The organism is Brevundimonas sp. KH_058 (assembly GCF_057838505.1).
Genome location: NZ_CM174469.1, coordinates 2,446,649 through 2,554,661 on the forward strand (window position 1 = coordinate 2,446,649; position 108,013 = coordinate 2,554,661).

Below are 108,013 nucleotides of genomic sequence, written 5' to 3' on the forward strand. Positions count from 1 at the left end.
CCTCACGCGATCCGCGCGCCGGCAGGCCCAGGCCTTTCAAACGAACCCGCACCGGTGCGGCCATGTCCGCCGTGATCCAGGCCGAGCGCGTGCCCGCGTGGGTCTCGATCTCGACCCGCCCGCCGTCGGCCATCAGGCGCTGTTCCGTGGGCCAGGTCATGAAGATGTCGTCGCCGACGACCGACAGCCCGTCCTCGGGCCGGATCAGGACCGACAGATAGAGGTCGCCGCCATCTACCGCGCCGCGCCGCAGTCGCAGATGATCGCCGCTTCGCAGGCCCGCCGGCGCCATGACCCGCACCGTCCGCGCGCCCAGCCGCAGTTCGACACGCGCACCGGCGATGGCCTGCATCGGGCTGAGCACCAGGACCGGCGCAGGCGCGGGACGCTGCTTGGGGGCGGACAGAGCCGGGCGGGCAGGCTGATGCGCCTGGATCAGGCGATAGGCGGCGATCACGCGCCGGAACCGCTCGGCGTCGCCGCCGGCCTGGTCAGGGCGCGCCGCCTTGACCGCCGCGCGGAAGGCGGTCTTCAGCGCGGCGGCATCGACATCGCCGCTGAGACCCAGCGTCGACAGGGCCTCGCGGACGCCGGAAACATCGGAGGGGTGACCATGCGCGCTCATGCCGTCACCGTTCGCCCATCAGGGTCAATGGGCGGTTAACCGTGATTTGCTTTTTGACCGCGATCATTCCCAGCATGGCCCGCAGGCGCTAGATCATCAGCATGACCGCATCCGTGATCCCGCCCAGCCCGTCGCGTGAGGAATACGCCCGCGACTACGCCGCCGCCCTGGCCGCCAATGGCGACGAGACGATCTTCACGCGCGCCGAACCCATCGGTCTGTTCGTCGAATGGCTGGCCGATGCGCGCGCGCACGAGCCGAACGACGCCAACGCCATGACCCTGTCCACGGTCGATGCGGATGGCCTGCCGGATGCGCGGATCGTCCTGCTCAAGGATGTCGATGCGCGCGGCTTCACCTTCTATTCCAACAGCGAGAGCGCCAAAGGCTTCGAACTGGCCGGTTGCGCCGCCGCCGCCCTGACCTTCCACTGGAAGTCGCTGCGGCGCCAGGTGCGGGTGCGCGGCGCGGTCGAGCCGGTTTCGGCGGCTGAGGCCGATGCCTATTTCGCCAGCCGCGCCCGCGAAAGCCGGATCGGCGCCTGGGCCTCGGATCAGTCACGACCGCTGTCGGATCGCACGGTGCTGGAAGAAGCCGTCGGTCGCGAAACGACGCGCTTCGACGGACAGGACGTGCCGCGCCCGTCCCACTGGACCGGCTGGCGCGTCGTGCCGCAATCGGTCGAATTCTGGCGCGATCGGCCGTTCCGCCTGCATGACCGACTGCGGTTCGACCGCGACGGCGAGGCCTGGCGGTCGGGCCGCCTGTGGCCCTGACGCTAGTGCAGTTCAGAACAAGGTTCGTCACAAAGGTCACGGCGAGGTCACAGCGAACACGACGGAGCTGTGCCCGGTTCGGAACGTCTTGATGGCCTGCGGCGGCGAAGCCGCAGATCGATCTACGGCCTGGACATGGAGTTGAGACGAGCCGACGCGCGTTCGGTCTCGTCGTGTTCGCTGTGACCTCGTTGTGCCCGTTGTGATGAACGCCTTGCAGGCCCGCATCAACTCAAGCGTCGATGGCTCTAGGCGCGGAACAGCAGCGATCCGTCGCCGTAGGAATAGAACCGATAGCCGTCCGCGATGGCGTGGGCGTAGGCCGCCTTCATCGTCTCGCTGCCCGCAAAGGCGCTGACCAGCATGAACAGCGTCGACTTTGGCAGGTGGAAGTTGGTCATCAATATATCGACCGCCCGGAACCGATAGCCGGGCGTGATGAAGATGGCCGTGTCGCCGTGGAAGGGCCGGATCTCGCCGTCCTCGGCCGTGGCGCTTTCCAGCAGACGCAAGCTGGTGGTGCCGACGCAAACGATGCGGCCGCCGTTCGCGTGGACGGCGTTCAGGGCGGCGGCGGTCTCAGGCGACACCTCGCCCCATTCGCTGTGCATCTTGTGGTCGGCCAGATCGTCGGCCTTGACCGGCAGGAAGGTGCCGGCGCCGACATGCAGGGTTACAGCATGGGTCGAGGCGCCCTTGGCGCGGATGGCGTCGAGCAGGGCCGGGGTGAAATGAAGCCCCGCCGTCGGCGCCGCGACCGACCCGTCATGCTCGGCGAAGACGGTCTGATAGTCCGAACGGTCGCGGTCGTCCTCGGGCCTTTTGGCGGCGATGTAGGGCGGCAGGGGCATGACGCCCACGTCGCGGATGGCGTCGTCCAGGGCCGGGCCGGACAGGTCGAACGTCAGGGTGATCAGACCGTCGTCGCCTTTGGACAAGACGGTCGCCTCCAACATCCTTCTCCCCTCGGGGGAGAAGGTGGGCCCGGAGGGCTCGGATGAGGGGGCTGTGTCCGCGATCTCTGCGGTTGAGGTTGAGTCCGCGTCGGGCAGCCCCCTCATCCGTCTCGCTTCGCGATCCACCTTCTCCCCCGAGGGGAGAAGGGATGAAAAGACGATCCGGTCGCCCGGTTTGATGCGCTTGCCCGGCTTCATGAAGGCGGACCAGACATCAGGAGCGTCGCGGTGGTGCAGCGTCGCCTCGACCTCGACCGTCAGGGTTTCGCCCTCGGGGCCTATGCGCTGGCGCACGCCCGACAAACGGGCGGGGATCACCCGCGTGTCGTTGAACACCAGCGCGTCGCCGGCTTGCAGGACGTCCGGCAGGTCGCGGATGACCCGATCGTCCAGCGCGCCGCCCTTCACGACCAGCAGTCGCGCAGAGTCTCGCGGATCGGCCGGACGCAGCGCAATCCGGTCTTCAGGCAGGTCGAAATCGAAATCGGCGGTCTTCATCGAGCGCTCTATACGAGCGTCGAACGAGGTGCGCCATGAGCTGGATGATCGACCTGACGTTGATCCGAGTAGAAATAAGACCGCGCCTTGGGGGCTAACGCTGCCGCCGCGCCCAACCTGCTAGGACGTAGAAAATCCACGCGGTGGCGACAGCTCCTGCCATGAAAGCCAAGGCCCACAAGGGATTGCCGTCACCATCTTCAGGGAGGAGCAATCTGGTTGCGAAAATCAAAAGTCCAAGAAGGGCGGCCATGCAGGCAAAGCCGCTCGCCAAGGTGAGTATTGCCGCAGAACCTCTCATCCACCGCCACGATAATCGTAGCTTCAGCCTCGATGATTCGTCGTGGTGGTTTGGTGCTGACATGTCGCCTCCGTCAGACGATTTCTAGCAAGCTAGAACACTGACGCAATCAATGCGTGACAGATCTTAAGCATACCCCGGCGCGAACGCTCCCGCCCAGACGCCATAACGGTTCAGGGACAGGTCGTGCGCGTCGATCTCGGGCGACCGGCCGTCGATCATGTCGGCCAGGACGCGAGCCGAGCCGCAGGCCATGGTCCAGCCCAAGGTGCCGTGGCCGGTGTTCAGATAGAGGCCGGGGATCTTGGTCGCGCCGATGACGGGCGTGCCGTCCGGCGTCATCGGACGCAGGCCGGACCAATAGCTGGCGCCCGCCAGGTCGCCGCCGCCGGGGAACAGGCTGCCGACCGAATGAGCCAAGGTCTCACGGCGCAGGGCGGGCAGGGTGTTGTTGTAGCCCGAGAGCTCGGCCATGCCGCCGACGCGAATGCGGTCGCCCAAGCGGGTGATCGCCACCTTGTAGCTTTCGTCCATGACGGTGGAGACCGGCGCGCGGTCGGCGTCCAGGATCCGGGCCGTGATCGAATAGCCCTTTACCGGATAGACGGGCAGATTCAGGCCCAAAGGCTTGGCCATCATCGGCGAATTGGAACCCAGCGCCAGCACGACCAGATCGGCGGACATCGCCCCCTTGCTGGTCAGGGCGCCGGTCGCGCGACCGTCCGCGGTCGTGATGGCGTGGATTTCGGTCTCGTGATGGAAGACCACGCTCCGCTCCGCCGCCAGCTTCGCCAGGGCGTTTGTGAACAGGAAACAGTCGCCGGTCTCGTCATGCGGCAGGCGCAGCCCTCCGACGAAATCGACATCGGAGGCGGCGAGGCCCGGCTCGGCGGCGATGCAGCCGGCGCGGTCCAGAACCTCGCACGGGACGCCTGCGGCCTTCAACACATCCACGTCCTTGTGCACGTCGGCCAACTGTTTTTCGGTGCGGAACAGTTGCAGCGTGCCCTGCTGGCGACCGTCATAGGCGATGCCGGTGTCGCGGCGCAGCAGGTCCAGCTGGTCGCGGCTGTATTCGGCCAGACGCACCATGCGGCTCTTGTTCAGCGCATAGCGGTCGTGGGTGCAGTTGCGCAGCATGGCGACGGTCCAGCGCACCATGGCCATGTCCAGCCGGGGCCGCACGATCAGCGGGGCGTGGCGCATCAACAGCCATTTCATCGCCTTGACCGGGATCGACGGCGCGGCCCAGGGGGCGGAATAGCCTGGCGAAACCTGACCGGCGTTGGCGAAGCTGGTTTCCAGCGCCGGACCCGCCTGGCGATCCACCACCGTCACCTCATGCCCCGCCTGGCTGAGATACCAGGCGGTGGTGACGCCGATGACGCCGGAACCCAGAACCAGAACCTGCATGTGACGCTTCCGAACCGTGTTGATCGTCAGCGAAGTTACCCTCGCATCGGTCGATGATCCTGCCTGTTTGCGCAACGATCTGCGGCTGGTAGATATGCGACGCAATAATCTGCGGTCGAAAGGTGGAAACTTGTGGCCCTGCTTGATCCCATCGACCAGCGCATTCTCCAACGCCTTCGCGCTGATGGCCGCGTGAGCAATGCAGACTTGGCCTCTGCGGTCGGTCTGTCGCCCTCTGCCTGCCTGCGCCGGGTGCGACGGCTTGAGGAGCGCGGCGTGATCCGGGGCTATGCCGCCGTCCTGGCCAATGACGCCGACGACGGGGTGGTGGCCTATGTGGAGATCACGCTGGAGAAACAGACCGACGACCATATGCGCCGTTTCGAGGCGGCGGTGCGCAACCACCCCGAGATCCGCGACTGCTATCTGATGGCGGGCGAGGCGGACTATATCGTGCGGGCTGTGGCGCCCGACATCGCGGCCTATGAGGTGATCCACAAGGACGTGCTGTCGCGCCTGCCGGGGGTGTCGCGCATCCACTCCAGCCTGGCGATCCGAAACGTTCTGGCGGCGCGCGGCTGAACCCTCGGCGTCGTGCGGTGTTCAGACGACATGAATATCACCGAACTGTTGCCCTCCGCTCTCATCGGCGCCGTCGCCAGCGCCCGATCCATGACCCCGATGGCCGCCATCGCGGCGGCCGAGTTGGCGCACAAGCCGACGCCGGGGCGGGTCTTCCTGCTGAACCAGCCGCTGTTCAAGTTCGGGGCCTTGTTGATGGGCGTTGGCGAGCTATTCGGCGACAAGATGAAGTCGGCGCCGGATCGCACGGTCTTCCTGGGCCTGCTGGCGCGGGTGATGAGCGCCGGCATCGCGGGATCGGCCCTGGCGCCGCGTGGCAAGGAGAAGCTGGGCGCCGGCGTCGCCGTCGCGACCGCCGTGCCGCTGGCCTATCTGACGCTGGCCGGTCGCAAGAAGGCCATGGCCCGCATCGGCCAGACCCGCAGCGGTCTGATCGAGGACGCCGTGATCGTCGGGGCGGGCGCGCTGGTCGTCGGCCTGACGGTCGCGCGGTTCAGCCGCCGCTAAGCGCTCGACAGGCGAGGAACTGGCGGCGATAGGTGCGACAGCATCTCCAGAGGAACCCGTCATGATCACCCGTATCCAACCCGGCGCCCGCATGAGCGAAGCCGTCATTCACGGCGACACCATCTATCTGGCCGGCCAAGTCGGGGAGCCCGGCGACGACGTGATCGCCCAGACGAAGACGGCTCTGGCCGAGGTCGAGGCCTTGCTGGCGGAGGCCGGTAGCGACAAGTCGAAAATCCTGATGGCCCAGATCTGGCTGGCCGACATCGGCGATTTCGACGCGATGAACAGCGTCTGGGACGCCTGGGTCGATACCGCCAATCCGCCCGCCCGCGCCACAGGCGAAAGCCGACTGGCGTCGCCGGACTATCTGGTCGAAGTCATCGTCATCGCCGCCAAGGGCTGATCCCTGCGGCTAAGCGGTTGACCGGGCGGTATGCAGACTGCAAACCGCCAACATGTTGCAGAACCTCGAAACCCTCGCCCGCGAGGCCAAGTCCTGGCCGTTCGAACAAGCCCGCAATCTGCTGGCCCATGTGCTGAAGAAGCGTCTGACCGACGCCGAGCGGGATGCGGCGAAACTGCTGATCGACGCGGGCAAGGCGGATGAAGCTCTGGCGGCTTTTCCCGCCTTGCAGCGTCCGGTGATCCTGGAGACCGGCTATGGCCCGTCGGGCCTGCCGCACATGGGCACCTTCGGCGAGGTCGCCCGCACGACCATGGTGCGCAACGCCTTTCGCGCCCTGACCGGCGACCATTGGCCGACGCGCCTGATCGCCTTCAGCGACGACATGGACGGGCTGCGCAAGGTGCCCGAGGGCATCCCGAACCCGGATATGCTGCGCGAAGACCTGCACCTGTCGCTGACGCGTGTGCGCGACCCGTTCGGCACGCACGACAGTTTCGGGGCGCACAACAATGCTCGGCTGCAGGCCTTCCTGGACGGTTTCGGCTTCGACTACGAGTTCATGAGCTCGACTGAGACCTACAAGTCCGGCCGGTTCGACGCGACGCTGTTGACGCTGCTGGAGCGGTTCGACGCGGTCATGGCCATCATGCTGCCGACTCTGGGCGAAGAGCGGCGCGCGACCTATTCGCCCTTCCTTCCGGTCAGCCCCATCACCGGCCATGTGCTTCAGGTGCCGACGCTGGCGCGCGATGTCGAGAAGGGGACGATCACCTTCGAAGACCCCGCAGGTGAGCCGGGTAACCGCACCGAGGTTCCGGTCACCGGCGGCCATGTGAAGCTGCAATGGAAGCCCGACTGGGCCATGCGCTGGGTCGCACTGGACGTCGATTACGAGATGTCGGGCAAGGACCTGATCGAAAGCGTGCGTGAAAGCTCCAAGGTCTGCCGCGCCCTGGGCGGCACACCGCCGGAAGGCTTCAACTACGAGCTCTTCCTCGACATCGAGGGCAAGAAGATCTCCAAGTCCAAGGGCAACGGCCTGACGATGGACGAGTGGCTGCGCTACGGCACGCCCGAGAGCTTGTCCTGGTACATGTTCCAGTCGCCGAAGTCGGCCAAGAGCCTGCACTTCAACGTCATCCCGCGCGCGATCGACGACTACCTAGCCTTCATCGAAAGCTACAAGACGCAGGAGCCGGCCAAGCGGATCGACAACGCCGTCTGGTCGATCCATGCGGGCGATCCGCCGACCCACACGTCGCCGGTGTCGTTCGCCCTGCTTCTGAACCTGGTCGGCGTGGCCAACGCCTCGACCAAGGACCAGCTATGGGCCTATTTCGCCAAATACCTGCCCGAGGCGACGCCGCAGAACGAGCCGCTGCTAGATCGGCTGATGGGGTCGGCGCTGAATTATTACGAGGACTTCGTGAAGCCCTCGAAGTCGTATCGCCTGCCGGACGACAAGGAGAAGACAGCGCTGCTGGACCTCGCTGGGCGGCTTAGGGCCCTGCCGTCGGACACGACCGATGGCGAGCTGATCCAGAACGAGGTCTATGCGGTGGGCAAGACGCATGAGTTCGAGCCGCTGCGAGCCTGGTTCGGGGCGCTTTACGAGGTCTTGCTGGGCGCAAGCCAGGGGCCGCGCTTCGGCTCGTTCGCGGCCATCTATGGCCTGCCGCAGACCATTGAACTGATCGAGGCGGGGGCGAACGGGAAACTGGCGCAACCTTGACCTTGCGTCAGGATTGTTAACCCGAACGCTTTTGGATGGGCGCGTAGCCGGGGAGGCGACGTTGCATTACGAGATCGAAGAGCAGACGCGGATCCTGTGGCTGGACCTGGTCTCCGCCGGATCGGCCGACAAGGTGCTGGAGGCGACGGTTGGCCTGGTCACCGAGCGACCGGACCTGTGCGCATGGGACTGGATCGTCGAATGCGAGCCCATGACCGACGATGCCACTGTCCAGCATCTGGCGAAATTGGCGCAGGCTTGGGGAACGCCGCCCGAGGTGGAGGCGGTGACGGTCTTCGTCACCCAGGATCGGTTGCTGCATCTGTGGGCGCGCGTGCTGGACTTTCAATTCGCAAGGCGCAAACACCTGATCGAGCGGGACACGAATGCGGCGCGTCGGTTGATCGAGCGACGCAGAAGCGCACGCGCGCAAACATGAACCGAAAATAACGGCGAAGCTCCGGGAGCCTTCAGGTTCGTCCAGGCATTCTCTTCTCATCGGCAAACGCGCTGACAGGAGAAGAGTTATGTCGAACAAGATTTTCAAGACCGGTCTGGCTACGGCTGCTGCTCTGGCCGCCATGGTGACGGCCGCACCGATGGCCGCCCAGGCTCAAGCCAATGGCGTGACCAACTGCGACGCCCCCGGTGGTCGCCAGCGTGCGGGCGCCCTGATCGGCGCCGTCGTCGGCGGCGTGGTGGGTTCCAACCTGGCGCGTAACGAGCGCACCGCCGGCACCATCGTCGGTGCGGGCGCTGGCGCCGCGGCCGGTTCATACATCGGCTGTAACCAGCAGCGGACGCGTGCCGCGGCCACGTCGAACGGCTCGCAATATCGCGCCTCGTCCAACCTGCGTATCCGCAGCGGTCCCGGCACCAACTATCGCCAGGCGGGCACCCTGTCGGCAGGCCAGCCCTTCACCGCCATCGGTTCGCAAGGCGAGTGGGTTCAGATCGCCGGCGGCGGTTGGGTGAACGCCAACTACGTCTCGGCCAACTAGTCTCTTTACCCAAGATCATCGAAAGCCCCGTCCGGTTCGCCGGGCGGGGCTTTCTGCTGGCGCTTACTGACTGACCCACAGGATGCGGGCCATCCATTCGATTTCGCGACGCGGCACGACGCGGGGCGGATATTCCGGATTGATGGAGGACAGGGTGACCGCACGGCTGGTCAGGCTGGTCACCTCCTTGGCGACGGTCTCGCCGGTCGTCAGCCGGGCCACAACCCGGTCGCCGCGTCGTACGCGCGTCGCGTCTTGATCGACGATGACCCGGTCGCCCTCGCGATAGAGCGGCGACATGGAATCGCCGGTGATCTTCAGACTGAACAGGGTGTCCTTGGCGCGAGGCAGCTCGGTCTGGTCCCAGCCTTCCCCCATCGGCAGGCCGGCATCGTCGAAAAAGCCGTCCTGTCCCGCCTTGGCCAAACCGAGAAGCGGCACGGTGGTGGGTCTATCCGGTGCATCATCGGCCAGGATCGCGAAGTCGGAGAGCGACACCCCGGTCGCCTGGAGCACCAGGGTCATGCTTTCGGTCGATGGCCAGCGCGGACGCGGTGGATCGCCCGGACCAAAACGTTTGGAGGGGTTGAAGCTGGTGGCGTCCAGACCGGCGCGGCGGGCTAATCCTGACGGCGTCAGGCCTTCACGTCGCGCCAGGTTGTCGACAGCCTTCCACAGTTTGGCGTGCGATAGCGGCATGGCGTTCCGGCGACCGATTCGTCCACAGGATACGATGGGAAGTTAGGAATTTCTACCTATTCATCGCAGCGGCTCGGCGTTCCTGCCAAGCGTAGAATGTGCCGATGATGATGCAGATGATGATCAGATAGCCGATCAGATTCACGACTGTATAGAGCGATCCCACCATGATCGGTTGTCCGGTAAGGATCATGATGTGCGACATGACCGCAATCAGTTGTAGGCCGCTGGCCCATACCGGCCAAGATTGGCGATACCGCCAGCTTATGCCGATGAAGACGATCAAGAGCGCCAGATCGATAAGGAACATTCCCACGGGAACGCCGCGAAATCCGTTGTTTTCCTGCATGACGATGGTCGCAAACCAGGCGAACAGGTAGGCGCCTGCGCCCATGCGTTCGGCTGAGCCCCCCTTAAGAAAGGCAAACAGCGCCATGCCGACCATGAAGACCGCGCCAATGATCGCGTAAGCGATATTGAGCATGACAAATCGCCCCCGCGCAGGAATGCGCAGGGGCGATAATGACCGAAGTCAGGTCAAACTGAAATCTCGGTAAGCCAAGCTTACCAAGAATTCACGCGACGCGGTGCAGGTGGGTCGGCGTGAGAGCGGACTTGGGGTCCAGCCAATCGTCCGGCTTCGCCACGGGACCAGCGGCATAGGTGCCGTAACCGAGGCGGCGGTGGTCTTTTTGCAGTTCGGCGTGGCAGGCCACGATGGACTCGCGCGCGGCCGACAGGGCGGCGATCGTTTCCATGGCCTTGGCCTGGGCGACCGTGCCGCTGACCGGCGACAGCGACAGGGCGGCGCGGGCGCCGATGAAGGATTGAACCAGCGTCGTCGCCTGAGTGATCGCGGCGTCGATCGCGAGTTCGGTAGCATGCAGATCGCCAGCAACGCTGGTGACGACTTCAGTGCGGTCCATGAAAGCCCCTCAGATAAGGTTACGAGAGACTTATGGTTATCACGTTTTAACCATGGTTGGTAGAGATATTTTCATAGGTGCGGCAATCGCGCGTTGAAGCGCCGCCATAAGGATGGCGGTGAAGTTCAACATCTGCGGGAATCTCGGCCGAATCGGAGCCGAAGCCGGCGGCGCCTAGCTCTGGTTGTCCAGCAGGAAGTGAGCCGTCAGGGATGCGATTGGCTGTGCACGTTCTTCCTGCCAGGCCTCGGCCTGAACATGGGCGACGCGGCGGCCGGCGCGGCTGATGCGGGCGCGGGCGAAGACGTCGATGGGCCGGCCGGTGCGCAGATAGGCGACCGTCACATTGATCGGGCGCGGCAGGCGAGGGCTGGGGAAAATGATCGCCACCTGGGCCATGGCGGTCATTTCCAGCAGGGCGGCCGTCGATCCGCCGTGCAGGGCGGGCAGCATGGGATTACCGATCAGCTTATCTGCAAACGGCATGATCACCGTGATCTCGTCGCCGCTGACCAGGGTCTGAAGACCCAGGAAGCGGGCATAGGGCATGCGGTTCAGGATGTCGGTCATGCTGCGGCTCGCGTCGAACGCTCGCGGGTCTGGTTGAGGATATAGGCGGACTGGGCCGCCGCGACGGGATCGGACGGATCGTCCTCGAACGCCCAGGCGCGCACGAAGGCGATGGTCGGCGTCAGGCGGTAGCAGAGCCCCTGGGCCAGAAGATCCTGACGCGGTCGCGCCGCACGCATGTAATCCACACGCAAATCCAGGGTGGCGATGGGCTGGAAGGTGTCGAGCGCCGTCCAGACCGCCAGGCCGCCAATGTGGTCGAGCAGGGTGGTGACGAGGCCGCCGGCGAAGACGCCGCTGTCGGGATCGCCTACCAGATCTTCCCGCCATGGCACGCGGATGCGCGGCTCCCCGTCATGCAATCCATCGAAGGCGAAACCCAGGGCGCCAGTGTGGGCGGCGCCGGCGGCCAGTTGCGGCAGGATGGTGGTCAGGAAGCTCTCTTGCATCGTGCGGACTGGACCTTCTGGCGCCGATTTTCTGGACATCTTGTATGAGGCGGCGACCTGACGGCGTCGAGAGCGTTACCGCAACATGATCCGCCCCGAAGACCTGCTGCATCCGACGCCTGCCGGCCTCTATTGTCCGCCGGGGGACTTCTATGTCGATCCGGTGCGGCCGGTGGATCGCGCCGTCATCACGCATGGCCATGCCGATCATGCACGCGCCGGGCATGGCGCAGTCTTGGCCACGCGCCAGACCCTGGCGATCATGGCCGAGCGTTACGGCGCCGATTTCACGGGCAAGCCGCAGTCGGTGGAATATGGCGAGGCGACCGCGATCAACGGCGTGGATCTGCGGCTGGTCCCGGCGGGTCACGTCCTGGGGTCTGCCCAGGTCGAGGTGCGATGGAAGGGACTGACCATGGTGGTGTCGGGCGATTACAAGCGTCGCCGCGACCCGACCTGCGCGCCATTCGAGCCCGTGCCGTGCCACGTCTTCATCTCCGAGGCGACGTTCGGCCTGCCCGTCTTCAGTCACCCTCCGGCCGAGGAGGAGGTCGGGCGGCTGGTGCGGTCATTGGGTCAGTTCCCCGAGCGGGCGCATCTGGTCGGGGCCTATGCGCTGGGCAAGGCGCAACGGATCATTCGGCTGCTGCGCGAGGCGGGCTGGGATCGCACCATCTATGTCCACGGCGCGATGGAGCGGCTGAACGCCCTGTACGAACGCGAGGGCGTCGATCTGGGGCCGCTGGCGCCGACGCGGGATCTACCCAAGAATGCGCTGGGGGGAGAGGTCGCCATCGCCCCGCCGTCCGCCATTCAGGATCGCTGGGCGCGGCGGTTCGCCGATCCGGTGACGGCCTTCGCCTCGGGCTGGATGGGGGTGAAGGCGCGGGCGCGGCAGCGGGGTGTGGAGTTGCCGCTGGTCGTGTCGGATCATGCCGACTGGAATGAGCTGACGGCGACTTTCACCGAGCTGAAGCCCGAGGAAATCTGGATCACCCATGGCCGGGAGGAGGGCCTGCTTCGATGGGCCGAGATCAACGGCCAGAAGGCGCGGGCGCTGCGTCTGGTCGGTTATGACGAAGAGGACGAGGAGGCGCTGGACGTTCGCCCGGACTGAGGATCAGGCGGCTGACCGGTCGCCTTCGTCTTCAGAGAGCCGGTCGGCGTCGCCGGCCTCTTCCTGCGCCGCCGAAAGGGCGGCGTTCATCGCCATGCGCAGGCGTTCGGGCTTGATCTGTTTCTCGACGACGGCCGCCATGCCGATGGAAAGATAGTGTTTGGCGTCTTCCGGGTCGGCGTTGGCGGTCAGGGCCACGATGGGCACGCGGCCGACGGCGCCGGGCAGGGCGCGGATCGCCTGTGTCGCCTGAACGCCGTCCATGCGCGGCATCTTGATGTCCATCAGGATCAGGTCGTAGCGGCTTTCCTGAACGGCCTGAAGCGCCTCAAGGCCATCCTCGGCCAGTTCGGAACTGCACCCGAACATCTCGCACAGGGCCTGGGCCACGACGCGGTTGGTGGCGTTGTCGTCGACGATCAGAATGTGGGGGGCCGACTTAAGGTCCAGCCCGGACAGGTCGGACACGTTCGATTGAACTTCGACCTCCACGGCCGCACGCGGTGCAGTCAGATCGAAGGCGAAGGTGGCGCCGCGACCCTTGTTGTTTTCGGCCCAAATTCGGCCGCCCATGCGGTCGATCACTTGGCGGCAGATCGACAGGCCCAGGCCTGCCCCGTCGGGGCCGGAGCCGTGAACGAAGGGTTCGAAGATCGAGTCGACGCGGTCGGTGTCGATGCCGGGCCCGTCGTCGCGGATTCGGGCCTCCATATGGATGCTCTCGCCCTCCACCCAAGCCTTCAGGCCCGCCTCGACGACGCCGTTGCGGGCGAACTTGAGGGCGTTGCCGACCAGATTGTTGAACACCTGTTTCAGACGCGTGCCATCGATCACGGCGGCCAGCTCGGTGTCTCCTTCGTAACCGACCAACAGGGTGACGCCGTCCTGAGAGGCGCGCGGCTCCCACATCGACTGGATGTCGTCCATTACGGCCCGCAGAGCGGTGGGGGTGCTGTTCAGCTCCAGCTCGCCGGCTTCGGCCTTGGACAGGTCGACGGCGTCCTGAAGAATGCGCAGCAGGGTTTCCGACGAGTCCATGATCGTCTGGACGTGCGCCTGAGCCGCCGCGTTCAGCGGCTGGCGACGCAGCAGTTCGGCGACCGCCAGCACGCCGTTCATCGGCGTTCGCAGCTCGTGGCTCATGATGGCCAAGAACTGGCTCTTGGCGCGGGCGGCGGCGATGGCCTGGGCGCGTGTGTCGCTGAGGATCGTGGCCTGTTCGGCCAGCTCCTCGTTCTGTTCGCGCTGGCGCGTATTGACGGCCTGCAGCAGCGTCGCGGCCGTGCCGACGCCCAGATAGGCGCCGTTGTGCGTGACGATGAAGCCGCGCAGCAGGGCGGCCGGGCCGCCCTTCAGCATGATGTCGCAGAAGGCGTCGATGCGAACGCCGGCCTCGACCACGGCCGGCTCGGGATCCATGGCGAAGGTTATGGGGCGCAGGTCGTAGAGGGCGTGGCCAAAACGGGCTGCGATCTTTTGGAGGAAGGCGGTGCGTTCGACCAGCCCGACCGGACGATTTCCATCGACAACGGGGATGACGAGCGTGTCCGGCTCGCGTTCGAAACGCGCCAGCACCTCGCACCCGAGCGTCGTCGGAGCCACCGGCTTGGGACGCTCGGAAAGGGTCTCGATGGTCGGCATACTGCCTGGAACTCCTACTCGTTGGGACTAAAGCCCAAAATCGCTTGCGGATTGGTTAAGCTGGCGCAGCGTGATGCAAATCGATGCAAAGGGTGATTTTGCGCCGCATCCGGGTCTGGTGTATGAGGCCCGCCTGACCCATCTGGGTTCCCATCCCTTTGTGCATGCGCGCGGCCGACCGGCCGACCGCAGATTCGTCATGAGCGTCATCCTGGAAAAGACCCCAACATCGGCTCTCGTCCTGTTCTCCGGCGGGCAGGACAGCGCGACCTGTCTGGCCTGGGCGCTGGAACGGTTCGAGCGGGTGGAGACGGTCGGCTTCGACTATGGCCAGCGCCATCTGGTCGAGATGGAGGCGCGCCAGTCCGTGCGCGCCGGCATAGGCGCGGCCTTGCCTCAATACGCCGACCGGCTGGGCGACGACCATGTGGTGGATCTGACGGGATATGGCCGGATCGCCGAAAGCGCCCTGACCGCCGACCGCAAGATCGAGATGGATGCGCGCGGCCTGCCGACGACCTTCGTGCCGGGACGCAACCTGATCTTCCTGGTTGCGGCGGCGGCCCTGGCGGATCGGCGCGGGCTGGAGGTGCTGGTCGGCGGCATGTGCGAGACGGATTTCTCGGGCTACCCGGATTGCCGCCACGAGACGATGGAGGCGATGGCGCGGGCCCTGTCGCTGGGGCTGGACAAGCCGGTGGTGATCGACACGCCTCTGATGTGGTTGACCAAGGCCCAGACCTGGGAACTGGCCGATACGCTGGGCGGGGCCAAACTGGTCGAGCTGATCGTCGAGGATAGCCATACCTGTTATCGGGGCGACCGGACGCATCGGCATGCGTGGGGCTATGGCTGCGGCGACTGCCCGGCGTGTGAGTTGCGGGCGGCGGGCCATGCGGAATGGGTCGCGAGCCGGTGACCTATTCGGCCAAGGAAGTCTTTCTGACGGTGCAGGGCGAGGGCGGGCAAGCAGGACGGCCTGCGGTCTTCCTGCGTTTCGCCGGGTGCAATCTGTGGAGCGGGCGTGAGCAGGATCGCGCGACGGCCGTCTGCAGCTTCTGCGACACGGACTTCGTCGGTACCGACGGCGGCGGGGGCGGCAAGTTCAGGACGCCGGACCTGATGGCCGACCATGTCGCCTCGATGTGGCGGGGCAGGGCGGGGGATCCGAAACTGGTCGTCTGCACCGGCGGCGAGCCCTTGCTGCAACTGGATGCGCCCTTGGTCGAGGCCCTGCATGCGCGCGGGTTCGAGATCGCCATTGAGTCCAACGGCACCCTGGCGTCGCCCGACGGCATCGACTGGGTCTGCATTAGTCCCAAGGCCGATGCGGATGTCGTCCAGGTCACGGGCCAGGAGCTGAAGCTGGTCTATCCGCAAGCCAAGGCCATGCCGGACCGGTTTGAACATCTCGATTTCGAGCGGTTCTGGCTCCAGCCCATGGATGGCCCCGACCAGGTCGAGAACACCGCCGCCGCCATCGAATACTGCCTGACCCATCCCCAATGGCGCCTGAGCGTCCAGACCCACAAATACATCGGCGTCCGCTAATGCCCGTCTTCGAGATCACCAAACAGGCGACCTTCGACGCCGCTCACCATTTCCCCAACGAGCCTGAAGGCAGCATCTATCGCCGCGTTCACGGCCATTCCTTCACGGTCGAGGCGACGGTGCGGTCTGAGGTGCTGGACGCCGAGCACGGCTGGGTCGCCGACCTGGGCGCGCTGGACCGGGCGCTGAAGGGGGCGGCGGAGACGCTGGATCACGGCATGCTGAACGAACACGAAGGCTTGGAACTGCCCAGCCTGGAGAACCTGTGTCTGTGGTTCGTCAAGACGTTGCAGCCCGACTGGCCGGGCCTGTGCCGGGTTCAGGTCGCCCGGCCGACCGTCAACGAGCGGTGCGTGCTGAGCCTGTAAGCGTCAGCAGCGCTTGCCCTGACGCTGGCGCTGTTCGCAGCGCCGTTGCTCGCGGTCGTAGTCGCGCTGTTCGCGTTCGCGGCGCAGCCTGGTTTCCTCGTCCGAGGTGGTGACGGCGTCGAAGCCGGCGCCGACGACCGCGCCGGTGGCCTTGGCCGTGCCGCCGACGACCGCCGCAGTGCCTCCGACGACGGCGCCGACAAGGCAGCCCTGAAGCATCAGACAACCGCCCAGAACGACGACGATTTGAGATACTGAAACGAGACGATTTCGACGACGCATGAGGACGACTCCAGAGATTTGGAATAGTCGTCGATAATGATGAATGAGGGCTGACTTCAGGCCGTGCGTTGCGGCAGTAGCTTTCGGCGCTGGCGCGAGAGGGCCAGCGGCGTTCCGTCGGCGCCCCAGGCGGCGGCCTCGTCCACGGTCCAGCCCAGACCCAGATCCAGCATCCTGAACTCGAAAAAGGCCCAGCCGTCGGGCGCCGTCTGTGGCGTCGGATCGGTCAGGATATCGATGCGCAGGTCCACGGTCGTCATCGCCGCCGGCGTCTTCGACAGGGTCCAGGCCGGCGGGTAGAGGGCGTCCAGCAGGTAGCAGAGCCCGACCTCGTCCAGCGGCCGGCCGTCCGCCATCCGCATCCAGGTGCGCTCGACCGCCGGCCGGCCTGCATTGCCGCCCAGGATGTTGGGGCCGCCGTCGAACCGATATTCGACGTGCTGCGAGAAATGCGGGGCCATCGGGCCGTGGATGGTCGCCCCGGGGTTCAGGCTGTCCAGCGTCGGGGGCGGCAGGTGCAGGGGCGTAACCGGCGGCGTGGCCCCGTCCAGTCCGTATGTGCCGGTGGCGTGGTGGGTCAGACGACCGTCCTGTTCAGCCTCGACTGCCGCATAGACGACGTGGCGGCCGCCGCGCAGCAGGCGCGGGCGAAAGGCGACCTGATCGCCGAACCTGGCCGCCGACAGGTATTGCACCGACAGGGTGCGCAAGGGCGCGGTCAGGGCCAGCCCCTGGCGCATCGACTGGGCGCACAGGGCCGCCAGCAGGCCGCCGAACGGAAAGCCCTTTTCCGGCGCCATGCCCGACGGACCATTGGAGAAATGACCCGGCACCGGGGCGGACAGGCCGCCGTCGTCCAGAGTCTGAAAGGCCAAAGCGGCGTCGAGGGAAATCGGCAGCGTCATTGCGCAATCCTGCGTCAGGCGAAGAGGCGGCGGAAGACCTGATGAAGATCTCCCGCCGAAGTCGAAGGAACAAGGCGGCGAACCGAGAGGCCCGCACGTCCGTTGCCAAACAAGACTGACTTGGACCGTTCTGATTTGCAACCCTTGCCAAATGGCTGACGCGGGGTCACTTTCGCCGCATGGGACGCACCGCAGACTACAGCCGCCAAAGCTGCTCCATCGCCGCCACGCTTGAGGTGATCGGCGACCCCTGGACCCTGCTGGTCATTCGCGACGCCTTCAACGGCGTCAGCCGGTTTGAACAGTGGCAGGACAATCTGGGCGTGGCGCGCAACGTCCTGGCCGCCCGTCTGAAAAGCCTGGTCCAGCACGGTGTGCTTGAGCCGCAGCTTTATTCCGAACGCCCGCCGCGCAACGAATATGTCCTGACCGCCAAGGGCAAGGATCTGTACGGCGTGCTGGTGACCCTGCACGGCTGGGGCGCCAAACACGTCTATGGCGACGCCGACAGCGGCATCGACATGATCCACAAGACCTGCGGCTCGACCCTGACGCCGCGCATCGCCTGCGGCTGCTGCAACGAGATCGTCAAACCTAGGGACATTCTGCTGACCCACGCCGAGAACCGGCCCACGGTCGGTGACGTGATGCCGAAGGAAGCGGCCTAAAGTGTCATCTCGCTGCGAAACTGCAACAATCCGTCGCAACACGTAGGAGATGCCAGCGGTTAAGGTGACTGTATGCCAGAACAGCCTTCTCACCCTGTGACATCGAAAATATTACGACGAGCGTTGTCGCTGATCGGTTGGTCGGCGACCTTTGCGCTGCCTCTCTTCGCCTATGGTCGACATGCCGGTTGGTTTGGCTGACAGGCTAGCAAGCCGCAGCGGCGCGAATAAAGTTTGAACGACCTGCTGCCGCTTTCTGGCAGGAGGTCTGCTAGGATCGTCGCGTGTCCCGATCCGAACGCCTTCTCGATCTGCTGAACGTCCTGCGGCGGCATCGTCGGCCGGTGAGCGGGCAGGTGTTGGCCGATGAGATGGGCGTCAGCCTGCGCACCCTGTATCGCGATATCGCCAGCCTGCAGGCGCAGGGCGCGACGATCGAGGGGGAGGCGGGGGTCGGATATGTGCTGAAGCCGGGCTTCATGCTGCCGCCGCTAATGTTCACGCCGGAAGAGATCGAGGCCCTGGTGCTGGGCTCGCGCTGGGTGGCGGATCGGGCCGACACGCGAATGCGGGATGCGGCTCTGGCGGCGCTGGGGCGGATATCGGCGGTGTTGCCGCCGGACCTGCGCGACGAGATGGAGACCTCGGCCCTGCTGGTCGTGCCGGGGGCGCCGTTCCCGGCGGACCAGGTCGATTCGGGGCTGTTGAGGAAGGCGATCCGCACCGAGCGGCGGCTGAGGCTGTGCTATCGCGACGAGGCGGGCGCGGCGTCGGAGCGGGTGGTCTGGCCCTTCGCCCTGGCCTTCTTTGATCGGGTGCGGCTTCTGATCGCCTGGTGCGAGTTGCGAAACGATTTCCGTAGCTTCCGAACAGATCGCATCGTCGAGGCCGAGGTGATGGAGGCGCGCTATCCCGCCCGTCGCCAAACATTGATGAAGACCTGGCGTGAGGCGCACGAAAGATCGAGAGCGTCTGAAGGCTGCTGACGGAAACTGGCAGCAGGATCGGCTAGGCTTCGCGGTGTTGGAAACCGAGGGCAGGGCCGATGACCGAGATCGAGGACATTCTTCTGGCCGTCGCGGATCCCGAGACCAGCGCGAGGTTCTACGCTGGCCTGTTCGGCTGTCGGCCGGTGATGGCGGGTTCGGATCGAGCGCTGTTCATGCTGAGTTCGGGGCGGGCGCTGGGGCTGTTGCGGCGGGCCGGCGAGGGGCAGGTCTGCGAGGTGGATTTTCCTCTGGAAGGCGCCGCGGCGGTGGATCAGGCGCATATCGACTGGTGGGACCGGGGTGCGCGCATCCTGACGCCGCCGATGGATATGCAGCCGGGCCGAAGCTTCGTGGCCGGCGACCCGGACGGGAACCGGCTGAGGGTCTATGCCGTCGCCGCGTGAGGGCGGTCAGACCTCGGCTTCGAGCCGATAGCCGACGCCACGCACATTGGTCAGCAGGCCGGCGGCGTCGGCGGCGTCCAGCTTGCGGCGCAGATGGCTGACGTGGCTGTCGATGGTGCGTTCCAGCACGTTCTGATTGGGGAAACAGGCCTGCATGATCTCGATCCGGCTGAAGACCCGCAAAGGCACGCGCGCCATATGCGCCAGAATGCGGAACTCGGTCAGGGTCAGGTCCAGGCGGCGCTTGCCCGCCGGGGTAAGGATGGCGGCCAGATAGTTTTCCAGCTGCACCTCCAGCGGGCCGACGCGCAGCACCTTGATGGAGCGGTCGCCATTGCTGCGCCGCAGGATGGCCTGGGCGCGGGCCACGACCTCGATCGGCTTGAAGGGTTTGACGACATAGTCGTCGGCGCCGATGCGCAGGGCCTGCAGCCTGTTCGTGCTGTAGTCCAGGTCGCTGACCATGATCACGGGCGTCTCGCCGCGACGACGCACCTCGCCCAGCACGTCCCAGCCGTCGCGGATCGGCAGGCGAATGTTCAGCAGGACCAGGTCCGGTTTCAGCGCGGCGTGCAGGTCGGCGGCCTTCTGACCATCGGCGGCGACGACCGTGCGGAAACCCTCGCGGCGCAGACAGGCGTCCAGGGCCTCGACGCTCTCTGCGTCGTCGTCAGCGATCAGGATCAGGCTGCTCATCGCGCCGCCATCGCCCTGTCGGCCGCTAAAATCCAGCAAAACCGGACGCGTTCGGACAAGTTTCATCGCGCCGTCGCAAAGGCTTCACGCAGATAAAGAAAAACCCCTTCCGCCGTGGCGGAAGGGGGCAGTCTGTCTGTCGTTCGGGAGGAACGCTTCAGTAGGAGGCGCGCAACTCGATGCCGAAGGTGCGCGGGGTGTTGAAGTTGCCGTAGTCGCCCAGCGTGGCCCGGTTCGAGGGGTCACGACGATAGACGTAGGTCTCGTCCAGCAGGTTGCGCGACCACAGAGCCACTTCCAGCAGCGGGCCGCCGTCGCGGGTCGTGATGTCGGCGACCGCCAGACGGGCGTTGACCGTGAAGGCCTTGTCGTTCTTGACCGCGAACTGTTCGAAGCTGTGCGACGCATCGGCGTAGTTGGCGTCGATGTGGGCGCGCAGGGTTGCGCCCATGAACGGCGATTCCCAGTCGGCGGCGACCGTGCCCGAGTTTTCCGGCGTGAAGGCGATGAACACCTGTTGGATCACGCCGTTGAAGGGGTTCACCGTGTCCGGGATCTTGGCGTCCGTATAGGCGTAGGAAGCCGAGAAGCGCAGGTTGGCGGTGGCCTGGAACTGGCCTTCCAGCTCAAGACCGCGGATCTTGGTGGTGCCGGGCGCATTGACCGTTTCCAAGGTGTTCCGGGTGCCGGTGATCAGGCTGAAGTCGATCTGGCTGTCCGTGCGGTCCATGGCGTAGAGGGCCGCGTTCAGGCGAAGACGGTTGTCCAGCATGTCGCCCTTGAAGCCGATTTCGTAGGCCTTGACCTCTTCCGGGCGGAACGAGCGGTAGGTCAGCGAGCGCGACGAGGCGCCGCCGGCGCGATAGCCGGTCGAGTATTTGGCGTAGACGTTCATCCGGTTGGTGATGTCATAGGCCAGGGTGACCAGCGGATCGAAGCGTTTGACCGAGGTGTTGAAGGTCAGTTCGCCGGAAACGCCGTTGACGACCGGCAGGGCGTTGTTGACGAGTTCGAGCGTGCCGTCCTTGTCATCCCAGGTGTAACGGCCACCGACCGTCAGGTGCAGGGCGTCGTCCAGAACCGCAGGGGTCCAGGTCGCTTGACCGTAGACGGCCTTGGATTCCGAATGAGCCGTCGAGGCGCGGTCGGTGAAGCGCGATCCGCGGAAGGTCGGAGTGGGGTCGTTGATGGTGTAGCCGGTGCCGTCTGCATTCCAACGGTTGGTCTGCGGCGTGGCCGCGTCGTCCGAAACCGTTTCCTTGAAGTAGTAGAGGCCGCCGACGTAGTCGATGCGGTCACCCAGCGAGCCGACAGCCTGGAGCTCCTGGCTGAACTGATGCTGCCAGAAGCCGGCCAGCGAATAGCGGCTGAAGGTTCCGTTCGGCACGCCGATCGGCGGACGGTGGGCGCCGCCGATGTTGTCCCATTGCTCGACATCGACGTCGCGGTAGGCCGTGATCGAACGGAGTTCGAGATCGTCGTTCGGACGGTAGGACAGGTGCAGGTTGGCGCCGCGGGTGTTGTCGACGCTCCACTGTTGCGGCACGCCGATGTCGGCCTGTGTCATGCGCTCTTCGCCCTCGACCCGGACCAGCGGCGACAGGCCGCGGATGTTGCCACGAGCGACGGTGGATGAGCCCGAAACGACCGGCGAGGTGAACGGGACGACGTTCAGGCCATTGGGGTTGAAGTTCAGCAGCTGGCTGTAGAACGGGGTGTTCTTGTCCTTGCCGATGTCGGCGGCCAGATCGGCGGTGAAGTTGTCGCTGGGGCGCCAGCGCACCTGGGCGCGCAGGCCGCGACGGTCGTAGGAGCCGAAGCCTTCTTCGCCAGGCATGATGTTCTCGGTCACCGGGCCCTGGGCCGAGACCACGCCGTCGACCTTGAAGGCGAAGTCGCCGATGGCCGGGAAATCGACATGCAGTTCCGAGTTGTAGGAGTCGAGGTTGCCGACGCCGGCGACGGCGCGCATGCCGAACACGCCGGTGGGCTTGCGGGTGACCAGCGACAGGGCGCCGCCTTCGGTGTTGCGCCCGAAGAGGGTGCCTTGCGGGCCCTTCAAGACCTCGACGCGCTCGATGTCCAGCAGTGCGGCGCCCAGGCCGTGCTGGCGGGCCAGATAGACGCCGTCGACATAGACGCCGACGCCCTGTTCGCGGGCGGGCTGGTTGGCGTCGTTCGGCACGATGCCGCGGATGCCGATGGTCAGGGCCGACTGGCGGGCCTCGAAAGTGGTGATACGCAGGCCGGGGACGCTGCCGTCGGCGAGGTCCATCAGGCTCTGGACGTGGCGGTTCGCCAGATCCTCGGAATTGACCACCGAGATCGAGATCGGCGTGTCCTGCAGGTTCGTCTCGCGCTTGGTCGCGGTCACGACGATGTCGTCCAGGCCGGCGGGCTCGGCGTTCACGGGCGCCGGAACGGTTTGGGCGAAGGTGGAAACGGGTGCGGCGAGAAGCGCGGTCCCCAGCAGCAGCTGAAGGCGCAGTTTGGTTTGACGATGCATTTTTATCCCCTGCTTAGTCGGTGCGGGGATTACGGCGCCATTGCGATGCGCAGTTTACATCTGCGCGACACTGGGATGCATCTTTGATGTCTGGAGTGAAGACCGACATTCGGTCAATCTCCATATATTCTCCATTCGATCTCCATAATCGAAAGCGAGGGGGCGCGGCCGGCGGACGCGCGCCCCCTCGCCGGCCGGCCGCTACTTCCTCACATATTTGTCCAGGAAGGTCAGATAGGCGTCCTGGGCGGTGATGCGGTTGTCGCGACGGGTGAAGCCGTGCCCTTCGTTGGGGAAGACGACGTATTCAACCGGCACGCCGTTGGCGCGGACGGCGGCGACCAGTTCGTCGCTCTCGACCTTGAGCACGCGCGGGTCGTTCTCGCCCTGCACCACCAGCAGCGGTTTGTTGATGCCTTCGGTATGGAACAGCGGAGAGATGCGGCGGTGGCGCTCGGCGTCCGTCGCCGGATCGCCCATCTCGTCATACAGGGCGATGCGCTGGGCGCCCCACCACGGCGGGATCGACTCCAGGGTCCGCACCCAGTTGGTGACGCCGAAGATGTCCACGCCCGCCGCGAAGGCGCCGGGATGGAAGGCCAGCGCCGCCGCAGTGATGTATCCGCCATAGGATCCGCCCATCACCGCCACCTGGTCGTCGGCGATCCAATCCTGCTGCCTCAGCCATTCGCCGCCGGCGACGATGTCGCGCAGATCGGCTTCGCCGTGCTTCTTGTCGTCCAGGTGGAAGAAGGTCTTGCCATAGCCGGAACTGCCCCGGTTGTTGGCGCCAAGCACGGCATAGCCGTGGTTCACCAGATGCTGGACCATGGCCGAATAGCCCCGACGGGTCTGGCCGCCGGGACCGCCGTGAACCAGGACGATGGCCGGGGCCGGGCTGGTCGCCGACGCGCCCTTGGGTTTGTAGAGCACCGCCGGGATCATGACGCCGCCCTCGCCGGGGTATCGGACGATGGTCGCCTCTACGAGGGCGTTCTCGTCGATGGCGGGGTTCAGGGCATGGGTCAGGCGTCGGGCCTGGCCCGTCGTCAGATCGGCGACGAACACATCCGCCGGGGAGGTGTCGGACGAGACCGTGAAGGCGATGGTCTTCTCATCGTCGTTGAAGCGCACACTGCCGATGTCGCCGTCGGGCAGGCCGGTCAGGGCGACGGGACGGTCGGTCGTGGCGTCAAGCAGCGTCAGTTCGGTCTTGGCGTCGGCGTTCAGGCCCGAGACGCGATAGCGGCCGGTGGGCGAATAGAAGACGAAGCTGACATCCCAATCCGCCTGGATCAGCGGCGTGTTCGCACCGCTCGCCAGATCATGGCGAATGGCCTGCTGGAACTCGCCGTTCTGGTCCGTGCCGATCAGAACAGCCTTGGAGTCCGGCGTGAAGTCGAAGGCGGTATAGGCGACATTGCCTTCGTGCGGCGTCAGCAGTTTCGGCTCGCCCGGTGCGGTCAGATCGACCAGGTAGAGGTCGTTGTTCGCGCTGGTCAGCGACTTGTCCAGCACCAGCCAGCGGCCGTCCGGCGAAAGGGCGGCGGGCGAGAAGCCGCCGGTGTTCTCGAACACCGTCCGATGCGCATAGGTGGTCGCGTCATAGGCGACGACGTCGAAGGCCGAGGCGTCGCGTTCGTTCGATGTGACGAAGAAGGTCTTGCCGTCCTGGCTCCAGCTCAGGAAGTCCGCCTTGACCTTGTCGCCCGGCGTCAGGTCGGTGATCGCGCCGTCGGGCGTCCGCACGAACAGATGGCTAAGTTCGTCGCCGCCCCCATCCTGGGTGAACAGGATGCGCGCATCGGCGGGGAAGTAGGTCACCGGATTGACGGCGCTGGTGGTCGAGGCGGTCAACTGGACGGGGTCGCCGCCGGCGACGGGCAGGGCGTAGGCGTTGAACACCCCCGTCTGATCCGACCGGATCAGCACCGACTTGCCGTCCGGCGAAAAAGCCTTGGCCCCGCCGTAGCCCAGGCCATACGTCGTGGTGTCGAAGAACTGCGCCGCCGTATAGGTCGGCGCGGCCGGACTGGCGGCTGACGGCGGGGCGGCCTGCGCCATTGCTGCGGTGGGAAGGGCGACCATCAGGGCCAGTACGGAAACCAGGCAGGCGGTGGTGCGCATCGGGAACCTCTCGTCGGTGGGATGACCGTAGGAGGCGACAGAACATCACGTCGGATGCAGCCTGTCTCCGATTTAATGAACCGTCGCTATGCAGCGACCGCCGCCGTGTCTCGAATGAAACCGCCGCCCAGGACGCGCTCTGTGTCCACAGGGTCGTAAAGGGCGCAGGCCTGGCCTGGCGCCACGCCTTCCTCGCCGGTGTCGAAGACGATGCGGATGTCGCCGTCGATCATCGCAAGGCGGGCGGGGGAGGGCTGACGGGTCGAGCGGACGCGGGCCAGGACGGGGACGTTCGCCTCGGCGGCCTCGACGATGGTGGCTTCGTCGCCCAGCCAGTTGGTTTCTTCCAGCGTCAGTGAGGCGGTCAGCAGCGCCTCGCGCGGGCCGACGATGACGCGGCGCGTTTCGGGTTCCAGCCTGGTCACGAACAGGGGCTCGCCCACGGCGACGTTCAGGCCCCGGCGCTGGCCGATGGTGTAGTCGGTGATGCCGGCGTGCTTGCCCAGAACCCGGCCGTCCATATGCACGATCTCGCCGGCCTCACGGCCTTGGGGGCGCAACCTGTCGATCAGGGTGCGATAGTCGCCGGAGGGGACGAAACAGATGTCCTGACTGTCCGGCTTGGCGGCGATCTTCAGCCCCAGTTCGGCGGCGACGCCGCGCACCTGGGGCTTTTCCAGATCGGCCAACGGGAAGCGCAGATAGTCGAGCTGATCCTGGGTGGTGGCGAACAGGAAATAGGACTGGTCGCGCGAATGGTCGATCGCCTTGCGCATCTGCGAGCGGTTGCCGGCGACGGCGCGGCGGACATAGTGGCCCGTCGCCATGGCCTCGGCGCCCAGGTCGCGGGCGACGTCCAGCAGGTCGCGGAACTTGACCGTCTGATTGCAGCGGATGCAGGGGACCGGCGTCTGGCCCTTCAGGTAGCTGTCGGCGAACTGGTCGATCACCGCGTCCTTGAACCGGCTTTCATAGTCCAGGACATAATGGGGGATGCCGATCATGTCGGCGGCCAGGCGCGCGTCGTGAATGTCCTGGCCCGCGCAACAGGCGCCCTTTTTCTTTAGCGCCGCGCCGTGATCGTAGAGTTGAAGCGTCACGCCGACGACATCGTAACCCGCCTTGTGCAGCAGGGCCGCGACGACGGTGGAGTCCACGCCGCCCGACATGGCCGCGACGACCCGCGCCCCGACCGGCAGGCCGACCGCCGCCCGCGCGTTCTCGACCGCCGCATCCATATCGGTGCGGACGATGTTCGGAACGGCGCAGATGTCTTGGACCAGGGTCATTGCGGCCATTTAGTGCGGAACCGGCGCGATTTCGAGGCCTCAGCGCAGGCGAGCCGGAATATCCATGCGATCATGCAACACCTGGGCGATCTCTATGCGCAGATCGTCGTGGCGATAGGCGATGACATGCCGAGGCGACGCGACTCGATTCTTCGGCGTCATCAGATGACGTGCGTGACGAAGGTGAAACAAGTGAACAGTCTCATGGCTCAAAGAGAGCGATCTGGAGACGGCATGGGTCGGACGTTCCGCCAGCAGTCGGAAAGTGGTCGTCAGCAGCATTCTGTAGCGAGCGCTCGCCACCTCGCCGAAATCGACAGCACTTGCGCGGAGGATCGTATCGATCTGGGTCTGCGCCAGAGGGGCCACGACAAGACGTAGGGACAAAGGATCAGCGACCGAGGCCGTCGAGCCAGGCTTCGATGTCCTCGACTTCTACTCCCAGGCCTGCGTTCAACTCGTCCAAGCCATCCTGGATTTTGGCTTTCAACGCAGTGAGTTGCGTATCGTGCTGCTGCATATCGGCAAGCGCGCTTTCGATGACCGCCGACCGATCACGAAAGGCGCCGGACCCGACCTTCTTGTCGACGAAGGATTCGAGTTGCTCGCTCAGATTTACGGCGAAAGTCGTCATGCCTGGAATTTAACACAGGCGCTTCCAACGACAAGAGCCGCACCCGTCGCCGGATGCGGCCCTTCTTCGTCTTCGGGGAAATCTTTAGGAGCGGTAGCTCTGGATCCGCGTCGTGCGCAGACCCTGCATGCCCCATTTGTCGATGGCCTTCTGCCATGCGAGGAATTCTTCGGCCGTCAGGCGATACTTCGCCAGGGCGTCGTCAAGGCTCAGCAGACCGCCGCGCACGGCGGCGACGACCTCGGCCTTGCGCCGGATCACCCACCGGTCCGTATTGGACGGCGGCAGATCGTTCAGGGTCAGGGGCGTGCCAGTCGGTCCGACCACGTATTGTTCGCCTTTGCTATTCAGGCGTCGCTCTTGCAACATGGGCTTATGCCTCTTTCACCAACACCGTAGTGTCATGAATGTAGGCGGCCCCGACTAAGGTCCGTTTAAGCGTCGTGGTGAAGGAACGGATAAAATCCGTCCCTCCGCGAACGACTCTGTCAACCTTGATTGCGCGACGATTCATCGAGACTAACGCTTACTTACTCGCCGATCAGCGTTTGATGTTGATCAGCTCGGCCAGCATTTCATCGGCCGTGGTGATGATCTTGGACGAGGCGGAATAGGCCCTCTGGGTGGTGATCAGGCCGGTGAATTCGGCCGACAGATCGACCGTCGAGGACTCCAACTGCTTGGCCGCGATCTCGCCCGCGCCGCCCGTGCCGGCGGCCTTCAGATTGAAGGTGCCGGACTGAAGGCTGACGGCGTAGGCGTTGCCGGACACTTCACGAAGGCTGTCGGGGCTGGGGAATGTGGCGACCGCGACCTGGGCGATGCGACGCATCACGCCGTTGTCGAAGATGGCGGTGACGAAGCCGCCTTCGTCGATCTTGATCTCGCTCAGATTGCCGAAGGCGGTGCCGTTGGTGACGGTCGATTGCACCACCGAGGCGGTGTTCAACTGGCTGAGGCCGCCAGCGGAAGTGTTAAGGTCCAGCGTCACCGCCTGGGCGGCGATACCCAGACCGTCGGCCCAGGCGACCTGGCCGGCAGGCATGGTCAGGTTGTTCGGATCCGACTTGCCGAAGTCCAGCGTCGCCATGGTCGGGTCATCGAACAGGCCCGTGCCCGCCGGCCAGGTCTTCATCGTTTCCACGTCGAGACGACCCGACGGGGTGAAGGCGACCTTGCCGATCTTGATCTGGCCGTTGGAGAAAGGCGTGCCGGTGACGACATCGCTGGCCGGCACGGACACGATTTCCGAATACCAGATGTTCGGTTCGTCGCTCTTCAGGAAGCGGATTTCCAGATTGCGCTGGCCGCCCTTGGAGTCCGAGACGGGGATGTTCATCTTGAAGTCGGGCTTGACGCCGACGGGGTTGTCGTCGTCCGCGTTGTACATCGCCATCGAGTTGACCGACGGGTCGTATTTGGTCTTGGCCACGTTGGCGTTGCCCAGGCCGATGTCCGCCAGGTTGACCGTGTAGGCCGGTCCGGTCGCGGGCGTGAACTGCAACTGGGTCGGCGGCGTGCCGATCGGGGTCGCCGTGCCTGCGTTCGCGCCTGTGACCGTCAGGCCGGTCAGAGCGCCGGTCGTCGCGTCGAAGGTCGCGGCGCCGTTGATCCTCTGCGTGCCGGACTTGATGACCACATCGTGGGTATTGGCGCCAGTGCGCGTGTAGCGGACCGAGACGTCGTGCGTGCCGGCCGTCGGCAAGGTCGTGTCTGGGATGCTCTTGTAGGATTGTGCGCTGGCGGCCGCGGCCGGGTCTTGGCTGGAACGCAGGTTGGCGTTGATCTGGACGCGGGTCGTCGGTTCGGCGGTGCCGCCGACCGAGCCGATGTTGATCGAGCGCAGGCGTGACAGGTCGGACGGGTCAGTCGCGATCTCGCCGTTGGGATCCACTGGCCAGCCCTGCAGGTACAGACCGGCGCTGTTCTTCAGATAGCCCTGCTTGTCGACGGTGAAGGCGCCCGCGCGGGTGAACAGGCGGGTGTCGGTCGAACCGACGTTCTCGGCCTGGGTCGTCGTGACGAAGAAGCCCTGGCCGCTGACGGCGAGGTCGGTGCTGGAGGTCGTGCGCTGAAGCTGGCCTTCCTGGCTGACGAACGACCGCGTGTTGGTGGTCACGCCGCCGGCGGAATAGCTGCCGCCGGATGAGGACTGGCTGTTGACCAGGGTCTGGAACTCGCTGGCCGTGCGCTTGTAGCCGACCGTGTTGACGTTGGCGATGTTCTGGGAAATGGCCGCCAGGGCGGCGGAGTTGGCGGCGAGACCGGACACGCCGGCCAGCATTGCACTATTGAGGCTCATGGAAGAACGCTCCTTAAATGAAGGTCATCGGGAAGGCGGCGGATCGCATCATGCGGCCGCCTCCTCGGTGGGGACGTTCGGATTCTCCGTATCGTCGGTGTCGTTGTCGGCCTGCGCCTTGATCTCGTTCAGCGAGATCACGGTCGAAAGCGGAAGGATGGAGTCGCCGATCACCAGATACGGCGCGCCGTTGTACATTTCGACGCCGGTCACCCGGCCCTGGATCAGGGCCTGAGCATCGACCTTGGCGCCTGAGGCGTTGGTCGCGGCGACCTTCAGCGTATAGACGCCGCCGTCCTCGGCCGTGCCGCCGTCCTTCAGCTTGCCGTCCCAGTTGAAGGTGTGCAGGCCGGATTTCTTGTCGGGTGCAGCGCCTTCCCAGACGACGGCGCCCTTGCTGTCGACGACCTGCAGCGTGGCCTTGTCGGCGTCGGCGCCCAGTTCGTAGGCCCAGGTCGCCTTTCCGTCGTTGAACTCGGTCGCCGTCCAGGCGGCGGTCACGCTCTTGCCGATGTAGTTGGCGGCGTTGTCGAGACCGCCTGCGGACTGCGCCGAAAGCAGGCTGGTCAGCAGGTCGTTGGTCAGTAGTTGCTGTTCGACGCCGGCCATCTGGGTCAGCTGGGCCGTGAACTGGTTGGAATCCAGCGGCGATAGCGGATCCTGGTTCTTCATCTGCGTGGTCAACAGGGTCAGGAAGGTCTCGAAGTTCGAGGCCAGGCCCTTGGTGCCTGTCGTTACGCGGTTTGCTGCGGCATTGGTTGTGACGGCGTCGACCATGGGGTCAGACCTTCAGATCGACGCGCTCGGGCGTCTGGGAATGATTGACCCAGGCGCCGGGCGCCGGGACGATGGGGGTGTCGGCCTGGGCCGCCAGGCGAGAGCCGCCAGCGAACAGGGCGTTGCGTTGCTGCTGGCGGTCGAAGGCGCCGCCGTTGCCCGCAGACGGATCGCGTTGGGAGAAGTCGAGCGCGTCTCCCGCGACCTGGAAGCCGGCGTCCTGAAGCTGGCGACGCAGTTCGTCGGCGCGACCCTTCAGGTCGGCAGCGGCGGCGGGGTTGTCGAAGGCCAGGCGGGCCGACAGCTGACCGTCCTTGCCGATCTCCAGGCTGACATCCACGCGCCCCAGGTCTTCCGGCGTCAGCACCATGTCGAACCGGGTCGAACGGCTGTCCAGCCGGCGCGCGATCTGGGCGGCAAGTTGGGCGGTGGTCTCGACGGTCGCGCGCGACAGGGTCGAGAGGCCCAGGTCACGATCAGGCGCGACGGCCTGCTGGATGGGCTGGGTATCGGTGGGCGCCGCGCTGGTCGTCGGTGCGGCGGTGGGGGCGACCGCGAGAGGCGCGGGGGCGGCAGCCGTGTCCGTCGTCGCCGTCGGTTTGGCCGACGGTGCCGAGGCGGCGCCAGCGTCCGCCAGAGACATCGTCTCTGCGCCCGTCGTCTTCGTGTTGGTCGTTTCGGCCGAGACGGGCGCCGTGGCGGCGTTGCTGGTTTGCTGAGCCAGTTCGTGGCGCGAGGGCTTAAGCGGCGGCGCGGCTTGGGTGGGCGCGGGCAGGGTCTGAGACGGCGTGTCGCTGGATGCGACATCGGCGGTTTGGTCTGATGCGGCGGCCGTTTCGGATGTGGCGGACAGTTCGGCCACGATCACTGCTGCGGCGATATCGGCCGATACGGCCGGCGCCGGTTTTGACGACGCCGCAACGACCGAGATCTGGACCTGGGCCGCCGGGATCTGGGCGGCCGTCATGGCCTGGGCGATGGGCGAGGGGGCGGACGGCTTGGCGGTGTCCGCTGGTGTCGTCTGAGCGGCGGCCTTGGCGTTATCTGACGAAGCAGTGATCAGTGTCGCGGCTTCAGCCGGTCGCGTCGCAGCATCCGCCACAGGCTGACCCGCAGGCGTGGGGACGGCTGCGGGTTTCTGGGCGCTTGCCATCAATGCCGACTGAGCGGGTTGGCTCTGGTCATTATCGGCCGTCCGAGCAGTTTCGCTCTGGTCATTATCGGCCGTGGTCTTGTCCGAAATCTTCGCTGCGGTCGGAGTCGACGCCGGTTTTGCGACCGCCAGGAGATCGCCGAGTTCGGCTGCAACCGCTTGGAGGGCTTCGGGTAGGACGATGGCCGCAGCGGTTTTGGTCATGATCTCGACCGACAATGAAGTCGCCGCCGCGACGACATCCGATGCCACGGCGTCTGTCGTGGTGGGGGGCGGCGCCGGCGCCGATCCTGTCGTCGAAACGAATGGCGTGAGCGTCGCCAAACCTTGGGCAGCTTTCACATCGACGGAGGTCGTCGTCGAGGGTGCGGTCTCGATTGATTGCCCAGCGGAAACTTCCACGGTCAACGGCTGCGGCGTCGCTGACGTCAATGGCGCAACCGGTGGCGTCGGCTGCGGGGTGGGGAAGAGTGAGGACGTGACGGCGACGCTTGCCGCATCGTCATCGTTCGCGGCGTCTTCGGTTCCTACCGCCGTCTCGTCGGAAACGATGGGCGGGGTTTGGGAGTCGGCAGTCTTGATCGTGGCCGTTGCAGAGGGCTCGACCATCAGGACAGGCGCGACGACGTTCGTTTCGTCACTGACGGCTTGGGTCAGGATGACGCCGAGCGATTGAACGGTCGTCAAACGACCGGGCGCGACCCGCTCGACCGGCGCGGTATCGAGGCCTGCGTCCAGAACAGCGGCGATCTTGCTGGAGAACAGGCCGGCGTCGGCCATGTCTGCGCCCGAGGCGACAACCGGCGTTCTGGTCGAAACCGGAGCGGCAGGCGCAAACAGGGCGGAGGCGATCGACATGGAGGCGCGGCGGCTTTCGTGAGGGATAAGGTCGGCGCCTGCTGCGCCCAAGGGTTCGCCGCCATCAACGCAAGGGTCGGGCCAAGACCTTAGTCGAACAAAAACAGTGGGTAAGGCAGGCCATCCGATGGGCGGTCGTCATGGCGGCGGTCGTTTATTGCCGCGCTATCGCCATTTTTTGCCCGGCTGTAGACGAACGCCCCTCGATGCGCGCCCAATCCCAAAACCGCATCTGTCGCTGTTGGCCCGACCTTTGCGCGTCTTGCCGATCATGACGGCTGCCCGATCTGTGATCTTGTTGAAAAACAATGCTCTGCATGAGCGGGGGCGGCGCGTGGCTGGGCAAGAACTGCGCGCGACAGTGCAGCGGTTGCCGGGTAGGGCGGGGGAGATGCGTCAATGTCGCTGAACTCGATCATGAACATCGCGACGTCGGGGCTGAAGACCGCCCAGGCCCAGTTGCGCGTCACCGCCGACAATATCGCCAACGTCGACACGCCCGGATACATCCGCAAGGTCGCCGACCAGTCCGCCGCCGTCACCAACGGCTATGGCTCGGGCGTCGATGTCACGCGGGTCCGTCTGGCGACCGACCGCTTCCTGCAGGCGGCGAGTTTGAGCGCGGGGTCGGACGCCGCGCGCCAGACCGTGCGTTACGAACTGTACGACCAGATCCAGAACCAGTTCGGCGATCCCAGCAGCGACAGCAACTTCTTCGCCCAGGTCGACAAGCTGTTCGCCAGCTACGCCACCCTGGCGGAAAGCCCGACCTCGTCCGCCGGCCGCCAGGACACGATCTACAAGACCCAGGCGATCTTCAACCAGGCCTCGGGCATCGCGGCCCAGATTCAGTCGGCACGTCAGGAGGCGGACGGCCGGCTGCAAAGCGCGATCGAGACCGTCAATCCGCTGCTGGAGCAGATCGCCAAGCTGAACAAGACCATCGCTTCCGGGACGGTCACCAATGAGGACGTGACCGGCGCGCAGAACGCACAACTCGGCCTGATCAACGAGTTGTCGAAATATATGGACGTGAAGGTCGAGGCCCGGTCGAACGGTGGCGTGACCCTGCGTACCAATGCCGGCACGACCCTGGTCGGCGAAGGCGCCGCGACCCTGTCCTATCAGGCGGCCGGCACGGTCGGCGCCATGACGGCCTTCTCCGACATCATGATCACCGAGCCCAGCGGCACGCGCTGGCCTCTGCTGGACGGGGTGTCGTCGGGGCAGATCAAGGGTCTGGTCGAAATCCGCGATGTCGATGCGCCGGCGGCTGCGGCGCGTCTGGGCGAACTGACCGCCAAGCTGGCGGACGAGTTGAACCGCGCCCACAACGCCAACAGCAGCGTGCCGGCGCCGACCCAGCTGACCGGACGCAACACGGGTCAGTCGCTGGAAAACGCCCTGACCGGCTTTACCGGAACGACGACGATCACGGCGGTCAATGCGGCCGGGGTGGTGCAGGCCTCGGCCCGGATCGTCTTCTCCAGCGCGACGATGACCGTGAATGGCGTCGCGGCCGATCCTTCGACCTTCCTCAGCGTGCTGAACGCCCAGATGGGCGGGGCGGCGACGGCCAGCTTCTCGGAAGGTCGGCTGCAACTGGACGGCGCGGGTGCAAACGGCGTCGCCATCGCCGACGATGCGACGTCCCCCAGCGCCAAGGGCGGTCGCGGCTTTTCGCACTGGTTCGGGCTGAACGATCTGGTCTCGACCAACACGCCCAGCTTCTATGAGACCGGCCTGACCCTGGCGTCGCCGCACGGCTTCGATCCCGGCGAGAGCCTGACGCTGCGTTTCGCCGGTGAATCGGGGTCGCGCCAGCGCGACATCACCGTCTCGGTCCCCGCCGGCACGGGCACGATGGGCGAGATGCTGGGCGCGTTGAACGATCCCATCACGGGCGTAGGGCGTTACGGCGCCTTCAGCCTGGATGCGGCAGGCAAGCTGTCGTTCAAGGCCTATGACCCCTCCGTCACCACCATGAGCGTGGTCAAGGACGGCACGACCCAGGACCCGTCCGGCGTATCGATGTCGCAACTGTTCGGCCTGGGCGCGACCGGATCGACGCGCGCCGAGGCCTATACGGTCCGCAGCGACATCCAGCAGGATCCCGGCAAGCTGGCCTTGGCGCAACTGAACCTGTCGGCGGCGGCGGGAACGCCAGCGTTGAGCAAGAGCGACGGGCGCGGCGGGCTCGTGCTGGGCGACGTGGGCAAGAAGAACGTCGCCTTCGGTGCGGCCGGCGGAAACTCGGGCGGGACCAAGACCCTGTCGTCCTATGCGGCGGACTTCGCCGGCGAGATCGGCGGCAAGGCCTCGGCGGCCAAGACCCGCAGCGAGACCGCGACCGCCCTGGCCAAGGAGGCGGACAGCCGCCGCACCTCGGCCGAAGGGGTCAATATGGACGAGGAGCTGGTCAATATGACCACCTTCCAGCAAGCCTATAACGCCTCTGCGCGCCTGATCCAGGCGAGCAAGGACATGTACGACGTTCTGATCGGAATCCTGCAATGACGCGCGTCGCCACGAGCGGAAACTACCAGTCGGCGCTTCTCAGCCTCATGAATGCGCAGAGCCGCGCCCAGCAGGCGCAGGAGCGGATCGACAGCGAGAAGATCGCCACCGACATGTCCGGCTATGGCCGGGGCGCCGAACAACTGACCAGCCTGACCTCGACCCAGGCGCGGCTGGAGGGTTTCATCTCCACCGGAGAAGCCGTGGCGGCGCGGTTGAGCGCGCAGGACTTGGCCATGAGCCGCATCTACGAAGGCGGAACCGGCGCGCGCGAAGCCATCGCCACCAGCATGGCGGCGGGCAATATCACCAACCTGATGACCGAGCTGGGCCTGCAGTATCAAACGGTCCAGGGCGGACTGAATGCCGAGCACCAGGGATCCTATCTGTTCGCGGGCGGTCAGGGCGACATCGCTCCGGCGACGGCGGGAACCATGGCCGATTTGGCGACGGCGCCGTCGGTCGCCTCGACCTTCGCCAACGACACGCTGAAGCAGAAGTCGCGCATCGACGAGAAGACGACGGTCGAGACCGGCTTCCTGGCCAGCGAGATCGGCGGCCCGTTGACGGAGGTGTTCCGCAACATCCAGGCCTTTCAAAACGGCACGCCGGTCACGGTGGGGGGGGTGACCTATACGCCGGCCGGGGCCGGAACCCTGACCGGCCAGCCGAACGCCGACGTCACCGCCTTTTTGAAGGCGCAGCTTGGCGAGATGGACAAGGCAAACATCGGCTTGACCAACCAGACCGCCAAGAACGGCCTGATCCAGAACCATGTCGAGGCGGCGCTGGACTCGCAGGAGGGCCAGAAGACGGCCCTGCAGAAGATGATGCAGGACAAGTCCGGCTATGATCCCGCGCGCGCGATCACGGACCTGCAGATGGCTCAGGTGGCGATTGAGGCCTCGGCCCAGATCATCAACTCGCTGAAGAATACGTCGCTGTTGAATCTACTGCGTTAAGCGGCGGCATTAAAAAAGAAAACGGCTACGCTGGACCGATCACCGTGCGAGAACGTATCATGAACAATGGCTCGTCTCGATCTGCGTCGAAAACTGTCCGTTCTCGCTGATGCGGCGAAATACGACGCCTCATGTTCGTCGTCGGGAACGTCGAAACGGAACTCGGTCGGCGGCAAGGGAATCGGCTCGACCGAGGGGATGGGCATCTGCCACGCCTATACGCCGGACGGGCGGTGCATCAGCCTGCTGAAGATTCTGCTGACCAACTTCTGCATCTACGATTGCGCCTATTGCATCAATCGGGTGTCGTCGAACGTGGAGCGAGCGCGGTTCGATGTGGACGAGGTCGTCGACCTGACGCTGAACTTCTACAAGCGGAACTATATCGAGGGGCTGTTCCTGTCGTCGGGCATCATTCGGTCGGGCGATTATACGATGGAGCAGCTGGTTCTGGTGGCCAAGACCCTGCGCGAGGTTCACGATTTCCGCGGCTACATCCACCTGAAGCTGATCCCCGAGGCCGATCCCAAGCTGGTGGAGATGGCGGGTCTGTATGCCGACCGTCTGTCGGCCAATATCGAACTGCCGCGTGACGAGGCCCTGGCCCGACTGGCGCCCCAGAAGGACGTCGGCGTCATCAAGAAGGCGATGAGCCAGGTGCGGTTGGGCGTCGAGGCGGCCAAGCCGGGCAAGCGCGACAAGATTAAACCGCCGAAGTTCGCGCCGGGCGGTCAGAGCACTCAGTTGATCATCGGCGCCGACGGCGCGCCGGACACCGAGATCCTGGACCGCAGCGCGTCGCTGTACGGCGGCTATGGCTTGCGGCGGGTCTATTATTCAGCGTTCAGCCCGATCCCGGATTCCAGCGCCATCCTGCCGTTGTCCAAGCCGCCGCTGATGCGCGAGCACCGCCTGTATCAGGCCGATTGGCTGATGCGGTTCTATGGGTTTTCAGCGCCCGAGATCGGCGAGGGGGCGACGGGCGGGATGCTGGACCTGGCGGTCGATCCCAAGCTGGCCTGGGCTTTGAACAAGCGCGAGCAGTTTCCGGTCGATGTGAACCGGGCTTCGCGCGAGATGCTGCTGCGGGTGCCGGGGCTAGGCGTGAAGGCGGTGGACCGGATCGTGTCGGTGCGGCGGTATCGGACCTTGCGGCTGGAGGATGTCGGGCGGCTGACGCGGTCGGTGGCCAAGATCAGACCTTTCATCACGGCCTTGGATTGGACGCCGGGCGGGTTGACGGATGCGGCCGACCTGAGGGCGCGGGTGACCAGCCGCACGCCCGAGCAATTGAGCCTGTTCTGATGGCGATCGCGACGCTGGACAGCGAGACGGACTTCGACGGCTGGCGCAAGGCCGCGCGGGCGTTCCGGTTGGCTGGGGTGGAGCCGGCGGCGGCGCGGTTCGTGGTGCACGGCGGGGAGGAGCAAGGGGGATTGTTCGATGAGCCGACCGCCGCGCACCCCACTTTATGGGCTGTCGAGCGGCAGGAATTCAGCGTCCCCAAAGACTTCGTGGATCTGGCCCAGAACCTGATCCTGCACCGATCTGCCGACCGGTTCGACCTGATGTATCGGCTGCTGTGGCGGCTGCGGGACGAGCCCGATCTGATCAAGGTGATCTCAGACCGCGACATGGCCGACGCGTTGGAGCGGGCCAAGAACGTCAGTCGGGCGTCGCACAAGATGAAGGCCTTCGTGCGCTTTCGTCAGGTTCACGATGATCGCGGCGAGGCCTGGGTGGCGTGGTTCGAACCACCGCATCGGGTGCTGGAAAAGACCGCGCCCTTCTTCCAGCGTCGGTTCACGACCATGCGGTGGTCGATCCTGACGCCGGATGGTTCGGCCTTCTGGGACGGCGAGACCTTGCGGTTCGGTCCGCCCGCGACGCGCGATATGGCGCCGGCCGAGGACGAGATCGAGGATTTCTGGAAGACCTACTACGCCTCGACCTTCAATCCTGCGCGCCTGAAGGTGAAGACCATGCAGGGCGAGATGGCCAAGTCCTATTGGAAAAACCTGCCCGAGGCCGCCCTGATACCGGAGTTGATCGCCGCCTCGTCGGTTCGCACCGAGACCATGGTCGCCGCGCCCGCGCCAGAACCCAACCCGCGTTTCGCGCGTCTGACGGCGCCGGACCTCCATGCCGCGCGGCCGGACGCCGAGGCCGTGCCTGACAGCCTGACAGATGTGGTGGACGGCATTCAGGCCTGCCGCCGTTGCCCCCTGTATCGTGATGCGACCCAAGGGGTGTGCGGCGAGGGACCAAAGACGGCGCGACTGATGATCGTCGGCGAACAGCCGGGCGATCAGGAGGATCTGGCCGGTCGCGCCTTCATCGGGCCGGCGGGGCAGGTGCTGGATGCGGCTCTGGCCGAGGCCGGCATCGACCGGTCCGATGTCTATGTCACCAACGCCGTCAAACACTTCAAGCACGAGCCGCGCGGCAAGCGCCGTCTGCACAAGACGCCGAATGCGGGCGAGGTGCAGGCCTGCCGTTGGTGGCTGGATGCGGAGCGGCGGTTGATCAAGCCCAGGGTGGTGCTGGCTCTGGGTGCGACGGCCGGCCTGGCGTTGTTGGGGCGCAAACCCGCCGTGATGCAGGAACGCGGCGCGCCGATCGCGCTGGAAGATGGATCGAGCGCCGTCCTGACTGTCCACCCCTCCTATCTGCTGCGTCTGCCGGATGCGGAGGCCAAGGTCCAAGCGCGGCGGCTGTTCATCGATGATCTGGTCGCGGTTCGGCATCGTATGGATTGATCCGAGAACGAATCCCGTTCGGCCGCGTTTGGCATCAGCGCCAGCGTGACAGTTGGGAAAAAACGAATGGGGGAGGCGGTCTCGACACGGTCGAACGACAAACATCCGCGCGAATGTCATCGCGCGTTGACATCGTCTGCCGGCTTGACCATTAGCGCGGTAGGGATTTCGGCTGTCTTGAGAGGCGGCCTGGGGAAGATCGCGATGTCCGACCGGTCGTTCGAGGCCCGATGAACCAGCCGCAGTATGAAATCGTCGATGCGGACGGCGCGGCGAAGCTGCGCCTGTCCGGCGACTGGACGACGACGGCTCTCGGCCGTCTGCCAACCGAGCTGAGCCGCGATCTGGAAGGGCGCGAGATCGCCAGCATCGACACCGCCGACCTGGGCCGGTTCGATACGGCCGGCGCCCTGGCCCTGGTGCAGGCCTCCAGCGGCCGTCTTTCCAAAAGCCAGTGGAAGGATCGGCCCGAGGCCGGTCGCATCTATCACATGATCGAACTGCTGGAGCGCGAGAGCGCCCCGGCGCCGAAACGCCCCAGCGCCTTCATCCGCACCTTCGCCAAGATCGGCCGGGGCGTCTATGATTTCGGCGCCGAGGCCATGCTGTCGCTGGCCTTCCTGGGGCGGTTGATGGCCGCCGTGGTCGAGGCCGCCAAACATCCCGGCGGCATTCGTTGGCCCGCCTGGGTCAGCCAGGCCGAGCGCGCCGGTCTGGACGCCATCCCCATCGTCATGATCACCAACTTCTTCATCGGGGCTGTGGTCGCCTTCATCGGCGTGGACCTGCTGACCGACTTCGGCGCCCAGGTCTTTGCGGTGCAGCTGATCGGCGTGGCCATGTTCCGCGAGTTCGCCGTGGTGATCGCCTCGGTCCTGCTGGCCGGGCGTTCGGCGTCCGCATTCGCGGCCGAGATCGGGTCCATGCGGATGAACCAGGAAGTCGACGCCATGCAGGTCATGGGCGTCAATCCGTTCCAGGCCCTGGTCATCCCGCGCGTGGCGTCTCTGGTATTGATGCTGCCGCTGCTGACCTTCATGGGCATGATCGGCGGTCTGATGGGCGGTCTGGTGGTGTGCTGGACCTCGCTCAACCTCGGTCCCGCCTTCTTCTTCCAACGCCTGGTCGAGGACGGGACCATGGCCCAGCACATGATGGTTGGCCTGGTGAAGGCGCCAGTCTTCGCCCTGGTCATCGCCGCCATCGGCTGCCGTCAGGGCATGTCGGTCGCCGGCGACGTCGAGAGCTTGGGACGCCGTGTGACGGCCGCCGTGGTGCAGGCCATCTTCGCCATCATCCTGCTGGACGCTGTGTTCGCCCTGGTCTTCCTGGAGCTGAACATATGACCGACGCACCAGAAAACCTGATCGAGGTGCGCGGCCTGCTGAGCCAGTTCGGCGACCGGACCATCCACGAGAACCTGGATCTCGACCTGGTGCGGGGCGAAGTCATGGGCGTGGTCGGTGGATCCGGCGCGGGCAAGACCGTGCTGCTGAACACCATCATCGGCTTGAAGGAGCCCGAGGGCGGCTCGGTCAAGGTGCTGGGCTACGACCGCGCGACCCTGACCGACGATCAGTCGGCGGACATCGAACGCCGCACCGGCATCCTGTTCCAGCAAGGCGCGCTGTTCTCGTCGCTGAGCGTGCTGGAGAATGTCGCCTCGCCCCTGGTCGAGCACACCAAATTACCCAAGGCCGTCATCTATGAGCTGGCAGAGTTGAAGATCGCCATGGTCGGTCTGAAGCCCGAGCACCATCACCTGAAGCCTGCCGAACTGTCGGGCGGGATGAAGAAGCGCGCCGGCCTGGCGCGGGCGCTGGCGCTGGATCCGGAACTGGTGTTCCTGGACGAACCAACGGCGGGGCTGGACCCCATCGGTGCGGCCGCCTTCGACGACCTGATCCGGCAGCTGGCGGACGACCTGGGTCTGTCCGTCTTCATGATCACTCACGACCTCGATACGTTGTACGCCATCTGTGACAAGGTGGCGGTGCTGGCGGACAAGCGGGTCGTGGAAAAGGCCACGGTGCAGGAGCTGGAACGCTCCGACCATCCGTGGATCAAGGAATACTTCTTGGGGCCGCGCGGTCGCGCAGCCACCAAGACGGCGGCCTGAGGAGAGCCGACTATGGAAAGAGACGCACATTACGCCGCGGTCGGGATCGCCACCGTCTGCCTTCTGGCGGCGCTGGCGGTGTTCACCATCTGGCTGGCCCGGCTGCAGTTCAACAGCGATTACGACATGTACGACATCGTCTTCTACGGACCGGTGAACGGTCTGTCCGAAGGCGGCGAGGTGCATTTCAACGGCATCCGCGTCGGCGAGGTCACCGATTTGAACATCGACACCAAGCGTGGCGACCAGGTCATCGCCCGGGTGCGTGTGGACGGCACCACGCCGGTTCGCGTGACCTCGCGCGCCCAGCTGGAGCCGCAGGGCATCACGGGCCTGAACTACATCCAGATCACCGCCGGCTCGCCCAACAGCGCCCTGCTGAAGGACCAGTATCCCGACAATGTCGTGCCGGTGCTGCAAAGCCAGCCGTCGCCCATCGCCGAGCTGCTGAGCGGTTCGGGCACGGTGCTGGCCCAGACGGTGGATGCCCTGAACCGGATCAACCGCGTCATGTCCGACGACAATATCCGCAGCTTCTCGACCAGCGTGAAGAATGTGGAATCCCTGACGACCGAGCTTGAAGCCCGCAAGGCCATCTTCCAGCAACTGGAAGAGGCTGTGACCAACGCCAATGCCGCAGTGAAGGAATATCAGGCCCTCGCTGTGGACACGCGTCAGATCATCAATACGGACGGTCGCCAGGCCATCGCCAACATCAACTCGGCGACGGCGGAGGCCCGCACGGCCATCGCATCGGCCAACCGGTCGATCAGCGGGCTGGAGCGTCCGCTGGGCGATTTCACCACCAACAGCCTGCCGCAACTGAGCGGCACGATCGAAGAGCTGCAGGACGCCACGCGTTCGCTGCAATCCCTGATCGACGATGTCCGCGCCAGCCCGCGCGACTTCATCGGTCGTCCCCAATCCAAAGAGCTGGAGGTGCAGCCGTGATCCTTCGTCCTGTCCTTCGAATGGCGGCAGCCGCAGCAGTCCTGACGGCCCTGAGCGGGTGCGCCCTGCTGTCGACCCCCGACCCGGTGCAGAACTATCGGTTCGGCCTGCCGGTCGAGGCGCCGTCGGCCGTGGGCGACACGCCCGCGCCATTGACGGTCTCGATCCGGCGCATCGAGTTTCCACAGGCGACCGGCGATGACCGCATCCTGGGCGTCACAGGTCTGGAGACGGCCTACATCGGCGGCGCGCGCTGGGTGTCGCCGGCCTCGACCCTGTTCGACGACAGCCTGAAGGCCGCCTTCGCCAACCGGGCCGACCGGATCCGCGTCCTGGGCCGTCGCGAAGCCGGCACGCCGCCCTTGGTGTTGCAGGTCACGGTCACGACGTTCGAGGCGCGTTACGCCGCGCCGGGCGCCGTGCCGGACGTGGTGGTTACGGCGCGCGCACAACTGCGCTCAACGCCTGAACGGCGAGCCGGGGCGACCGGGGCCATTCGCCCGGAGGAAGGGCGTTCGGTTGAACGGGTCTTCACGGTGATCCAGCCAGCCGGCGACAATCGCGTGTCGGCCATCGTGGCGGCGTTCGATACGGCCACGCGCGATATCAATACCCAAATCGCCGACTGGACCATCAGCTCCGCCAACTGACGGCCGGTCGGCCTTCATCCCAGGGCCGCAGGACGCAGGCCTGCGGATGCGCTAGGCTGGCTCCGAATCTGACCCGGAGTTGTCATGAGTTTTTCCGCCACCGACGCCGCCTTCGAAGGCTTTCGGGTCGTTCGCCGTCATCCGGTCGTGGCCCTGGCCTGGGGCCTGGTCTATCTGCTGATGTATGTCGTCATGTTCGGCCTGGGCGCCGACAAATGGGCGGCCCTGATGGCGGCGGGCGAGGCGTTGGAACAGTCGGCCAATCCGTCGATGGCGGACTTCCAGGCCCTGGGTCAGGTCTATGCCGGCGCGCTGGCCTGGGCGGCGCCGGCCGGGCTGTTGATCGGCACGGTGTTGAGCGCCGCCGTCGCACGATCGGTCCTGCGTCCTGAAGAGTCGCGCTGGGGCTATGTCCGCGTGGGCATGGACGAGGTGCGCGTGCTGGTCGTCAGCCTGCTGGTCAGCATCATCGTTGGTCTGGCTTCCGGCGTGGGTATGGCATTGGTGGGCGCCGCCATCGGGTTCGGCTCCGCATCCGGCCAGCCCCTGATGATCCTGGCGGGCGTGCTGCTGGTCTTCGCTGTCTTCGCCCTGATCGTCTGGCTGGCGATCAAGTTCAGCCTGGCCGTGCCGATGACCGTGGATCGCCGCAAGATCACGCTGTTCGAATCCTTTGGCGCCACCAAGGGCCATTTCTGGGCGCTGCTGGGCATGGCCGTCATCGCGGTCATCATGTACCTGATCGTCAGCATCCTGGGCATGATCATCGGCGCGGCGACCGACCTGATGACCGGCGGGATTCAGACCCTGGCCCGCTACGACGGCGTGGGAACGATGCAGATCCTGGCCCAGGCCTGGCCGGCCCTTCTGCTATCCTCGGTCGTCAACGCCTTCCTGTCGGCCCTGCAGTTGGCCGTGCTCTACGCGCCCTTCTCGGCGGCCTGGGCGGCATTGAAGCCGCGCTGAGCAACTTCCCCTCCATCGCCGTCGAGTCCCGGCGGCGATGGAGACAAAGGCGGCTAGGCGGAAGCCTTCGCCCGCTTCTTCTTGGCCGGTTCGCCGACCGATCCGCCCAAAGCCGCGACCCGCGCCTTGCGGCGGGTCTCGTGCCGATCAAGCACCTCATTGAGGTATTTCCCGGTCCAGCTGGCGTCATTGTCCGCCACCTGTTCGGGCGTGCCGACTGCGACGATCTCGCCGCCGCCGTCGCCGCCCTCGGGGCCGAAGTCGAGCAGATAGTCGGCCACCTTGATGACATCGAGATTGTGCTCGATCACCACGATGGTGTTGCCCGCCTCGACCAGCTCCTGCAGCACCTCAAGCAGCTTGCGGGTGTCCTCGAAATGCAGGCCGGTCGTCGGCTCGTCGAGGATGTAGAGGGTCCGGCCGGTGGCCCGTTTCGACAGTTCCTTGGACAGCTTGACCCGCTGGGCCTCGCCGCCCGACAGGGTGGTCGCCGGCTGGCCCACCTTGACGTAGCCCAGCCCGACCCGCTCCAGCGTCAGCATCTTGTCGCGGATCGGCGGTACGGCCTTGAAGAAGGTCGCCGCTTCCTCGACCGTCATATCCAACACGTCCGAGATGGACTTGCCCTTGAAGACGATCTCCAGCGTCTCTCGGTTATAGCGTTTGCCCTTGCAGACGTCACAGGTGACATAGACGTCGGGCAGGAAGTGCATCTCGATCTTGATGACGCCGTCGCCCTGGCAGGCCTCGCAGCGGCCGCCCTTGACGTTGAAGCTGAACCGGCCGGGGCCATAGCCGCGAGCCTTGGATTCCGGCAGGCCCGCATACCAGTCGCGGATCGGGCCAAAGGCGCCGGTATAGGTCGCCGGGTTCGAGCGCGGGGTGCGGCCGATGGGCGACTGGTCGATGTCGATGACCTTGTCGAAATGCTCCAACCCCTCGATTCGGTCGAAGGGTGCGGGGGCTTCTGACGCATTGTTAAGGCGACGAGCGGCGGCCTTGTACAGGGTCTCGATGGTGAAGGTCGACTTGCCGCCGCCGGACACGCCGGTGATGCAGGTGAAGACCCCGACGGGGATCTCGCCCGTGACGCTCTTCAGATTGTTGCCGCTGGCGCCGCTGATCTTCAGCATCCGCTTGCGGTCGATCGGACGGCGACCGTCGGCGGGGATCTCGATCTCGCGCTCGCCCGTCAGATATTTGCCGGTCAGGGACTTGGGATTGGCCATGACCTGGGCCGGCGTGCCCTCGGCGCAGACCTCGCCGCCGTGGATGCCGGCGGCCGGGCCCATGTCGATGACATAGTCGGCGGTCAGAATGGCTTCCTCGTCATGCTCGACGACAAGGACCGAGTTGCCCAGGTCGCGCAGCCCTTTCAGGCTTTCCAACAGGCGGGTGTTGTCACGCTGGTGCAGGCCGATAGAGGGTTCGTCCAGCACATAAAGGACACCGGTCAGGCCTGAGCCGATTTGCGACGCCAAACGAATGCGCTGGCTCTCACCGCCCGACAGGGTGCCCGACGCGCGAGACAGCGACAGATAATCGAGGCCGACGTTATTGAGGAACCGCAGCCGGTCGCCGATCTCCTTCAGAATGCGCCGGCCGATCTCCATCTGCTTGTCGCTGAGCGCCTCGGGCAGGCCCTGGACCCAGTCATAGGCCTTCTTGATCGACAGGGTGGAGATGTCGGCGATGTCCTGGGCGCCCACCTTGACCGCCAGGGCTTCGGGCTTCAGCCGCTTGCCGTGGCAGGCGTCGCATGGGGTCTCGGACTGATAGCGGGCCAGTTCCTCGCGCACCCATGCGCTGTCGGTCTCGCGCCAGCGGCGTTCCAGGTTCGGCAGCACGCCCTCGAACGGCTTGGAGACCTCGTATTTGCGGGCGTTATCGTCGTAGGTGAATTTGATCTTCTCGGCGCCGGTTCCATACAGAATCGCCTTGTGCGCCTGAGCCGGAAGCTCGCGCCACGCCACGTCCATCGAGAAGCCGTAGTGGCGGCTGAGCGACTGCAGCGTCTGGGTGTAGAGCGGAGAGGGGCCGCGCGCCCAGGGGGCGACGGCGCCCTTGTGCAGTGTCTTGTCGCGATCCGGGATCACCAGGTCGGCGTCGAAGGCCAGCTTGACCCCAAGGCCGTCGCAGACCGGGCAGGCGCCGAACGGATTGTTGAACGAGAACAGCCGGGGCTCGATCTCGCTGATCGTGAAGCCCGAGACGGGGCAGGCGAACCGCTCCGAGAACAGCAGGTTGCGCGGTGCGGTCTCGCCCTCGGCCGTGCTCGCCCATTCGGCGTTGGCGATGCCGTCGGCCAGGCCCAGGGCCGTCTGCAGACTGTCGGCGTAGCGGGCTTCCTGGTCAGGCTTGGTGACGATCCGGTCCACGACGATATCGATGTCGTGCTTGAACTTCTTGTCCAGCGTCGGGGCTTCGTCGATCGGATAGAATTGCCCGTCGATCTTCAGCCGCTGGAAGCCCTGACGCTGCCACTCGGCGATCTCCTTGCGATACTCGCCCTTGCGGCCGCGCACGACGGGGGCCAGCAGCAGAATGCGCTCACCGTCGGGCAGGGCCACCAGCTTGTCGACCATCTGGCTGACGGTCTGGCTCTCGATCGGAAGGCCGGTCGCGGGCGAATAGGGCACGCCGACCCGCGCCCACAGCAGGCGCATATAGTCGTGGATCTCGGTCACCGTGCCGACGGTCGAGCGCGGGTTCTTGGACGTCGTCTTCTGTTCGATGGAGATGGCCGGCGACAGGCCCTCGATCAGGTCCACGTCCGGCTTGCCCATCAGCTCCAGGAACTGGCGCGCATAGGCCGACAGGCTCTCGACATAGCGACGCTGGCCCTCGGCATAGATGGTGTCGAACGCCAGGGACGACTTGCCCGAGCCCGAAAGCCCGGTCATCACCACCAACTGTTCGCGCGGAATATCGAGGTCCACACCCTTGAGATTATGCTCGCGGGCGCCGCGAACGCGAATGAAGTTGTGCTTTTCGGTCATGCTGTCCGGAGAACGCGGAGGAGGGCCGGTCGGGTCCGGCGCGACATCGCTATATGGGGATGAATCGCAGGATTGAAGCAAGAACATTGTGGGAACATTGCGGCGTCCGGAAGGCTGGGTTATCGTCGCCGCATGGCCGATGGTTTCGACATCCACCTGAACGAGGATCAGGCGCGCCGGCTGAAGGCTGCGGCCGAGGCGGCAGGCGTGGATCCGACCGCCTATGCTCTGCAAGCGCTGGAAGGCGTGATGGGCGATATCAGCATCGCAGGCGTCAGCGAATACCCGGCGGCTTGGGTCGCGGAGGACGCCGAACGCTGGGCGGAATATGAGCGGACGGGGGAGACAATTCCGCTTGAGGACGCGCTGGCCGCCTTTGATGCCGCTTTGGACGAGAAGCTGCGCGCGAAGGCGAGATGAAGTTTGCCGTCGTCGTGCTTCCGTCTGCGGAACGGGATTTACTGCGACTGACCTCTTTCCTGGCTGAAGCGGCGCCTTCGGCCGTAGAGCGAATGCGGGCGGTGTTGAAGGCAGCGCTACGGTCGCTGTCCGATATGCCGGACAGGGGGCAGAAGATCGACGATAGGGACCGGCGACTTAAGGCGCCGTTCGGCGAAGGCGCCTATGTCATCATCTATCGGGTCGAGGTGCGGCGGGTAGTCGTCTCGCATATCTTCCACTCTCGTGAAAATTGGCGGGCCTGACCTATTCCGGCGACCAAGCCTTTGTCGGCCGGACGAACCGCTCGCCCTTGGTTAGGATGACGCCGCTGGCGGTGGCGACGCCCAGTTCCAGGCTTTCGGCGATGCGGCGGGCGCGTTCGATGAAGTGATTGGCGGCGACGAGCGGGCACAGGGCGCGGGCGGTCTCGACGAAGAACTCCAGCCAGCGGTCGAAATGGCGGGCGTCGATGGGCAGGGGCAGGTGTTTGGGCATGGGCCGGCCCTGATAGACGCCGGTGGACAGGGCGACCGACGACCAGAACAGCTTCATCTGCGCCAGATGCGGCGCCCAGTCGGTGATGCGGGCCGCGAAGATCGGGCCGATCAGGGCGTCGTCGCGGACGCGGGCGTAGAAGGCTTCGACCAGGGCGTCGATCATGGTCTCGTCAATGCCGGTCTCGTCACGCAGACGCTGGACTGCGGCATCACGACGCTCGGCGGCGCCGGCTGGATCTTCGATGCGGAAGCGGCTTTGCATCGTCGCCGTTTACCCGGCGCAATCCTATTGGTCGAGGAAGTCGCCGGCGTTGAAGGTCAGGACGCAGATCGCGTCGTCGCCGGTCGCGTCGGTCGAGCAATAGTCGACGCTGAACAGGTTGGCTTCGGCCTTGGCGGTGGACCGGAAGGTGCGGCCGTCGCGCTGGAAGGCCGAGCTGATCTTGTCGCTCCACGGCGCGAGCGCAGCGGCGAAGGCGGTCGCGGGTGCGCCAGTGCATGTGAACACCAGCAGTTCAGCGCCTTCGCCATTGTCCGTGCGGCGATAGGCGCCCGCTGCGGCAGCTTGTTCCAGACAGGCGGCGTAAAGATGGGCGTTTCGAGTCGGCTCCTGAGTCGGAACGGCGGTATAGTTCGGGGGCGCAGGCGGCGTGTCCGGGACGCTGGCGCAAGCGGCCGACGCCATGGCGGAAACGAGCGAGAGGCAGACTAGAGGCTTCATCGAGGGCTCCTGACGGTCAAGCTTCTCACGCGGCCGTGTTCGACACCAGACTTGCGCATTGCAGGATTACGACCCATCCTCCTTGTTCTGACGCGTTTTGCAGAAGGTTTGACGATCATGATCATCGCATTGGCCACCGGTTCCGCCCTGTCCGCCATGCTGCTCGTGATCCTCAATGCCAACCAGCCAAAGCCGAAACGCGTCCCCGTCCGCACGCGCGACACTCGACAAGGTCGCCGCCAGGACGCCTGACGGCGTAACCCTATTCGATAATCTGAGCCTGACGTTCGGCGCCGAGCGCACGGGCGTCGTCGGCCGCAACGGCGCGGGCAAGAGCACGCTGCTGTGCCTGATCTCGGGCGCTGCGACGCCGGCCGAGGGCGCGGTGGCGCGCGCCGGGTCGGTGGGTGTGCTGGATCAGCGCTACGACCCTGAGCCGAACGAGACGGCGGCGCAGACTTTAGGCGTAGCGCAGGATCTGGCCATCATTGCGCGGGTGCTGGACGGCGAGGGGACGGCCGACGATCTGGCCGAGGCCGACTGGACGCTGGAGGTGCGGCTGGGCGAGGCTCTGGCCGCCGTGGGTCTGTCGGGGGTGGCGCTGGATCGGCTGACCGTCAGCCTGAGCGGGGGCGAGCAGACACGTCTGAGGCTGGCGGGCCTGATGCTGGCGCGGCCGGATCTGATCCTGCTGGACGAGCCGACCAATCATCTGGACGTGGAGGCGCGGGCGCTGGTCGCCGAGGTGATCGGGCGTTTGGACGGCGGGGCCGTGGTGGTCAGCCATGACCGCAACCTGCTGCGTCGGATGGACCGGATCGTGGAGGTGTCAGGCCTGGGCGTGGCGATCTACGGCGGCGGCTATGACCTGTATGTCGCGCGAAAGGCGGCTGAGCGCGACGCGGCGGAGCGGGGTCTGGTCGAGGCCGAGCGCGATGTTGCGCGGGCGGGCGCCGAGGCGCAGAGGCGAACCGAAACCAAGGCGAAGCGCGACGCGGCAGGGCGGCGCAAGGCGGCCAAGGGCGATCTGCCGAAAATCCTGCTGGGCGCCCGAGCCGAGCGGGCCGAGAACAGCGGCGGGCGCGACCGGCTGCTGGCAACGCGACAGGCCGAAGCGGCGCAAGGTGCGCTGGCAGCGGCGCAGGAGCGGGTTGAACGGACGCGGGCGCTGGCCATCCCCATGCCGACGACGGGATTGGCGGCTGGGCGAACTGTCTTGGTGCTGGATCAGGCATCGTGGGCGACGCCGGAGGGGCGACCCGTCGTTGGGCCGATCGACCTGAGGCTGGTCGGGCCGGAGAGGGTCGCGGTGACCGGGGCGAACGGGGCGGGCAAGACGACCTTGTTGCGGCTGATCACAGGCGATCTGGAACCCACGGCCGGGTCCGTCGAGCGGCCGGTGCGGGCGGTCCTGCTGGATCAGGAGGCGGCGATCCTGAAGCCGGACGAGACGCTGGTCGAGGCGTGGCGGCGGCTGAACCCGCAAGGGAGCGTCAACGACGCCCAGGCGGCGCTGGCGCGGTTCCTATTTCGCAATACGGCGGCCCAGCGCCGGGTCGGCGACCTGTCAGGCGGGGAACGGCTGAGGGCGGCCCTGGCCTGCGTCATGACCGGCACGACGCCGCCGCAACTGCTGGTGCTGGACGAGCCGACGAACCATCTGGATCTGGACGCCATCGCGGCCGTGGAGGCGGCGCTGACCGCCTATGACGGGGCGCTGATCGTCGTCAGCCACGACGCAGACTTCCTGGCCGCGTTGGAGATCACGCGCACCTTAGCCCTGTGATCCGACTTGGACTCCAAGTCAGAAAAAATAGTCCAACGAGTCTAACGAGTCCAACTTCTGGATGGATTTGAGTTTTCAAAGACCGAACGGATCATCATCGCACGGCTTGACCCCAAGACAGGTCGATTGTCGATGGTCGAAGTCAAGTCTCTGATCCGTCTAGGCTTTGCTGACAGAAATGGGATGGCTAGGCCACGGATGTCGCCTCCAGCCGTCAGCCCCAGGCTTCGACGGCGCCCTTGCGACGGACCATCGAGGGGCTGGTGAGCTGTGTGCGCGGTTCGGCCTCGGCGCGGCCGAACAACCAGCCTTGGCCATATTCGACGTCTGCGGCCTTCAGCTCGGCGGCGACCCCGTCGGTCTCGATCATCTCGGCGATGGTTTCCAGCTTCATCGAGCGGCACAGTTCGACGATGCTGTGCAGCATGGCCTTGGACCGTTCGTCCGTCTGGATGTCGCGCACGATGGCGCCGTCGATCTTGACCGCATCGACCGAGAGTTTGCGCAGATAGTCGAAGGCGGCGGCGCCCGCGCCGAAGTCGTCGATACAGACCTTGATCCCCGCTTCGCGCAGGGCGGCCAGACGACGGTCGGCGGCCTCGATGTCGGCGAGGGCCGAGGTCTCGGTGACTTCCACCATCAGGCGTCGACGTTCCTCGGGTGCGCTGGCGGTCATGCGCAGAAGCTGTTCGACATAGGTGTCGTCGCCCAGGGAGGCGCCGGAGACGTTGATCGCCATCTTCAGCAGGCCGGCGCCCGACTGACGCATCCGCTTCAGCACCTTTTCCGCCACGGCGAGATCGAAGGACTCGATCAGATCCAGCTCCTCGGCCATGCGGATGGCGTCTGCCGGGCCGGTATTTCCGTTGAAGCGGGTCAGGGCCTCGAAATGGTGGACGGCGCGGGAGTCGAGGTGGACGATGGGCTGATAGTGGACCTGGAACTCGCGCGACTTGACCAGGCTGCGGAAGGTCTCGGCGTCGCGGAAGGTGCGCTTCAGCGAGTCCGCGAAGGCGATCTGCGGATTGATCAGGCCATCGCCCTTGAGGCAGCCCTCGATGGCGAACCGCATGGCGCGCAGGACGCACAGCGAGTCCGATCCGGGCGGCACCGGCGAACTGAAGGCTTCGGCGCCGAGCGAAAGGCCTTCGGCGCGGCCGGCCTCGATGATCTCTGCGGCGATGTCGCGGCGGTCGTTGGCGGGACGCAGCAAGGCGAAACGCACGCCGGTCAGCTGGGCCGCGCCCGAACCGTCGATGGCCGCTGATTGCAAGGTCGCCTCGATGCGGCGGTTCAGACGGTCGGCGGCGTCGCCGCTGACGTTCTCCAGGCCGCGAATGTCCAGGAAGGACAGGGCGAGGTCCGTGTTGGCCTCCAGCACCCGCCCGGCGTCGGCCAGGAATTCTTCCGCCTCCAGCAGAGGGCGGGTTTCAAGATCTTCGAGCGCGAAGGCCGGGCCTTCATAGGAGATGGCGCAGGACACGGCCGGCGCCATCTGTGGCAGGACGAAGGCGCGAAAAGAGGCGCGACGCACGCGGTTGGGACCTGCCGCCACGAGGATGGCGGTCGAGGGAATACGCACGCCGGACTTCATATTGGCCAAGGCCGTCAGGGTGGATGCGCCGTCGTGCAACAGATCGAGCAGCGGTCGGCCCGTCCAGGTCGCGCCGGCGTCCTCGCCCGCCGACGCTCCAGCGCCGATCGCAAAGGAGACGACGCCCTTCGGGTCCACCTCGACCAATGTGTCGGCGGATGCGAAGGCCAAGCCTAGCAGGCGGGTGGTCAGCGTCATGAAGCCATGCTGACACGCAGTCGCTTAAAAAATAGGCAATAATCCTTAGCACGCGAACCGTGATTTGCGGCGTCGGCGACGTCGCGGCCTCAGGCCATCCGGTTGATGGCGACGGCGCGTCCGTCGCCCAGCGCCGCGCGGCCGTCGGCTGCATAGGCGGAGGCCGGTGTGCGGGCCGCCGTCACCTCTGCCGCGATGGCGCGGACCAGACCTTCGGAAATCTGACGGGCGGCGTCGACGGCGCGACCGTGGCGGGTCAGCACGGCGTCGAAGTCGCGTGTGGCGTGGATCAGGGTCTTGCGGTCATCCAGCGGCGCGCCGCTCAGTAGGGCCGGGTTCGCCTTTACGTGGGCGGAATCGCGACGATAGAGATTGGCCATCTCCTGGGTTTCGGCCAGGCCTGAGGCCACGTCCTGAGGGCGGCCATCGGCGAAGGCGAGAGTCTCCGCTTCCAGGCGTTCGGTCAGGCGCAGCGTCAGCGCGGTCAGTTGGCGCACACGCGCCTGTGCCAGTTCTGTGTCGCTCATTGCCGCCCCTCCTGCATCTTCAGCATTTCGGCCATGACGGTGTTGCTCAGGCCAATGCCGCCGGCCTTGACCGTGTTCTTGGCCATTTCATCCAGCATGAAGCTGCGCCAGGTCGCCTCTCCCTGACCACCGCCGAACAGGCCGTCGGTCGACAGCCCCTCGAACATCGGTTTCAGCATCTGCGAGATGAAGGTGGCCTCAAAGGCCTTGGCGGTTTCCTCGATCTTGTCGCGGTTCGGCGCCGTGGGCGCGGCGGCGGCGGGACGCAGCAAATCGGGGGAGACGGTCAGGTCGCTCATGTTCACATCACCTCAATGTCGGCCTGAAGGGCGCCGGCGGCCTTGATGGCCTGAAGAATGCTGATCATGTCGCGCGGGCTGACGCCCAGGGCGTTCAGGCCGTTGACCAAGGTGGACAGGCTGGCCCCGCCGCCGACCATGCGCATCTGGGTGCCCAGGTCCTCTTCGACGCTGACCTGGGTGGAGGGGACGACGGCGGTTTGGCCTCGGCTGAAGGGCGCCGGCTGGCTGACGATCGGCTGTTCGTCCACCGAGATGGTCAGGTTGCCCTGGGCGATGGCGACGCGCGAGACGCGCACCGCGTCACCCATGACGATGACGCCGTTGACCTCATCGATGATGACCTTTGCAGGGGTGTCGACGCTGACGGCCAGGTTCTCGATCCGGCTGATGAAGCCCGCCATCCCCAGTTCGCCGGGCGCGCGCAGGGCGACGACCGTGCCGTTCTCGGCCAGGGCCGAACCGGGATAGGCGGCGTTGACGACGGCGGCGACGCGCTGGGCCGTGGTGAAGTCCGGGTTGCGCAGGTTCAGGCGCACCTCGTTCATGTTCGCCATCTGGAAGCCGGTCTCGCGTTCGACCAAGGCGCCCGAGGCGATACGGCCGGCGGTCGGCACGCCGCGCGTCACCGACGAGCCCGAACCACCCGAGGCCGAGACGGCGCCGGTCTGGACCGAGCCCTGAGCCACCGCATAGACCTGACCGTCCGCGCCCTGAAGGCTGGTGACGACTAAGGAACCGCCCAGCAGGCTTTTCGCGTCGCACATGGAGGCGACCGAGACATCGATGCGCGAGCCGGGCGTGGCGAAGGCGGGCAGGTCGGCCGTGACCATGACGGCGGCCATGTTCTTGGTGTTGGCGTTGGCGCCGCGGATATTGACGCCCAGCCGCTCGGTCATGCCTTCCAGCGACTGGCGGGTGAAGGGGCAGTTGCGTAAGGAATCGCCCGTGCCGTTCAGCCCCATCACCATGCCGTAGCCGACCAGTTGGTTGCCGCGCACGCCCTCGACGGCGGCGATGTCCTTGATGCGGGACTGCGACTGGGCCAGCGCCGGACCGGCCGCAGCGGCGACGGCGAGCGTCCCGATGGCGGCGGCGGCAAGGCGGGCAAGAAGATTTTGCATCGGTCAGGCGTCCACGCAAGGTTACGCCTGCATCCTTGCGAGGATCGTGCCGAATAATTAACGATGTGAATTCAATGCAGGCGGGCTTTGCAGCGAAAGGGAAGCGGCAGGATTTGCCGGGGCGTTAACCAAACAGTCACCGCCGCCCGTCATGCATGAGGTCATGACGCGGAGCACCTACGCATGAAGGTTGTCGGCCCCAACGGCGTCAGCACGCCCGCGAGCACACGCGCGACGCGATCCGCCAGCGGCTTTTCGCTGGGCCAGGCGCCGGCTGCGGCGTCGTCTTCGGCGGCGACGGCCAGCGCTGCGACCGGCGGCGTTTCCGACGTGTCGGCTCTTATGGCCTTGCAAGGGATCGAAGGGCCGCTGGAGAAGCGTCGCCGGGCGATCCGACGGGGCGGGGGCCTGCTGGACCGCCTGGAAGAACTCAAGCTGGCGCTTCTGACCGGCGACGCCGATGAGACCTCGCTGGATCAACTGGCGCGAACCCTGCGCGAGGAACGCACCGACGACGGCGACGAAGGGCTGAGCGCCCTGCTGGACCAGATCGACCTCAGGGCCTCGGTAGAGCTGGCGAAGGCCGAAATGCGCAATAAACGCGGCTGAGGTGGAAAAATCGCCTAATCTCAGAACGCTAAGCTTGGTCAGTGAGTGACATTTGTCACTGTAAGCCCTCGGATCGCCATAATCGGATCACGGATTCGAGAACCACATTGCCGCGACTCGACAGGCTGATTATACGGCCTTCTGCGCCACAGGGGGGCGCGTTAGAGAGCGTGAGATCGATGAACGCTTTGGCGTCCGTTGTGTCCGACGAAACCGGCCCGTATCGGCCGTCTGACAGCGAGCCGTTCATGAACGAACGGCAACAAGCCTATTTCAAGAAGAAGCTGCTGGCCTGGAAGGATGACATCCTTCGCGAGTCCAAGGGCACGGTGGTCAATCTGAAGGCCGAGACCGAAAACCACCCCGATCTGGTGGATCGCGCGTCATCGGAATCCGATCGGGCTCTGGAACTGCGCACCCGTGATCGCCAGCGCAAGTTGATCTCCAAGATCGACGACGCCCTGCGCCGGATCGAGGACGGTTCCTACGGCTATTGCGAGGATACGGGCGAGCCCATCAGCCTGGGTCGTCTGGAAGCCCGCCCGACGGCGACCCTGTCGGTCGAAGCCCAGGAACGCCACGAACGCCGCGAACGCGTCCACCGCGACGACTGACCTTGAGCCCTTTCAAGCGGGAAGGGCAGGTGTCAGATCGGTGTGGCCGAAGTCGTCGCCCTTGAACAACAAGGGGGCATTGTTTTCCTTGGCCCAGGCGTAGGCGAAACAGTCGCCCAGATTAAGCCTGGCGGGCGTGCGCTTGCCGAAGTCGATCTGTGCTTGCGCGGCGACTTTGGCTGTTACGGCCGTCGCTGGCGTGACCCTTATCCCAAAGTTCGTAAGCAGGGCGTCGAGGTCTGCAACTCCGTCGCCGCCACGCAAGCCGTGGATTCGCGTATGCGCTTCCCAATAACCTATGGGCGACAGCACCGCCTCTTCGGTCGCCAGGATGGTCAGTATCTTGAGCTTCTCCGGCTCGTCCGAAAGCACGGCCACCAATGCGGAAGCATCGACGACGATCATTTGGGCAGGCCGTCCTCGTCATAGAAGTCGTCGTCGGTCAGTAGGGGGCCCAGGATGGGAAGCGACTGGAAATGCGCGACGATGGCTTCCGCCGCCGCGATCTTTCGATCGATCTCCGCCTGTCTGGCCGTATTCGCCCGAGCTTCCCGATCGCGCGCCATCTCATCGACAAGGTCGGTAATGGACAGGCCCTCGCGTCGTGCAAGACTGCGCAGCCGCTCGGCGACATCTGGCTTTCTGATCTGCACAGGCGCGTTCATGATGGTCATGACTTTATCATGATGTGCCGTTCAATCCAACCCGCGCCTTGACTTCGCCGGGTTGCGGGGCGACCTAGCCGCCTCGCTTTCGAGGTCGTCTATCCATGTCCGTCAAGGTCCGTTTCGCCCCGTCTCCCACGGGTAAGCTGCACGTCGGCAATGTCCGCACCGCTCTGGTGAACTGGATGTTCGCCAAGGGGCAGGGCGGGTCGTTCGTGCTGCGGATCGACGATACCGACCTGGCGCGCTCCACGCCCGAGTTCGAACAGGGGATCGAAGACGATCTGACCTGGCTGGGGATGCTGTGGGACGAGCGTGACAATCAGTCCAAGCGGTTCGACCGCTACGAGGAGGCGGCAGCAAAGCTGAAGGCTTCGGGTCGGCTGTACCCCGCCTATGAGACGGCCGACGAACTGGACCGCCGCCGCAAGGTGCAGTTGTCGCGCGGCCTGCCGCCGATCTACGACCGCGCCGCGCTGGAGCTGACCGAAGACCAGAAGGCCGCCTATGAAGCCGAGGGCCGTCGCCCGCATTGGCGTTTCAAGCTGGAAGGCAAGCGGGTCGCCTGGGAAGATCTCGCGCGCGGTCATGCCGAGGTGGACACGGCTTCGATGTCGGACCCGGTCCTGATCCGCGAGGACGGTCTGTTCCTTTACACCCTGCCGTCGGTCGTGGACGACATCGACATGGCTATCACCCACATCATCCGGGGTGAGGATCACGTCACCAACACCGGCGCGCAGATCGAGATCTTCGAGGCGCTGGGGGCGACGGTTCCGGGCTTCGCCCATATGCCGCTGCTGGTCGGGGCCGACGGCGCGGCCCTGTCGAAACGTCTGGGCTCGCTGTCGATCAGCGACATGCGCGACCAGGGCTATGAGCCGATCGCCATCACCAGCCACCTGGGCCGGATCGGCACGTCCGATCCGCTGGAAGTCGGCGCCTCGGTCGAGGCCTTGGGTCAGAGCTTCGCCTTCTCCAAGATGGGTCGGTCGCCGGCGCGTTACGACACGGCGGATCTGGACCGGCTGAACGCCCAGGCCCTGCATGTCATGGACTATGCGACGGCTCAGCCGCGCCTTCAGGCGCTGGGCGCCGATCTGGGCGAGACCTTCTGGTCGGTGGTGCGCGGCAATCTGAACAAGTTCGCCGATGTCGTTGAAATGGCGAAAATCGTCCAGGGGCCGGTTCAGCCGGTGATCGAGGACGTCGCCTTCATCGAGACGGCGCTGCGTCTGCTGCCGGACGTAATCGACGAGAACGCCTGGTCGGCGTGGACCTCGGCCGTGAAGACCGAGACGGGCGCCAAGGGCAAGGCGCTGTTCATGCCGCTGCGTCTGGCGTTGACGGGGCAGCAGCATGGGCCGGACATGGCGGCCATGGCCCCGTTGATCGGTCGCGAGACCATCCAGCGCCGTCTGAGAGGCGAGGCGGCCTAAGCCGCCTCGCGCTTCATTAGGCGTTGCAGACGGCCAGTTCGTCGGCGCTCAGTTCGACGCCCTTGTAGGAGAAGGCGGTCACGGCGCCGAACTTCTGAACAACACGACGGCAGGCGCGCGTGGCGGGCTGTTCCGTGCCGCCGGCGGCCGTGCAGGTCGCGCCTTCGCAGGACCAGCGTGCGCCGTCGATGATGGTGGCGCGGTCAGGGGCCTTGGCGGCGTCCGCGAGGGTCAGGCTGGTGGCGGCCGGCGTCTGGGCGACGGCCGGAGCGGCGGCGAACAGGGCTGCGGCGATGAGCAGGGCGCGCATGAAAAACTCTCCGAAATGAAGAACGGCGGCATGCCGCTGCGCCCCAATGTCAGTTTTCCATAAAAACTGTCAATACGTAGTCGCGCGAATATTAGCGACGATCACTTACCGCTGATCATGTTTCAACTGCGGCGCGTCGCCGCCGGCCTGAACCTGGGCCATAGCCTCTTCGACGGTCTCGGCGACGGTCCAGGCGTCGAGGAACGAAGGCGGGGTCATGCCTTCCTCGACGCTGTGCTTCATCAGGGCGAAGAAGCCGTTCCAGAAGCCGTTCAGGTTTAAAAAGACCACCGGCTTATGGTGCAGATCCAGCCGCTTCCACGACAGCAGTTCGACGACTTCTTCCAGGGTGCCGATACCGCCGGGCGCGACCACGAATGCGTCCGACTGATCGTACATCAGTTGTTTGCGCTCGTGCATCGAGGTGACGACGACGGTCTCGACCTCGTCGAACAGGCGCTCGCGGCTGCGCAGGAAGGCCGGCATGATGCCGACGACACGCCCGCCCGCTTCGTGCGCCCCGCGCGCCGAGGCGCCCATCAGGCCCACGCCGCCGCCGCCATAGACCAGCCGCCAGCCGGCCTCGGCCGACGCCTTGCCGAAGGCGTAGGCCGCCTCGGTGTAGGAAGGATCGGCGGTTTCGGAGGCGCCGCAGAACAGACAGACGGAGGAGCCGTCGAACGGCAGGAACGAAACGGGGGGCAGGGACATGAAGCCTCGAAGAAAACGAATACCCGATCTGGCCATGGCCAAACCAACGGCGCTCAAGCTAACACAGGCTCAAGCCGCTGGGTCGCCAGTCCTATATCGTAGAGGCGCAGGATGAAACGTCGGATGATCGTCGCGTGTGTCGCGGTCTTGGCTGCGGCGGCCTGTTCCGACCGGCAGGGCGGCGTGGCGGGGCCGACAGGTGCGGACGAAGCGTCGCCCTGGGTCCGGCCGCCGCTGATCGACGGTGTGACACGCGACGGCGGCGTGCTGGTCGTGCGCGGAGCGGCGGGTCCGAATGCGCGCGTCGTGCTGCGGGCGCCCGATGCGGCTGCGGTGGCGGCCAGCGCGGATGGAGCGGGCCGATTCGAGCTTCGGCTGCCGCCCCTGCACGGCGATGTCCGGTTCACGCCCGAGGTGCAGGTGGGCGAGGACGCCGCCGTTTCGCCCGAAACATTGGTGGTCATTCAAGGTGGGGCGGGGCCTGTCGTGCTGATCGCCGCCGGCCAGCCAACCGTGCGTCTGGACGGCGCGGGCGGCTTGGACGCGGTGGATTCGGATGGGGCCACGCTGATGGCGTCCGGCCAGGCGCAAGGGGCTGCGCCCGTTGTGACAATCAATGGCGTCGGCGTGACGGCGACGGCGATCGGGCGTGGGCGGTGGCGGGCCGTCACGGGGCAGGCGGACGCAGCGACGATCACGGTGAACGGCAAGAGCGTCGACTATCCGGGTGCTGGCGGTGCGACGGGGTTCGTCATCGAGCGCGCGGGGCAGGGCTGGCGGATCACTTGGCCCGTGGCGCCGAACGGGCGTCAGTCGGCATGGCTGCCGGATCGGGGCGTTAATGTTCTGGAAACCAATTCGGTTAACTAAGACGATCGTCCTCAGGGACACCATCACCGAACCTTATTTCAGCCCGGCGCCCCCGCCGGGCTTCTTTTGTATCCCGTCTCAGCCCTTGTCGGCCGTTTCCTTCGCCTTTTCCGTGCGGTCGCGGAACAGGGCGGCGCGGGCCAGAAGGATCAGGGTGACCGGCGTGGTGACGGTCAGGAACAGGCCGATCAGGATTTCGCGCGGCATAAAGCGCCCCTCGACCACCGTGAACCACACCACAGACGCCGCCAGCACCAGCGCCATGCCCAGGGTCGCCCCCAGGGTCGGCGCGTGGACACGCTCGTAAAAGGTCTTCAGCCGCGTCAGGCCGACCGCGCCCAGCAGCGACAGAGCCGATCCACCGACCGCCAGACCCACGACGACGAAGGCGGCCCATGCGGGAACTTCAGCTTCGGTCATTCGATCACCTCGCCGCGCATCAGGAACTTGGCCAGCGCCACGGTGGCGGCGAAGCCCAGCATCCCGATCACCAGGGCCGCCTCGAAATAGAGCTGGCTGTTGGTGCGGATGCCGAACACCACGACCAGCAGCATGCCATTCAGATAAAGCGTGTCCATGCTGAGGACACGATCCTGGGCGCGCGGGCCGTGGATGATTCGCCACGCGGCCAAGCCCATGGCGCAGATCAGCATCAACTGGGCCAGACCCAGGCCCCAGGTCAGCACCGCCGCCGTCATTCGAAGATCTCCATCAGCCGGCGTTCGTAGCGGTCCTTGATCAGGCGCACCCAGGTCTCTTCGTCCACCAGGTCCAGCACGTGCAACAGCAGCCGACCGGTCGCGGACTCGTATTCGACCCATAGGGTGCCGGGCGTCGAGGTGACGATGATGGCCAGGACCGCCAGGCCATAGCGGTCGCGCAGATCCAGCGGGATATGGATGAAGCCAGACTTCCGCTCGTGGCGACGACGACCCAGGATGATCTGCGACACCGCCCAGTTGGAGCGTACGATGTCACCGGCGACGTCGATGGCGAGGCGCGCCATGGCCTTCGGCGCCTTCAGGCGCACACGATCCACACCAAGGGCCAGCATGATGACCGGCGCCAGCAAGGCCAGCAGCAGGGCCAGCACCAAGGAGGGCGGGGCAACCGAGGCGCTGAGCAGGATCGAGGCGACGAACAGACCCAGCGACAGGACGGGGTAGGGCAGGATGCGTCTCATCGGCCGCCTCCGCCCAGCACGGCGTTGATGTAGCCCTGCGGCTCGGCCAGCCAGGCCGCTGTGTGGTCGGTGTAGATCAGGGCGGAGCCGGCGAAGATGGCCAGGAACACGCAGGCGCCGAGCAGGGCGGCGACCGCCGTCAGTTCGGCCGCGCCCACGACGAATGCCGGAGCATCCTCGTCGCGGGTCCAGATGGCGCCGACCCCCAGACGGGTCAGGCCGATCAGGGCGCCGAGGCTGGATACGGACAGCACCGCCACCAGCATCCATTGCGCCGGGCCGCCCACGTTGACCAAGGCGTCGATCATCGACAGCTTGCCGACGAAGCCCGCCAGGGGCGGCATGCCAGCCACCATCAGGGTGCAGATCAGAAAGGCCCCGCCCAGGGCCGCCACGGCCGCCGGGATGACCAGCCCAGGCTCGTTGCGTTCCTCGTCATCGAACGGATCACGATACTCGTCGTCGAAGACGGCGCGCGCCTCGCCGACATCGGCCTCGCGTCCGCGCTGCAGGATCTCGGCCAGAAGGAACAGGGCGGCGCAGGCCAGGGTCGAGCCGATCAGATAAAACAGCGCGCCGCTGAGGGCCGCCGTATCGCCGACGCCTAAGATCGCCAGCACGGTGCCCGACGAGATCATCACCCCGAACCCTGCAGCGCGCGACAGGTCGCGCGAGGCGATCAGGCCGAAGGTGCCGAAGGCGATGGTCGCCAGGCCGCCGAACATCAGCCAGGTCAGGCCGAACCCGGCGGACGCCCCTGCACCGGCGCCGAACAGCAGCAGGCTGAGGCGGATGATCACATAGACCCCGACCTTGGACAGGATGGCGAAGACCGCCGCCGCCGGGGCGCTGGCCGCCGAATAGGTCGAGGTCAGCCAGAAGCCCACCGGCCACATGGCGCACTTGATCAGGAAGGCCGTGCCCAGCACCGCCGCCCCGATGTGGAACAGGCCCAGGTCGCCCGCCGCAATGGTCGGCACCCGCGTCGCCAGATCGGCCATGTTGAGTGTGCCCGTCACCCCATAGATCAGGCTGACGCCGATCAGGAACAGCAGCGAGGCGGTCAGGTTGACGGCGATATAGATGACGCCCGCCCGCACCCTGGCCTCGCCCGAGCCGTGCAGGGCCAGGCCGTAGGAGGCGGCCAGCATAACCTCGAAGAAGACGAACAGGTTGAACAGGTCGCCGGTCAGCAGGGCGCCGTTGACGCCCATGATCAGAAGCAAAAACAGGGCGTGGAAGCGCGGCCCGGCCCGGTCCCAGCGCGCCAGGGCGAAGATCAGGGCGCACCCGCCCAGCACGCTGGTCAGGGCCACCATCATCGTCGACAGCCGGTCGGCGACCAGGACGACGCCGTAGGGCGCGGCCCATGATCCCAGGCGATAGACGCGCGCGGTGTCGCCGCCGCCCACCGCGCCATTGGCGCTCTCGTGCAGCAGGATCAGGGCCATGACCAGAATGGCCGCCATGGCCGCCAGGCTGAGCGATGCCTTCAGGATGCGACGGCGCTCGTCCACCAGCAGCATGGCCGAGGCGATGATCATCGGCAGGACGATAGGGCCGATGATCAGATGGGCGTGCCAGTCGGTCATGCGTCAGGCTCCTTGCCGTCGACATGGTCGCTGCCAGTGATGCCACGCGCGGCCAGGATGACCACCAGGAACAGCGCCGTCAGTGCGAAACTGATGACGATGGCCGTCAGGACCAGGGCCTGGGGCGTAGGGTCGGTGTAGCGTGCGGGGTCCGAGACCTCGCCCGCCAGCACCGGCGGCGCGCCCGACTTCAGCCGCCCCATGGCGAAGATGAAGATGTTGACCGCATAGGACAGCAGCGACAACCCCATGATGACCTGGAAGGTGCGGGGCCGCAGCAGCAGCCAGACGCCCGAGGCCGCCAGCATGCCGATGGCCAGGGCGAGAACCAGTTCCATCATGACGGTTCTCCTTCCTCGGCGTCTCTCTGCTTGGGCTTGCGCAGCGACTGGTGCGCCAGGGCGACCAGGGTCAGGACCGTGGCGCCCACGACCAGGACGACCACGCCCAGATCGAACAGCACCGCGCTGGCCAGGGGCACACGGCCCAGGATCGGCAGGTCGGCATACTGGAACCAGGAGGTCAGGAAGGGATAGCCGAACAGCCAAGACCCGATCCCGCTGAGCGCGGCGATCACCAGGCCGGCGCCGATCCAGAAGATGGGCCGGATGGCCAGCCGCTCTTCCACCCACCGGGCGCCCGAGGCCATGTATTGCAGGATGAAGGCGATCGACAGGGCCACGCCAGCCGCGAATCCGCCGCCAGGCAGGTCATGACCACGCAGGAACAGGTGCACGGCCAGCAGGATGATGAAGGGGAAAATCCAGCGCATGACCACGCGCGGGATCAGCATGGTTTCCTTCAGGGTGTCGCCCTCGGACCGTGTCTCGTGATCCCGGTCCGAGGCGTTCTGGGCGCGCTGCTGGCTGGGGCCCGACAGGGTGTCGTCGGCCGGGCGGAAGCGACGCAGCAGGGCGAAGACGGTCAGGCCGACGATGCCCAGGACCGTGATCTCGCCGAAGGTGTCGAAGGCCCGGAAATCGACCAGGATGACGTTGACGATGTTGCGCCCGCCCGCGTCCTTGTAGGCATGCTCGACGAAGAAGCGGGAGATCCCCTCGACCGACGGCCGCGTCATGACGGCATAGGAGATGGCGGCCAGGGAAGTGCCGACGGCGGCGGCGATGATCAGGTCGATGCGACGGCGGCGACGCGAACGCCGCTCCATGGCCTGCGGCAGGCGGATGGTCTCCAGCCGTTTGGGCAGCCAGCGTAGGCCCAGCAGCAGCAGGACGGTGGTGACGACCTCGACCAGCAATTGGGTCACGGCAAGATCCGGCGCCGACAGCCAGACGAAGGACAGGCAGCTGGCCAGGCCCGCCCCGCCCATCAGAACGACGGCCGCCAGTCGGTGATACTTCGCCTGCCAGGCCGCAGCGACCGCACAACTGGCGCCGATCAGCCACAGGCCCGCGAAGGCCCAGTTCGACAGAGTGAGCGTCGGCATGATCGGCGTGATGATCAGCCCCGCGCCGATTGCGGACAGGCCACCCGCCAGCAGGGCGACAAGGACGATGGCGCGCAACTGCGGTTGTTGTCGCGTCGCGCCGAACAGGTGGACCAGGGCTTCGGACCCCTTGAACAGTCCGGTCATGGCCCGTTCGAACAGCCAGCCGCCGTTCAGCCGCTTCCAGCCCCAGGGGCCGCCGCGCGGATTGGCGTTGATCCGTTTGCCGAAGACGACATACAGGCCCACGCCCCCCGCCAGGGCGATGAGGCTCAGCACCAGCGGCAGGTTGAACCCGTGCCACAGGGCCAGGCTGTAATAAGGCAGATCGAAGCCCAGCACCGAAACAGCGGCGCTCTTCAGAAACGGACCCACGGTCACGGCCGGGAAGATGCCGACGACCAGACACAGGGCCACCAACACCTCGACCGGACGCCGCATCCAGGCGACCGGCTCGTGCGGCACGCGGTCCAGCTTGGTCGGGGGCGGGCCGAAGAAGGTCGTGTGGATGAACCGCAGCGAATAGAGGACGCTGAAGGCGCTGGCCAACGTCGCCAGGGCGGGCAGGAGCAGGTTCAGTCCGTGGGTGTTCACGCTGGCCACCGCCTCGGCCAGGAACATCTCCTTGGACAGGAAGCCGTTCAACAGAGGCACGCCCGCCATCGCCGCCGCCGCCACCATGGCCAGGGTAGCGGTGAAGGGCATGAAGCGGAACAGGCCGCTGAGCTTTCTCATATCCCGCGTGCCGGCCTCATGGTCGATGATGCCGGCGGCCATGAACAGCGAGGCCTTGAAGGTGGCGTGGTTCACGGTGTGGAAGATGGCGGCGATGCAGCCCAGCGGGCTTCCCAGCCCCAGCAGCAGGACAATCAGTCCCAGATGGCTGATGGTCGAATAGGCCAGCAGGCCCTTGAGATCATGCTGGAAGATGGCACACCAGGCGCCCAGCAACAGGGTCGCCAGACCCATGCCGCCGACGATCAGATACCAGCTCTCGGTCCCCGCAAAGACCGGCCAGAACCGGATCAGCAGGAAGATGCCCGCCTTCACCATGGTCGCGGAATGCAGATAGGCGCTGACCGGCGTCGGCGCGGCCATGGCGCGCGGCAGCCAGAAGTGGAACGGGAACTGCGCGCTCTTGGTCATCGCGCCGAGCAGCAACAGGATCAGGGCCGGCAGATACAGCGGACTGGCCTGGATCGCATCTCGCGAGGCCAGGACGACATCCAGATCGTAGCTGCCGACGATCCGTCCAATCAGGATCATGCCGACCAGCAGGGCGATCCCGCCCGTCGCCGTCACCGTCAGCGCCATGCGCGAGCCTTCGCGCGCGGCCGGATTCTGGTGCCAATAGCCGATCAGCAGGAAGGAAAAGAGGCTGGTCAGCTCCCAGAAGACCACCAGCTGGATCAGGTTGCCCGACAGCACCACCCCCTGCATCGCGCCCATGAAGGCCAGCAGGAAGGAGAAGAACCTCGGAACCGGATCCTTCGGCGACATGTAGTAGCGGGCGTACAGCACCACCAAGGCGCCGATCCCCAGGATCAGGGCGCTGAACAGCCACGACAGTCCGTCCAGCCGCAGCACCAGATTGACCCCCAGCGACGGCAGCCAAGGAATCTCGTAGCGCAGCGTCTCGCCGTCCTGAAACATCGGCCACAGCGCCGCCAGACACCCCAGGCTGATCAAGGCCACGACCCACGACAGTATGGCCGCAGACGTTCGTGCATGACGCGGCAGGCCGGACGCGACGACGGCGCCGAGGAAGGGCAGGACCAGAATGACGACGAGGAGGAAGCTGATGGACATTGCGGCGGGGCGTCTCTCCGAAGTCTCGCGTGTGGCATGGCCGAACGCTCAAGGTTGAGCATGGTTCGACGCCTGCGACACCTACGAAGTCAAACGCCGCCCGTCAAAGCGACACCGCAGCGCGGCAAACGCCGCCGACTGCGGAGGTCGGCTCAATACTTGCTGTCTTTTGAGGAGGTTGTTCTCAAGGCCTGTCAATACAGCGGCCTTTACTCCCGAGTGGCTCCGCGGGTAGGATTCGAACCTACGACCAGCCGATTAACAGTCGGCTGCTCTACCACTGAGCTACCGCGGAACATGCTCGGGAGGCGGGCCTATAGCAGCGGGCGTTCTGATCTTGCAATGGGAAATTGAGCAAATCGACCCGATAATCATCGACGATCCCGAAGACCCGCGTGTCGCGGCCTATCGTGATATCCGCGAGCGCGATCTGACGGGCCGACAAGGCCTATTCATCGCCGAGGGGGAGGTAGTGGTGCGGGGGCTGGCGTCGGCGGCGTCACGCTGCCGGTCATTGTCGTTGCTGCTGGCCGAGAAGCGAGTGGCTGCCCTGACGGATGTGATGCAGGCCCTGCCGCCTGCGACGCCCGTCTATGTGGCGCGCCAGCCGGTTCTGGACCGGATCGCCGGGTTCGAGCTTCACCGGGGCATATTGGCCCTGGGCGAAAAGCCTGCGCCGCCGTCGCTGGCCGACGTACTGGCGGGCGTGGGGCCTCAGGATATGTTCGTCGTCGCCAGCGGCATCGGCAATCACGACAATATGGGCGGGCTGTTCAGGAACGCCGCTGCGTTTGGCGCCAAGGCGGTATTGTTGGATCCGACCTGCTGCGATCCCTTTTATCGCAAGGCCATTCGCGTCTCGGTCGGGGCCGTGCTGCGCACGCCGTTCGCTATCGCCGAAGCCGAGGTCATCGTGGACGCGCTGAAAAAGGCGGGCGTCGAGGTGCTGGCCCTGACGCCGTCGGCGACGGAGCGCCTGTCGGAGTATCGACGCACGGGGCCGGTCGCCTTGGTGTTGGGGTCGGAGGGGCCGGGTCTGCCCCGTGATCTGATCGAGCGCTGTCGGCCCATCGGTATCGCCATGGCGGGCGGGTTCGATTCGCTGAACGTCGCCGCCACCGGCGCGGTGGTCCTGCATCATTTGACGACTACGGCCCTGTCTGATTGAGGCTGGAAACGCGAAGGCCGCCCCGAGGGGCGGCCTTCGTCCGTATCGTCGCGATGGAGGCCTGACCGGGAATCGAACCCGGGTGCAAGGATTTGCAGTCCTCTGCGTCACCACTCCGCCATCAGGCCGCTTTTTGTCCCCGATTTCTCGGGGGCGGTCATCGCGAGGGCCGTTCGCTATCAGATCGGATTGTCCGCTGCAACGCACGGACCTATAAGCGCGCGAGTTTTCCTCCCGGATTATCGTTGAAGGCTGCCTACAGATGGATTTCACCGCCGAGCGCAAGGCTATGGTCGACTCGCAGGTGCGGGTGAACGACGTGACGGATCGCGCGATTCACCTGGCCATGATGGCCGTGCCGCGTGAACAGTACTGCGCATCCGACCGCGCCTTCGCCGCCTATTCCGAAGAATCGGTGGTCATCGCGGGCGATCGCCGGCTGATGCCCGCGCGCGATGTGGCCAAGCTGCTTCAGGCCGCCGATGCGCGGACAGGCGAGAAGGCCCTGGCCATCGCCGCCCCTTATGCCGCCGCCCTGCTGTCGCGCATGGGCGTGACGGTCACGGCTCAGGAATCGGACGACGCCGTTTTCGCCGTCGTCGGCGAGGCTTTGGCGGCCGAGGGCGTGACGACGGTGGTCGCGCCGCTGGCCCAACCGGCCGGCGAGGGCTGGGACCTGATCATTTCCGAAGGCGGCGTGCAGAGCCTGCCCGAATCGTGGGGCGCCGCCCTGCGTCCCGGCGGCCGTATCGTGGTGGTCGAGCGTCGCGGCGCTATCGGCAAGGCGGCCCTGTATGTTCAGACGCGCGAAGGGCTGTCGCGCCGCGAACTGTTCGATTCGTCCCCATCGGTCCTTGCCGAGCTGACGCCGGCCCCCACTTTCGCGCTGTAAGACAAAGAGACGCGCGGTTGCGACGGAAATCCCGTTCGCAACCGTGAAGAAAACTTAACTGGCGTGTGGTTCGGTCAGGCCGCAGTTACGCTTGAGAAAACATTCGGGCGTTCCTCGGGGCGTCAGGCAAGGACGGACAATGTTGAAACGCTCGCGTGTGCTGGGTTCGGCCGCAGTGGTCGCCGTGATGACCGGACTGGGCGCGCCGGCCTGGGCCGAGACGCTTCAGGACGCGATCGCTCTGGCGTATCGTACAAACCCCAACCTGTTGGCCCAACGCGCCAACCAGCGCGCGCTGGACGAGACGGTGGTCCAGGCCCGCTCGGGCCTGCGCCCGACGCTGAGCGCCTCGGCCGGCGTCAACTACACCCGCAACGATTTCCCGGCCGTGACCCAGTTCGTCGATACGAACGGCGACAGCATTCCCGACACCCAGGTGACGACCTCGTCGTCCGAAAGCGACGGCGCCAATGCCGGCGTCAGCCTGAGCCAGAATATCTGGACCGCCGGCCGCGCCTCACGCGTCATCGACCAGGCCCGCGCCAGCGTGCTGGCCGGCCGCGAAAACCTGCGCCAGATCGAACAGTCGGTCATGCTGTCGGTCATCCGGGCCTATGTGAACGTGACCCGTGACATGGAAGTCCTGCGTATCCGTCAGGAGAACCTGACCGTGCTTCAACGCCAGCTGGAAGAGACCAGCGCCCGGTTCGAGGTCGGACAGATCACCCGCACAGACGTGGCCCAGGCCGAAGCCTCCCTGGCGCAGTCTCAGGCCGATCTGGCCAACGCCCAGGCTCAGCTGTCCACCTCGCGTGCCGCCTATGCCGCCGCCGTCGGCCAGTCGCCGTCCGATCTGGAGGCCGCTCCGACCCTGCCGGCCGTGCCGACCGACTTCGATGTCGCCATCGAGACCGCGCTTCAGCGGAACCCCGCCGTGCTGTCCGCGACCTACACGTTGCAAGGTGCGGAGGCCGCCGTCGCCGCCGCCCGATCCGAATATCTGCCGTCCGTGCGCGCCACCGCCTCCTACGGCGGATCGACAAACGATCTGAACGATCTTGGCCAACTGGCCGACCGCCGCAGCTTCACCGCCGGGGCGACCCTGTCGGTGCCGTTGTTCACCGGCGGGCTGAACCGTTCGCGCGTGGCCCAGGCGCTGGAACGCGCCAACGCCGCCCAGATCACAATCGAGGGCGAACGCCGCACGGTGTTGCAGAACGTCAGCTCGGCCTATGCCCAGGTTCTGTCGACCCGCGCCACCGTTTCGGCCGGCGCTGAAGCCGTCCGCGCCGCCTCGGTCGCGGCCGAAGGCGTGCGTCAGGAGGCCCAGGTCGGTCTTCGCACCACGCTGGACGTGCTGAACCAGGAACTGGCGCTGCGAAACGCCCAGACATCGGTCGCCAACGCCCGCGCCGCCGAATATGTCGCCCGCGCCTCGCTCCTGTCGGCGATGGGCCAGTTGGAAGGTCCGTCGTTGAACCCGTCCGTCGACGTCTATGATCCCGCGACCAACTACGATCAAGTCCAGGGTCGCAGCGGACTGCCGTGGGACGGCGTGATCGAGACGCTGGATCGCGTCGCCTCGCCGCCCATCGTCGGCGCCGTGGACGCCGCCGATGCGCCGATCGATGCGCAGTTGAAGGGCGAGGTCGTTCGCACCGCGCCGCAGAACTGACGGCCGCCGAATACGGACCGAAACCGCCCGTTGATTCCGACGGGCGAAGATGCGACGACAAGGCATAGGTCCCGAACGATCCGTCGTTCGGCGTCCGCCCATTCGCGGCGTGCGGAGCGTTCCGTAAGCCAACTTCTTCCCAGGCCTCGCCCAAGGTTGCGCCATGACCGATCAGTCCGCCCAGGAACCGACCATGGAAGAGATCCTGGCGTCGATTCGCCGGATCATCTCCGAAGACGAGGCCCCGGCCGAGACGCCGGCGGCTGCTGCGCCTGAAGCCACGCCTGAGCCTGTGCCCGAGCCGCTGGCGGCCGAGACCATCTTCGCCGCCCCGGTCGAGCCGACGCCGGAACCCGCCGTCGAGGACGATGTGCTGGAGCTGACCGACCGTTACGAGGCGCCGGCCGAAATCATTGGCGACCTGGACGTGGTCGAACATACGCCCGAGCCCTATCAGCCAGAGCCTGAACCCGCGCCGGTCTATGCCGAATCGGCGCCCGAGCCTGCGCCCGCCCCTAACTCCGGCTATGACACTCTGGTCGGCGACAGCGCGGCCGCCAGCGCCGCCTCGGCCTTTGCCGGCCTGGCCGCCTCGTTCAAGAAGCCGGAACCGGCCCAGGCCGCGTCGGGCGACCTGCCTTTCCTCAGCGGCAACACCGTCGAGGCCATGGTCGGCGAGATGCTGCGTCCGCTGCTGAAGGACTGGCTAGACAACAATCTGCCCGGCATCGTCCAGGCGGCGGTACAAAAGGAAGTCGAACGCATCGCGCGCAGCGCCTAGCCCTTCGCTTCACCGCAGACTAATCGAAGGGCGGCTCCTGCTGGGGCCGCCCTTTGTCATTCGAGGCCCCGTGTGGCCGCGCCGCTTGCGCCGCACGACAACGATCAAAGAAGTCCCATGCTTGAGAAGACCTTCGAACCCCAGGCCGCCGAGCCCCGTCTGTACGCCCAGTGGGAAGAGAGCGGACTGTTCGCGCCGCGCGCCACCGCAGCGACCGACGGCTCCGCCGATGCCTATTCGATCGTCATTCCGCCGCCGAACGTGACCGGCAGCCTGCACGTCGGCCATGCGCTGAACAACACCCTGCAGGACATCCTGGCCCGCTATCACCGGATGAAGGGCAAGGCGGTGCTGTGGCTGCCCGGCACCGACCACGCCGGTATCGCCACCCAGATGGTGGTCGAACGCCAGATGGCCGCAGCCGGCAATATCAGCCGGCGCGACATGGGCCGTGACGCCTTCATCGAAAAGGTCTGGGAATGGAAGGCCGAGAGCGGCGGCGCCATCGTCCAGCAACTGCGCCGCCTGGGCGCATCCTGCGACTGGTCGCGCGAGCGGTTCACGCTGGACGAGGGTTTGAACGCCGCCGTGCGCAAGGTCTTCGTGCAACTGCACAAGGAAGGCCTGATCTATCGCGACAAGCGGCTGGTGAACTGGGACCCGCATTTCCAGACCGCTATCTCGGACCTGGAGGTCGAGCAGCGCGAGGTCGAGGGCGCCTATTGGCATTTCGCCTATCCGTTGGCGGACGGCGTGACCTACGAACACCCCATCGCCTTCGGCGAGGACGGCAAGGCGACGGAATGGGAAACCCGCGACTTTATCGTAGTCGCCACGACCCGGCCCGAGACTATGCTGGGCGACACGGGCGTGGCGGTCCACCCCGAGGACGAGCGCTATGCCGGTCTGGTCGGCAAGTTCGTGACTCTGCCCATCGTCGGTCGCCGCATCCCCATCGTCGCTGACGACTATGCCGATCCGACAAAGGGCTCGGGGGCGGTGAAGATCACGCCGGCGCATGATTTCAACGACTTCGGCGTGGGCAAGCGGGCGGGTCTGCCGTCGCTGAACATCCTTGATGCCTTCGGCCGTATCACCGGAGACGACACGCCCGACGTTCCGGCTGAATACGTCGGCATGGACCGTTTCGCCGCGCGCAAAGCCATCGTCGCCCGCGCCGAGGAAGAGGGTTGGCTGCGCGAGATCGAGAAGACCAAGCACGTCGTGCCGCACGGCGACCGCTCCGGCGTTGTCATCGAGCCGTGGCTGACGGACCAGTGGTACGTCGACGCCAAGGTCCTGGCCCAGCCCGCGCTGAAGGCGGTGGAGCAGGGCGACACGGTGTTCGAGCCCAAGTCGTACGAGAAGATCTATTTCGAATGGCTACGCAACATCGAGCCCTGGTGCATCAGCCGCCAGCTATGGTGGGGCCACCGCATCCCGGCGTACTTTGGCCCACCTGCCAATGACGATGGATCACGCCCTGCTGATCCATCAAAGCTCGACCTACGTGTGTTTGTCGCGGAAACGGCCGAAGAAGCGAGATTGGAAGCTGAGCGCTTTTACGGCTGCACGGCGTCGTTCGACATGGCTCCCCGCTTCTTCGGGGACGGCGAGAAATATGAAGAGGTTCACCTCTCTCAAGATCACGATGTTCTCGACACCTGGTTCAGCTCGGCCCTGTGGCCGTTCTCGACCATGGGATGGCCCGAGAAGACCGAGGATCTGGAGCGGTTCTATCCGACCAGCGACCTGGTCACGGCGGCGGACATCATCTTCTTCTGGGTCGCCCGGATGATGATGATGGGTCAGCACTTCATGGGCGAGGTTCCTTTCAAGCGCGTCATCATCAACGGTCTGGTTCGCGACGAGAAGGGCCAGAAGATGAGCAAATCCAAGGGGAACGTCATCGACCCCTTGGGCATCATCGACGAGCTGGGCGCCGACCCGCTGCGTTTCACCATGGCCATCCTGTCGGGCACGCGCGACATCAAGCTGTCGAAGCAGCGGATCGAAGGCTATCGCAACTTCGGCACCAAGCTGTGGAATGCCGCCCGCTTCAGCCAGATGAACGAGGCGCAGCGCGTCGCGGGCTTCGATCCCGCGACAGTCGAACAGACGATCAACCGCTGGATCCGCGGCGAACTGACCAAGGCCGAGCGCGCCGTGTCCGAGGCCATCGAAGGCGGACGGTTCGATGATGCGGCGGGCGCTCTGTACCGGTTCGTCTGGAACGTCTTCTGCGACTGGTATCTGGAACTGGCCAAGCCGGTCTTTAACGGCGCCGACGAAGCCGCCAAGGCCGAGACTCGGGCCATGACGGCCTGGACCCTGGACCAAACGCTGAAGCTGCTGCACCCCGTCATGCCCTTCATCACCGAAGAGCTGTGGTTAGAGCTGGGCAAGGAAGGTCTGGCGCGCGAGGGGCTGCTGATCGGCGCCGAATGGCCCGTGCTGCCGGACGCCTTCATCGACGCCTCGGCCGAGGCCGAGATCGGCTGGCTGGTCGATCTGGTCGGTGAGATCCGTGGGCTGCGCGCCGAGATGAACGTGCCGTCGTCGGCCAAGCCGCCGCTGGCCTTCGTCGCACCGGACGCCGTCACGGCTGAACGGCTCGCACGCCACCGCGACCTGATCCTGACCCTGGGCCGCGTGTCCGAGGTCGGATCGGCGGACGCCGCGCCTACCGGGGCCGTGACCTTCGTCTCGGGCGGATCGACGGTCGCGCTTTCGCTGGCCGGCATCATCGACCTTACCGCCGAGCGGGCGCGTCTGGAAAAGGAGATCGCCGCCTTCGACAGCGACATCGGCCATGTAAACAAGAAGCTGGGCAATCCCAACTTCGTCTCACGCGCCGCGCCGGAAGTCGTCGACGAGCAGCGCGCCAAACTGGCCGAAGCCGAGGCGGGTAAGGTCAAGCTGCAGGCGGCGTTGGCGCGTCTGGCCTCGCTGTGAGCCCTTCTCCCCTCAGGGGAGAAGGTGGGCGCCGCAGGCGCTCGGATGAGGGGGCTTTCGCCGCCCCCTTGTCGTCGGCCTGTCGTGTTTCAGGCAGCCCCCTCATCCGTCACGCTCCGCGAGCCACCTTCTCCACCGAGGGGAGAAGGGCGTGAAGGTTCGGATCGACCAACTGCTTGTCGCGCGAGGCCTGTTCGAAAGTCGCTCGCAGGCGCGCGCGGCGATCGAGGCGGGGCTGGTGGTCGCCAATGGCGTGGTCGTGCGAAAGGCTTCGGAGCAGTTCGCTGACGACGCTGAACTTCAGGCCCAACCCGCCCACCGCTGGGTCGGGCGCGGCGCGTTGAAGCTGGATCACGCCCTGAGCGTCTGGCCTGTGTCGGTCGAGGGCAGGGTGGTGCTGGACGTCGGCGCCTCGACAGGCGGCTTTACCGAGGTCTGTCTGGATCGCGGCGCGGCCCAGGTGTTCGCCGTCGATGTCGGGTTCGGCCAGATGCACGAGCGGGTCGCCGCCGATCCACGTGTGATCAATCTGGAGCGCACCGATGCGCGCGATCTCACGACCGATCTGATCTCGCCGCCGCCGTCGTTGATCGTCTGCGACGCCAGCTTCATCAGTCTGGCGAAGGTGCTGCCCGCCGCGCTCGACCTGGCGGCTCCCGGTGCGGACCTGATCACCCTGATCAAACCGCAGTTCGAGGCCGATGGGCCGGGTGGCGGCAAGAAGGGCGTGGTCAAAGACCCGCAGGCCCACGCCTTGGCCGTGCAGCGTGTCCGAGACTGGCTGGAAGCTTTCGGCTGGACCGTGCAGGCCACGACCGAAAGCCCCATCACGGGCGGCGATGGCAATGTCGAGTTCCTGCTGTGGGCCAAAAAGCCCAATTAAACGGGCTCAAGTAGCGCGAAGCGCGATAGCCCCTAACAAAGAGAAACCGCCGGAGGACTGATCCTCCGGCGGCTCCCGTCACGTCGTCGATCGACAGGGGGGCTGAAAATTAATCGACGACGCGATAGCGGCCGTACTGGTCGGGGCAGGTGCGGACATATCGAGTGTCCGTGCGACCATCGGGCAGACGGACCTGGCTTTCGGCCAGACGGCATCCGTCTGAATTCTGATAGGATTCGACCGGGCGCGAGCGGTCGTCGTAATAGCCGCCACGGTCGTAGGCGTAGTCGTCGCGACGGTCTTCGTAACGATAGCCTTGATCGCCGGTGTAGCGATCGTCGTAGTAGCTGGGCTGGCTGTAGCCCTGGGCGTAGTAGCCGTTGGAGCCATAGCTGCTCTGATAGCTGCGGCAGGCGTCCGAGCTGGAACGACCGACCTGCGAACCGACCACTGCGCCGAGCACGCCGCCCAGGATGCTGCCCTCGGTGCGGCGACCGCGCGCGGCCAGCTGCGAGCCGATGACGGCGCCCGCGCCGCCGCCGATCACCGCGCCGGCGCCGGTGCGGCCCTGACGTTCACGCGAGCAGGGATCATAGGACTGGCCGCGCCCGTAGTTGTAGGACGGGGCATACGAGCCGGTGCCATAGTTCTGGCTGTAGCCGTTGCCGTAATAAACCTGAGCCGACGCCGTGAGCGGGGCGGCCGTGACACCGAGCGCCAGGACGGCGACGGCGGCGAGCGATGTTTTGGTGAGACGCATTTTCCAACCCTCTGAGGACCGAACGGTTTCCGTCAATCGTTAACGGCCAAGCCTCGTGTCTCGTTGCAATGAGATTTACGACTGCGAAGCTGAACGGCAATTGATCGGCGCGTTCATATTCGTTCATCTTTGAGGACCGCGCCATCACGTCCACGAGAGGGCGTGTGGGTTGAGCGGAGGGAGAGGCGCGGCTAGAAGCCCGCCGATGGACATCTTCACCATCGACCGCGTCGGCGGCCAAGGCGACGGCATCGCCCAGACGCCGTCGGGGCCGGTCTTCGTTGGCCTGACTCTGCCGGGCGAGACGGTGCGCGGCGCGGTGGTGGACGGTCGGCTGGAACAGATCGAGATCGTCAGCTCCAGTCCCGACCGGATCGCGCCGGTGTCGCCGCAATACGGCGACTGTGGCGGGTGTTCTCTGCAGCACTGGTCCGAGGGACCGTATCTCGACTGGAAGCGCGAGCAGGTGCGGCTGGCCCTGGCGCGCGAGGGGATCGAGACCGAGATCGAGGCGACGGTGGCGACGCCGCCCGGAACCCGCCGCCGCGTCGCCCTGCATGCCCGGCGGACCCAGGACGGTCACGTGGTGCTGGGGTTCAAGGCGCGTCGCTCGTGGCGGCTGGTCGAGGTGCGAGCCTGTCCCGTCGCCGATCCTCGAATCGTGGCGGCCATTCCGGCGCTGGCCGAGTTGGCCGCGGCCTTCTTCGAACATCCGAAATCCGCGCCGACCCTGCATGTCACCTGGACCCTGTCGGGGCTGGATGTCGATGTGACGGGCGTCGAGCGGCGTTCGGGCGGCGGCCTGTCCGCCGACGCCCAGATGAAGGCGATCCAGGCCGCGCACCGGGCCGATCTGGCGCGACTCAGCCTGGCGGGCGACACCCTGGTCATGGCGCGCCAGCCCATGGTGGCGTTCGGCCCGGCGACCGTATCCCTGCCGGCCGGCGGGTTCCTGCAAGCCGTGCCCCAGGCGGAAGATGCAATGACCTCGCGCGCGGTGGCGGCGGTGAAGGGGGCCAGGAAGATCGCCGACCTGTTTTGCGGTGCGGGCGCCTTCACCTTCCCCTTGGCGACGGTAGCGCCCGTGATCGCGGCGGACGCGTCCAAGCCAGGCATCGACGCGCTGAAGGCCGCCGTTGGCTCGGCCAAGGGACTGAAGGCCATCACCGCCGAGGCGCGCGACCTGTTCCGCCGGCCGCTCAATCCGTATGATCTCAAAGGGTGCGACGCCATTGTGTTCGATCCGCCGCGCGCCGGGGCCATCGACCAGACGGCCCAGATCGCGGATACGAAGGCCTCGGTCGTGGTCGGGGTGTCGTGCAACCCTCAGACCTTCGCCCGCGACGCCCGGGTTCTGATCGACGCCGGGTTCCGGCTGGAGACGGTCACGCCGATCGACCAGTTCCTCTGGTCGTCGCATGTCGAACTGGTGGGGGTGTTCAGGCGATGACCATGGAAGATCAGAACGACGAGGACGGCGGCGGTTTCGACGCCGACGATTGGGCGCGGCTGAAGCCGTTCGTCGGTGCCGTGGCGACCCTGGACGACGTCCAGGCGCGCCGGGCCGTTTTCGCCCTGGCCGAGACGGACGACCCGCGCCCGATCGTTATGGACCTGCCCCAACCTGTGATCTGGTGGGAGGAGGATGGGGAGCAGGCGGCGGTGGCCGTGCAGGCCGAAAGCCACCTCGGCCCTGACGGCGAGGAGATGGAGATCCTGGGCCTGATCCTGCCGGACGGCGAGGGTGCGGTGGCCCTGATGGAGGATGTCGATCTGGTCGACGATACCGATCCGACCTGGCGCGACCTGGTCACCCGCGCCATCGATCCGTCGGCGGCGGACGACTAACTCAGCGCTGCGGCGACGCGGCCGACGAAGTCCGGCTGCGCCGGGATGTCGCCATGGTCCGCGCGGGGGAACACCAGACGCTCGACATTTACGCCGCGCGTCTCAAGATCCTGAGCCAGTTTTCGGCTGAGCGCGGGCGGCAGGGTTTCGTCGCGACCGGCTTCCAGGACGACGACCTTGCCCGGATAGCCGTCGAGCGTCGCCGGCAGGTCCACGGTCGCCAAGGCATCGGCCAACTGGACGCGGACCAGAGGCCGCCACAGGCCGATCATCTCGTTCACGGCGTCGCGGGCGGTGGGCGTGGTCGCCTCCAGCACAAGAGAATCGGCGCGTATGACGCGCGCGGCTTCAGCGCAGATCGGGCCGCCCAGAGAATGCCCCCAGGCGATCAGTTTGCGGCCCTCAGCGTCGGCCTGGGCGCGAGCGGTCGCCGCGATGACTTCGCCCGCGGACCTGTAGGTCGCGAAGTTCGCCTGTCCGCGCGTGTCGCCCGAGCCGGGGTAGTCGAACAACAATACGTCGCCGAACGGCGCAAGTTCGGTCGCGACCTGCGCGCCATTAACGCCGCGCCGGAACAGATTGCCGCCGCAGTAAAGGATCAGCGGCGCATCGGCCCTGACTGTCCGCACCCGCGTCGCGGCGACAGCGCCCCCTGAATAGGGCAGGGACAGGATCTCGGCGCCGGGAATGGCGGCCGGGCGTGAGAACCATCTTCTCGGCCGTCACGCGGGCGTCGGGATAGAAGAACTGCCCCTCCGGCACGCTGACGGTCATGCAGCCGGCCAAGACGCTGGACAGACACAGGGCGGCGACGGCCGCAGACAGACGCTTGATCATGAAATCCCCCAAGGATGCGCGACGCTAACCTGAAGGTGTGGGGTCAGGCAATCTTCCCGGTAGGCAGGTCGAAAAGATCCATCTGCGGCCGAGCGTCGGCGGGCACGCGGAACTGAGTTTCGTCCAGCAGGCGGTGCGGCGTGTCGAGGCCGTAGCGTTTGACAGCGGCCTTGAACCGCGCCCCGATCAGTTCGGCGACCGGGCCTGTGCCCTTCATGCGCTGGGACCAGTCGGCGTCGTAATCCTTGCCACCACGCGTCTGGCGGATCAGGGACATGACGCGCGCCGCGCGGTCCGGCCGGGCGTCGGCCAGCCATTCGCGGAACAGATCCTTAATTTCCAGCGGCAGGCGCAGCGTGACGTACATGGCCCGCGTCGCCCCGGCCTTTGCGGCGGCTTCGAGGATGGATTCCAGTTCGTGGTCGTTCAGGCCGGGGATGACGGGCGCAAAGCCGACGCCGACGGGACAACCCGCATCCGCCAGGCGGCTTATGGCCTCCAGCCGTTTCGCCGGAGTCGAGGCGCGCGGCTCCATCGCGCGGGCCAGACCCCGATCCAGCGTGGTGACGGAGACGAAGGCCGAGGCCAGCCCCGCCTTGCCCATAGGGCCCAGGATATCGGCGTCGCGTCCGATCAGAACCGACTTGGTGATGATGCTGAATGGGTGGTTGAACCGTTGCATGACCTCCAGGATCGAGCGCGTCGATTTCAGGTCGCGCTCCACCGGCTGATAGGGGTCGGTGTTGCCGCCTATGTGGATGCGTTTGCAGCGGTATCGGGGGGCGAGGAACGCCTGTTCCAGCAGACTTGCGGCCTGGGGCTTGAAGAAGATCCGGCTCTCGAAATCCAGGCCCGGGGATAGGCCCATCCAGGCATGGGACGGACGGGCGTAACAGTAGATGCAGCCATGTTCGCAACCTTTGTACGGGTTGATGGAGCGGTCGAATCCGATGTCCGGGCTGTCGTTCCGGGCGATGATGGTGCGGGCATGCTCCGGGGTGAGGGTGGTGCGCAGCGGCGCGGCCTCGGCGTCGTCGCGCGTCCAGCCGTCGTCGAACGACTGATGCTGTTCAGGCTCGTAGCGGCCGGTCGCATTCGAACGCGCCCCTCTTCCCTTGGCGGTTTCCATGGGAAGGACGATGCGACATCATCCAGAACAAAGCAAGAACATTCGTTCTCGCGATGGAGGTGCTCAGTTCGGGGCGATGACCATGCAGGTGACACGGCGTTCGGCCAAGGCCTCGCAGGCAGTCTTGGCGCCGGTCTCCGTCAGGCCGACGAAGCGCGAACGATACCAGTCGCCTGCCGTCTGGACGTTGCGCTCGGCCGTGGCGAACTGGGTGCGGAAACGGCGGTTCAACTCGGTCAGCCAGTCGCTGGCCACCTTTTCGTCGCGGAAGGCGCCGACTTGAACGGCCCAGCGTCCGGCGGGCGTGCGGGCGGCGGCGCGGGCTGGCTCTCGCGCCGGGGGCGGGGTCGCGCGACGCGGCGTGGTCGAGGGCGCCACGGCCGCGCTCGACGGCGCGCCGTTCAGCGAGGCGGTGACATTGTGGGGCGCGCGGGCGTTCGAGGACGAAGCTGCGGCCTGGCCTATGGCCTGTGCGGTCGCGGCGGCGCGCTGGCTGGCGGCGCGTTCCGACGGGGCAGGCGCGACGCGGGTCGGCAGGGCGGCGGGCGGAGGAGCGGCCGTATAGGCGACGGCGGTGGATTCGGCGCCGATCCCGTCCTCGTCGTCATTGACCGAGGCATAGGCGATCGGGGCGTCGGCGATTGCCGATCCGACGCCGAACCCGCGCTGCTCGAAGAAGGTCTGGGCGATCTGTATCCGTTCGCCCTGGGCGCGACGGCGTTCGACCTCGAAGCCGGTGTCCATCAGTTCGGCGACGTGGGCGTTGCGGCTGGCGGTCGAACGGCCGCCCAGCACAATGGTGATCAGCCGGCGTCCATCCCGCACGGCTGAGGCGGCGAGATTGTACCCGGAGGCATTGGTATAGCCGGTCTTCATGCCGTCATAGCCGCGCCCTGTGGGCAGAAGACCGTTGGTGTTGCGGTAGTTGCGGCCGTTGAAGGCCCAGTCGTGCAGACCGAAGTAGCTGTAGTATTGCGGGAAATCGCGCATGATGGCGCGGGCCAGGATAGCCTGGTCGCGCGCTGACGTCAGCTGTCGGGCATCGGGCAGGCCGTTGGCGGTGTAATAGCGGGTCTGGCTCATGCCCAGCTGTTCCGCCTTCAACGTCATCATGTTGGTGAAACGGGCTTCGGACCCGCCGATGTGCTCGCCGATGGCCAGGGCCATATCGTTGGCAGACCGCACGGCCGTGGCCCGCATGGCGTCGTCCAGGGTGATGGTCTGTCCGGCGGCGAGGCCCAGTTTCGACGGCGGCTGCGAGGCGGCGCGCGGCGAGACCGTCAGCACGTCGTTGACGTTCGCCTTGCCCTGAGAAAGGGCCTCGAATGTCAGATAAAGCGTCATCATCTTGGTCAGGGACGCCGGATAGCGGCGGCTGTCGGCGTTGCGCGCGAACAGAACCTCGCCGGTGGCGGCGTCGATGACGATGGCGGCGTAGCGACTGTTCTCCTGCGCCGAGTAAGCGACCTGAGCCTCGATCGGCCTGACATTCGCACCCAGCACCAGCGAAAGCGCTAGAACGGCGAACAGGCCACGGCGGAGAAAAGCAATCATGGGTGTACAACCCTCAGTGAGCAGGGCGCGACAGGCCCCCCGGCCGACGCGATGGAAGGGTTAGCATAGGAAGCACGGGTTTCGTGGTGGTTAACCGCTCGTCAACGGGAATTTGAACCGCCAACCAAGGTTATCATCGATAATATGCTGCATTGCACAATAAGCTTGAAAAACCTTCGCACTTGCAGCATAAGGAAGGCCTGCGAGGATACCCTCGCCTGAATATTTCCGCTCAGCGCCCGTCAGCACGGGCCACATTTATCGGAGAGACGACTATGGCCGACGCTACCGAAACCGTGAAGAAGACCGCCGATCAAGTCACCGCCGCCGCCGCTTCGGCCGGCGCCAAGGTCAAGGCTCAGGCCGAGACCATGCAGGCCGCAGGCACTCAAGCCTTCCGCGAAGGCATCGAGAAGTCGACCGCCTCGCTGGCCGAGCTGAACGCTCACGGCAAGAAGAACCTTGACGCCATGGTCGAGTCGGCCACCGTCGCCCAGAAGGGCGCCGAAGCCCTGTCGCAACAGGCGCTCGGCTTCGCCAAGTCGTCCTGGGAAGAGGGCGTCGCCGCCTCCAAGGAACTGTCGACCGCCCGTTCGGTGCAGGAGTTCTTCGAACTGCAAACCGCCTGGGCCAAGAAGTCCATGGAGCGCTACGTCGCCGAACTGACCAAGACCAACGAGATCGTCACCGCCACGGTCAAGGACAGCATCAAGCCGATCAACGAGCGCGTCACCGCCTCGGTCGAAAACTTCCAGGCCGCTCGCTAAACAGCGTAACGTCTTGAGGATCGAGAAGGCCCCGGAGTTCGCTCCGGGGCTTTTTTTTCGTTTTGGATCCGTTGTTTGCTCTTCACGCAATCCGTGACTGGACGCCGCTTCAATTCAGGCCATCATTCCCTATCTGATAGCCAAGACGACTCCCCGATTACGGAATACGAATGCCCATACAAAGGCCCGGTGATACCGGGGGCGGTCAAGGCACCGCCACCGTCACCGAAACAAAGCCCAAGCTTCAGAAGCCCTCGTTGTACCGGGTGCTGATCCTGAACGACGATTATTCGCCGATGGAATTCGTCGTCTATGTGCTGGAGCGGTTCTTCCAGAAGAGCCGCGAGGAAGCGACCCGCATCATGCTGCATGTGCATCAGCATGGCGTGGGCGTCTGCGGCGTCTTCACCTACGAGGTCGCCGAGACCAAGGTCGCGCAGGTCATCGAGACCGCGCGTCGCCACCAGCACCCTCTGCAATGCACGATGGAAAAGGACTGAGAGGAACCTCCCGATGCCTTCATTTTCCCGTCCTCTCGAAGAAACCCTGCACCGCGCGGTGGGATACGCCAATGCGCGCAGGCACGAATATGCGACGCTTGAGCACCTGCTGCTCGCGCTAATCGACGACCCCGATGCGACCGGCGTTATGCAGGCCTGCAACGTCGACCTGACCGCCCTGAAGGCGGCGCTGACGCTTTATGTCGATAACGATCTCGCCGCCCTGGCCACGGCCGATGGCGAGGACGCCAAGCCGACCGCCGGCTTCCAGCGCGTGATCCAGCGCGCGGTGATCCACGTCCAGTCGTCCGGCCGCGAAGAAGTGTCCGGCGCAAACGTGCTGGTCGCCATCTTCTCCGAACGCGAGAGCCACGCCGCCTATTTCCTGCAAGAGCAGGACATGACGCGCTACGACGCGGTCAACTTCATCGCCCACGGCATCGCCAAGAAGGCTGGCGCCACAGAGGCCCGTCCCGCCAAGGGCTCATCGCCCGAAGAGGCCGAGGACCAGTCGGCCGTCAAGTCGGGCGGCGAGGCGCTGGAAGCCTATTGCGTCGACCTCAACGAGAAGTCGCGCCAGGGCAAGGTCGATCCTCTGATCGGTCGTCAGGCCGAGGTCGATCGCTCGATCCAGATCCTGTGCCGCCGGACCAAGAACAACCCGCTGCTGGTCGGCGATCCCGGCGTCGGCAAGACCGCCATCGCCGAAGGTCTGGCGCGCAAGATCGTCAACGGCGAGGTGCCCGACGTCCTCAAGGACGCCACCATCTACTCGCTCGACATGGGCGCGCTGCTGGCCGGCACCCGCTATCGTGGCGACTTCGAGGAACGCTTGAAGCAGGTGGTCAAGGAGCTGGAGAACCACGAGAACGCGGTCCTGTTCATCGATGAGATCCACACGGTGATCGGGGCCGGCGCGACCTCGGGCGGAGCCATGGACGCCTCCAACCTGCTGAAACCGGCTCTGGCGTCGGGTTCGCTGCGGTGCATGGGGTCGACGACCTACAAGGAATATCGCCAGCACTTCGAGAAGGACCGCGCCCTGGTGCGTCGCTTCCAGAAGATCGACGTCAACGAGCCGACGGTCGAGGATACGGTGAAGATCCTGAAGGGCTTGAAGACCTACTACGAGCAGCACCATAAGGTCCGCTACACCGACAGCGCCATCCGCACTGCGGTCGAGCTGTCGGCCCGCTACATGACCGACCGCAAACTGCCGGACAAGGCGATCGACGTGATCGACGAAGCCGGAGCAGGCCAGATGTTGCTGGTCGAATCCAGGCGCAAGAAGGTCATCGGTCAGAAGGAGGTCGAGGCCGTCATCGCCAAGATGGCGCGCATCCCGGCCAAGTCGGTGTCCAAGTCCGACACCGAGAGTCTGCGCGAGCTTGAAGTCGATTTGAAGCGCGCGGTCTTTGGCCAGGAGCAGGCTATCGACCAGGTCTCGGCGGCGATGAAGCTGGCGCGGGCGGGTCTGCGCGACCCGAACAAACCCATCGGCAGCTTCCTGTTCAGCGGCCCGACCGGCGTGGGCAAGACCGAGGTGGCCAAGCAGCTTGCCGCCACCCTGGGCATCGAGATGCAGCGGTTCGACATGTCCGAATACATGGAGCGCCACACCGTCAGCCGCCTGATCGGGGCCCCTCCCGGCTATGTCGGCCATGACCAGGGCGGGCTTCTGACCGACGCTGTCGATCAGCATCCGCACTCGGTGGTGCTGCTCGACGAGATCGAGAAGGCCCACCCGGACGTCTACAACATCCTGTTGCAGGTGATGGACAACGGCATGCTGACCGACGCGGTCGGCAAGAAGGTCGATTTCAGGAACGTCATCCTGATCATGACCACCAACGCCGGCGCCGCCGACAACGCCCGCGCCTCCATCGGCTTCGGCCGGGGTAAGGTCGAGGGCGAGGACGACAAGGCCATCCAGCGTCTGTTCGCGCCGGAGTTCAGGAACCGTCTGGACGCCATCGTGGCCTTCAAGCCGCTGCAGGCCGACACGATCCGCTCGGTGGTGACCAAATTCATCCTTCAGCTGGAAGCCCAGCTGGCGGATCGCAACATCACCATCGAACTGACCGACGAAGCCGCCGACTGGCTGGCCAAGAACGGCTTCGACGAACTGTACGGCGCGCGTCCTCTGGCGCGGGTCATCCAGGACTCGATCAAGAAGCCGCTGGCCGACGACATCCTTTTCGGGCGCCTGACGCGCGGCGGACACGTCAAGGTCCAGTTGAAGGACGGCAAGATCGACTTCGATATCGCAAGCGCCAACGCGCCGGCGAAAGCCGAAGAAGAAGAGACGGCCTGATCCTACAAGGACGAAGGCAGAAGGCCCGGCTGGAAACAGCCGGGCCTTTTTCTATGTGGCCTTGTAGGGCGAAAGCTCTTCGGTCATCGCCGCCATCTCGGCCTGCATTGCCGGGCGTTCGCCGTCCAGATAGCGGGCGACGGGATCGCGCAGGGCCGGGTCGGCGATGAAGTGGGCGGAATAGACGGGGGAGGGCAGGTAACCGCGCGCGATCTTGTGGTCCCCTTGCGCGCCCGCTTCGACGCGGGACAGGCCGCGCGAAATGGCGAAGTCGATGGCCTGATAGTAGCAGAGCTCGAAATGCAGGAAGGGCACGTCTTCCAGCGTGCCCCACTGGCGGCCGTACAGGGCGTCACGGCCGATGAAGTTCAGGGCGCCGGCGATGGGCGTCTGGTCCCGGAACGCCATGACCAAGGCGATGCGGTCGGCCATGGTGGTGCCGACGCGGCTGAAGAAGTCGCGCGTCAGATAGGGCTGGCCCCATTTGCGCGAGCCGGTGTCCATGTAGAAGGCGAAGAAGGCGTCCCAGTGCGCCTCGGTGATGTCAGCGCCGGTCAGGACGCGGATATCGAGATCGGCCTGGGCGTCGCGCCGCTCGCGCTTGATGGTCTTGCGGCGGTTGGCCGACAGGGCGGCGAGGAAATCGTCGAAGGTCCGATAGCCCTCGTTGCGCCAGATGAACTGGATGTCCTGGCGCGGGAGCAGGCCGGCCTCGGCCATGGCCGACCATTCCGGCTCGGTCGGGAAGTTCACGTGCAGGGACGAGACGCCAAGCCGTTCGACCAGGGTCACCGCCCCCTGGATCAGGGCCTGACGCACCGTCGCAGCGTCGGTCTCGGGGTGGTTCAGGAAGCGCGGCCCGGTCGCGGGGGTGAACGGCACGGCGCCGAGAAGCTTGGGATAATAGCGCCCGCCGGCCCGTTCATAGGCGTCGGCCCAGCTGTGGTCGAAGACGTACTCGCCTTGGCTGTTGCCCTTCAGATAGAGGGGCATGACGCCGAGGACGGCGTTGTCTTCACCCCTCAGGGCCAGATGACGCGGGGCCCAGCCCTGCCGCGGCGCGGCGCTGCCCGAGGCCTCGCAAGCGTGCAGGAAATCGTAGGAGACGAAGGGATCGCCGGTGGGACGCGCGCACGCATCCCAGGCCTCACGGCCGATATCGGCGATCCCTTCATGAACCGAGATCTGAAAGATCAGCGGATCTCCACGATCGCATCGATCTCGACGGCGAAGCCGAGCGGCAGCTTGTAGACGCCGACGGCCGAACGGGCGTGCTTGCCAGCGTCGCCGAAGACCTCGACCATCATGTCCGAGCAGCCGTTGATGACGGCGGGAATGGCGGTGAAGTCGGGGCCGGCCTGAACGAAACCGCCCAGTTTGACGATGCGGACCACCCGGTCCAGATCGCCATCGCAGGCCGCCTTGATCTGGGCGATCAGGTTCAGACCGCACAGGCGGGCCGCTTCCGTGGCCTGTTCCGGCGTCACGTCCACGCCGACCGTGCCCTTGATTCCGCCATTGGCGTCGTTCGACAGCTGGCCCGAGATGGTGACCTGATTGCCAGACTGGACGAAGGAGACATAGCTGGCCACCGGCTTGGCGGGTTCCGGCAAGGTGAGGCCGAGTTCGGCGATGCGGGCTTCGATGCTCATGGGGGCTCCTGTTTATCTGAGCGCGGTTTAGCGCGCGGCAAGGGCGGCGTCACGTCCGTCGCGCGGCTTTAAAGGTTCGCCAACCGCGCCGTGTCATGGTGCGATCATGGATATGCACCTGACCCCCGATGTCGCCGCCTTCCATGCCGTGCTGGCGCGGCTGTCCCCCGACGACCGGGCGCGCGTGGACGCCGCCGCCGGACCCGCCGCGCAGAAGGCCGCTGAGGTCGCGCCGCACTGGGATTTCGAAATGCCGGCCAAGGCGGTGGACGCCCTGCTGGGCGCGGATGCGTCGGACGATGTGCGTCGCGGCCTGGTCGCCGCCTGGGCGCTGCAACTGCCCGACCGCGCGGCGACGATGCGTCTGCCGCCCGAGGTGATGGCCCTTTATCCCTATTGGATCGAACAACTGGCGGCGTTTCTGGACAAGGCCGAGGGCGACTATGTCTTCGACCACTGGTCCAAGGACGTGCGCTTCACCCTGGCGCTCAGCGTGCCGGCCGCCAAGAGCCAGGTGATCGACCTCAGTTCGCCGGTTGGGCCTGGCCAGATCGTCAAACACGTCCGCGACGGCTGGGGCTTCACGCCGCTGGTCCGCTATCTGGCGGCGGGCGCCAAGCGCGAGCCGTGGCTGGAGGTGCACACCGAAAGCCGCTGGCTGCGGGGCTTCAACGAGGACGGCTGGAACGAGGCCTGGGCGACGGCGGCGGAACTATGCCGCAGGCGACCTGAACTGGCGGGCATGATCGGCTCCAGCTGGTTCTACGACCCGCCCCTGACCGAGATCAGCCCCCGGCTGGCGCACCTGCGGCTCAATCCCCTGAACGGCGGCGCCTTCATGGTCCATCAGGGGTCGGCGCCGATCCACACTGAGCGGGCGGCGACGGCCTCGGCGTCGAGGAAGGCGTTGATCGACAGCGGGGAATACACCGCCCGGTCGTGGCTGATGATTTGGCCGAGAAAGGAACTGATCGCCTGGGCGGATAGGCGCAAGGCCGGCTGAAACGTCAGGCCGTCGCCATCGCCCACGCGGCCGTGACCGGCTGGATGTCCACATCGGCGGCCTTTGCCAGGCGGATCAGCCGATCGATGTCCTCGGGGCGACAGCCGTAGGGCGTGGGCGCATCGCTGACGTCGTGGCCATAGGCGATCAGCCAACCCCTGGACGCCGCCGTCTCCGCCACCAGCGCCTCCAGATCGTAACCGGGCAGGCGGCGGCTCTCCAGGCCGATGGCCTGCAGGAGGTTGCGGTCGGTGCGCCCGGCGTTGATCCCGTCGCGCACTCCGCGCCCGCACAGGAAGCGTGTGTCGATGATCGCCTTGGACCCCAGGGCGCAGTCTCCGAAGGGGTAGGCGAAGGTTTGCATCTGATAGTCGTCCAGCCGCTCGGCCACCCAGGCGGCGTTGCGGGCCAGGCTGGTGTCCAGCTCTGCCGGCGACAGGGTCAAGGTCGAGACATGCTCATAGGTGTGGCAGCCCACCTCGTGCCCGGCCTCATGCAGCGCCTGCAGATGCTCCACCTCAAACTGCGGCAGGTCCAGATTGCGCCCGCCCGCCAGGCCGCCGCAGACATAATAGGTCGCCTTGACGCCATGCTGGGTCAGGATCGGGCCGGCCTCGGTCCAGGCCGATGCCGGGATGTCGTCGAACGACAGGGTGAGGATGCCGCGCGCGGGCTGGACCGTGGCGGGGCGGACATCGAGATAGCGGCCGGCGCGGCGACGCATCTTGTCGAGAAAGGCGTTCATCCCGCCCTTATGGCCGAACGGGCTTAAGGCCGGGTTTCACACCGTGACGGGCTGGGCCGTCAGACCGCGCACGCCGAAGATGCGGCGATAGCGTTCGATCTCGGCCGGATCGCCGACGGCCTTTTGCGGATTGTCCGACAGTTTGACGGCGGGCCGTCCGCCGGCCTCGACCACCTTGCAGACCAGCGATATGGGCTCCAGTTCCGGCGCAAAGGCGGGCGAACAGTCGCGGAAATCGTTGGTCAGATTGGTGCCCCAGCCGAAGCTGAGACGGGCGCGGCCGTGGAAATGGGCGTGGGTCGCCTCGATCCCGTCGATGTCCATCCCGTCCGAGAAGATCAGCAGCTTGTCCTTCGGATCGCGCCCATGCGCGCGCCACCAGTCGATCAGGCGGTCGCCGGCCGGGATGGGCGGGGCCGAGTCGGGCCGGAAACCGGTCCAGTCCGCCACCCAATCGGGGGCCTGCTCCAGAAACGCTTCGGTGCCGAAGGCGTCGGGCAGGACGATCAGCAGATTGCCGACATAATGCCTGCGCCACTCGTCCAGAACATCATACGGAACCTGGGCCAGCGCTGCTTCGTCGGGCGCAAGCGCCGCCATCACCATCGGCAGTTCGTGCCCATTGGTCCCGATGGCTTCCAGATCGTTCTCCATCGCGTGCAGCACATTGGACGTGCCGATGAAGGATGATCCCAGCCCTTCCTTCAGCGCCTGAATGCACCAGCGTTGCCACAGGAAGCCGTGCCGCCGCCGCGTGCCGAAGTCGGACAGGGCCAGATCGGGCAAGGCGCGCAGCCGCTCGACCTTGGACCACAGCCGCGTCTTGGCGCGCGAATAGAGGATGTCCAGCTCGAACCGGCCCAGCCGTCGCATCCCGACGCGGCAGCGCAGCTCGTTCAGGATCGCCAACGCCGGGATTTCCCACAGCGTCACCTCGGCCCAGGCGCCCGAGAAGGTCAGCACATACTGTCCGTCCTGAACCGACAGATCATAGTCCGGCAGGCGATAGTCGGTCAGCCAGGCGATGAAGTCGGGCGAGAAGATCTGCTTCACCCCATAGAAGCTGTTGCCCGACAGCCAGACCAGTTCCTTGTTGGTGAAGCGCAGGGTGCGGGCGTGATCGAGTTGCTCACGCAGGGCGTCGATGTCGATCTCGTCGGCTAGACGCACGGTCGTCGTGCGGTTGATGACCTGGAATACGACCGGCACGTCGCGATGCTCGCGCCAGATCATCTGCAGCATCAGCAGCTTGTAGAAGTCGGAGTCCAGCAGGCTGCGGACGATGGGGTCCAGGCGAAAGCCGTGGTCATAGGCGCGTTTGGCGAGGTCCATGGCGCTTCCTACGGCTTCAGCGCGCGTCCGGCCACCACCGCGTCCTTGCCGAACTTCTCGCGCAGCACGTCGATGGCGCGTTCGGTCTTCAAGGTGCGGGTCTCGGGGGTTTGGAACAGGCCGGCGGGCGCATCCTCGGCGTCCTGGACGTCGGCCATGCCGATGCCGATCAGGCGATAGGACGGGCCCAGCTCCGGTTTCAACAAATCGCGCCCCGCCGCAAACAGGGCGCGCGCCGTCTGGACCGGATCGGGCAGGCTGATGCGGCGGGTGACGATCTTGAAGTCGGTGCGGCGCAGTTTCAGCACCAGGACGCGGCTGGCGACACCGTCGCGACGGGCCTTGGACGCCAGCTTCTCACACAGGGGCCACAACTCGGCCTCCAGCGCCTCGGCCGAGATCAGGTCTTCGTTGAAGGTGGTCTCGGCGCTCATTCCTTTGCGATCACGCTCTGGGTTCACGGCGCGGGCGTCACGAGCGTGGGCTAGGTCGTACAGGCGCAGGCCCGACTCGCCGTAGCGTTTGACCAGATCGCGGACATCCGCGCGGGCCAGATCGCCGATGGTCGAATAGCCGTCGCTGCGCAGCGCCTTGCCGAATACCGGGCCGACGCCGGGCAGGGTGGTGACGAGGCGCGGCGCCAGCAGGGCCTGGGCGTTGGCGGCGCCGACGACGGAGAAGCCGCGCGGCTTGTCCATCTCGGACGCCATCTTGGCCAGGAAGCGGTTGGGCGCCAGGCCGATGGAGACGGTCAGGCCGGTCTCCTCCTCGATCTGTTTCTGAAAACGGATCAGCTGAAACGCCGGAGGCCCGCCGTTCAGCCGTTCGGTGCCCGACAGATCGACCCAGGCCTCGTCCAGCGACAGGGGCTGGATCAGAGGCGTCAACCGACCCAACGCCCCCAGGATACGCTGCGATTCGAAGACGTATTTGGTGAAGTCGGGCCTGATGACCACCGCCTCGGGACAGGCCTTCAGCGCCTTGAACATCGGCATGGCGGACCCGACGCCGTACTGGCGCGCGACATAACAGGCGGTGGAGACCACGCCGCGCTTGCCGCCGCCGACGATGACCGGCTTGTCGCGCAGTTCCGGCCGATCGCGCTTCTCCACCGAGGCGTAGAAGGCGTCGCAGTCCATGTGGGCGATGGACAACTGGTCCAGTTCGGGGTCGGCGACGATGCGCCGCGACCCACACGCCGGACAGCGGCGCTCGGGCGGCCCGGCGGGGTTTTCGCCGGTCCACAGACAGTCGCGACAGATGGCCTTGATGGCCACGCTTAAGGTCTCCGTAAGGTTGGCTTCACCCCAACTTAAGACTGCTCGCCTACGAATGCGACCAACGAGGCGTCCCGCGTTAGAGGGACGCGCAGGTCAGGTGATGATGTCCAAGAAAGTCCTCATCGTCGAGGATAACGAGCTGAACATGAAGCTTTTTCATGATCTGCTCGATTCCCAGGGCTACGAGACGTTGCAGACCCGCGAGGGCTTGCAGGCGTTGGCCCTGGCGCGCGCGCACCATCCCGATCTGATCCTGATGGATATCCAACTGCCCGAAATCTCGGGTCTGGAAGTCACGAAGTGGCTGAAGGACGACGAGGAGCTGAGCCATATCCCCGTCATCGCCGTGACCGCCTTCGCGATGAAGGGCGACGAGGAGCGAATCCGTCAGGGCGGATGCGAGGCCTATATCTCCAAGCCCATTTCGGTGATGCATTTCCTCGAAACCATCCGGCAGCACCTCGGATGAGTGCGCGCATCCTCGTCGTCGACGATGTGGACGTGAACGTCCGCCTGCTCGAAGCAAAGCTGACCATCGAATACTACGACGTGCTGAGCTGCAACGACGGCGCGTCGGCCCTGGCCATCGCCGCCGAGCATCAGCCGGACCTTATCCTGCTGGACGTGATGATGCCCGGCATGGACGGGTTCGAAACCTGTCGCCGGCTGAAGGCCCAGGCCGAGACGCGCCATATTCCCGTCGTGCTGGTCACCGCGCTGGACGGGCGTCAGGACCGTATTCGCGGGCTTGAGGCCGGCGCCGACGACTTCCTGACCAAGCCCATCGACGACGTGATCCTGTTCGCGCGGGTCAAGTCGCTGACGCGATTGAAGCACGTCATGGACGAGCTGCGTGAGCGCGAGGAAAGCGGTCGTCGCCTGGGCGTCGATTCGGACGGCGCGGCGCGGCTTCGCAGCGAAGGCGGGCGGGTGCTGATCGTCGACGACGATATGCGCCAGGCCGAGAAGATGGCGGCCGAGCTGAGCGGCGAACACCGCGTCACCATCGAATCCGATCCCGAGGCGGCCTTGGTCGCGGCTAAGGGCGCGCTGGACCTGATCATCGTCAATGTCGCCGCCGCCAGCTTCGACGGCCTGCGGATCGTGGCCCAGGCCAAGTCGGGCGATGCGCGCCGTGCGCCGATCCTGGCGGTGGTGGAGCCGGTCGAGCGGCCGCGTATGGTCAAGGCGCTGGAACTCGGCGCGGCCGATATCCTGCCGCGTCCCATCGACACAGAAGAGCTGTCGGCGCGGGTCCGCACCCAGATCCGACGCAAACGCTACACCGATTTCCTGCGCCAGAAGCTGGACAGCAGCATGGAGATGGCCGTCACCGACGCCCTGACCGGCCTGCACAATCGTCGCTACATGACTGGCCAGCTACAGGCCCTGGTCGGGCGCGCCGCACAGGGCGGGGCCCAGGTCGCGGCGCTGGTGCTGGACATCGACCACTTCAAGTCCGTCAACGACAGCTTCGGTCACGACGCCGGAGACGAGGTCCTGGTCGAGTTCGCCGTGCGCCTGGCCACCAACGTCCGCGCCGTGGACCTGCCGTGCCGGATGGGCGGTGAGGAGTTTGTGGTGGTCATGCCGGGCGCCAGCCTGGAAGACGCCGGCCGCGTCGCCGAACGGATTCGCCGCGATGTCGCTTCCGCCCCATTCCGGGTCATGGGGGGCAAGGAACAGATCACCATCACCATCTCGATCGGCGTAGCCGCCACGACCGGAGACGGCGACACGCCCGAGGGCCTGCTGAAACGCGCCGACGAAGGCGTCTATGAGGCCAAGGCCGCCGGCCGCAACAAGGTCATCGCCAAGGCGGCTTGAGTTTAGGCCCCGTCATCCTCGGGCTCGACCCGAGGATGACGGACACGATGAACATAACGAAAAACGCCCGGCTGGAGACCAGCCGGGCGTTTTCAATTCTGGTCCTCGGATCGGCCTCGCTTCGCTCGTTGTCCGAGGATGACGAGGCTCTAAGGCCTTACTTGATCTTGCCTTCCTTGAACTCGACGTGCTTGCGCACGACGGGGTCGTATTTCTTGACGACCATTTTCTCGGTCATGGTGCGGGCGTTCTTCTTGGTGACATAGAAGAAGCCGGTGTCGGCCGTGGAGTTCAGGCGGATCTTGATGGAAGCCGGTTTGGCCATCGGAATTACCTCTGCGACGGCGAAAGCCGCTTAAAATAAGAGGCGCGGAACATACTCAGGATCACCCCAAAGTCAACGGGCGCGATGCCACGTTGATGCGGTCGGATGCACATATAGTCTGAGCGCATGAAAATCGTATCCCTGCTGGCCGCTGCGGCCCTGATTTCCCTGTCGTCCGCCGGTGTCGCGACGGCTGGACCGACTCCGACCCAGGACGCCTTCATGGCGCGGCTGAACGCCCTGTGCGGCCAGCGATTCGAAGGCCGGGTCGTCACGACAGACGCCGCCGACGCCAGGTTCGCCAGCGAGCGGCTGATCATGCACGTCCGCGACTGTTCGGCGGACGAGGTGCGCATTCCCTTCGCGGTCGGCGACGACCGCTCTCGCACCTGGGTCGTGACCAAGACGGACGCGGGCCTGCGGCTGAAGCACGATCACCGGCATGAGGACGGCACGACGGACGTGCTGCACTTGTATGGCGGCGACACGGCCGGCGCCGGCACGGCCGAGCGGCAGGCGTTCCCGGTCGACGCCGAATCGATCGCCCTGTTCAACGCCAACGATGCGGCCGTCTCGACCACCAATGTCTGGGCGATGGAGGTCCATCCCGACCGGATGTTCGCCTATGAACTGCGTCGTCCCAACCGCCATTTCCGCGTCGAGTTCGATCTGACGAAGCCGGTCGCCGAATAGGTCAGACGATGCGCCAGGCCTGAATCGGCTGCACGGTGGCGCAGGCCGGGCCGCCGTCGCGGGCGCTGCCGGGCAGGACGACCTCCAGCAAAAGCCCGCCGCGCGCCTGCGCCAGCAGATCGGCGGGAATGTCGTGGATGTCGATCTTGGCGCGTCGGCTCCATTCGCTGGCGTGCTGGCCCGCAGACGCGCCGATGGCGATATAGGCGAACCGCCGCGCCGGCCCCTCGCGTCGCACGAATGTCCCGGTCAGCCGCCCGTCGTCGGACAGGGTGACCGGCGCATCGAAGCTGATCGGGCCGTCGTCGGCGATGCGCGGCTCGACCGGCATGTTGGCCTTGTCCTGCAGGCTGTAGGCGACGCCTGCGACCGGGTCGGCGATCGTCAGGCGCAGGGTGATCGTCGATCCGGCCATGTCAGTCCCTGTGTTCGACCGTGTGCCGGCCCCGCACCATCCGCACGAACGGCAGGGGACGGTTCGGGTGTTCCAGTCTCTCCGCCAACTCCCCCAGCACGAAGCGGGTGATGGCGGGTAGGTCCAGCGCACGAGCCTCGTCCAACGGCAGCCAGGCAATCTCGTCCAGCTCGCCCGATCCGGCGGTCGGTTCCGGGCTCAGCAGGGCCTCGGCCGAGGCCATGAAGAACCGAGCGTCGAACCGCCGTGTCCGGCCCGGCGGCGTGATGGCGCGGGCGATGTAGGACAGGACCGACAGGTCGGGCAGGGCGCCCGCCTGCCGATACTCGCGCCACGGTCCGGCGACCGAGGCGCTCGGCGCGGGTCGCCCCAGGATCAGCCCGGTCTCCTCAAAGGTCTCGCGCACCGCCGTCAGGGTCAGGGCGCGGGCGCGCCGGGCGGGCAGTTCGCCTTCCAGCCGCCGCGCGACATCTGACGACAGGTCGCCGGTCGCGGCGGCGGTGAAGTCGCTACGGTCGATTCGCCCGCCCGGGAACACCCATTTCGACGCCATGAAGACATGTCCCGGCGCGCGCCGTCCCATCAGCACCTCGGGTTTGCCGCCGCCCCGCGTCAGGATCAGGGTGGCGGCGTCCTTTGGCCGCTGGGCCCCGCCGACGCGTGGAGCGTCGGCTAGGTCCTGAGCGGCGTCGAAGGGGGCGGTCACGATAATCCTCCCCCATCGGGGGAGGGGGACCGCGCGCAGCGTGGTGGAGGGGGCCAACCCCAGACACGGTGCGTGATTAGCCCCCTCCACCGCTTCGCGGTCCCCCTCCCCCGATGGGGGAGGATTGGGAGGCTCTCGATCACTTCCGCTTGCCCTTGCGGACGCCTTTCAAACCGCCGGCGGGCCGTCCGCCGTTGCGAGGCTTGGGGCCGCCGGGGCGGTTCTTGCCGCGCATGGGCGGGCCGTCGCCGCCGCGTCCTCGCACGCCATAGCGCGGGGCGGGGGCGTTGGGATCGCGGGCTTCGGGTTCACTGAGCATTTCGAACACCAGGCCGCCGGTGACGGGCGTGGCCTCCATCAGCTTGACCTCGACCATCCGGCCCAGCGTGAACCGCTTGCCGGTGCGTTCACCGACCAGGGCATGGGCGCGGTCGTCGTGGGTGAAATATTCGCTGCCCAGGGTCGAGACAGGGACCAGGCCGTCGGCGCCCGTGTCGTCCAGTCGGATGAACAGGCCGAACCGGGTCACGCCGGTGATGCGGCCGGTGAAGGTCGCCCCGACGTGTTCCTCCAGATAGGCGGCGATGTAGCGGTCCATCGCGTCGCGCTCGGCCGCCATCGACCGGCGCTCGGTCATGGTGACGCCCTCGGCGATGGCCGGCAGTTCGGCGATCTCGCGGTCGGTCAGTCCGTCCTTGCCCAGGTTCAGCGCCCGGATCAGGCCGCGGTGGACGATCAGGTCGGAATAGCGCCGGATCGGCGAGGTGAAGTGGGCGTAGCGGTCCAGGTTCAGGCCGAAGTGGCCGATGTTCTCGGGGCTGTAGATCGCCTGCATCTGGCTGCGCAGGACGACCTCGTTGACCACGTCGGCGTGTTCGGTGTCGCGCGTCTCGTCCAGCAGCTTGTTGAACCGCTTGGTCGTGCCCGGCTCGCCCTTGTTCCAAGGCTTGCCGATGGTCGACAGGAAGTCGGCCAGGTTGAAGATCTTCTCCTGGCTGGGCGTGTCGTGGATGCGATAGATCAGAGGCGTCTTCTTCTGCTCCAGCGTTTCCGCCGCGCAGACGTTGGCCTGGATCATCATCTCCTCGATCAGCCGGTGCGCCTCCAGCGAGGTGCGCTTCTCGATGGAGGCGATCCCGCCGTCGGGGGCCATGCGGATGCGGCGCTCGGCGGATTCGATCTGCAGCGGGCTGCGCTTCAGCCTGCCCTTCAACATGGTGTGGTAGGCGTTCCACAGCGGATAGAGGATGGCCTCCATGATCGGGCCGGTGTCGTCGTCCGTTTGCCCGTCGATGGCGGCCTGGGCCTGTTCGTAGCTGAGCTTGGCGTGGGACCGCATCAGGCCGCGCACGAACTTGTGGTCGGTCTTTCGGCCGTCCTTGTCGAAGACCATCCGCACGGCCAGGCAGGCGCGGTTCTCGCCCTCCTTCAGGCTGCACAGGCCGTTCGACAGCACTTCCGGCAGCATCGGTTCGACGCGGTCGGGGAAATAGGTCGAGTTGCCCTTGTCGCGCGCCTCGCGGTCCAGATGGGTTCCGGGCCGGACGTAGGCGGCGACATCGGCGATGGCGACCCAGACGATCCAGCCGCCCTCGTTCTTCGGATCCTCGTCGCGGGCCGCATAGACGGCGTCGTCGTGGTCGCGCGCATCGGCGGGGTCGATGGTGATGAAGGGCACCTCGCGCAGGTCCTCGCGGCCCTTCAGCGTTGGCAGGGCCTGATCCTCGGCCTCTCGCTCGACGGCCTCTGAGAAGCCGGTCGGGATGCTGTGGGCGTAGATGGCTATCAGGGAGGCGGCGCGGGGATCGTCCTCCTTGCCAATGTGCTCCAGAATCTTGCCGCGCTTGGGCCCATAGCGCTGCTCGCCCTTTTCGATGGCGGCCAGGACCAGGTCGCCGTCGCGCAGGTCGCCGGACTGGGCCTGGGGTACCAGCAGCACGTCCTTGGAGCGGCGGTCGACCGGCTCGACGCGGGTCTCGCGCGCCGACTTGCGGATGACGCCCAGGACGCGGTTGGACCCGACGTCCAGCTTCTTGATCAGCCGGGCTTCCCAGCCCTCGTCGCCGCGCTGGAACTTGACCAGCACACGGTCGCCCAGGCCGGGGGCGGTACCGGGCTTGGACTTGTCGGGCATCAGCAGGGCGCGCGGGGCGTCGGCGCTGGCTTCGACCAAGCGGACGTACAGTTCGCCGTCGCCGTCGCGTTCGATCACGTCGGCCACGCCGACGGGGGGCAGGGCGCCGGCCTCGGAAAAGCCCTTGCGGCCGCGCTTGCCCAGCCGGCCTTCTTCTTCAAGCTCGCGGATCATTTCGCGCAAGGCCCGGCGGTCGCTGCCCTTCAGCCCGAAATGGCGCGCGATATCGGTCTTCTCGGCTGATCCGGCCTCGCGCAGGAAGGCGAGGAGGGTGTCTTTGTCGGGGAGACCGGCGGGCGGCCTCTGGGTGGGTTTGGTCAAATCAGTCTTTCATTTCGCCGGCGGTGTCGGCGGGATTGATGCAGTCCAGGTTCAGCAGGCTTGCCGCCTGCGCCATGGGATGATCCAGCGTGATGAGGCGTGCATTCAGCCGTCTGGCTGCGGCGATGTGGATCGCGTCGGGGGTTCGAAGTTTCAGGTCAAGACGACGCACGAGACCGCAGGCGTCTTCGACGTCGGTATCCAGAATCGCGACACGGTCGCCGAATATGTCGATCCAGTCGTCCAGACGCTGGAGCAGGGTCGTCACCTCGGCTTCAGAACGGCGTCCCATTCGCACCAGACCGGAAATTGCGGCCGAACATTCCGCGAGGCACAGGGTGCTGACGCTGATCGTCTGATCATGGCGACGCATGAAGCGCTCGACGTACTCGGCAGACGGTTCGTTGAGTAGAAGCGCCAGCAGGGCGCTAGCGTCAAAATAGAAGCTCATACGCCTTCGTCACGCATCTGACGGATCAGATCGGCAGCCGAAATGTCGAGCGGAGGCAGCGCCTGGCGGCGTTTCGTGAAATCGTCGATTAACGCCAGTCTTTGTTCGCGAGACATAGGCGTGCGCTCGGCGGGCAGGGAACGGATTTCCGCGACGGGCTTGCCGTGACGGGTGATGATCACCTTCTCGCCCTCGATGGCCCTGTCGAGCAGGCGGGGCAGGGTGTTTTTGGCTTCGGCGACGCTGTAGGCAGCCATGAAGTCTCTCCGAATATAGCCATAACTATAGCTATTCTTGGCTGCGTTCGCCAGATGCGGCCCCATGAGCGCGTTTGAACCTTCGGTCCCGGTCAAATCTTGCTTAAGTTGACCGAGTGAATGCGGGGCTTCAGCTTCCGCCGTCCCCGAATGGAGTCTTCGATGTCCCTGCATGCCCCCGCCCTGAGCGCGACCGTGAAGTCGCCGCTGGATCTGATCGGCAAGACGCCGATGGTGGAGGTGACGAAGATCGACACCGGCAAGTGCCGCCTGCTGCTCAAACTGGAGTCCCAGAACCCCGGCGGTTCGATCAAGGACCGGATCGCCGTCGAGATGCTGGATGCGGCCGAGAAGGAAGGCTGGCTGAAGGCGGGCGGCGCCATCGTCGAGGCGACGGCGGGCAATACGGGCCTGGCGCTGACCCTGGTCGGCCGGGCGCGGGGTTATAACGTGCTGCTGGTCATCCCGGACAAGATGTCGAAGGAAAAGATCCAGCACCTCAGGGCGATGGGCGCCGATGTTCGCCTGACGCGTTCGGACGTGCCGCACGGGCACCCTGAATATTACACCGACATGGCCGAGCGGCTGGCCCAGGCCATTCCCGGCGCCTATTACGTCAACCAGTTCGCCAACGCCGCCAACGCCGAGGCCCATGTGAAGACGACGGGGCCGGAAATCTGGGCGCAGACGGGCGGCGACATCGACGCCTTCGTCGCCGGCATCGGCTCGGGCGGCACCATCACCGGGACGGCGCGCTTCCTCAAGAGCGTGGGCTCCAAGGCGCAGATCATCCTGGCCGATCCGGTCGGTTCGACCCTGGCCGGCATCGTCAACAACGGCGTGCCGGGACCGGAAGGCGGCTATACCGTCGAGGGAATCGGCCAGAACTTCGTGCCCGATACGGCGGACATGAGCCTGATCGACAAGGCCTATTCCATCCCCGATGCAGAGGCGATCGCCACCGCGCGCGAGCTGCTGCTGAAGGAAGGCATCCTGGCCGGCTCGTCGTCGGGCACCCTGATCGCCTCGGCCCTGCGCTGGTGCCGCGAGCAGACGGAAGCCAAGACCTGCGTCACCTTCGTCTGCGACACCGGGGCCAAGTATCTGTCGAAGGTCTATAACGACGCCTGGCTTGCGGATCAGGGACTGGGCGAGCGCGAGCTGCACGGCGACCTGTCGGATCTGATCAACCGCAAATACGAGAAGGGCGACGTGGTCGTGGCCGGTCCGGGCGACACCCTGGACACCGCCTTCAAGCGGATGAAGGGCGCCGACGTGTCCCAGTTGCCGATCATCGACGACGGCCGTCTGGTCGGTATCCTGGACGAGAGCGACCTGATCCGCATCATGAACACAGACGAGATCACGCGTAAGGAACGGTTCGCCAAGCCGGTGGCCTCGGCCATGACGCGCGATCTGGACACCCTTCAGGTCAAGGAGCCGCTGGACGCCCTGATCCCGGTCTTCGACCGCGACCGCGTGGCGATCGTGCTGGACGGCGAAACGTTCGTCGGCCTGATCACCCGCACCGACCTGATCAACCACCTCAGCCTCAACCGCTGACATGTCCTGGCTCAAGAAAGTCTTCGGAAAGGCCGACGACGCCGCTCCGCCGTCGACCGGCGAGTTCGAGAGCAGCTTCGTCTATGTCAGGATGCCCGGGGACGTGCAGCCGGTTGAGCGCCACTACCTCTTCGAAGATCCGATTGAGGAGCAGTTGAAGATTCGCAATCTCGGCTATGTCAGCGGCGGAGGCACGATGCAGTCAGAGCCGGACGAGAACGGGATCAGCTCCATCATACTGACCGGTATTGATATCGAGGCGGACGATCTCGACGGGGTTCGCGATCTGCTAAGAACTCTGCTGCCCGGACTGGATGCGCCTATGGAAACCCAGATCGAATACACCGTAGGTGAGACGCGGCTGCAGGATCGGCTGACCGCTGAGGGGTGGATCGAGAACGAGCCTCGCACAGACCTCCATCCTGGCTTTGATCTTTAAGGACGACAGATGAGCGACAAGAAGAACAGCCAGGGTTTCTCGACCCGCGCTATCCATGCTGGACAGCATCCCGACCCGACGACCGGGGCGGTGATGACGCCGATCTACGCCACCTCGACCTATGCCCAGGAAAGCCCGGGCGTGAACAAGGGGTACGAGTATGCGCGGGGCAAGAACCCGACGCGGGAGGCGTTCGAGGCCTGTATCGCCGATCTGGAGGGCGGCACGCACGGGTTCGGCTTCGGATCGGGCATGGCGGCGACCTCGACGGCGCTGGAGTTGCTGGACGCGGGCGACCACGTGGTCACCGGCGACGACCTGTACGGCGGGTCGTGGCGGCTGTTCGAGCGGGTGCGCCGGCGCACCATGGGGCTGGACTTCGCCTATGTGGACCTGAGCGACATCGCTGCGGTCGAGGCGGCGATCACGCCCAAGACGAAGATGCTGTGGGTCGAGACGCCCACCAATCCGCTGATGAAGCTGGCCGACATCGCCGCCCTGTCGAAGGTGGCCAAGGCGCACGGCCTGCTGCTGATCGTCGATAACACTTTCGCCACGCCCTTCTGCCAGCAGCCGCTGAGCCTGGGGGCGGATGTGGTGATGCACTCGGCGACCAAATACCTGAACGGCCATTCCGACATCATCGGTGGGGTGCTGGTGACGGCCGATCCCGACCTGGCGACGCGGATCAAGTTCCTGCAGAACTCGGTCGGCGGCATCATGGGGCCGTTCGACGCCTTCCTGGCCAACCGGGGGCTGAAGACCCTGGCGCTGCGGATGAAGGCGCACTGCGAGAACGCCCTGACGGTGGCGCGGTGGCTGGAGACGCGCAAGGGCGTGGCCAAGGTCATCTATCCCGGCCTGATCGCTCACCCGCAGCATGAACTGGCCGCGCGCCAGATGAGCGGCGGCTACGGCGGCATGGTGACGGTGATCCTGGAGGGCGACCTGGAGCGCACGAAACGCGTGCTGGAGCAGGTCGAGGTCTTCACCCTGGCGGAGTCGCTGGGCGGGGTCGAGAGCCTGGTGAACCACCCTGCGATCATGACCCACGCGAGCGTGCCCAAGGAGGTGCGCGAGGCGGGCGGCGTGACCGACAACCTGATCCGGCTATCGGTCGGGGTCGAGAACGTCGAGGACCTGATCGCTGATCTGGATCAGGCCCTGGGCTGACCCTCGTCGTCCATTTTCAGGGCGACGAAACTGCCTTCGAACCGGCCCGCGGCCTGACCGTTTTCGGTCAGGGTGGCCGCGATCGTGATGCGCGCCTTGCCGCGACGCTGAAACATGGCGACGAAGCGGGGCCAGTCGTCGGGTGAGGCCAGCACGGCGGTTGACTGGAACGCGCCTGCGATGGGCTGATCGTAGTGGACGGTGTTCGACTGGATCACCAGCCGCGCCTTCAGTCCCTCGTATGTGAGTTTGGTGTGAACCAGCGACCAGGCCGAGAGGATGGCGAGGGCCGAGGCGCTGCCGCCGAAGACGGTATCGCGATGATTGATGTTGGGCGCCAGCGGCGCCTGAAGCGTGAGGGCGTCAGCCGTCATGGCCGTTACGCTGACCTGCATCGCGCGAGACAGCGGGATATGATCGTGGAGATAGGACTGGAGGGCGTCAGCGGTCATGACGCCTTCTAGCAACCCTGTAGGCTATGCGGCCAGCCGGGAGTCGATCCGTCTCAGCTAGAGGGAAGGGCGGTCTGGTGGCCGGTGACGGGCGGCAGCTTCTTTTTGGGGGCGGCGCGCTTCACCGGCGCCTTGGCGGCCTTGGGCAGGGCGGCGCGGCGGGCGATCTCGGTGTCGATCACAGGCAGGATATCAGCGGCGGCCATCACTTGTGTCGAGCCGCCGGTTTCGGCCAGGCGCGTGGCGTTGGCGCGCAGGCTGTTGAGGTCGGCGTCGGTCATCGTCGGGATTTTTTCGGCGAGGGTCGTCATGGGTCACGTCCTGATGGAACGGGCTTCAGGGCCGGCGCGCGAGGCGCCAGCCCTTTAGCTGATTGAAGGCGATCTCGACCACGACGCGGTCGCCCAGCAGGGATAGGCCTTTAGGCGAACCAAGCGAGGGCAGGACCGAGACGACGTGGCCGTTGTCCAGACGGACCTTGCGGCCGCCCAGAGGCAGGTGCTTCGTCACGACGCCATCGAAAGCGATGGCATGCGTGTTGAGAAGCGTGTCCTACTCTGCCGCCGTAAGGCGACCAGCGGATTCCTTGCCGGAGCGCGAATCGCGTTCGATTTCGTAGGAAATCTTCTGGCCCTCGTTCAGCGAACCAACGCTCGACGTTTCGACGGCCGAGGCATGGACGAAGACGTCCTTGCCGCCGTCATCGGGAGCGATGAAGCCGTAGCCTTTGGTGGGGTTGTACCATTTTACAGTGCCGGTAGCCATTTGGAGACCTCCGTCTGGCGTTGACCGCAGGGAGGGATCCCTGGTCGGCCTGTCGGGTCTGAATGGGATCGGCTTTTGGACCTCGGTGCGTGATGCAAAGGGAGCAGCGGCGTTACGCAGAGAGATCGACAGACCCTATATGGGCCTCCAGCGCCCTTTCCGCAAGGCGCGGGCTCAGAAGGCGTAGGCGACCTGGGCCACCAGGGCGTCTTCGTACTGTTCGCCGAAGGTGTGGGCGTCGGTATCGTAGTAGCGCAGGTCGAGGTCCAGCGTGTCCGTCACCGCATAGGTCACGCCGGCGTTCCAGCCCGTGTAGTCGGGGGCGCCGTCCTGTTCGCGACGACCGACGGCGACCGTGCCTTCCAGGCGGTTGGTGAAGTCCCAGCCCACGCGGCCCTCGACCCAGGTGAAGGTGTCGGTCGAACCGGGGGCGTCGGGCGAATACTGGACCTGAAGGCGGGCGCTGGCGGGGCCGATGGAGCGGCTGACGTTGCCGGTCAGCTCCACGCCGACCTCATCATAGCCCGCCTGGGCGCCGACGCGCTGCTTGTAGACCGCGTTGAAGTCGAAACGGTAGCCGAAGGCCTCGGGTTGGTAGCCGACCACGAACTCGGCTTCGATGTTGGAGCCGCCCGCCTGGATCGTTTCGAAGCCGGGGCCGGCGTAGAACAGGCCGTTCTCGCTTTTCCAGGTCGCCGAACCGAAGGCGTAGCCGTCGTTACCGGACTTGGACGCATTCTTGGAGCGGTTGTCCGTTCCGGCGCCCAATTCGAACGACCAGGCGTCCCTCGCGGATTGACCTGAGGCGGATTGGGCGACCGCAGGGTTGACCAGAGCGACGGCGGCGAGGGCGGCGAGGGCGGTGGTGCGGATCATGCGGGCTCCAACGCGCGAGATGCGGTTCGGCGCCGCCTTTAGCGTGCTCCGGCCTTGATGGCGAATTCGGCCGTGGCCTGATCGAACTCCTGTCGCAGGCGCGTCACCAGTTCGGCGGTCGGCAGGACGTCGTGGATCGCGCCCGCGCCCTGACCGGCGGACCAGACGGTCTTCCAGGCCTTGGCCTCGTCGCCCATGTCCAGCTTGTGCTCGGGCAGGTGTTTCGGATCGATCCCGTTGTCGATCAATGACTTGCTCATGAAGTTGGCCGGGATGCCCGACACCGCCGGGGTGTGGACGATGTCGGTCGAGCCGCTGTCGATCACCATCTGCTTGTAGGCAGGCGGGGCCATGGCCTCGGTCGTGTTGATGAAGCGGGTGCCCATATAGGCGAAGTCGGCGCCCAGCATCATCGCGGCCGCCACGTCCTGACCCGTGGACAGGGCGCCCGACAGGATGATGGTCCCCTTGAAGAAGCTGCGAACCTCGTTGACCAGGGCGAAGGGGTTGATGATGCCCGCATGGCCGCCCGCGCCGTTGGCGACCAGGATCAGCCCATCGACGCCCGCCTCGGCCGCCTTTCGCGCATGGCGGATGTTGGCGATGTCGTGGAAGACCTGACCGCCATAGCCGTGAACCGCATCGACCACGTCGCGCACGGCGCCCAGCGAGGTGATGATCAGCGGCACCTTCTCCTCGACCGACACCACCATGTCGGCCATCAGCCGGGGATTGGTCGGGTGGACGATGTGGTTGACGCCGAAGGCGGCGGCGTCAGGCGTCAGCCGGCCCTTGATCTCGTGAATCCAGTCGCGATAGCCCTCGGTCGTGCGCTGGTTCAGCGACGGGAAGGTGCCGATCACCCCCGCATTACAAGCCTCGACCACCAGATCCGGGCCGGACACCAGGAACATGGGCGCCGAAATGATCGGCAGGATCAGACCTTTTTGCAGCGAAGCGGGAATGGCCACGGGCGTCTCCTGGAGTTTTCTTTCGCTACGCTTAGCGGGCTGTCGCCGGGGAAGGCAATCGCGGGGATTTGAGACTTGGGTGCGAAAAACAGAGTCTCAATCGTCTGAAATCCGGGCCGGGTGGAATTGCAGTTGCACGCGGGAATGGAGTGCAATGTGCAAGGAAGTGCAATTGGGCGCGTGGGGGTTGGGCTTCGCGAGTCCGAAGTTTCGCTCTCCTGACTGAAACCGCGCATTGTATGGGCGTTTGCAGGGGCGGTTGGTCGAATGACGCTGGTGGGCGTCAGGGCGTTGAAACGGCGAAAGAAGTTTTCGCGAAGAAGGATGGGTGGCGCCTCTTAATCCTCCCCCGTCGGGGGAGGGGGACCGCGCAGCGGTGGAGGGGGCCGATCGCGCACCTGTCGGTGAATGTGATCCACCACCGCCGCCATCTCGCCTAGCACATCCCGCGCCGTGACCCGAACAACGGTGATTGCGCGCGCATTCAGCCATTCCGTCCGGCATCTATCGTGCTCGACGGCCTCGGGCTGGGCGTGGCTTTCACCATCGACCTCGACCGCCAGCCGCGCCTCTTCGCAATAGAAGTCCAGTATGTAGGGGCCGACGGGGTGCTGGCGACGAAAACGGATACCGTCCAGACGTCGCCCTCGAATCTGCCCCCACAGCAGCACTTCGGGCAGGGTCATTTCGTGGCGCAGTTGGCGGGCGCGGGCGACGGTCGACTTGGGTGCATATGTCATTTGTGTCATCGACCGAGTGCGCGGCCGGCCCCCTCCACCGCTTCGCGGTCCCCCTCCCCCGATGGGGGAGGATTTTCAACTTCGCCGCAAGCGCCTAAATGCCCCGCATGACCCACTACACCGACAACCTCAGCCAGCTCGGCGCCCAGACCGCCGCCCCGACCAGTCCCGAGACGGCCGTGCTGGAGCGGGTGCCGAACCCGCATGCGGACACGCTCTATCTGGCCCGGTTCACGGCGCCCGAGTTCACAAGCCTGTGCCCGGTGACGGGCCAGCCGGACTTCGCCCATATCGTCATCGATTATGCGCCGGGCGAGTGGCTGGTCGAGTCCAAGAGCCTGAAACTGTATCTGACCAGTTTCCGCAACCACGGCGCCTTCCACGAGGACTGCACCGTCGCCATCGGCCGCAAGCTGGCCGACCTGCTGGCGCCCAAATGGCTGCGGATCGGGGGGTACTGGTATCCGCGCGGCGGCATCCCGATCGACGTCTTCTGGCAGACCGGCGCGCCGCCGGAAGGGCTGTGGCTGCCGGATCAGGGCGTGCCGACCTATCGCGGGCGGGGGTAAGGGCTTGCGTCCTTCTCCCGCAAGGGGAGAAGGAATGAAACAGCGCCTTCCCCTCGAAGCCTGGGGCCGACGTCTCCTCACGCGGGCCAAGGCTTGGGCTGATCGATCCCGGCCGCGCCGCTATGCCTACGAGTTTCTGTGGTTCGGGCTGAAGCAGGGGTGGGCGTGTCTGTTTGGCGGGCTGATGCTGGGCTTGATCCTGGCGACCTTCCTGTTCTGGCCGGAGGGGGCGCCGGTGTCGCGCTACGACTTCCTGGCGGTCGGGGCGGTGCTGATCCAGGCGGCGATGCTGGCGTTCCGGCTGGAGAGCTGGGAGGAGGCGCGGGTGATCTTCCTGTTCCATGTGGCGGGGACGATCATGGAGCTGTTCAAGACCGCGCACGGGTCGTGGATCTATCCCGAGGACAGTCTGCTGCGGATCGGGGCCGTGCCGCTGTTCTCGGGCTTTATGTATGCGGCGGTGGGCAGCTATATCGCGCGGGTGCAGCGGATCTTCCATATCCGGGTGCGGGCCTATCCGCCGCTGTGGACGACCTGGGTGCTGGCGGCGGCGATCTATGTGAACTTCTTCGCCCATCATTGGCTGCCGGACGTGCGGATCGCGCTGTTCGCGGCGACGGTGCTGCTGTTCGGGCGGGGGTGGTTCTATTTCACGGCGGACCAACGCAGGCGGTCTATGCCGCTGCTGCTGGGATATGGGCTGGTGGCGACGTTCATCTGGTTCGCCGAGAACCTGGGCACGCTGGGGCGGGCCTGGGTCTATCCGGGGCAGGAGGCGGGGTGGGAGATGGTGTCCCTGGCCAAGCTGGGCAGCTGGTTCCTGCTGATGATCATCTCGGTCGTGCTGGTGTCCATCGTCCACCGGCCGGAGGACGAGATCAGCGGCTCTCCAGCGCCCCGCGCATGATGGCGGACTTGCGGCTCATGCGGGCCTTGATCAGGCGATAGGCGACGGCGACGATCAGGATCGCCAGGGCGATGGCGCCGATCAGCAGGGTGGGGCCGTGGGCCTCGCTGAGGACTTCCATCTTGGCCAGGCCCTGAGCCGCCAGATAGCCGGGCGCCAGCATGGCCAGCACCCAGACGATGCCGGAGGTGACGTTGCCGAACTGGAACGACCGCTGGCGCATCCTGAGCATGCCCAGCGTCAGGGGCACGAAGGCGCGCAAGGGGCCGAAGAAGCGGCCGACGAAGATCGACAGGATGCCGTAGCGACGGCAGTACAGGCGCGTCCAGGCGATGCGACGACGGTGCGGCTTGAACATCGGGCGCTGCAGGAAGCGGAAGCCCAGACGGCGCCCCGCCCAGTAGGAGACGGCGTCGCCGATCACCGCGCCGACGACGCAGCCGACGATGACGTTGACCGGATCCAGCACGCCCGCCGCGATCAGCCCGCCCGCTGCGACCAGCAGGCCGGTGGCGGGCACGAAGGCGCCGATGACGGCCAGCGACTCGACGAACACGACCAGGCCCAGCATGACGCCGGCCCACATATGGTTGCGGGCGATGAAGTCGCCCACGGCTTGCAACAGGGAATCCATACGGAGGCCTTGGGGGAGAAAGGCGGGGTCGGTCGAGGTCTAACCGACGCAGGGCGACCTTATGTCACCGGCTTACGGCAGGCGTGTGACCTTGGCGGCGATGTCGGGGCGGGGGCGCTCCAGAGGCGCCTCGGTCAGGGTTCCGATATGGATGAAGCCGGCGACGGTCTCGCTTTCCGTCAGTCCGAACAGCCGGGTGGCCTGGGCGTCATAGCTGTACCAGTCGGTGATCCAGCTGGAGGAATAGCCGAACCCGGACGCTGCGTGTTCCAGGTTCATGCAGACGGCGCCGGCCGACAGCTGCTGCTCCCAGATCGGCTTGGCGTCGGGGATCGGCGTCGAGACGACCAGGATGGTGAGGGGGGCGGCCGTCAGCTTGGCCAGGACCGCCTGATCCTTGGCCGGTCGGTTGTGCAGTTCGGCCAGCACCGCCAGACGCTCTGCGATCTCGGCGCGCGATTGCGGCCCCATGACCACGAACCGCCAGGGGAACAGCTTGCCGTGATCCGGCGTGCGGGCGCCCAGGGTCAGGATCTGCTCCAGCTCCGCCTCGGACGGGCCGGGCGCGACCAGGGCCTGGGCCGGGGCCGAACGGCGCGTCGCCAGCCGGTCGAGAAAGGCCTGTGACGGAACGGGCAGGGGCAGCGGTTCGTTGAGCGCGGTCATGCCGTCTAGCTAGGTTTTCGCCCCCGGCTTCGCCATAGGTGAATCATGAAGATTTCCGACGAACCGAAATGGGCGAAAGGCTTGTCCAAGCCGCCGGCGTGGCGCAGCGAGGGGACCGAGACCGTGTTCGACAGCCCGTGGCTGGCCCTGACCCGACATCCGGCGACAGCGCCGACGGGGCATGCGGCCGACTATGCCGTGGTGCGGTTCAAGAATGTCGGGACCGGCGTCCTGCCGGTGCATGACGACGGCACGGTGACCTTGGTCGGCCAGCAGCGGTTCGCCCTGGCCAACTACTCCTGGGAAATGCCCGAGGGCGGGGCGCCTTTGGACGAGAATCCGTTCGACGGGGTCCGGCGTGAACTGGGCGAGGAAGCGGGGCTAGAGGCCGAACACTGGCTGCCGGCCCTGACGGTCGAGATGTCCAACTCGGTCACCGACGAGATCGGCAAGACCTGGATCGCCTGGGGCCTGAGCCCTGCGGCGACCGCGCCCGATCCGACCGAGATCATCGCCGTAGTGCGCGTGCCGTTCCTGGATCTGCTGGACGAGATCGGGCGCGGGACGGTGCGTGACAGTCTGACGGTGGCGACGGCCTACAAGGCCTATCATATGGCGATGAACGGCGAACTGCCTCAGCCGCTGGCGCAGGCCATGCTGGGACGCGTATGATGTCGCCGAAGGAGCCGGTCATGGCCAAGCTTGAAGTCGTCGCGGAAACTGGAACCGACAGCGTGTGGCGCCAGCTGCGCGCGTCGGCCGAGGCCGCCTCGCGCGAGGAACCGCAACTGGGCTCGCAGATGAATGCGGTGATCCTGTCGCACGACGACCTGGCCGGCGCGCTCAGCTTCCAGATCGCGCGCAAGCTGGCCGATGGCGAGATGAGCGCCATGTCGGTGCGCGAGGTCTGCCTGTCGGCGTTCAAGGCCGATCCGGCCATGGTCGAGGCGGCGGAAGCGGACCTGCAGGCGGTGGCCGAACGCGACCCGGCGATCCGCAACCTGTTGCAGCCGTTCCTGTATTTCAAAGGCTTCCAGGCGCTTCAGGGCTGGCGCGTGGCGCACTGGCTGTGGGGGCAGGGGCGCGAGACACTGGCCTTCCACTTCCAGAGCCGCATCTCCGAGTTGTTCCAGCTGGACATCCATCCGGGCGCGCAACTGGGCAAGGGGCTGTTCCTCGATCATGGCACCGGCATCGTCATCGGCGAGACGGCGGTGGTCGGCGACGACGTGTCCATGCTGCACGGCGTGACCCTGGGCGGGACGGGCGCGGATCGCGGCGATCGTCACCCCAAGATCGGCAAGGGCGTTCTGCTGGGCGCTGGGGCCAAGGTGCTGGGCAATATCCACGTCGGCGACTACGCCAAGGTCGCCTCCGGCTCGGTGGTGCTGAAGGCTGTGCCGTCCGGCTGCACGGTGGCGGGGGTGCCGGCCCGGCTGGTCAACTGCCCGACCAACTCCGAACCGGCCCGCACCATGGATCATACCCTTGCCGATGTGGTGTACGACTTCGTCATCTGACGGCAACCTCACAGGGCGATCCTGAGCGAGGCGCGCACGCTGCGGGGTGCGCCGGGGAAGATCCACAGGGCGCTGTAGGAGCTGGCGGCGTATCGCTCGTCGAACATGTTGTCGATCTCGATCCGGGCCGTCACCTGGGGCGTCAGGCCGTAGTCCAGCGCGGCCTTGGCCTTCCAGTAGGCCGGCAGGCGCACGGGGTTCAGCGTCAGGGCACCGGCCCGATCGCCGACATAGGCGGCGCCGGCCATCAGCGACCAGGTCGTGCCGTGCGCCGTGTCGAACCGGCCGATGGCGAACAGCGACCCCGAATGTTCGGGCACGTTCAGCACGGCGTCGGTGGCGAAGGCGCTGTCGTCGGCCTTGGCGTCGGTCCAGCTGTAGTTGGCCACCACCTGCCAGGCGTCGTCGATCTTCAGGGCGCCGTCCAGCTCGACCCCGCGCGTCGTCAGCTTGCCGACCGGGGCCAGGAAACTTGCATCAATCGGGTCGGTGGTCAGGATGTTCGACTTCTCGATGTCGAAGACGGTGGCGGCCAGATCCAGCCCGTCCCAGGCGCCGGCCAGGCCGATCTCGTAACCCTTGCCGTCTTCGGGCGCGAAGCCCGAACCGTCGCGACCCGTGCCTGAGTTCAGGACGAAGGACTGGCCGTAACTGGCGTGGGCGGTCAGGTTGTCGGTCAGGCGATAGCGGGCCGCGAACCGGTATTTCAGCGGCGTGTCGCTGGCCTCGCCAATGCCTCCGGTGCGGTTGTTGCGTATGGTCTGATCGTAGTCATCGAACCGCAGCCCGGCCAGCAGGCTGAGGCGGTCGTTCACCTCCCACAGGTCCTGGGCGTAGAGGGTGACGACCTCGCGGGTTTCCAGATTATCGGTGAAGGGCAACGGCGTCGGCGGCGTCACCGCGCCATAGACGGGGTTGAAGACGTTGATCGGATAGGGATTGGCGGCGTTCGGATTGATGCGCAGCCATTTCTCGCCATAGGTCAGCTGATAGGCCTTCACCCCGAAGCCGAGGTTGTGGACGCCGAGCCCTGTCTCGACCACGCCGTTCAGCTCCAGCCGGGCCGACAGATCCTCCACCGTGAAGTCGCGGCCCCGGCGCTGGCGCCACAACTGGTCCCCGACCAGGCGGGACTGGTCGCTGGACAGACCCTTAAGCGAGCCGCGCCGCCAGGCGACGCCGCCGTTCAGGCTCCAGCCGTCGTTGATGCGGTATTCGCCGGTGATCTGGTGCCGCTCGTTGCGGAAGCGGGTCACGCCGTCGCCGGGCTCGCCATAGTAGTTCGATTCCGGCAGAGCCAGGGCGTCGCCGTCGATCGCCGGCATGCCCCGGTCGAACAGGGTGGTGAAGGTCGTGAACTCCCCCACATAGGTCAGGCGCAGGTCTGCATTCGGCCGCCAGGTGAGGGACGGCGCGACCACGGTGCGGTCCAGGCCGACATGATCGCGCCAGCCGCTTGAGGTC

Annotated in this window: 117 protein-coding genes and 2 tRNA genes (2 of these 119 cut by a window edge); 54 read left to right on the forward strand and 65 right to left on the reverse strand. The window is 66.1% G+C overall.

All coding sequences use genetic code 11. The features are described 5' to 3' along the window. Window positions 1-625: the 5' portion of a DnaJ C-terminal domain-containing protein gene (locus AC3ISA_RS12005; RefSeq protein ID WP_489178061.1), read on the reverse strand. Its footprint begins 110 nt before the window's first position; the window shows 625 of its 735 coding nt (coding positions 1-625); it begins with the start codon at window positions 623-625; its stop codon lies beyond the left edge, outside the window. Between the two features lie 95 nt (window positions 626-720). On the opposite strand from AC3ISA_RS12005, the gene pdxH reads away from it, so the two are divergent. Beyond that, window positions 721-1,401 carry a pyridoxamine 5'-phosphate oxidase gene (pdxH, locus tag AC3ISA_RS12010; RefSeq protein WP_489180104.1) on the forward strand — a complete coding sequence of 227 codons (681 nt, stop codon included), beginning with the start codon at window positions 721-723 and terminating at the stop codon, window positions 1,399-1,401. 248 nt (window positions 1,402-1,649) lie between these two features. Here pdxH and queA read toward each other — a convergent pair whose 3' ends face one another. Continuing rightward, complete coding sequence (queA, locus tag AC3ISA_RS12015) at window positions 1,650-2,855, reverse strand: tRNA preQ1(34) S-adenosylmethionine ribosyltransferase-isomerase QueA (RefSeq protein ID WP_489178062.1); 1,206 nt, start codon at window positions 2,853-2,855, stop codon at window positions 1,650-1,652. A 161-nt stretch (window positions 2,856-3,016) separates the two neighbouring features. On the opposite strand from queA, the gene AC3ISA_RS12020 reads away from it, so the two are divergent. Continuing rightward, window positions 3,017-3,244 (forward strand): hypothetical protein, encoded by a 228-nt coding sequence (locus tag AC3ISA_RS12020; RefSeq protein WP_489178063.1) that lies wholly within the window; start codon window positions 3,017-3,019, stop codon window positions 3,242-3,244. A 38-nt stretch (window positions 3,245-3,282) separates the two neighbouring features. On the opposite strand, the gene AC3ISA_RS12025 is transcribed toward AC3ISA_RS12020, so the two are convergent. Continuing rightward, window positions 3,283-4,569: a D-amino acid dehydrogenase gene (locus tag AC3ISA_RS12025; protein WP_489178064.1), complete on the reverse strand. Its 1,287-nt coding sequence runs from the start codon at window positions 4,567-4,569 to the stop codon at window positions 3,283-3,285. Window positions 4,570-4,701: 132 nt separating this feature from the next. Here AC3ISA_RS12025 and AC3ISA_RS12030 point away from each other — a divergent pair, with 132 nt between their 5' ends. The 6 genes from AC3ISA_RS12030 to AC3ISA_RS12055 all read left to right on the forward strand — a co-directional run bounded on the left by AC3ISA_RS12030 (window position 4,702) and on the right by AC3ISA_RS12055 (window position 8,800). Beyond that, complete coding sequence (locus AC3ISA_RS12030; protein ID WP_476693358.1) at window positions 4,702-5,151, forward strand: Lrp/AsnC family transcriptional regulator; 450 nt, start codon at window positions 4,702-4,704, stop codon at window positions 5,149-5,151. 30 nt (window positions 5,152-5,181) lie between these two features. After that, window positions 5,182-5,658: a hypothetical protein gene (locus AC3ISA_RS12035; RefSeq protein WP_489178065.1), complete on the forward strand. Its 477-nt coding sequence runs from the start codon at window positions 5,182-5,184 to the stop codon at window positions 5,656-5,658. A gap of 61 nt (window positions 5,659-5,719) precedes the next feature. Then, entirely contained in the window at window positions 5,720-6,064 is a 345-nt protein-coding gene (locus AC3ISA_RS12040) for a RidA family protein (RefSeq protein ID WP_135195196.1), read from the forward strand. Window positions 6,065-6,116: 52 nt separating this feature from the next. Beyond that, window positions 6,117-7,799 (forward strand): lysine--tRNA ligase, encoded by a 1,683-nt coding sequence (locus AC3ISA_RS12045; RefSeq protein WP_489178066.1) that lies wholly within the window; start codon window positions 6,117-6,119, stop codon window positions 7,797-7,799. 61 nt (window positions 7,800-7,860) lie between these two features. Further along, a complete protein-coding gene (locus AC3ISA_RS12050; RefSeq protein ID WP_489178067.1) occupies window positions 7,861-8,238 on the forward strand; it encodes a hypothetical protein in 378 nt (125 codons plus the stop codon). Window positions 8,239-8,326: 88 nt separating this feature from the next. Next, window positions 8,327-8,800 (forward strand): SH3 domain-containing protein, encoded by a 474-nt coding sequence (locus AC3ISA_RS12055; RefSeq protein WP_372693373.1) that lies wholly within the window; start codon window positions 8,327-8,329, stop codon window positions 8,798-8,800. A gap of 63 nt (window positions 8,801-8,863) precedes the next feature. Here the strand turns inward: AC3ISA_RS12055 and AC3ISA_RS12060 are convergent, their stop codons facing one another. From AC3ISA_RS12060 to AC3ISA_RS12080, 5 genes are all read right to left on the reverse strand, one after another. Continuing rightward, window positions 8,864-9,499 carry a S24 family peptidase gene (locus tag AC3ISA_RS12060; protein WP_489178068.1) on the reverse strand — a complete coding sequence of 212 codons (636 nt, stop codon included), beginning with the start codon at window positions 9,497-9,499 and terminating at the stop codon, window positions 8,864-8,866. 52 nt (window positions 9,500-9,551) lie between these two features. Further along, complete coding sequence (locus tag AC3ISA_RS12065) at window positions 9,552-9,983, reverse strand: hypothetical protein (RefSeq protein WP_489178069.1); 432 nt, start codon at window positions 9,981-9,983, stop codon at window positions 9,552-9,554. 91 nt (window positions 9,984-10,074) lie between these two features. Next, window positions 10,075-10,425, reverse strand: coding sequence for a hypothetical protein (locus AC3ISA_RS12070; RefSeq protein WP_372693370.1), 351 nt, complete (start codon window positions 10,423-10,425; stop codon window positions 10,075-10,077). A gap of 174 nt (window positions 10,426-10,599) precedes the next feature. After that, on the reverse strand, window positions 10,600-10,995 hold the full coding sequence (locus AC3ISA_RS12075; RefSeq protein ID WP_489178070.1) for a PaaI family thioesterase: 396 nt from the start codon (window positions 10,993-10,995) through the stop codon (window positions 10,600-10,602). Beyond that, window positions 10,992-11,444: a PaaI family thioesterase gene (locus tag AC3ISA_RS12080; protein WP_489178071.1), complete on the reverse strand. Its 453-nt coding sequence runs from the start codon at window positions 11,442-11,444 to the stop codon at window positions 10,992-10,994. The genes AC3ISA_RS12075 and AC3ISA_RS12080 overlap by 4 nt, the downstream gene beginning before the upstream one ends. An 85-nt stretch (window positions 11,445-11,529) precedes the next feature. On the opposite strand from AC3ISA_RS12080, the gene AC3ISA_RS12085 reads away from it, so the two are divergent. After that, the gene (locus tag AC3ISA_RS12085) at window positions 11,530-12,561 is read left to right on the forward strand and encodes a ligase-associated DNA damage response exonuclease (protein ID WP_372694487.1); all 1,032 of its coding nucleotides are present in this window, start codon (window positions 11,530-11,532) and stop codon (window positions 12,559-12,561) included. A 3-nt stretch (window positions 12,562-12,564) separates the two neighbouring features. On the opposite strand, the gene AC3ISA_RS12090 is transcribed toward AC3ISA_RS12085, so the two are convergent. Beyond that, entirely contained in the window at window positions 12,565-14,202 is a 1,638-nt protein-coding gene (locus tag AC3ISA_RS12090; RefSeq protein ID WP_489178072.1) for a response regulator, read from the reverse strand. A gap of 199 nt (window positions 14,203-14,401) precedes the next feature. On the opposite strand from AC3ISA_RS12090, the gene queC reads away from it, so the two are divergent. From queC to AC3ISA_RS12105, 3 genes are read left to right on the forward strand one after another with little or no spacing between them, the layout of a single operon-like run. Further along, the gene (queC, locus tag AC3ISA_RS12095; protein WP_489180105.1) at window positions 14,402-15,121 is read left to right on the forward strand and encodes a 7-cyano-7-deazaguanine synthase QueC; all 720 of its coding nucleotides are present in this window, start codon (window positions 14,402-14,404) and stop codon (window positions 15,119-15,121) included. After that, a complete protein-coding gene (gene queE / locus AC3ISA_RS12100; RefSeq protein ID WP_489180106.1) occupies window positions 15,118-15,753 on the forward strand; it encodes a 7-carboxy-7-deazaguanine synthase in 636 nt (211 codons plus the stop codon). The genes queC and queE overlap by 4 nt, the downstream gene beginning before the upstream one ends. Next, window positions 15,753-16,121, forward strand: coding sequence for a 6-pyruvoyl trahydropterin synthase family protein (locus AC3ISA_RS12105; protein ID WP_372694491.1), 369 nt, complete (start codon window positions 15,753-15,755; stop codon window positions 16,119-16,121). Before queE ends, AC3ISA_RS12105 begins: the two co-directional genes overlap by 1 nt. A gap of 3 nt (window positions 16,122-16,124) precedes the next feature. On the opposite strand, the gene AC3ISA_RS12110 is transcribed toward AC3ISA_RS12105, so the two are convergent. Both AC3ISA_RS12110 and AC3ISA_RS12115 read right to left on the reverse strand, forming a co-directional pair. Continuing rightward, on the reverse strand, window positions 16,125-16,340 hold the full coding sequence (locus AC3ISA_RS12110; RefSeq protein ID WP_489178073.1) for a hypothetical protein: 216 nt from the start codon (window positions 16,338-16,340) through the stop codon (window positions 16,125-16,127). 119 nt (window positions 16,341-16,459) lie between these two features. Beyond that, entirely contained in the window at window positions 16,460-17,308 is an 849-nt protein-coding gene (locus tag AC3ISA_RS12115) for a thioesterase family protein (RefSeq protein ID WP_489178074.1), read from the reverse strand. A gap of 179 nt (window positions 17,309-17,487) precedes the next feature. Here AC3ISA_RS12115 and AC3ISA_RS12120 point away from each other — a divergent pair, with 179 nt between their 5' ends. The 3 genes from AC3ISA_RS12120 to AC3ISA_RS12130 all read left to right on the forward strand — a co-directional run bounded on the left by AC3ISA_RS12120 (window position 17,488) and on the right by AC3ISA_RS12130 (window position 19,369). Beyond that, entirely contained in the window at window positions 17,488-17,976 is a 489-nt protein-coding gene (locus AC3ISA_RS12120) for a winged helix-turn-helix transcriptional regulator (RefSeq protein WP_489178075.1), read from the forward strand. 284 nt (window positions 17,977-18,260) lie between these two features. Further along, window positions 18,261-18,962 (forward strand): helix-turn-helix transcriptional regulator, encoded by a 702-nt coding sequence (locus AC3ISA_RS12125; protein ID WP_489178076.1) that lies wholly within the window; start codon window positions 18,261-18,263, stop codon window positions 18,960-18,962. A 59-nt stretch (window positions 18,963-19,021) separates the two neighbouring features. Next, window positions 19,022-19,369, forward strand: a complete 348-nt coding sequence (locus tag AC3ISA_RS12130) for a VOC family protein (protein ID WP_489178077.1) — start codon at window positions 19,022-19,024, stop codon at window positions 19,367-19,369. A 6-nt stretch (window positions 19,370-19,375) separates the two neighbouring features. Here AC3ISA_RS12130 and AC3ISA_RS12135 read toward each other — a convergent pair whose 3' ends face one another. From AC3ISA_RS12135 to AC3ISA_RS12180, 10 genes are all read right to left on the reverse strand, one after another. After that, window positions 19,376-20,065, reverse strand: a complete 690-nt coding sequence (locus tag AC3ISA_RS12135) for a response regulator (RefSeq protein ID WP_489178078.1) — start codon at window positions 20,063-20,065, stop codon at window positions 19,376-19,378. A gap of 157 nt (window positions 20,066-20,222) precedes the next feature. Further along, complete coding sequence (locus tag AC3ISA_RS12140) at window positions 20,223-22,571, reverse strand: TonB-dependent receptor (RefSeq protein WP_489178079.1); 2,349 nt, start codon at window positions 22,569-22,571, stop codon at window positions 20,223-20,225. A 201-nt stretch (window positions 22,572-22,772) separates the two neighbouring features. Then, window positions 22,773-24,698: a S9 family peptidase gene (locus AC3ISA_RS12145; protein ID WP_489178080.1), complete on the reverse strand. Its 1,926-nt coding sequence runs from the start codon at window positions 24,696-24,698 to the stop codon at window positions 22,773-22,775. An 86-nt stretch (window positions 24,699-24,784) separates the two neighbouring features. Continuing rightward, entirely contained in the window at window positions 24,785-25,996 is a 1,212-nt protein-coding gene (gene mnmA / locus AC3ISA_RS12150) for a tRNA 2-thiouridine(34) synthase MnmA (protein WP_489178081.1), read from the reverse strand. Window positions 25,997-26,026: 30 nt separating this feature from the next. Then, window positions 26,027-26,356 carry a type II toxin-antitoxin system RelE/ParE family toxin gene (locus AC3ISA_RS12155; RefSeq protein WP_489178082.1) on the reverse strand — a complete coding sequence of 110 codons (330 nt, stop codon included), beginning with the start codon at window positions 26,354-26,356 and terminating at the stop codon, window positions 26,027-26,029. A 22-nt stretch (window positions 26,357-26,378) separates the two neighbouring features. Next, window positions 26,379-26,621 (reverse strand): type II toxin-antitoxin system ParD family antitoxin, encoded by a 243-nt coding sequence (locus AC3ISA_RS12160; RefSeq protein ID WP_489178083.1) that lies wholly within the window; start codon window positions 26,619-26,621, stop codon window positions 26,379-26,381. Between the two features lie 84 nt (window positions 26,622-26,705). Continuing rightward, window positions 26,706-26,990 carry a CtrA inhibitor SciP gene (sciP, locus tag AC3ISA_RS12165; protein ID WP_026108337.1) on the reverse strand — a complete coding sequence of 95 codons (285 nt, stop codon included), beginning with the start codon at window positions 26,988-26,990 and terminating at the stop codon, window positions 26,706-26,708. Window positions 26,991-27,162: 172 nt separating this feature from the next. Continuing rightward, complete coding sequence (gene flgE / locus AC3ISA_RS12170) at window positions 27,163-28,923, reverse strand: flagellar hook protein FlgE (protein WP_372694509.1); 1,761 nt, start codon at window positions 28,921-28,923, stop codon at window positions 27,163-27,165. A 48-nt stretch (window positions 28,924-28,971) separates the two neighbouring features. Further along, window positions 28,972-29,700: a flagellar hook assembly protein FlgD gene (locus AC3ISA_RS12175; RefSeq protein ID WP_489178084.1), complete on the reverse strand. Its 729-nt coding sequence runs from the start codon at window positions 29,698-29,700 to the stop codon at window positions 28,972-28,974. A gap of 4 nt (window positions 29,701-29,704) precedes the next feature. Then, on the reverse strand, window positions 29,705-31,057 hold the full coding sequence (locus tag AC3ISA_RS12180) for a flagellar hook-length control protein FliK (protein WP_489178085.1): 1,353 nt from the start codon (window positions 31,055-31,057) through the stop codon (window positions 29,705-29,707). Between AC3ISA_RS12180 and AC3ISA_RS12185 the strand changes: the two genes are divergently transcribed. The 10 genes from AC3ISA_RS12185 to AC3ISA_RS12230 all read left to right on the forward strand — a co-directional run bounded on the left by AC3ISA_RS12185 (window position 31,056) and on the right by AC3ISA_RS12230 (window position 42,635). Then, on the forward strand, window positions 31,056-31,529 hold the full coding sequence (locus AC3ISA_RS12185) for a hypothetical protein (RefSeq protein ID WP_489178086.1): 474 nt from the start codon (window positions 31,056-31,058) through the stop codon (window positions 31,527-31,529). The genes AC3ISA_RS12180 and AC3ISA_RS12185 overlap by 2 nt on opposite strands. Before the next feature lie 599 nt (window positions 31,530-32,128). Then, window positions 32,129-34,228 (forward strand): flagellar hook-associated protein FlgK, encoded by a 2,100-nt coding sequence (flgK, locus tag AC3ISA_RS12190; protein WP_489178087.1) that lies wholly within the window; start codon window positions 32,129-32,131, stop codon window positions 34,226-34,228. Beyond that, entirely contained in the window at window positions 34,225-35,190 is a 966-nt protein-coding gene (locus tag AC3ISA_RS12195; protein WP_489178088.1) for a flagellin, read from the forward strand. Before flgK ends, AC3ISA_RS12195 begins: the two co-directional genes overlap by 4 nt. A 66-nt stretch (window positions 35,191-35,256) precedes the next feature. After that, a complete protein-coding gene (locus tag AC3ISA_RS12200; protein ID WP_489178089.1) occupies window positions 35,257-36,495 on the forward strand; it encodes a putative DNA modification/repair radical SAM protein in 1,239 nt (412 codons plus the stop codon). Next, window positions 36,495-37,949: a UdgX family uracil-DNA binding protein gene (locus tag AC3ISA_RS12205; RefSeq protein WP_489178090.1), complete on the forward strand. Its 1,455-nt coding sequence runs from the start codon at window positions 36,495-36,497 to the stop codon at window positions 37,947-37,949. Before AC3ISA_RS12200 ends, AC3ISA_RS12205 begins: the two co-directional genes overlap by 1 nt. Window positions 37,950-38,179: 230 nt before the next feature. Next, window positions 38,180-39,295, forward strand: coding sequence for an MlaE family ABC transporter permease (locus AC3ISA_RS12210; RefSeq protein WP_489178091.1), 1,116 nt, complete (start codon window positions 38,180-38,182; stop codon window positions 39,293-39,295). Beyond that, window positions 39,292-40,068: an ABC transporter ATP-binding protein gene (locus AC3ISA_RS12215; protein ID WP_489178092.1), complete on the forward strand. Its 777-nt coding sequence runs from the start codon at window positions 39,292-39,294 to the stop codon at window positions 40,066-40,068. The genes AC3ISA_RS12210 and AC3ISA_RS12215 overlap by 4 nt, the downstream gene beginning before the upstream one ends. 12 nt (window positions 40,069-40,080) lie before the next feature. Next, the gene (locus AC3ISA_RS12220) at window positions 40,081-41,019 is read left to right on the forward strand and encodes an MlaD family protein (protein WP_372694527.1); all 939 of its coding nucleotides are present in this window, start codon (window positions 40,081-40,083) and stop codon (window positions 41,017-41,019) included. Beyond that, a complete protein-coding gene (locus AC3ISA_RS12225; RefSeq protein ID WP_489178093.1) occupies window positions 41,016-41,669 on the forward strand; it encodes an ABC-type transport auxiliary lipoprotein family protein in 654 nt (217 codons plus the stop codon). Before AC3ISA_RS12220 ends, AC3ISA_RS12225 begins: the two co-directional genes overlap by 4 nt. Before the next feature lie 84 nt (window positions 41,670-41,753). Continuing rightward, window positions 41,754-42,635, forward strand: a complete 882-nt coding sequence (locus AC3ISA_RS12230) for a hypothetical protein (protein ID WP_372694531.1) — start codon at window positions 41,754-41,756, stop codon at window positions 42,633-42,635. A 53-nt stretch (window positions 42,636-42,688) separates the two neighbouring features. On the opposite strand, the gene uvrA is transcribed toward AC3ISA_RS12230, so the two are convergent. Further along, a complete protein-coding gene (uvrA, locus tag AC3ISA_RS12235) occupies window positions 42,689-45,634 on the reverse strand; it encodes an excinuclease ABC subunit UvrA (protein WP_489178094.1) in 2,946 nt (981 codons plus the stop codon). 132 nt (window positions 45,635-45,766) lie between these two features. Between uvrA and AC3ISA_RS12240 the strand changes: the two genes are divergently transcribed. Together AC3ISA_RS12240 and AC3ISA_RS12245 are read left to right on the forward strand one after the other, a co-directional pair. Further along, window positions 45,767-46,054: a hypothetical protein gene (locus AC3ISA_RS12240; protein ID WP_489178095.1), complete on the forward strand. Its 288-nt coding sequence runs from the start codon at window positions 45,767-45,769 to the stop codon at window positions 46,052-46,054. Further along, complete coding sequence (locus AC3ISA_RS12245) at window positions 46,051-46,338, forward strand: type II toxin-antitoxin system RelE/ParE family toxin (protein ID WP_372694537.1); 288 nt, start codon at window positions 46,051-46,053, stop codon at window positions 46,336-46,338. The genes AC3ISA_RS12240 and AC3ISA_RS12245 overlap by 4 nt, the downstream gene beginning before the upstream one ends. A gap of 1 nt (window position 46,339) precedes the next feature. On the opposite strand, the gene AC3ISA_RS12250 is transcribed toward AC3ISA_RS12245, so the two are convergent. Together AC3ISA_RS12250 and AC3ISA_RS12255 are read right to left on the reverse strand one after the other, a co-directional pair. Further along, the gene (locus AC3ISA_RS12250; protein WP_489178096.1) at window positions 46,340-46,834 is read right to left on the reverse strand and encodes a group III truncated hemoglobin; all 495 of its coding nucleotides are present in this window, start codon (window positions 46,832-46,834) and stop codon (window positions 46,340-46,342) included. A 24-nt stretch (window positions 46,835-46,858) separates the two neighbouring features. Beyond that, entirely contained in the window at window positions 46,859-47,293 is a 435-nt protein-coding gene (locus AC3ISA_RS12255; protein WP_372694541.1) for a hypothetical protein, read from the reverse strand. A 175-nt stretch (window positions 47,294-47,468) separates the two neighbouring features. Here AC3ISA_RS12255 and AC3ISA_RS12260 point away from each other — a divergent pair, with 175 nt between their 5' ends. After that, window positions 47,469-49,079 carry an ABC-F family ATP-binding cassette domain-containing protein gene (locus AC3ISA_RS12260; protein ID WP_489178097.1) on the forward strand — a complete coding sequence of 537 codons (1,611 nt, stop codon included), beginning with the start codon at window positions 47,469-47,471 and terminating at the stop codon, window positions 49,077-49,079. Between the two features lie 214 nt (window positions 49,080-49,293). Here the strand turns inward: AC3ISA_RS12260 and AC3ISA_RS12265 are convergent, their stop codons facing one another. From AC3ISA_RS12265 to AC3ISA_RS12280, 4 genes are all read right to left on the reverse strand, one after another. Continuing rightward, the gene (locus tag AC3ISA_RS12265) at window positions 49,294-50,871 is read right to left on the reverse strand and encodes an EAL domain-containing protein (protein ID WP_489178098.1); all 1,578 of its coding nucleotides are present in this window, start codon (window positions 50,869-50,871) and stop codon (window positions 49,294-49,296) included. Window positions 50,872-50,960: 89 nt separating this feature from the next. Beyond that, on the reverse strand, window positions 50,961-51,398 hold the full coding sequence (locus AC3ISA_RS12270) for a flagellar basal-body protein FlbY (protein ID WP_489178099.1): 438 nt from the start codon (window positions 51,396-51,398) through the stop codon (window positions 50,961-50,963). Continuing rightward, window positions 51,395-51,697, reverse strand: coding sequence for a rod-binding protein (locus tag AC3ISA_RS12275; RefSeq protein WP_346495873.1), 303 nt, complete (start codon window positions 51,695-51,697; stop codon window positions 51,395-51,397). Before AC3ISA_RS12275 ends, AC3ISA_RS12270 begins: the two co-directional genes overlap by 4 nt. A 2-nt stretch (window positions 51,698-51,699) precedes the next feature. Then, window positions 51,700-52,821 carry a flagellar basal body P-ring protein FlgI gene (locus AC3ISA_RS12280; RefSeq protein ID WP_372694549.1) on the reverse strand — a complete coding sequence of 374 codons (1,122 nt, stop codon included), beginning with the start codon at window positions 52,819-52,821 and terminating at the stop codon, window positions 51,700-51,702. A 183-nt stretch (window positions 52,822-53,004) separates the two neighbouring features. On the opposite strand from AC3ISA_RS12280, the gene AC3ISA_RS12285 reads away from it, so the two are divergent. Beyond that, on the forward strand, window positions 53,005-53,430 hold the full coding sequence (locus AC3ISA_RS12285; protein WP_489178100.1) for a flagellar assembly protein FliX: 426 nt from the start codon (window positions 53,005-53,007) through the stop codon (window positions 53,428-53,430). 179 nt (window positions 53,431-53,609) lie between these two features. After that, window positions 53,610-54,044: an RNA polymerase-binding protein DksA gene (dksA, locus tag AC3ISA_RS12290; RefSeq protein WP_346495876.1), complete on the forward strand. Its 435-nt coding sequence runs from the start codon at window positions 53,610-53,612 to the stop codon at window positions 54,042-54,044. A 12-nt stretch (window positions 54,045-54,056) separates the two neighbouring features. On the opposite strand, the gene AC3ISA_RS12295 is transcribed toward dksA, so the two are convergent. Continuing rightward, complete coding sequence (locus AC3ISA_RS12295; RefSeq protein ID WP_489178101.1) at window positions 54,057-54,449, reverse strand: type II toxin-antitoxin system VapC family toxin; 393 nt, start codon at window positions 54,447-54,449, stop codon at window positions 54,057-54,059. Then, on the reverse strand, window positions 54,446-54,718 hold the full coding sequence (locus tag AC3ISA_RS12300; RefSeq protein ID WP_489178102.1) for a type II toxin-antitoxin system VapB family antitoxin: 273 nt from the start codon (window positions 54,716-54,718) through the stop codon (window positions 54,446-54,448). The genes AC3ISA_RS12295 and AC3ISA_RS12300 overlap by 4 nt, the downstream gene beginning before the upstream one ends. Before the next feature lie 95 nt (window positions 54,719-54,813). Between AC3ISA_RS12300 and gltX the strand changes: the two genes are divergently transcribed. Continuing rightward, the gene (gene gltX / locus AC3ISA_RS12305; RefSeq protein WP_489178103.1) at window positions 54,814-56,148 is read left to right on the forward strand and encodes a glutamate--tRNA ligase; all 1,335 of its coding nucleotides are present in this window, start codon (window positions 54,814-54,816) and stop codon (window positions 56,146-56,148) included. Window positions 56,149-56,164: 16 nt separating this feature from the next. On the opposite strand, the gene AC3ISA_RS12310 is transcribed toward gltX, so the two are convergent. Continuing rightward, window positions 56,165-56,458, reverse strand: a complete 294-nt coding sequence (locus AC3ISA_RS12310) for a DUF8200 family protein (RefSeq protein WP_372694559.1) — start codon at window positions 56,456-56,458, stop codon at window positions 56,165-56,167. Between the two features lie 105 nt (window positions 56,459-56,563). Beyond that, window positions 56,564-57,169, reverse strand: coding sequence for an LOG family protein (locus AC3ISA_RS12315; RefSeq protein ID WP_372694561.1), 606 nt, complete (start codon window positions 57,167-57,169; stop codon window positions 56,564-56,566). 111 nt (window positions 57,170-57,280) lie between these two features. On the opposite strand from AC3ISA_RS12315, the gene AC3ISA_RS12320 reads away from it, so the two are divergent. Next, window positions 57,281-58,039, forward strand: coding sequence for a hypothetical protein (locus AC3ISA_RS12320; protein ID WP_489178104.1), 759 nt, complete (start codon window positions 57,281-57,283; stop codon window positions 58,037-58,039). A gap of 78 nt (window positions 58,040-58,117) precedes the next feature. Here the strand turns inward: AC3ISA_RS12320 and mnhG are convergent, their stop codons facing one another. The 7 genes from mnhG to AC3ISA_RS12355 all read right to left on the reverse strand — a co-directional run bounded on the left by mnhG (window position 58,118) and on the right by AC3ISA_RS12355 (window position 64,365). Next, complete coding sequence (mnhG, locus tag AC3ISA_RS12325) at window positions 58,118-58,459, reverse strand: monovalent cation/H(+) antiporter subunit G (protein ID WP_489178105.1); 342 nt, start codon at window positions 58,457-58,459, stop codon at window positions 58,118-58,120. Beyond that, window positions 58,456-58,737 (reverse strand): K+/H+ antiporter subunit F, encoded by a 282-nt coding sequence (locus tag AC3ISA_RS12330; protein WP_489178106.1) that lies wholly within the window; start codon window positions 58,735-58,737, stop codon window positions 58,456-58,458. The genes mnhG and AC3ISA_RS12330 overlap by 4 nt, the downstream gene beginning before the upstream one ends. Further along, window positions 58,734-59,222, reverse strand: coding sequence for a Na+/H+ antiporter subunit E (locus AC3ISA_RS12335; protein WP_489178107.1), 489 nt, complete (start codon window positions 59,220-59,222; stop codon window positions 58,734-58,736). Before AC3ISA_RS12335 ends, AC3ISA_RS12330 begins: the two co-directional genes overlap by 4 nt. Continuing rightward, window positions 59,219-60,814, reverse strand: a complete 1,596-nt coding sequence (locus AC3ISA_RS12340) for a monovalent cation/H+ antiporter subunit D (protein WP_489178108.1) — start codon at window positions 60,812-60,814, stop codon at window positions 59,219-59,221. The genes AC3ISA_RS12335 and AC3ISA_RS12340 overlap by 4 nt, the downstream gene beginning before the upstream one ends. Then, entirely contained in the window at window positions 60,811-61,155 is a 345-nt protein-coding gene (locus tag AC3ISA_RS12345; protein WP_489178109.1) for a Na+/H+ antiporter subunit C, read from the reverse strand. The genes AC3ISA_RS12340 and AC3ISA_RS12345 overlap by 4 nt, the downstream gene beginning before the upstream one ends. Further along, entirely contained in the window at window positions 61,152-64,070 is a 2,919-nt protein-coding gene (locus tag AC3ISA_RS12350) for a monovalent cation/H+ antiporter subunit A (RefSeq protein WP_489178110.1), read from the reverse strand. Before AC3ISA_RS12350 ends, AC3ISA_RS12345 begins: the two co-directional genes overlap by 4 nt. 220 nt (window positions 64,071-64,290) lie before the next feature. Beyond that, a tRNA-Asn gene (locus AC3ISA_RS12355) sits at window positions 64,291-64,365 on the reverse strand. 42 nt (window positions 64,366-64,407) lie between these two features. On the opposite strand from AC3ISA_RS12355, the gene AC3ISA_RS12360 reads away from it, so the two are divergent. Continuing rightward, window positions 64,408-65,238 carry a TrmH family RNA methyltransferase gene (locus AC3ISA_RS12360; RefSeq protein ID WP_489178111.1) on the forward strand — a complete coding sequence of 277 codons (831 nt, stop codon included), beginning with the start codon at window positions 64,408-64,410 and terminating at the stop codon, window positions 65,236-65,238. Between the two features lie 54 nt (window positions 65,239-65,292). Here AC3ISA_RS12360 and AC3ISA_RS12365 read toward each other — a convergent pair. Next, window positions 65,293-65,366, reverse strand: a tRNA-Cys gene (locus tag AC3ISA_RS12365). Window positions 65,367-65,500: 134 nt separating this feature from the next. Here AC3ISA_RS12365 and AC3ISA_RS12370 point away from each other — a divergent pair. The 5 genes from AC3ISA_RS12370 (at window position 65,501) to AC3ISA_RS12390 (ending at window position 72,424) form a co-directional block, all read left to right on the forward strand. Beyond that, entirely contained in the window at window positions 65,501-66,130 is a 630-nt protein-coding gene (locus AC3ISA_RS12370; RefSeq protein ID WP_489178112.1) for a protein-L-isoaspartate O-methyltransferase family protein, read from the forward strand. A 139-nt stretch (window positions 66,131-66,269) separates the two neighbouring features. Continuing rightward, entirely contained in the window at window positions 66,270-67,805 is a 1,536-nt protein-coding gene (locus tag AC3ISA_RS12375; protein WP_489178113.1) for a TolC family outer membrane protein, read from the forward strand. Window positions 67,806-67,968: 163 nt separating this feature from the next. Further along, window positions 67,969-68,586 (forward strand): DUF2497 domain-containing protein, encoded by a 618-nt coding sequence (locus AC3ISA_RS12380; protein ID WP_489178114.1) that lies wholly within the window; start codon window positions 67,969-67,971, stop codon window positions 68,584-68,586. 117 nt (window positions 68,587-68,703) lie between these two features. Next, window positions 68,704-71,541: a valine--tRNA ligase gene (locus AC3ISA_RS12385; protein ID WP_489178115.1), complete on the forward strand. Its 2,838-nt coding sequence runs from the start codon at window positions 68,704-68,706 to the stop codon at window positions 71,539-71,541. Between the two features lie 151 nt (window positions 71,542-71,692). After that, window positions 71,693-72,424 (forward strand): TlyA family RNA methyltransferase, encoded by a 732-nt coding sequence (locus AC3ISA_RS12390; protein ID WP_489178116.1) that lies wholly within the window; start codon window positions 71,693-71,695, stop codon window positions 72,422-72,424. A gap of 109 nt (window positions 72,425-72,533) precedes the next feature. Here AC3ISA_RS12390 and AC3ISA_RS12395 read toward each other — a convergent pair whose 3' ends face one another. Further along, entirely contained in the window at window positions 72,534-73,184 is a 651-nt protein-coding gene (locus AC3ISA_RS12395) for a YMGG-like glycine zipper-containing protein (RefSeq protein ID WP_489178117.1), read from the reverse strand. Between the two features lie 205 nt (window positions 73,185-73,389). Between AC3ISA_RS12395 and AC3ISA_RS12400 the strand changes: the two genes are divergently transcribed. Together AC3ISA_RS12400 and AC3ISA_RS12405 are read left to right on the forward strand one after the other, a co-directional pair. Then, window positions 73,390-74,634 (forward strand): class I SAM-dependent RNA methyltransferase, encoded by a 1,245-nt coding sequence (locus tag AC3ISA_RS12400; protein ID WP_489178118.1) that lies wholly within the window; start codon window positions 73,390-73,392, stop codon window positions 74,632-74,634. Window positions 74,635-74,636: 2 nt separating this feature from the next. Beyond that, the gene (locus tag AC3ISA_RS12405; protein ID WP_489178119.1) at window positions 74,637-75,032 is read left to right on the forward strand and encodes a hypothetical protein; all 396 of its coding nucleotides are present in this window, start codon (window positions 74,637-74,639) and stop codon (window positions 75,030-75,032) included. Here AC3ISA_RS12405 and AC3ISA_RS12410 read toward each other — a convergent pair. From AC3ISA_RS12410 to AC3ISA_RS12420, 3 genes are all read right to left on the reverse strand, one after another. Beyond that, the gene (locus AC3ISA_RS12410; protein ID WP_489178120.1) at window positions 75,029-75,661 is read right to left on the reverse strand and encodes an alpha/beta hydrolase family protein; all 633 of its coding nucleotides are present in this window, start codon (window positions 75,659-75,661) and stop codon (window positions 75,029-75,031) included. The genes AC3ISA_RS12405 and AC3ISA_RS12410 overlap by 4 nt on opposite strands. A 251-nt stretch (window positions 75,662-75,912) precedes the next feature. Next, window positions 75,913-76,998, reverse strand: coding sequence for a PA0069 family radical SAM protein (locus AC3ISA_RS12415; protein ID WP_489178121.1), 1,086 nt, complete (start codon window positions 76,996-76,998; stop codon window positions 75,913-75,915). 63 nt (window positions 76,999-77,061) lie between these two features. Further along, window positions 77,062-78,552: a D-alanyl-D-alanine carboxypeptidase gene (locus AC3ISA_RS12420; protein WP_489178122.1), complete on the reverse strand. Its 1,491-nt coding sequence runs from the start codon at window positions 78,550-78,552 to the stop codon at window positions 77,062-77,064. A 275-nt stretch (window positions 78,553-78,827) separates the two neighbouring features. Here AC3ISA_RS12420 and AC3ISA_RS12425 point away from each other — a divergent pair, with 275 nt between their 5' ends. The 3 genes from AC3ISA_RS12425 (at window position 78,828) to clpA (ending at window position 82,133) form a co-directional block, all read left to right on the forward strand. Continuing rightward, window positions 78,828-79,319, forward strand: a complete 492-nt coding sequence (locus AC3ISA_RS12425) for a phasin family protein (protein ID WP_489178123.1) — start codon at window positions 78,828-78,830, stop codon at window positions 79,317-79,319. A gap of 170 nt (window positions 79,320-79,489) precedes the next feature. Next, window positions 79,490-79,819: an ATP-dependent Clp protease adapter ClpS gene (gene clpS / locus AC3ISA_RS12430; protein ID WP_346495895.1), complete on the forward strand. Its 330-nt coding sequence runs from the start codon at window positions 79,490-79,492 to the stop codon at window positions 79,817-79,819. Window positions 79,820-79,832: 13 nt separating this feature from the next. Then, complete coding sequence (gene clpA, locus AC3ISA_RS12435; protein ID WP_489178124.1) at window positions 79,833-82,133, forward strand: ATP-dependent Clp protease ATP-binding subunit ClpA; 2,301 nt, start codon at window positions 79,833-79,835, stop codon at window positions 82,131-82,133. Between the two features lie 51 nt (window positions 82,134-82,184). Here the strand turns inward: clpA and AC3ISA_RS12440 are convergent, their stop codons facing one another. Beyond that, a complete protein-coding gene (locus tag AC3ISA_RS12440) occupies window positions 82,185-83,330 on the reverse strand; it encodes a GNAT family N-acetyltransferase (protein ID WP_489180107.1) in 1,146 nt (381 codons plus the stop codon). Further along, window positions 83,327-83,785: a RidA family protein gene (locus AC3ISA_RS12445; RefSeq protein WP_489178125.1), complete on the reverse strand. Its 459-nt coding sequence runs from the start codon at window positions 83,783-83,785 to the stop codon at window positions 83,327-83,329. The genes AC3ISA_RS12440 and AC3ISA_RS12445 overlap by 4 nt, the downstream gene beginning before the upstream one ends. A 112-nt stretch (window positions 83,786-83,897) precedes the next feature. Here AC3ISA_RS12445 and AC3ISA_RS12450 point away from each other — a divergent pair, with 112 nt between their 5' ends. Beyond that, entirely contained in the window at window positions 83,898-84,788 is an 891-nt protein-coding gene (locus tag AC3ISA_RS12450) for a hypothetical protein (protein WP_489178126.1), read from the forward strand. Between the two features lie 4 nt (window positions 84,789-84,792). Here the strand turns inward: AC3ISA_RS12450 and AC3ISA_RS12455 are convergent, their stop codons facing one another. From AC3ISA_RS12455 to AC3ISA_RS12465, 3 genes are read right to left on the reverse strand one after another with little or no spacing between them, the layout of a single operon-like run. Then, a complete protein-coding gene (locus tag AC3ISA_RS12455) occupies window positions 84,793-85,533 on the reverse strand; it encodes a polysaccharide deacetylase family protein (RefSeq protein WP_489178127.1) in 741 nt (246 codons plus the stop codon). 36 nt (window positions 85,534-85,569) lie between these two features. Then, complete coding sequence (locus tag AC3ISA_RS12460; protein WP_489178128.1) at window positions 85,570-86,865, reverse strand: nicotinate phosphoribosyltransferase; 1,296 nt, start codon at window positions 86,863-86,865, stop codon at window positions 85,570-85,572. 8 nt (window positions 86,866-86,873) lie between these two features. Continuing rightward, window positions 86,874-88,142: a DNA polymerase IV gene (locus tag AC3ISA_RS12465; RefSeq protein WP_489178129.1), complete on the reverse strand. Its 1,269-nt coding sequence runs from the start codon at window positions 88,140-88,142 to the stop codon at window positions 86,874-86,876. A gap of 106 nt (window positions 88,143-88,248) precedes the next feature. Here AC3ISA_RS12465 and AC3ISA_RS12470 point away from each other — a divergent pair, with 106 nt between their 5' ends. Together AC3ISA_RS12470 and AC3ISA_RS12475 are read left to right on the forward strand one after the other, a co-directional pair. Further along, window positions 88,249-88,614, forward strand: a complete 366-nt coding sequence (locus AC3ISA_RS12470) for a response regulator (RefSeq protein WP_167762544.1) — start codon at window positions 88,249-88,251, stop codon at window positions 88,612-88,614. Continuing rightward, the gene (locus AC3ISA_RS12475) at window positions 88,611-89,972 is read left to right on the forward strand and encodes a PleD family two-component system response regulator (RefSeq protein ID WP_489178130.1); all 1,362 of its coding nucleotides are present in this window, start codon (window positions 88,611-88,613) and stop codon (window positions 89,970-89,972) included. The genes AC3ISA_RS12470 and AC3ISA_RS12475 overlap by 4 nt, the downstream gene beginning before the upstream one ends. Window positions 89,973-90,129: 157 nt before the next feature. Here AC3ISA_RS12475 and rpmG read toward each other — a convergent pair whose 3' ends face one another. After that, window positions 90,130-90,297, reverse strand: coding sequence for a 50S ribosomal protein L33 (rpmG, locus tag AC3ISA_RS12480; RefSeq protein ID WP_003164451.1), 168 nt, complete (start codon window positions 90,295-90,297; stop codon window positions 90,130-90,132). A gap of 126 nt (window positions 90,298-90,423) precedes the next feature. Here rpmG and AC3ISA_RS12485 point away from each other — a divergent pair, with 126 nt between their 5' ends. Then, on the forward strand, window positions 90,424-90,990 hold the full coding sequence (locus tag AC3ISA_RS12485) for a hypothetical protein (protein ID WP_489178131.1): 567 nt from the start codon (window positions 90,424-90,426) through the stop codon (window positions 90,988-90,990). A gap of 1 nt (window position 90,991) precedes the next feature. Here AC3ISA_RS12485 and AC3ISA_RS12490 read toward each other — a convergent pair whose 3' ends face one another. The 5 genes from AC3ISA_RS12490 to AC3ISA_RS12510 form a co-directional block, all read right to left on the reverse strand. Next, on the reverse strand, window positions 90,992-91,405 hold the full coding sequence (locus tag AC3ISA_RS12490) for a DUF5990 family protein (RefSeq protein ID WP_489178132.1): 414 nt from the start codon (window positions 91,403-91,405) through the stop codon (window positions 90,992-90,994). 1 nt (window position 91,406) lies between these two features. Next, window positions 91,407-92,114: an NUDIX hydrolase gene (locus AC3ISA_RS12495; protein ID WP_489180108.1), complete on the reverse strand. Its 708-nt coding sequence runs from the start codon at window positions 92,112-92,114 to the stop codon at window positions 91,407-91,409. A 136-nt stretch (window positions 92,115-92,250) separates the two neighbouring features. Next, a complete protein-coding gene (rnr, locus tag AC3ISA_RS12500) occupies window positions 92,251-94,566 on the reverse strand; it encodes a ribonuclease R (protein WP_489178133.1) in 2,316 nt (771 codons plus the stop codon). A 1-nt stretch (window position 94,567) separates the two neighbouring features. Beyond that, window positions 94,568-95,017: a type II toxin-antitoxin system VapC family toxin gene (locus AC3ISA_RS12505; protein ID WP_372695173.1), complete on the reverse strand. Its 450-nt coding sequence runs from the start codon at window positions 95,015-95,017 to the stop codon at window positions 94,568-94,570. Beyond that, a complete protein-coding gene (locus tag AC3ISA_RS12510; protein WP_372695175.1) occupies window positions 95,014-95,274 on the reverse strand; it encodes a type II toxin-antitoxin system Phd/YefM family antitoxin in 261 nt (86 codons plus the stop codon). Before AC3ISA_RS12510 ends, AC3ISA_RS12505 begins: the two co-directional genes overlap by 4 nt. 162 nt (window positions 95,275-95,436) lie before the next feature. Between AC3ISA_RS12510 and AC3ISA_RS12515 the strand changes: the two genes are divergently transcribed. The 3 genes from AC3ISA_RS12515 to AC3ISA_RS12525 are packed head-to-tail and all read left to right on the forward strand — an operon-like array spanning window position 95,437 to window position 98,449. Next, window positions 95,437-96,837 carry a pyridoxal-phosphate dependent enzyme gene (locus AC3ISA_RS12515; RefSeq protein ID WP_489178134.1) on the forward strand — a complete coding sequence of 467 codons (1,401 nt, stop codon included), beginning with the start codon at window positions 95,437-95,439 and terminating at the stop codon, window positions 96,835-96,837. 1 nt (window position 96,838) lies between these two features. Then, window positions 96,839-97,276, forward strand: a complete 438-nt coding sequence (locus AC3ISA_RS12520; RefSeq protein WP_489178135.1) for a hypothetical protein — start codon at window positions 96,839-96,841, stop codon at window positions 97,274-97,276. Between the two features lie 9 nt (window positions 97,277-97,285). Continuing rightward, complete coding sequence (locus tag AC3ISA_RS12525; protein WP_489178136.1) at window positions 97,286-98,449, forward strand: cystathionine gamma-synthase; 1,164 nt, start codon at window positions 97,286-97,288, stop codon at window positions 98,447-98,449. Here AC3ISA_RS12525 and AC3ISA_RS12530 read toward each other — a convergent pair. The 7 genes from AC3ISA_RS12530 to AC3ISA_RS12560 all read right to left on the reverse strand — a co-directional run bounded on the left by AC3ISA_RS12530 (window position 98,434) and on the right by AC3ISA_RS12560 (window position 102,253). Continuing rightward, complete coding sequence (locus tag AC3ISA_RS12530) at window positions 98,434-98,901, reverse strand: thioesterase domain-containing protein (protein WP_372695181.1); 468 nt, start codon at window positions 98,899-98,901, stop codon at window positions 98,434-98,436. The two genes, AC3ISA_RS12525 and AC3ISA_RS12530, sit on opposite strands and share 16 nt — an antisense overlap. Window positions 98,902-98,954: 53 nt before the next feature. Beyond that, window positions 98,955-99,212 carry a hypothetical protein gene (locus tag AC3ISA_RS12535; RefSeq protein WP_489178137.1) on the reverse strand — a complete coding sequence of 86 codons (258 nt, stop codon included), beginning with the start codon at window positions 99,210-99,212 and terminating at the stop codon, window positions 98,955-98,957. Between the two features lie 25 nt (window positions 99,213-99,237). Then, the gene (locus tag AC3ISA_RS12540; RefSeq protein WP_167762545.1) at window positions 99,238-99,411 is read right to left on the reverse strand and encodes a hypothetical protein; all 174 of its coding nucleotides are present in this window, start codon (window positions 99,409-99,411) and stop codon (window positions 99,238-99,240) included. 42 nt (window positions 99,412-99,453) lie between these two features. Further along, window positions 99,454-99,666 (reverse strand): cold-shock protein, encoded by a 213-nt coding sequence (locus tag AC3ISA_RS12545; protein ID WP_008260450.1) that lies wholly within the window; start codon window positions 99,664-99,666, stop codon window positions 99,454-99,456. A 174-nt stretch (window positions 99,667-99,840) separates the two neighbouring features. After that, window positions 99,841-100,542, reverse strand: a complete 702-nt coding sequence (locus AC3ISA_RS12550; protein WP_489178138.1) for a TorF family putative porin — start codon at window positions 100,540-100,542, stop codon at window positions 99,841-99,843. A 38-nt stretch (window positions 100,543-100,580) separates the two neighbouring features. Next, entirely contained in the window at window positions 100,581-101,513 is a 933-nt protein-coding gene (locus AC3ISA_RS12555; protein ID WP_489178139.1) for an NAD(P)H-dependent flavin oxidoreductase, read from the reverse strand. Window positions 101,514-101,851: 338 nt separating this feature from the next. Continuing rightward, on the reverse strand, window positions 101,852-102,253 hold the full coding sequence (locus AC3ISA_RS12560; RefSeq protein ID WP_489178140.1) for an endonuclease domain-containing protein: 402 nt from the start codon (window positions 102,251-102,253) through the stop codon (window positions 101,852-101,854). A 107-nt stretch (window positions 102,254-102,360) separates the two neighbouring features. Between AC3ISA_RS12560 and queF the strand changes: the two genes are divergently transcribed. Both queF and AC3ISA_RS12570 read left to right on the forward strand, forming a co-directional pair. Continuing rightward, complete coding sequence (gene queF / locus AC3ISA_RS12565; RefSeq protein WP_300139298.1) at window positions 102,361-102,822, forward strand: preQ(1) synthase; 462 nt, start codon at window positions 102,361-102,363, stop codon at window positions 102,820-102,822. Window positions 102,823-102,856: 34 nt separating this feature from the next. After that, complete coding sequence (locus AC3ISA_RS12570) at window positions 102,857-103,729, forward strand: DUF817 domain-containing protein (protein WP_489178141.1); 873 nt, start codon at window positions 102,857-102,859, stop codon at window positions 103,727-103,729. Here the strand turns inward: AC3ISA_RS12570 and AC3ISA_RS12575 are convergent. Together AC3ISA_RS12575 and AC3ISA_RS12580 are read right to left on the reverse strand one after the other, a co-directional pair. Continuing rightward, complete coding sequence (locus AC3ISA_RS12575; RefSeq protein ID WP_489178142.1) at window positions 103,701-104,363, reverse strand: DedA family protein; 663 nt, start codon at window positions 104,361-104,363, stop codon at window positions 103,701-103,703. The genes AC3ISA_RS12570 and AC3ISA_RS12575 overlap by 29 nt on opposite strands. Before the next feature lie 72 nt (window positions 104,364-104,435). Next, window positions 104,436-105,029: a nitroreductase family protein gene (locus AC3ISA_RS12580; RefSeq protein ID WP_489178143.1), complete on the reverse strand. Its 594-nt coding sequence runs from the start codon at window positions 105,027-105,029 to the stop codon at window positions 104,436-104,438. Window positions 105,030-105,074: 45 nt separating this feature from the next. Here AC3ISA_RS12580 and AC3ISA_RS12585 point away from each other — a divergent pair, with 45 nt between their 5' ends. Both AC3ISA_RS12585 and cysE read left to right on the forward strand, forming a co-directional pair. Further along, window positions 105,075-105,701 carry an NUDIX domain-containing protein gene (locus AC3ISA_RS12585; protein WP_489178144.1) on the forward strand — a complete coding sequence of 209 codons (627 nt, stop codon included), beginning with the start codon at window positions 105,075-105,077 and terminating at the stop codon, window positions 105,699-105,701. Window positions 105,702-105,721: 20 nt separating this feature from the next. Continuing rightward, window positions 105,722-106,549 carry a serine O-acetyltransferase gene (cysE, locus tag AC3ISA_RS12590; RefSeq protein ID WP_489178145.1) on the forward strand — a complete coding sequence of 276 codons (828 nt, stop codon included), beginning with the start codon at window positions 105,722-105,724 and terminating at the stop codon, window positions 106,547-106,549. 8 nt (window positions 106,550-106,557) lie between these two features. Here the strand turns inward: cysE and AC3ISA_RS12595 are convergent, their stop codons facing one another. Then, on the reverse strand, window positions 106,558-108,013 hold the 3' portion of the coding sequence (locus AC3ISA_RS12595) for a TonB-dependent siderophore receptor (RefSeq protein WP_489178146.1). It continues 626 nt past the right edge of the window; the window shows 1,456 of its 2,082 coding nt (coding positions 627-2,082); its start codon lies off the right edge, out of view; it ends in the stop codon at window positions 106,558-106,560.

What these genes read in the sequence shown, in the direction of transcription:
- AC3ISA_RS12300 (WP_489178102.1), bottom strand. Translation starts at nt 54,718, where the DNA reads ATGACCATCATGAACGCGCCTGTGCAGATCAGAAAGCCAGATGTCGCC.
- AC3ISA_RS12270 (WP_489178099.1), bottom strand. Translation starts at nt 51,398, where the DNA reads ATGAGCGACACAGAACTGGCACAGGCGCGTGTGCGCCAACTGACCGCG.
- AC3ISA_RS12120 (WP_489178075.1), top strand. Translation starts at nt 17,488, where the DNA reads ATGGGACGCACCGCAGACTACAGCCGCCAAAGCTGCTCCATCGCCGCC.
- AC3ISA_RS12580 (WP_489178143.1), bottom strand. Translation starts at nt 105,029, where the DNA reads ATGACCGCGCTCAACGAACCGCTGCCCCTGCCCGTTCCGTCACAGGCC.
- AC3ISA_RS12105 (WP_372694491.1), top strand. Translation starts at nt 15,753, where the DNA reads ATGCCCGTCTTCGAGATCACCAAACAGGCGACCTTCGACGCCGCTCAC.
- clpS (WP_346495895.1), top strand. Translation starts at nt 79,490, where the DNA reads ATGCCCATACAAAGGCCCGGTGATACCGGGGGCGGTCAAGGCACCGCC.
- AC3ISA_RS12070 (WP_372693370.1), bottom strand. Translation starts at nt 10,425, where the DNA reads ATGGACCGCACTGAAGTCGTCACCAGCGTTGCTGGCGATCTGCATGCT.
- queF (WP_300139298.1), top strand. Translation starts at nt 102,361, where the DNA reads ATGACCCACTACACCGACAACCTCAGCCAGCTCGGCGCCCAGACCGCC.
- AC3ISA_RS12085 (WP_372694487.1), top strand. Translation starts at nt 11,530, where the DNA reads ATGATCCGCCCCGAAGACCTGCTGCATCCGACGCCTGCCGGCCTCTAT.
- clpA (WP_489178124.1), top strand. Translation starts at nt 79,833, where the DNA reads ATGCCTTCATTTTCCCGTCCTCTCGAAGAAACCCTGCACCGCGCGGTG.
- AC3ISA_RS12280 (WP_372694549.1), bottom strand. Translation starts at nt 52,821, where the DNA reads ATGCAAAATCTTCTTGCCCGCCTTGCCGCCGCCGCCATCGGGACGCTC.
- AC3ISA_RS12400 (WP_489178118.1), top strand. Translation starts at nt 73,390, where the DNA reads ATGGACATCTTCACCATCGACCGCGTCGGCGGCCAAGGCGACGGCATC.
- AC3ISA_RS12185 (WP_489178086.1), top strand. Translation starts at nt 31,056, where the DNA reads ATGATCTCGACCGACAATGAAGTCGCCGCCGCGACGACATCCGATGCC.
- AC3ISA_RS12045 (WP_489178066.1), top strand. Translation starts at nt 6,117, where the DNA reads ATGTTGCAGAACCTCGAAACCCTCGCCCGCGAGGCCAAGTCCTGGCCG.
- AC3ISA_RS12110 (WP_489178073.1), bottom strand. Translation starts at nt 16,340, where the DNA reads ATGCTTCAGGGCTGCCTTGTCGGCGCCGTCGTCGGAGGCACTGCGGCG.
- AC3ISA_RS12485 (WP_489178131.1), top strand. Translation starts at nt 90,424, where the DNA reads ATGAAAATCGTATCCCTGCTGGCCGCTGCGGCCCTGATTTCCCTGTCG.
- rpmG (WP_003164451.1), bottom strand. Translation starts at nt 90,297, where the DNA reads ATGGCCAAACCGGCTTCCATCAAGATCCGCCTGAACTCCACGGCCGAC.
- mnhG (WP_489178105.1), bottom strand. Translation starts at nt 58,459, where the DNA reads ATGACCGAAGCTGAAGTTCCCGCATGGGCCGCCTTCGTCGTCGTGGGT.
- AC3ISA_RS12575 (WP_489178142.1), bottom strand. Translation starts at nt 104,363, where the DNA reads ATGGATTCCCTGTTGCAAGCCGTGGGCGACTTCATCGCCCGCAACCAT.
- AC3ISA_RS12260 (WP_489178097.1), top strand. Translation starts at nt 47,469, where the DNA reads ATGCCAACCAGCCAAAGCCGAAACGCGTCCCCGTCCGCACGCGCGACA.
- AC3ISA_RS12320 (WP_489178104.1), top strand. Translation starts at nt 57,281, where the DNA reads ATGAAACGTCGGATGATCGTCGCGTGTGTCGCGGTCTTGGCTGCGGCG.
- AC3ISA_RS12310 (WP_372694559.1), bottom strand. Translation starts at nt 56,458, where the DNA reads ATGCGCGCCCTGCTCATCGCCGCAGCCCTGTTCGCCGCCGCTCCGGCC.
- AC3ISA_RS12240 (WP_489178095.1), top strand. Translation starts at nt 45,767, where the DNA reads ATGGCCGATGGTTTCGACATCCACCTGAACGAGGATCAGGCGCGCCGG.
- AC3ISA_RS12450 (WP_489178126.1), top strand. Translation starts at nt 83,898, where the DNA reads ATGCACCTGACCCCCGATGTCGCCGCCTTCCATGCCGTGCTGGCGCGG.
- AC3ISA_RS12570 (WP_489178141.1), top strand. Translation starts at nt 102,857, where the DNA reads ATGAAACAGCGCCTTCCCCTCGAAGCCTGGGGCCGACGTCTCCTCACG.
- flgE (WP_372694509.1), bottom strand. Translation starts at nt 28,923, where the DNA reads ATGAGCCTCAATAGTGCAATGCTGGCCGGCGTGTCCGGTCTCGCCGCC.
- AC3ISA_RS12090 (WP_489178072.1), bottom strand. Translation starts at nt 14,202, where the DNA reads ATGCCGACCATCGAGACCCTTTCCGAGCGTCCCAAGCCGGTGGCTCCG.
- AC3ISA_RS12340 (WP_489178108.1), bottom strand. Translation starts at nt 60,814, where the DNA reads ATGACCGACTGGCACGCCCATCTGATCATCGGCCCTATCGTCCTGCCG.
- AC3ISA_RS12025 (WP_489178064.1), bottom strand. Translation starts at nt 4,569, where the DNA reads ATGCAGGTTCTGGTTCTGGGTTCCGGCGTCATCGGCGTCACCACCGCC.
- AC3ISA_RS12375 (WP_489178113.1), top strand. Translation starts at nt 66,270, where the DNA reads ATGTTGAAACGCTCGCGTGTGCTGGGTTCGGCCGCAGTGGTCGCCGTG.
- AC3ISA_RS12055 (WP_372693373.1), top strand. Translation starts at nt 8,327, where the DNA reads ATGTCGAACAAGATTTTCAAGACCGGTCTGGCTACGGCTGCTGCTCTG.
- AC3ISA_RS12455 (WP_489178127.1), bottom strand. Translation starts at nt 85,533, where the DNA reads ATGAACGCCTTTCTCGACAAGATGCGTCGCCGCGCCGGCCGCTATCTC.
- AC3ISA_RS12585 (WP_489178144.1), top strand. Translation starts at nt 105,075, where the DNA reads ATGAAGATTTCCGACGAACCGAAATGGGCGAAAGGCTTGTCCAAGCCG.
- queA (WP_489178062.1), bottom strand. Translation starts at nt 2,855, where the DNA reads ATGAAGACCGCCGATTTCGATTTCGACCTGCCTGAAGACCGGATTGCG.
- AC3ISA_RS12195 (WP_489178088.1), top strand. Translation starts at nt 34,225, where the DNA reads ATGACGCGCGTCGCCACGAGCGGAAACTACCAGTCGGCGCTTCTCAGC.
- gltX (WP_489178103.1), top strand. Translation starts at nt 54,814, where the DNA reads ATGTCCGTCAAGGTCCGTTTCGCCCCGTCTCCCACGGGTAAGCTGCAC.
- AC3ISA_RS12445 (WP_489178125.1), bottom strand. Translation starts at nt 83,785, where the DNA reads ATGAGCATCGAAGCCCGCATCGCCGAACTCGGCCTCACCTTGCCGGAA.
- AC3ISA_RS12140 (WP_489178079.1), bottom strand. Translation starts at nt 22,571, where the DNA reads ATGCATCGTCAAACCAAACTGCGCCTTCAGCTGCTGCTGGGGACCGCG.
- uvrA (WP_489178094.1), bottom strand. Translation starts at nt 45,634, where the DNA reads ATGACCGAAAAGCACAACTTCATTCGCGTTCGCGGCGCCCGCGAGCAT.
- AC3ISA_RS12265 (WP_489178098.1), bottom strand. Translation starts at nt 50,871, where the DNA reads ATGACGCTGACCACCCGCCTGCTAGGCTTGGCCTTCGCATCCGCCGAC.
- AC3ISA_RS12415 (WP_489178121.1), bottom strand. Translation starts at nt 76,998, where the DNA reads ATGGAAACCGCCAAGGGAAGAGGGGCGCGTTCGAATGCGACCGGCCGC.
- AC3ISA_RS12475 (WP_489178130.1), top strand. Translation starts at nt 88,611, where the DNA reads ATGAGTGCGCGCATCCTCGTCGTCGACGATGTGGACGTGAACGTCCGC.
- AC3ISA_RS12285 (WP_489178100.1), top strand. Translation starts at nt 53,005, where the DNA reads ATGAAGGTTGTCGGCCCCAACGGCGTCAGCACGCCCGCGAGCACACGC.
- sciP (WP_026108337.1), bottom strand. Translation starts at nt 26,990, where the DNA reads ATGTTGCAAGAGCGACGCCTGAATAGCAAAGGCGAACAATACGTGGTC.
- AC3ISA_RS12505 (WP_372695173.1), bottom strand. Translation starts at nt 95,017, where the DNA reads ATGAGCTTCTATTTTGACGCTAGCGCCCTGCTGGCGCTTCTACTCAAC.
- AC3ISA_RS12060 (WP_489178068.1), bottom strand. Translation starts at nt 9,499, where the DNA reads ATGCCGCTATCGCACGCCAAACTGTGGAAGGCTGTCGACAACCTGGCG.
- AC3ISA_RS12295 (WP_489178101.1), bottom strand. Translation starts at nt 54,449, where the DNA reads ATGATCGTCGTCGATGCTTCCGCATTGGTGGCCGTGCTTTCGGACGAG.
- AC3ISA_RS12525 (WP_489178136.1), top strand. Translation starts at nt 97,286, where the DNA reads ATGAGCGACAAGAAGAACAGCCAGGGTTTCTCGACCCGCGCTATCCAT.
- AC3ISA_RS12470 (WP_167762544.1), top strand. Translation starts at nt 88,249, where the DNA reads ATGTCCAAGAAAGTCCTCATCGTCGAGGATAACGAGCTGAACATGAAG.
- flgK (WP_489178087.1), top strand. Translation starts at nt 32,129, where the DNA reads ATGAACATCGCGACGTCGGGGCTGAAGACCGCCCAGGCCCAGTTGCGC.
- AC3ISA_RS12250 (WP_489178096.1), bottom strand. Translation starts at nt 46,834, where the DNA reads ATGCAAAGCCGCTTCCGCATCGAAGATCCAGCCGGCGCCGCCGAGCGT.
- AC3ISA_RS12460 (WP_489178128.1), bottom strand. Translation starts at nt 86,865, where the DNA reads ATGGACCTCGCCAAACGCGCCTATGACCACGGCTTTCGCCTGGACCCC.
- AC3ISA_RS12210 (WP_489178091.1), top strand. Translation starts at nt 38,180, where the DNA reads ATGAACCAGCCGCAGTATGAAATCGTCGATGCGGACGGCGCGGCGAAG.
- queC (WP_489180105.1), top strand. Translation starts at nt 14,402, where the DNA reads ATGAGCGTCATCCTGGAAAAGACCCCAACATCGGCTCTCGTCCTGTTC.
- AC3ISA_RS12200 (WP_489178089.1), top strand. Translation starts at nt 35,257, where the DNA reads ATGGCTCGTCTCGATCTGCGTCGAAAACTGTCCGTTCTCGCTGATGCG.
- AC3ISA_RS12220 (WP_372694527.1), top strand. Translation starts at nt 40,081, where the DNA reads ATGGAAAGAGACGCACATTACGCCGCGGTCGGGATCGCCACCGTCTGC.
- AC3ISA_RS12515 (WP_489178134.1), top strand. Translation starts at nt 95,437, where the DNA reads ATGTCCCTGCATGCCCCCGCCCTGAGCGCGACCGTGAAGTCGCCGCTG.
- AC3ISA_RS12245 (WP_372694537.1), top strand. Translation starts at nt 46,051, where the DNA reads ATGAAGTTTGCCGTCGTCGTGCTTCCGTCTGCGGAACGGGATTTACTG.
- AC3ISA_RS12205 (WP_489178090.1), top strand. Translation starts at nt 36,495, where the DNA reads ATGGCGATCGCGACGCTGGACAGCGAGACGGACTTCGACGGCTGGCGC.
- AC3ISA_RS12490 (WP_489178132.1), bottom strand. Translation starts at nt 91,405, where the DNA reads ATGGCCGGATCGACGATCACCCTGCGCCTGACGATCGCCGACCCGGTC.
- AC3ISA_RS12405 (WP_489178119.1), top strand. Translation starts at nt 74,637, where the DNA reads ATGGAAGATCAGAACGACGAGGACGGCGGCGGTTTCGACGCCGACGAT.
- AC3ISA_RS12345 (WP_489178109.1), bottom strand. Translation starts at nt 61,155, where the DNA reads ATGATGGAACTGGTTCTCGCCCTGGCCATCGGCATGCTGGCGGCCTCG.
- mnmA (WP_489178081.1), bottom strand. Translation starts at nt 25,996, where the DNA reads ATGGCCGCAATGACCCTGGTCCAAGACATCTGCGCCGTTCCGAACATC.
- AC3ISA_RS12370 (WP_489178112.1), top strand. Translation starts at nt 65,501, where the DNA reads ATGGATTTCACCGCCGAGCGCAAGGCTATGGTCGACTCGCAGGTGCGG.
- AC3ISA_RS12180 (WP_489178085.1), bottom strand. Translation starts at nt 31,057, where the DNA reads ATGACCAAAACCGCTGCGGCCATCGTCCTACCCGAAGCCCTCCAAGCG.
- AC3ISA_RS12175 (WP_489178084.1), bottom strand. Translation starts at nt 29,700, where the DNA reads ATGGTCGACGCCGTCACAACCAATGCCGCAGCAAACCGCGTAACGACA.
- AC3ISA_RS12130 (WP_489178077.1), top strand. Translation starts at nt 19,022, where the DNA reads ATGACCGAGATCGAGGACATTCTTCTGGCCGTCGCGGATCCCGAGACC.
- AC3ISA_RS12255 (WP_372694541.1), bottom strand. Translation starts at nt 47,293, where the DNA reads ATGAAGCCTCTAGTCTGCCTCTCGCTCGTTTCCGCCATGGCGTCGGCC.
- AC3ISA_RS12160 (WP_489178083.1), bottom strand. Translation starts at nt 26,621, where the DNA reads ATGACGACTTTCGCCGTAAATCTGAGCGAGCAACTCGAATCCTTCGTC.
- AC3ISA_RS12335 (WP_489178107.1), bottom strand. Translation starts at nt 59,222, where the DNA reads ATGAGACGCATCCTGCCCTACCCCGTCCTGTCGCTGGGTCTGTTCGTC.
- AC3ISA_RS12035 (WP_489178065.1), top strand. Translation starts at nt 5,182, where the DNA reads ATGAATATCACCGAACTGTTGCCCTCCGCTCTCATCGGCGCCGTCGCC.
- AC3ISA_RS12115 (WP_489178074.1), bottom strand. Translation starts at nt 17,308, where the DNA reads ATGACGCTGCCGATTTCCCTCGACGCCGCTTTGGCCTTTCAGACTCTG.
- AC3ISA_RS12350 (WP_489178110.1), bottom strand. Translation starts at nt 64,070, where the DNA reads ATGTCCATCAGCTTCCTCCTCGTCGTCATTCTGGTCCTGCCCTTCCTC.
- AC3ISA_RS12550 (WP_489178138.1), bottom strand. Translation starts at nt 100,542, where the DNA reads ATGATCCGCACCACCGCCCTCGCCGCCCTCGCCGCCGTCGCTCTGGTC.
- dksA (WP_346495876.1), top strand. Translation starts at nt 53,610, where the DNA reads ATGAACGCTTTGGCGTCCGTTGTGTCCGACGAAACCGGCCCGTATCGG.
- AC3ISA_RS12420 (WP_489178122.1), bottom strand. Translation starts at nt 78,552, where the DNA reads ATGATTGCTTTTCTCCGCCGTGGCCTGTTCGCCGTTCTAGCGCTTTCG.
- AC3ISA_RS12395 (WP_489178117.1), bottom strand. Translation starts at nt 73,184, where the DNA reads ATGCGTCTCACCAAAACATCGCTCGCCGCCGTCGCCGTCCTGGCGCTC.
- AC3ISA_RS12230 (WP_372694531.1), top strand. Translation starts at nt 41,754, where the DNA reads ATGAGTTTTTCCGCCACCGACGCCGCCTTCGAAGGCTTTCGGGTCGTT.
- AC3ISA_RS12080 (WP_489178071.1), bottom strand. Translation starts at nt 11,444, where the DNA reads ATGCAAGAGAGCTTCCTGACCACCATCCTGCCGCAACTGGCCGCCGGC.
- AC3ISA_RS12135 (WP_489178078.1), bottom strand. Translation starts at nt 20,065, where the DNA reads ATGAGCAGCCTGATCCTGATCGCTGACGACGACGCAGAGAGCGTCGAG.
- AC3ISA_RS12385 (WP_489178115.1), top strand. Translation starts at nt 68,704, where the DNA reads ATGCTTGAGAAGACCTTCGAACCCCAGGCCGCCGAGCCCCGTCTGTAC.
- AC3ISA_RS12545 (WP_008260450.1), bottom strand. Translation starts at nt 99,666, where the DNA reads ATGGCTACCGGCACTGTAAAATGGTACAACCCCACCAAAGGCTACGGC.
- AC3ISA_RS12145 (WP_489178080.1), bottom strand. Translation starts at nt 24,698, where the DNA reads ATGCGCACCACCGCCTGCCTGGTTTCCGTACTGGCCCTGATGGTCGCC.
- AC3ISA_RS12040 (WP_135195196.1), top strand. Translation starts at nt 5,720, where the DNA reads ATGATCACCCGTATCCAACCCGGCGCCCGCATGAGCGAAGCCGTCATT.
- AC3ISA_RS12020 (WP_489178063.1), top strand. Translation starts at nt 3,017, where the DNA reads ATGAAAGCCAAGGCCCACAAGGGATTGCCGTCACCATCTTCAGGGAGG.
- AC3ISA_RS12425 (WP_489178123.1), top strand. Translation starts at nt 78,828, where the DNA reads ATGGCCGACGCTACCGAAACCGTGAAGAAGACCGCCGATCAAGTCACC.
- AC3ISA_RS12275 (WP_346495873.1), bottom strand. Translation starts at nt 51,697, where the DNA reads ATGAGCGACCTGACCGTCTCCCCCGATTTGCTGCGTCCCGCCGCCGCC.
- AC3ISA_RS12520 (WP_489178135.1), top strand. Translation starts at nt 96,839, where the DNA reads ATGTCCTGGCTCAAGAAAGTCTTCGGAAAGGCCGACGACGCCGCTCCG.
- AC3ISA_RS12535 (WP_489178137.1), bottom strand. Translation starts at nt 99,212, where the DNA reads ATGACGACCCTCGCCGAAAAAATCCCGACGATGACCGACGCCGACCTC.
- AC3ISA_RS12065 (WP_489178069.1), bottom strand. Translation starts at nt 9,983, where the DNA reads ATGCTCAATATCGCTTACGCGATCATTGGCGCGGTCTTCATGGTCGGC.
- AC3ISA_RS12215 (WP_489178092.1), top strand. Translation starts at nt 39,292, where the DNA reads ATGACCGACGCACCAGAAAACCTGATCGAGGTGCGCGGCCTGCTGAGC.
- AC3ISA_RS12510 (WP_372695175.1), bottom strand. Translation starts at nt 95,274, where the DNA reads ATGGCTGCCTACAGCGTCGCCGAAGCCAAAAACACCCTGCCCCGCCTG.
- AC3ISA_RS12380 (WP_489178114.1), top strand. Translation starts at nt 67,969, where the DNA reads ATGACCGATCAGTCCGCCCAGGAACCGACCATGGAAGAGATCCTGGCG.
- AC3ISA_RS12530 (WP_372695181.1), bottom strand. Translation starts at nt 98,901, where the DNA reads ATGACCGCTGACGCCCTCCAGTCCTATCTCCACGATCATATCCCGCTG.
- AC3ISA_RS12560 (WP_489178140.1), bottom strand. Translation starts at nt 102,253, where the DNA reads ATGACATATGCACCCAAGTCGACCGTCGCCCGCGCCCGCCAACTGCGC.
- AC3ISA_RS12315 (WP_372694561.1), bottom strand. Translation starts at nt 57,169, where the DNA reads ATGTCCCTGCCCCCCGTTTCGTTCCTGCCGTTCGACGGCTCCTCCGTC.
- cysE (WP_489178145.1), top strand. Translation starts at nt 105,722, where the DNA reads ATGGCCAAGCTTGAAGTCGTCGCGGAAACTGGAACCGACAGCGTGTGG.
- AC3ISA_RS12075 (WP_489178070.1), bottom strand. Translation starts at nt 10,995, where the DNA reads ATGACCGACATCCTGAACCGCATGCCCTATGCCCGCTTCCTGGGTCTT.
- AC3ISA_RS12330 (WP_489178106.1), bottom strand. Translation starts at nt 58,737, where the DNA reads ATGACGGCGGCGGTGCTGACCTGGGGCCTGGGTCTGGCCCAGTTGATG.